This is a genomic window from Streptomyces laurentii, assembly GCF_040635425.1.
GTDB classification, from domain to species: domain Bacteria; phylum Actinomycetota; class Actinomycetes; order Streptomycetales; family Streptomycetaceae; genus Streptomyces; species Streptomyces laurentii.
In genome coordinates, this window is the sequence record NZ_JBEYHT010000030.1 from 1 (window position 1) to 84826 (window position 84826).

The 84826-nt window shown below is 73.7% G+C and carries 69 protein-coding genes, 1 tRNA gene, 4 pseudogenes and 2 riboswitches; of the genes and pseudogenes, 33 read left to right on the forward strand and 41 right to left on the reverse strand.

Features of this window, described 5'->3' with window-relative positions:
• A partial coding sequence (locus tag ABZ693_RS19565) for a hypothetical protein (protein ID WP_359878619.1) occupies nt 1-198 on the reverse strand: 198 nt, incomplete at its 3' end.
• A gap of 19 nt (nt 199-217) precedes the next feature.
• On the opposite strand from ABZ693_RS19565, the gene ABZ693_RS19570 reads away from it, so the two are divergent.
• The 3 genes and pseudogenes from ABZ693_RS19570 (at nt 218) to ABZ693_RS19580 (ending at nt 1712) form a co-directional block, all read left to right on the forward strand.
• Complete coding sequence (locus tag ABZ693_RS19570; RefSeq protein WP_167346444.1) at nt 218-379, forward strand: hypothetical protein; 162 nt, start codon at nt 218-220, stop codon at nt 377-379.
• 81 nt (nt 380-460) lie between these two features.
• Nucleotides 461-733, forward strand: a pseudogene (locus tag ABZ693_RS19575) (GNAT family N-acetyltransferase); the annotation flags it as partial.
• 241 nt (nt 734-974) lie between these two features.
• Entirely contained in the window at nt 975-1712 is a 738-nt protein-coding gene (locus tag ABZ693_RS19580) for a gamma-glutamyltransferase (protein ID WP_359878622.1), read from the forward strand.
• A 150-nt stretch (nt 1713-1862) separates the two neighbouring features.
• Here ABZ693_RS19580 and ABZ693_RS19585 read toward each other — a convergent pair whose 3' ends face one another.
• From ABZ693_RS19585 to ABZ693_RS19620, 8 genes are all read right to left on the reverse strand, one after another.
• Nucleotides 1863-2468 (reverse strand): hypothetical protein, encoded by a 606-nt coding sequence (locus tag ABZ693_RS19585; protein ID WP_359878624.1) that lies wholly within the window; start codon nt 2466-2468, stop codon nt 1863-1865.
• Nucleotides 2469-2534: 66 nt separating this feature from the next.
• Nucleotides 2535-5468 carry an AfsR/SARP family transcriptional regulator gene (locus ABZ693_RS19590; protein ID WP_359878628.1) on the reverse strand — a complete coding sequence of 978 codons (2934 nt, stop codon included), beginning with the start codon at nt 5466-5468 and terminating at the stop codon, nt 2535-2537.
• A complete protein-coding gene (locus ABZ693_RS19595) occupies nt 5465-5992 on the reverse strand; it encodes a hypothetical protein (protein ID WP_359878631.1) in 528 nt (175 codons plus the stop codon). The genes ABZ693_RS19590 and ABZ693_RS19595 overlap by 4 nt, the downstream gene beginning before the upstream one ends.
• A gap of 76 nt (nt 5993-6068) precedes the next feature.
• On the reverse strand, nt 6069-6764 hold the full coding sequence (locus ABZ693_RS19600) for a hypothetical protein (RefSeq protein WP_359878634.1): 696 nt from the start codon (nt 6762-6764) through the stop codon (nt 6069-6071).
• Nucleotides 6765-6991: 227 nt separating this feature from the next.
• Nucleotides 6992-7486, reverse strand: a complete 495-nt coding sequence (locus ABZ693_RS19605; protein ID WP_359878637.1) for a hypothetical protein — start codon at nt 7484-7486, stop codon at nt 6992-6994.
• A 127-nt stretch (nt 7487-7613) separates the two neighbouring features.
• The gene (locus ABZ693_RS19610) at nt 7614-8180 is read right to left on the reverse strand and encodes a hypothetical protein (RefSeq protein ID WP_359878639.1); all 567 of its coding nucleotides are present in this window, start codon (nt 8178-8180) and stop codon (nt 7614-7616) included.
• 3 nt (nt 8181-8183) lie between these two features.
• The gene (locus tag ABZ693_RS19615) at nt 8184-10430 is read right to left on the reverse strand and encodes a DUF6571 family protein (protein ID WP_359878642.1); all 2247 of its coding nucleotides are present in this window, start codon (nt 10428-10430) and stop codon (nt 8184-8186) included.
• 9 nt (nt 10431-10439) lie between these two features.
• Nucleotides 10440-10901 carry a hypothetical protein gene (locus ABZ693_RS19620; RefSeq protein WP_359878644.1) on the reverse strand — a complete coding sequence of 154 codons (462 nt, stop codon included), beginning with the start codon at nt 10899-10901 and terminating at the stop codon, nt 10440-10442.
• A 303-nt stretch (nt 10902-11204) separates the two neighbouring features.
• Between ABZ693_RS19620 and ABZ693_RS19625 the strand changes: the two genes are divergently transcribed.
• Together ABZ693_RS19625 and ABZ693_RS19630 are read left to right on the forward strand one after the other, a co-directional pair.
• Entirely contained in the window at nt 11205-12161 is a 957-nt protein-coding gene (locus ABZ693_RS19625; RefSeq protein WP_359878647.1) for a HAMP domain-containing sensor histidine kinase, read from the forward strand.
• Nucleotides 12158-12811: a response regulator gene (locus tag ABZ693_RS19630; RefSeq protein ID WP_359878650.1), complete on the forward strand. Its 654-nt coding sequence runs from the start codon at nt 12158-12160 to the stop codon at nt 12809-12811. Before ABZ693_RS19625 ends, ABZ693_RS19630 begins: the two co-directional genes overlap by 4 nt.
• Nucleotides 12812-13284: 473 nt before the next feature.
• On the opposite strand, the gene ABZ693_RS19635 is transcribed toward ABZ693_RS19630, so the two are convergent.
• From ABZ693_RS19635 to ABZ693_RS19655, 5 genes are all read right to left on the reverse strand, one after another.
• Nucleotides 13285-13782 (reverse strand): RNA polymerase sigma factor, encoded by a 498-nt coding sequence (locus ABZ693_RS19635; protein ID WP_359878653.1) that lies wholly within the window; start codon nt 13780-13782, stop codon nt 13285-13287.
• A gap of 40 nt (nt 13783-13822) precedes the next feature.
• Nucleotides 13823-14449 (reverse strand): class F sortase, encoded by a 627-nt coding sequence (locus ABZ693_RS19640; RefSeq protein WP_494485953.1) that lies wholly within the window; start codon nt 14447-14449, stop codon nt 13823-13825.
• A 3-nt stretch (nt 14450-14452) separates the two neighbouring features.
• Nucleotides 14453-14953, reverse strand: coding sequence for a sortase-dependent protein (locus tag ABZ693_RS19645; protein ID WP_359878655.1), 501 nt, complete (start codon nt 14951-14953; stop codon nt 14453-14455).
• 184 nt (nt 14954-15137) lie between these two features.
• Complete coding sequence (locus ABZ693_RS19650; RefSeq protein WP_359878658.1) at nt 15138-16142, reverse strand: helix-turn-helix domain-containing protein; 1005 nt, start codon at nt 16140-16142, stop codon at nt 15138-15140.
• Between the two features lie 104 nt (nt 16143-16246).
• Entirely contained in the window at nt 16247-20023 is a 3777-nt protein-coding gene (locus ABZ693_RS19655; protein ID WP_359878661.1) for a S8 family serine peptidase, read from the reverse strand.
• 509 nt (nt 20024-20532) lie between these two features.
• Here ABZ693_RS19655 and ABZ693_RS19660 point away from each other — a divergent pair.
• Nucleotides 20533-21396: a DMT family transporter gene (locus ABZ693_RS19660; protein WP_359878664.1), complete on the forward strand. Its 864-nt coding sequence runs from the start codon at nt 20533-20535 to the stop codon at nt 21394-21396.
• Between the two features lie 38 nt (nt 21397-21434).
• Here the strand turns inward: ABZ693_RS19660 and ABZ693_RS19665 are convergent, their stop codons facing one another.
• The 3 genes from ABZ693_RS19665 to ABZ693_RS19675 all read right to left on the reverse strand — a co-directional run bounded on the left by ABZ693_RS19665 (nt 21435) and on the right by ABZ693_RS19675 (nt 24420).
• Nucleotides 21435-22268, reverse strand: a complete 834-nt coding sequence (locus tag ABZ693_RS19665; protein WP_359878667.1) for an ABC transporter ATP-binding protein — start codon at nt 22266-22268, stop codon at nt 21435-21437.
• A complete protein-coding gene (locus ABZ693_RS19670; RefSeq protein ID WP_359878782.1) occupies nt 22265-23233 on the reverse strand; it encodes a FecCD family ABC transporter permease in 969 nt (322 codons plus the stop codon). The genes ABZ693_RS19665 and ABZ693_RS19670 overlap by 4 nt, the downstream gene beginning before the upstream one ends.
• Nucleotides 23234-23376: 143 nt before the next feature.
• Nucleotides 23377-24420, reverse strand: a complete 1044-nt coding sequence (locus ABZ693_RS19675) for an ABC transporter substrate-binding protein (protein WP_359878669.1) — start codon at nt 24418-24420, stop codon at nt 23377-23379.
• A gap of 71 nt (nt 24421-24491) precedes the next feature.
• Nucleotides 24492-24695, reverse strand: a riboswitch (cobalamin riboswitch).
• Between the two features lie 200 nt (nt 24696-24895).
• Between ABZ693_RS19675 and ABZ693_RS19680 the strand changes: the two genes are divergently transcribed.
• Together ABZ693_RS19680 and ABZ693_RS19685 are read left to right on the forward strand one after the other, a co-directional pair.
• A complete protein-coding gene (locus ABZ693_RS19680; RefSeq protein WP_359878785.1) occupies nt 24896-26428 on the forward strand; it encodes an MFS transporter in 1533 nt (510 codons plus the stop codon).
• A 5-nt stretch (nt 26429-26433) separates the two neighbouring features.
• Nucleotides 26434-27060 (forward strand): TetR/AcrR family transcriptional regulator, encoded by a 627-nt coding sequence (locus ABZ693_RS19685; RefSeq protein WP_359878671.1) that lies wholly within the window; start codon nt 26434-26436, stop codon nt 27058-27060.
• A 25-nt stretch (nt 27061-27085) separates the two neighbouring features.
• Here ABZ693_RS19685 and ABZ693_RS19690 read toward each other — a convergent pair whose 3' ends face one another.
• On the reverse strand, nt 27086-27943 hold the full coding sequence (locus ABZ693_RS19690) for a universal stress protein (RefSeq protein ID WP_359878674.1): 858 nt from the start codon (nt 27941-27943) through the stop codon (nt 27086-27088).
• Nucleotides 27944-28240: 297 nt separating this feature from the next.
• Here ABZ693_RS19690 and ABZ693_RS19695 point away from each other — a divergent pair, with 297 nt between their 5' ends.
• The 5 genes from ABZ693_RS19695 to ABZ693_RS19715 all read left to right on the forward strand — a co-directional run bounded on the left by ABZ693_RS19695 (nt 28241) and on the right by ABZ693_RS19715 (nt 33260).
• Nucleotides 28241-29161: a universal stress protein gene (locus ABZ693_RS19695; protein WP_359878677.1), complete on the forward strand. Its 921-nt coding sequence runs from the start codon at nt 28241-28243 to the stop codon at nt 29159-29161.
• A gap of 52 nt (nt 29162-29213) precedes the next feature.
• A complete protein-coding gene (locus ABZ693_RS19700; RefSeq protein ID WP_359878679.1) occupies nt 29214-29672 on the forward strand; it encodes an Hsp20/alpha crystallin family protein in 459 nt (152 codons plus the stop codon).
• A gap of 370 nt (nt 29673-30042) precedes the next feature.
• Nucleotides 30043-31509, forward strand: a complete 1467-nt coding sequence (locus tag ABZ693_RS19705) for a phenylacetate--CoA ligase family protein (protein WP_359878680.1) — start codon at nt 30043-30045, stop codon at nt 31507-31509.
• Entirely contained in the window at nt 31506-32537 is a 1032-nt protein-coding gene (locus tag ABZ693_RS19710; RefSeq protein WP_359878683.1) for a hypothetical protein, read from the forward strand. The genes ABZ693_RS19705 and ABZ693_RS19710 overlap by 4 nt, the downstream gene beginning before the upstream one ends.
• Before the next feature lie 135 nt (nt 32538-32672).
• The gene (locus tag ABZ693_RS19715; protein WP_359878685.1) at nt 32673-33260 is read left to right on the forward strand and encodes a histidine phosphatase family protein; all 588 of its coding nucleotides are present in this window, start codon (nt 32673-32675) and stop codon (nt 33258-33260) included.
• Between the two features lie 27 nt (nt 33261-33287).
• Here the strand turns inward: ABZ693_RS19715 and ABZ693_RS19720 are convergent, their stop codons facing one another.
• The 3 genes from ABZ693_RS19720 to ABZ693_RS19730 form a co-directional block, all read right to left on the reverse strand.
• On the reverse strand, nt 33288-33941 hold the full coding sequence (locus ABZ693_RS19720) for a CBS domain-containing protein (RefSeq protein ID WP_359878688.1): 654 nt from the start codon (nt 33939-33941) through the stop codon (nt 33288-33290).
• 164 nt (nt 33942-34105) lie between these two features.
• Entirely contained in the window at nt 34106-35542 is a 1437-nt protein-coding gene (locus tag ABZ693_RS19725; RefSeq protein ID WP_359878691.1) for an MBL fold metallo-hydrolase RNA specificity domain-containing protein, read from the reverse strand.
• A 244-nt stretch (nt 35543-35786) separates the two neighbouring features.
• A complete protein-coding gene (locus ABZ693_RS19730) occupies nt 35787-36779 on the reverse strand; it encodes an Acg family FMN-binding oxidoreductase (protein WP_359878693.1) in 993 nt (330 codons plus the stop codon).
• A 420-nt stretch (nt 36780-37199) separates the two neighbouring features.
• Between ABZ693_RS19730 and ABZ693_RS19735 the strand changes: the two genes are divergently transcribed.
• The 3 genes from ABZ693_RS19735 to ABZ693_RS19745 all read left to right on the forward strand — a co-directional run bounded on the left by ABZ693_RS19735 (nt 37200) and on the right by ABZ693_RS19745 (nt 42660).
• Nucleotides 37200-38060: a universal stress protein gene (locus ABZ693_RS19735; protein WP_359878696.1), complete on the forward strand. Its 861-nt coding sequence runs from the start codon at nt 37200-37202 to the stop codon at nt 38058-38060.
• A gap of 7 nt (nt 38061-38067) precedes the next feature.
• Entirely contained in the window at nt 38068-40764 is a 2697-nt protein-coding gene (locus ABZ693_RS19740) for a cation-translocating P-type ATPase (protein ID WP_359878699.1), read from the forward strand.
• Between the two features lie 66 nt (nt 40765-40830).
• Nucleotides 40831-42660 carry a GAF domain-containing sensor histidine kinase gene (locus tag ABZ693_RS19745; protein WP_359878702.1) on the forward strand — a complete coding sequence of 610 codons (1830 nt, stop codon included), beginning with the start codon at nt 40831-40833 and terminating at the stop codon, nt 42658-42660.
• A gap of 24 nt (nt 42661-42684) precedes the next feature.
• On the opposite strand, the gene ABZ693_RS19750 is transcribed toward ABZ693_RS19745, so the two are convergent.
• From ABZ693_RS19750 to ABZ693_RS19760, 3 genes and pseudogenes are all read right to left on the reverse strand, one after another.
• Complete coding sequence (locus ABZ693_RS19750; protein ID WP_359878705.1) at nt 42685-43467, reverse strand: response regulator; 783 nt, start codon at nt 43465-43467, stop codon at nt 42685-42687.
• A gap of 63 nt (nt 43468-43530) precedes the next feature.
• On the reverse strand, nt 43531-44901 hold the full coding sequence (locus tag ABZ693_RS19755; protein WP_359878707.1) for an SGNH/GDSL hydrolase family protein: 1371 nt from the start codon (nt 44899-44901) through the stop codon (nt 43531-43533).
• A gap of 106 nt (nt 44902-45007) precedes the next feature.
• Nucleotides 45008-45748 (reverse strand): annotated as a pseudogene (locus ABZ693_RS19760) (glycosyl hydrolase 115 family protein); the annotation flags it as partial.
• A 628-nt stretch (nt 45749-46376) separates the two neighbouring features.
• Here ABZ693_RS19760 and ABZ693_RS19765 point away from each other — a divergent pair.
• Both ABZ693_RS19765 and ABZ693_RS19770 read left to right on the forward strand, forming a co-directional pair.
• A complete protein-coding gene (locus ABZ693_RS19765; protein ID WP_359878709.1) occupies nt 46377-48527 on the forward strand; it encodes a cellulose binding domain-containing protein in 2151 nt (716 codons plus the stop codon).
• A gap of 837 nt (nt 48528-49364) precedes the next feature.
• On the forward strand, nt 49365-49730 hold the full coding sequence (locus tag ABZ693_RS19770; protein ID WP_359878711.1) for a hypothetical protein: 366 nt from the start codon (nt 49365-49367) through the stop codon (nt 49728-49730).
• A gap of 146 nt (nt 49731-49876) precedes the next feature.
• Here ABZ693_RS19770 and ABZ693_RS19775 read toward each other — a convergent pair whose 3' ends face one another.
• Entirely contained in the window at nt 49877-51196 is a 1320-nt protein-coding gene (locus ABZ693_RS19775; protein ID WP_359878714.1) for an MFS transporter, read from the reverse strand.
• Nucleotides 51193-51732, reverse strand: a complete 540-nt coding sequence (locus ABZ693_RS19780) for a helix-turn-helix domain-containing protein (RefSeq protein WP_359878716.1) — start codon at nt 51730-51732, stop codon at nt 51193-51195. Before ABZ693_RS19780 ends, ABZ693_RS19775 begins: the two co-directional genes overlap by 4 nt.
• A 149-nt stretch (nt 51733-51881) precedes the next feature.
• Between ABZ693_RS19780 and ABZ693_RS19785 the strand changes: the two genes are divergently transcribed.
• Complete coding sequence (locus ABZ693_RS19785) at nt 51882-52406, forward strand: SMI1/KNR4 family protein (RefSeq protein WP_359878718.1); 525 nt, start codon at nt 51882-51884, stop codon at nt 52404-52406.
• Between the two features lie 24 nt (nt 52407-52430).
• Here ABZ693_RS19785 and ABZ693_RS19790 read toward each other — a convergent pair whose 3' ends face one another.
• Nucleotides 52431-53108 (reverse strand): TetR family transcriptional regulator, encoded by a 678-nt coding sequence (locus ABZ693_RS19790; protein ID WP_359878720.1) that lies wholly within the window; start codon nt 53106-53108, stop codon nt 52431-52433.
• Between the two features lie 34 nt (nt 53109-53142).
• Here ABZ693_RS19790 and ABZ693_RS19795 point away from each other — a divergent pair, with 34 nt between their 5' ends.
• From ABZ693_RS19795 to ABZ693_RS19810, 4 genes are all read left to right on the forward strand, one after another.
• Nucleotides 53143-53502 carry a fibronectin type III-like domain-contianing protein gene (locus ABZ693_RS19795; RefSeq protein WP_359878722.1) on the forward strand — a complete coding sequence of 120 codons (360 nt, stop codon included), beginning with the start codon at nt 53143-53145 and terminating at the stop codon, nt 53500-53502.
• A gap of 313 nt (nt 53503-53815) precedes the next feature.
• Nucleotides 53816-53978, forward strand: a riboswitch (cyclic di-AMP (ydaO/yuaA leader).
• 4 nt (nt 53979-53982) lie between these two features.
• On the forward strand, nt 53983-54693 hold the full coding sequence (locus ABZ693_RS19800) for a transglycosylase SLT domain-containing protein (RefSeq protein WP_359878724.1): 711 nt from the start codon (nt 53983-53985) through the stop codon (nt 54691-54693).
• A gap of 97 nt (nt 54694-54790) precedes the next feature.
• A complete protein-coding gene (gene thpR / locus ABZ693_RS19805; RefSeq protein WP_359878727.1) occupies nt 54791-55408 on the forward strand; it encodes an RNA 2',3'-cyclic phosphodiesterase in 618 nt (205 codons plus the stop codon).
• 174 nt (nt 55409-55582) lie between these two features.
• Nucleotides 55583-57421 (forward strand): ABC transporter ATP-binding protein, encoded by a 1839-nt coding sequence (locus ABZ693_RS19810; protein ID WP_359878730.1) that lies wholly within the window; start codon nt 55583-55585, stop codon nt 57419-57421.
• A gap of 65 nt (nt 57422-57486) precedes the next feature.
• On the opposite strand, the gene ABZ693_RS19815 is transcribed toward ABZ693_RS19810, so the two are convergent.
• Nucleotides 57487-58140 carry a class I SAM-dependent methyltransferase gene (locus ABZ693_RS19815; RefSeq protein ID WP_359878733.1) on the reverse strand — a complete coding sequence of 218 codons (654 nt, stop codon included), beginning with the start codon at nt 58138-58140 and terminating at the stop codon, nt 57487-57489.
• Between the two features lie 694 nt (nt 58141-58834).
• On the opposite strand from ABZ693_RS19815, the gene ABZ693_RS19820 reads away from it, so the two are divergent.
• From ABZ693_RS19820 to ABZ693_RS19830, 3 genes are all read left to right on the forward strand, one after another.
• On the forward strand, nt 58835-60247 hold the full coding sequence (locus tag ABZ693_RS19820) for a family 2B encapsulin nanocompartment shell protein (protein WP_359878735.1): 1413 nt from the start codon (nt 58835-58837) through the stop codon (nt 60245-60247).
• Nucleotides 60248-60407: 160 nt separating this feature from the next.
• Nucleotides 60408-61733, forward strand: a complete 1326-nt coding sequence (locus ABZ693_RS19825; protein WP_359878737.1) for a family 2 encapsulin nanocompartment cargo protein terpene cyclase — start codon at nt 60408-60410, stop codon at nt 61731-61733.
• 18 nt (nt 61734-61751) lie between these two features.
• Nucleotides 61752-62636 carry a geranyl diphosphate 2-C-methyltransferase gene (locus ABZ693_RS19830; protein ID WP_359878740.1) on the forward strand — a complete coding sequence of 295 codons (885 nt, stop codon included), beginning with the start codon at nt 61752-61754 and terminating at the stop codon, nt 62634-62636.
• Nucleotides 62637-62713: 77 nt separating this feature from the next.
• On the opposite strand, the gene ABZ693_RS19835 is transcribed toward ABZ693_RS19830, so the two are convergent.
• Nucleotides 62714-63094, reverse strand: a complete 381-nt coding sequence (locus ABZ693_RS19835) for a hypothetical protein (protein WP_359878743.1) — start codon at nt 63092-63094, stop codon at nt 62714-62716.
• A gap of 13 nt (nt 63095-63107) precedes the next feature.
• The gene (locus tag ABZ693_RS19840) at nt 63108-65615 is read right to left on the reverse strand and encodes an ATP-dependent Clp protease ATP-binding subunit (protein ID WP_359878746.1); all 2508 of its coding nucleotides are present in this window, start codon (nt 65613-65615) and stop codon (nt 63108-63110) included.
• A 332-nt stretch (nt 65616-65947) separates the two neighbouring features.
• On the opposite strand from ABZ693_RS19840, the gene ABZ693_RS19845 reads away from it, so the two are divergent.
• Entirely contained in the window at nt 65948-66817 is an 870-nt protein-coding gene (locus ABZ693_RS19845) for an inositol monophosphatase family protein (protein ID WP_359878748.1), read from the forward strand.
• Between the two features lie 59 nt (nt 66818-66876).
• Here the strand turns inward: ABZ693_RS19845 and ABZ693_RS19850 are convergent, their stop codons facing one another.
• The 3 genes and pseudogenes from ABZ693_RS19850 to ABZ693_RS19860 form a co-directional block, all read right to left on the reverse strand.
• Nucleotides 66877-67461, reverse strand: a complete 585-nt coding sequence (locus ABZ693_RS19850) for an SRPBCC domain-containing protein (protein WP_359878788.1) — start codon at nt 67459-67461, stop codon at nt 66877-66879.
• 39 nt (nt 67462-67500) lie between these two features.
• Nucleotides 67501-68385, reverse strand: a pseudogene (locus ABZ693_RS19855) (NAD(P)-dependent oxidoreductase); the annotation flags it as partial.
• 251 nt (nt 68386-68636) lie between these two features.
• Nucleotides 68637-69245, reverse strand: a complete 609-nt coding sequence (locus ABZ693_RS19860) for a carboxymuconolactone decarboxylase family protein (RefSeq protein ID WP_359878750.1) — start codon at nt 69243-69245, stop codon at nt 68637-68639.
• A 125-nt stretch (nt 69246-69370) separates the two neighbouring features.
• On the opposite strand from ABZ693_RS19860, the gene ABZ693_RS19865 reads away from it, so the two are divergent.
• A complete protein-coding gene (locus tag ABZ693_RS19865; protein WP_359878790.1) occupies nt 69371-70066 on the forward strand; it encodes an HAD family hydrolase in 696 nt (231 codons plus the stop codon).
• A 259-nt stretch (nt 70067-70325) separates the two neighbouring features.
• Here ABZ693_RS19865 and ABZ693_RS19870 read toward each other — a convergent pair whose 3' ends face one another.
• The 4 genes from ABZ693_RS19870 to ABZ693_RS19885 all read right to left on the reverse strand — a co-directional run bounded on the left by ABZ693_RS19870 (nt 70326) and on the right by ABZ693_RS19885 (nt 77048).
• Nucleotides 70326-71471 (reverse strand): trypsin-like serine peptidase, encoded by a 1146-nt coding sequence (locus ABZ693_RS19870; RefSeq protein WP_359878753.1) that lies wholly within the window; start codon nt 71469-71471, stop codon nt 70326-70328.
• A 242-nt stretch (nt 71472-71713) separates the two neighbouring features.
• Entirely contained in the window at nt 71714-74866 is a 3153-nt protein-coding gene (locus ABZ693_RS19875; RefSeq protein ID WP_359878756.1) for a helix-turn-helix transcriptional regulator, read from the reverse strand.
• 732 nt (nt 74867-75598) lie between these two features.
• Entirely contained in the window at nt 75599-76132 is a 534-nt protein-coding gene (locus ABZ693_RS19880; protein WP_359878758.1) for a DinB family protein, read from the reverse strand.
• Nucleotides 76133-76193: 61 nt separating this feature from the next.
• Nucleotides 76194-77048, reverse strand: coding sequence for a GNAT family N-acetyltransferase (locus ABZ693_RS19885; protein WP_359878760.1), 855 nt, complete (start codon nt 77046-77048; stop codon nt 76194-76196).
• A 303-nt stretch (nt 77049-77351) separates the two neighbouring features.
• Between ABZ693_RS19885 and ABZ693_RS19890 the strand changes: the two genes are divergently transcribed.
• Nucleotides 77352-78512: a serine hydrolase domain-containing protein gene (locus tag ABZ693_RS19890; protein ID WP_359878763.1), complete on the forward strand. Its 1161-nt coding sequence runs from the start codon at nt 77352-77354 to the stop codon at nt 78510-78512.
• A gap of 56 nt (nt 78513-78568) precedes the next feature.
• Here ABZ693_RS19890 and ABZ693_RS19895 read toward each other — a convergent pair whose 3' ends face one another.
• Nucleotides 78569-79654, reverse strand: coding sequence for a DMT family transporter (locus ABZ693_RS19895; protein ID WP_359878766.1), 1086 nt, complete (start codon nt 79652-79654; stop codon nt 78569-78571).
• On the reverse strand, nt 79651-80505 hold the full coding sequence (locus ABZ693_RS19900) for a phosphatase PAP2 family protein (protein ID WP_435842477.1): 855 nt from the start codon (nt 80503-80505) through the stop codon (nt 79651-79653). Before ABZ693_RS19900 ends, ABZ693_RS19895 begins: the two co-directional genes overlap by 4 nt.
• A gap of 214 nt (nt 80506-80719) precedes the next feature.
• Here ABZ693_RS19900 and ABZ693_RS19905 point away from each other — a divergent pair, with 214 nt between their 5' ends.
• From ABZ693_RS19905 to ABZ693_RS19915, 3 genes are all read left to right on the forward strand, one after another.
• Nucleotides 80720-81343, forward strand: a complete 624-nt coding sequence (locus tag ABZ693_RS19905; protein WP_359878769.1) for a TetR/AcrR family transcriptional regulator — start codon at nt 80720-80722, stop codon at nt 81341-81343.
• A gap of 61 nt (nt 81344-81404) precedes the next feature.
• A complete protein-coding gene (locus tag ABZ693_RS19910; protein WP_359878771.1) occupies nt 81405-81776 on the forward strand; it encodes a DUF488 domain-containing protein in 372 nt (123 codons plus the stop codon).
• Nucleotides 81777-81963: 187 nt separating this feature from the next.
• Complete coding sequence (locus ABZ693_RS19915) at nt 81964-83313, forward strand: cytochrome P450 (protein WP_359878774.1); 1350 nt, start codon at nt 81964-81966, stop codon at nt 83311-83313.
• Here the strand turns inward: ABZ693_RS19915 and ABZ693_RS19920 are convergent.
• The gene (locus ABZ693_RS19920) at nt 83303-83800 is read right to left on the reverse strand and encodes a DUF309 domain-containing protein (RefSeq protein ID WP_359878776.1); all 498 of its coding nucleotides are present in this window, start codon (nt 83798-83800) and stop codon (nt 83303-83305) included. The genes ABZ693_RS19915 and ABZ693_RS19920 overlap by 11 nt on opposite strands.
• Nucleotides 83801-83916: 116 nt before the next feature.
• Here ABZ693_RS19920 and ABZ693_RS19925 point away from each other — a divergent pair.
• A tRNA-Pro gene (locus ABZ693_RS19925) sits at nt 83917-83990 on the forward strand.
• 711 nt (nt 83991-84701) lie between these two features.
• Here the strand turns inward: ABZ693_RS19925 and ABZ693_RS19935 are convergent.
• Nucleotides 84702-84826, reverse strand: a pseudogene (locus ABZ693_RS19935) (transposase); the annotation flags it as partial.

Here is an 84826-nt window from a genome sequence, read left to right on the forward strand (position 1 = left end):
CAGCCACGTGATCATTCTGATCGCCCGGAGCTGCCAACCGCAGCGACCGGGCGACTCGTCACGAGAGGCGAAGGTTGCCTGATGCGGCACTAGCCCGATGACAAGGCTGGCCGCGCCGCCCACCTTCCAGGAGAGGAAGCTGCGATCTTTGCCCAGGCGGACGAGCTCAACGCCCACATCGCTCGGTTCCTCGAACACTACGGGTAGGCTCGTAGGTATGGGAATTGACTGGGAGAACATACTCGGCGCAAGCGGTAACGGCCTCGACGATGCCTACGACAGCGCGGTCTCCGCGGTCATCTACAGCGATGACCCGGTGGAGGACCGTCGGCCACTCCCAGTCGGCGAAGAGCACGACGACACAGACGGCTTGCGCTGAACTGAGGAAACGCCCCGGCAAGCCGCGGCGTTTCGCCGTCAGGTCAGGGGTCAGTCAAGAGGCGGCCGAGCTCAACTCTGCGGCTCGAACGCCGCCTTCACCGAACTCGTCATCCCCGGCAACGGCACAGGTTACGGCCAGCACTACGGCACGGGGGTGCTGCCCGAGCACCGAGGTCACGGCCTCGGCCGATGGATGAAGGCCGAGTCGATCCGACAGGCCCACAGGGACTATCCGGACCTCGGTGACCTCCTGACCGACACCGCCGACAGCAACGCGCACATGCGACGGGTCAACGACGGTCTCGGCTGCACACCCACGCACACGACACACCAGTATCAGCTCGACCTTTAGCAGAGAGCGGACGGGCCGGACCGGGACATCACCCCGCCCGGCCTGTCCGTGCTTTCGATACACGCCCTAGCGGGATCCTGAGGATCCCCGGCGGGGCAGCGTGATCAACGGGCATACTCGGCTCTGTTCAAGGACCGATGCAATTGTCGAGTGCCCATTGTCGCTCCGTGCCCGTCCTGGTGAGCAAGTCCCTTCTCTGACCGCGCAGACGCAGGCGAGCAACCCGGGTGGTACGACGGCGATGCGGGTGAGGGACCACCCGGGCCGGCTGTGGCGTGACGAGGACTTCGCCGACTGGTACCCGAGCGACGGCCATCCGGGTCTGCCGCCCGCCCAACTGGCCACCGTCTGCGTGCTCCAGCTCCTGCTCGGCCTCTCGGACCGGCAGGCCGCCGACGCGGTTCGCTGCCGCATCGATTTCAAGTACGCGCTGGCCATGGAACTGGACGATCCTGGCTTCCACCACAGCGTGCCGGCCGACTTCCGCGACCGTCTCACAGAGGACGGCCGGGCCGGCCGTCTCCTCGACCTCGCGCTCCCGCGTCTGAAGGAGGCTGGTCTCGTCCGCGAGCGCACCACCCAGCGCACGGACTCCACCACCCTGGCCCCGGCCCTGCTCCTCAAGGACCGTGTACCGCACCTTGCGTTCGGCGCGATGGGCGGTGAAGGGCAGCCGCAGTCACAGGTGGCGATGGTGACCCGGATGGTCGACTTCGGCTACGACGTCCAGCAGGCGATCGAGGCCCCGCTCCGGCTGATGGGCCGTACCTGGGGAACCCCCTCACGCAACCTGACTTCGGAGGGCCGCATCGGCGACGAGATCGTCCGCGAACTGAAGCGACGCGGGCAGCCGGTCCAGCCCGTCACCGGCTGGGACGACAACACGGGTCACGCCCAAGCGATCCGCGTCGACCAACGCCACGGCTTCTACGAAGGAGGCGCGGACCCCCGCGGCGACGGAGCCGCCCTCGGCTACTGACCTCGACCGGCCTTCCCGCCGACCCCACGTCCACAGCGGATCCAGCCCAGCCCCACCCGTGGTGCGTCCTGCCCGGAGCCCCGGGCCCCGCCGGATACCGGCGCGGCGCCGGTGGGGAGGGCGCCGCGCCGGCCGGATGAGGCGAATAGGTCAGCGGTCGAAGCTGACCGAGCTGGCCTGGTCGTTCATGGCGTCGCCGACGTAGGGGACGTTGCCCCGGAAGGTCTGGCTGAAGCCGATGAAGTTGGCGTGCTGGTAGAGGGTGACGTCGCACTGGCCGGAGGCGGTGGAGCTGATCGAGTCGTTCCAGCCGTCGTACAGGTTGGCGAACTCGGGGTAGCGGAAGCCGCAGCCGAGGCTGCCCAGCAGGCTGAGCGAAGAGCCGCCGAAGTCCTTGTCGCTGTAGACGGTGCCGAGGACCCGGGACGTGGCCTGCAGGCCGGCCTCGGAGTTCTTGGTGAGCTTGAGGCCGTGTTCGCCGCGCGGACCGCTGAGGCGCTCCTGGAGCTTCTTGTCGTGCGCGGCGACCCGGGTGTCCTCGGGAGCGTCGGTGACGCGGCCCTTGGTCGCGAACGCGATGGCCTCCCGGTAGCTGGAGAAGCAGGACATGGCGCCGTTGTCGGTGTCGGCCACGCAGTGCTGCCCGGCCGTGGTGCGCGCGGACGTGGCCTCCTGGGCGACGGCGGGCGAGGCGACGGCGGCCACGGTGGCCAGGGTGCCCAGACCGAGGGCGGCGAGGGTACGAACGGGCTTCATGGAAGTTCCTCCTGAGACGGTGTGCGGGGCAGCTCTTGCTGCGTCACAGAGACTGCCGCCCCGTGTTCACCGGTCGATAAACGCCGCTGCCGCCTGCTCGTTCAGCAGCCCGCGGATCTGCTCGACGTCCTGCTCGGCCCGCAGCCCCTCGAAGAGTTCCAGGGCGGCCCTCAGACAGGCGCCGGCGCGGGCCCGCTGCCCCAGGTGGACGAGGCTGCGGCCGAGCGTCCGGAGCAGTCCGCCCTCCAGCATCGCGCTGACCTTGCGGGCCAGCGGAAGGAACGTCTCGGCGGTCCGTGCCGCGAGCGCGTACCGCTCCTCTTCGGCGTGGAGTTCGGCGATCAGGTTGCCGGACGCGGCCTCGAAGGAGGAGACGTTCAGGGCGCGGAAGAGGGGCAGGGCGGCCTCGGCCCGGTGCAGGGCCTCGTCCGGGTCCCCGCACAGGCGCAATACCCGGGCCAGGTAGTACAGGCCGATGGCCTTGGATACCGATTCCCGGCCGCCGAGCAGTTCCACCCCGCGCTCGGCCGCCTCCCTGGCCTCGGAAAGCCTGTCCTGCCGGGCGTAGTTGAAGGCCAGTTCGCCCAGCGCGGTGCCCTCGGCGGTCGCCGCGCCCAGCCTCCGGAAGAACCGCACCGATTCCTCCCCGTGGGCGATCGCCTCGTCGAAGCGCCCGCGCACCCGGGCGTGGGCGCACAGGGTGAGGTGTGCCGAGGCCCGCAGCCGCAGGTCGGCGTCCGGGGCGCACAGTTCCAGGCTGCGGTGGAGTTCGGCTTCGGCCTCGGAGAAGGAGTTGGCGTGCCACAGGGCGTTGCCGCGGACGTAACGGGCCAGGGCCTCGGACGGCCGGTCGCCCCGGCGGGCGGCGACCTCGGCGACGTGCCGGGCCTGTTCCGCCACCGCCGTGAGGTGGGTGATGCCGGAGAGCACGGTGTTGAGCCGGTCGACGAGATCGGCGGCCTGGGGCAGCGGCAGGCCGTCGTCGACACACGCACGGGCGATCAACGCCCCCTGCAGGGCGGTCTCCTCGCGCATCCAGTCGGTGGCCTCCTGGGCGGTGGCGAAGGACAGCCCCGGGGAAGCCGGTGCGATATCGATGAGCGTACGCTCGTCCGGCTCGGCGGAGTGCGCGACCGCGTCGGCGGTGCGAGCGGTGGCAAGGCAGAAGTCCAGCAGGCCGGCGAGGGCCCGGGTCGTCGTGCCGGGAGAGTCCTGACGGGCGCTCTGGACCCGCGCGAAGGCACGGACGAGGTCGTGGAACTGGTAGCGGCCCAGGTGGTGCGACTCCAGCAGATTGAGTTCGACAAGGGATTCCAGGAGCTCCTCGGCCTCGTCGGTACCGATCCCCAGCAGGGCGGCCGCGCTCGGCAGGGCGAGATCGGGGATCTCCGGGACGGACAACAGCCTGAAGGCGCCGGCCTGTTCGGGAGTGAGGGTGGTGTACGAGAGCTCGAAGGCGGCGTCCACCGCGGCGTCGCCGGTGCGTAGTTCGTCGAGGCGTCCGCGTTCGTCCGCGAGCCGCCGGACCATGTCCGAGAGCGGCCGGCCGGGTTCGGCCGCCAGGCGGGAGGCGACGATCCGCAGGGCGAGCGGCAGGTGTCCGCAGGCCGCCACGAGCGCGACGGCCGCCTCCGGTTCGGCGTCCACGGCGCGATCGCCGACGGTCTGCCGCAGCAGGCCGAGGGCTTCCTCGGGCGGCATGACGTCCAGCCGCAGATGGTGCGCCCCGGCCAGGCCGGGGAGCCATGCGCGGCTGGTGACCAGGACGGCGCAGTCGGCGGCCCCGGGGATCAGCGGTCTGAGCTGTTCGCTGGAGGCCGCGTTGTCCAGCAGCAGGAGCATCCGGCGGTCGGCCAGCAGGGTGCGGTAGAGCGCGACACGTTCGTCGGCGTCCTCGGGGACGTCCTCGTCGGCGATACCCAACTCCCGTAGGAAGCCCTCCAGTACGCGGTGGGGCTCCAGGGGTTCGGCGTCGGCGCCGCGCAGATCCACGTACAGACGCCCCTCGGGGAAGGCGGCCCCGCCGAGCCCTTGGGCGGCCTGCACGGCGAGCGCGGTCTTCCCGACGCCTGCCATGCCGTTGACCGCCGAGACGACGACGGCCGTGGCGTCCGGCCTGGTCAGCATCGCGGTGAGCGCACGGAGCTGCTCGTCGCGCCCGGTGAAGCCGGGGACGGGGGAGGGGAAGGCGCCGCCGGAACCCGGCGTCCGGGGCCCGGGGCCGGTGGTGTCGGGACGCCGCAGGCCGGGATCGGAGCGCAGGATCCGCAGGTGCAGCGCGGTCAGTTCGGCACCGGGCGCGGTGCCCAAATAGCGCCGGGTGTCCTCCAGGACGCCCAGCGCCTCGGCCTGGCGGCCGGAGCGGAACAGCGCCAGCATCTGTACCGCGCGCAGCGGCTCGCTGGCCGGGAACTCCATGACCCAGACGCCCGCTTCAGCGGCGAGGTCGGGCCGGTCGCCCAGTTCGGCGTCGAGGCCGAGCCGGGCCTCCAGCAGGGACCGCCGTACCCGCTGAAGGTGTACGCGCAGGCTCCGGGCGTGGGGCCCGTGCAGCCCGGCCAGCGGCTCGCCCGTCCACAGGTCCAGCGCCCCCGCGAGGACGTCCCGGGCCTGCTCGGCGGTGCCGCCGGCGGTCCGGATCTCCTCGGCCCGCGCCTGGGCGCGTTCGAAGGCCCAGAGGTCCACGGCACCGGCGGGGGCGCGCAGCGCGTAGCCGTCTCCGACGGTGACGAGTGCCGGCTCGGTGGTGTGCCGGGCCAGGGCCCGGCGCAGCCGCCACACATGGGTACGGACCGCGTGCTCCGCACGGGCCGGCCGGTCACCCTCGTCCCACACGGCGTCCACGAGCAGCGGCAGCGACACCGCCCGCCCGGCCGCGGCCAGCAGCACCGCGAGCACTTCGTGCGAGCGGGGCTGTCCGAGGTCGACCGGGGCGCCGTCGCACCAGGCCCGCACCGGGCCGAGCAGGGCGAATCTCAGTCCCGAGGCGGGGGCGTTCACCGGCCGGAGACGCCGCAGGGGAACTGAAGGCCGTAGGACGACGACCAGAGCGGGACGAGGTAGGGGGCCTCGCTGTCGGACCCCGACAGGATGTTCATGACGCCGTCGGAACGGAGGGCGAGTTTCGTCCACGGCATGTGCGGGCAGTCCCTGTCACCGGTCCGGCTCTGCCAGAGCGCGCCACCGTCCGGGGCGGTGACGACGAGGTTGCCGTCGGTGCGCAGCTCGGCCTTGTTGCCCTCGCCGGTGGTCCCGGAGTGCCAACGTAGCTGCTGGTCGGTGCCGTTGGCGCCGACGGTATAGAGGGCGAGGTCGCCGTCCCGCTGCATGACCAGGCGGGCGTTGCCGGAGGAGAGGGTCGCGCCGGAGGCCAGGGCGCCGCCGTTGACGAGGGTGTCGGAGGCCGTGGCGGGGGTGACGGGTGTGGTGGCGTGGGCCGTGCCATGGACGGCCGGCAACCCTGCGGCCGCCAGGAGGGCGGCGGCGGCGCGGGTGGCGATCGAGCGGTTCGTTCTCGGTGACATCGTGAGACCTTTCGGGTGGGGTGGTCCGTCCTGTGCGGACCGGTCTCGACTGTCGAGGACACCACTGCATAAACGATCAACGACCCATAAACGGATAATCGAGGCGAGCGCGTGACGGGGCAGTAGCTCGGGAGCTCCACTGGGTGGAGTACTCGATGTGGATCTCGCGGGCGTTGCCGAGGATGCCGGCGTTCGCGTGCAGCGAGGTGCAGAAGTGCGAGTAGCCGGGGTGCGCGAGGGTGTGGCCCGGGCCCTCGCGGGCGACCTCGAGGAAGAGGCGCGCGGTATCCCGGAACACCCTCGCGCTGCCGGTCATGAACAGCGTCTCGGCATGGAGATGCTGGTGAAAAAGGTCGCGATTCTCCCGGTAGTGGCAGGCCTCGTAGTCGATCACGGCAGGATCGGCGTGCTCTGCCTCGGGCAGGCTCACGGTCTGGGGACGGCCGGGGCCGAGGCGGCCGCGGACCTCTTTCCAGCGGGAGGGGGCGAACTGGAGTGAATGGTGCAGGAGTACGAGGTCCAGGCGGAGGCCGACGGCGTCCGGGGCCTCCGGGTGATGGGCTCGCAGGGGCAGGTGAATCAGCGAGCAGGGCGAGCGCGCGGCGAGCATCCACAGTCCGGCGATGCCGCGGGCGGCGTCCTGGTCGACGTAGGCCCCCACGTAACGGTCGTGGTCGATGAGGGCCGCGTGGTGCAGGGGCCGGGCAGGCCGGATGACGCGGAACTCGGTGGCTCCCAAGCGGGCCTGATGGATGACGACGGGCAGCTTCACCTGTGCTCCGGTGGGGTGCGGGGCCGGCTTCCCGGGCGCGGGCGGCCGCGCTTCACGACGACGGTGCCGTCGATACCGAGGGTCCCCTGCGAGTGCGGTTCGGTGAGCCGACTGCCGTACCCCTCCAGGGCATCGCCCCTGGAGGGCCGATCATGCATCGCACCGGATCATCCCGGCAACGTGAATATGCCGGGACAGGAGCACCCGGCGCGGCGCGGCGCGGCACGTCAGGGGCAGGGGCCCTCGGTGGAGGTCGCGGTGGAGAGGTAGAAGGCGGGCATGTCCGGGTCGGAGGGCGGCGGGTTCTCGGCCTGGGGGAAGAGCGGGTCGGGCCGCGTGTCCAGGGTGAGCGTGACGCGGACGCAGTATGCCGTCTCGGTGTCCTTGGTGCTGACGGTGTACCCGCCGCTCTCTTCCTTCTCCGTGTCGACGCCGTGCCCGGGGCCGATGCCGCTCTTCCGGATCGCCTCCGCGATCAGGGAGCCGTGGTCGTCGTCCAGGCTGGTGTAGTGCTGTGTGCCGTCCAGGTCCGCGACGCCCTTGCGGACGGCGTCGCGGAGTTCGCCCTCGCTCCACGTCGACTCGGCGCGCAGACCGAACAGCACGCCGCCCGCGACGAGCAGCGCGAGGACGATGAGTGCGCGACCGACCGGGTTGTTGACGTTGTAGACGTACCGGTTGGTACCCCACTTGCTCCGGACGAAGACCGGCTCCTCGCTCACTGCTTCGCCCTCGCACTTCGGTCAAGGCGGACCGGGAACCTGCGGCACGGTGCGGTCGTCATGGCGTAACTCCAACCTCGCGGATATTCCTACCTGATGATGCGTCGGGACACCTCGACGCGCTTGTTCACCCGCATCCCGCGATGCGTGCGAGGTTCGTGGCCGCCTCCCGCACGATGGCCGTGTTGTTGCGGATCGCCGTGTCGCGGTCGACGAGCTTCTTCTCCGGCTCCTGGGCGGGGACGATGAGCGTCACCATGATGTACGGGGCGGTCGAGCCCATGCGGGCGGCGCAGCCGGCGGGCAGGGTGGCGCTCGCTTCCTCGGGGATCGCCCAGCCGGTGGCTCCGGGGCCGAGGGGGACGGCGTTCTTCCGGGGGCCGGGGTCGTTCCGGGAGTCCTCGACGATCAGGTTGAAGATCCCTCGCGGGGAGTCGTTGCCGGGGTCGGCGCGCTTCACGCCGCACCCCTTGAACACCGTCAAGCCGCCCTGGCCCTTGGACTCCCACTCCTCCGCGCTGACCTCGCCCCCCTTCCCGTCGTCGATCAGCTCCGCCGTCTGCCGGCTGAGCGCGCCGTGGCACAGGGTCCGCGGCAGTGGCGGCTTCTCCTCCTCAGGCCAGAGGCTCACCGTCAGGACGGCCAGCCCGGCGGCGCCGAGCACGACGGTCAGCGGCAGCCACTTCTTGTCCATCGGTCACTGCCCCATCGACTTGTCCGCGTCCTGCATGCCGTTCTGGTACCACTGCTCGGTGATCGACTGGAGGTGGTCCTCGTACTCGCCGGGGCTCGCGTCCAGCTCGGCCTCCGTGAGCCCGCGTTCCAGCGCCGCCTTGCGCAGCGTCTCGTATATCTGCGTCTGGCCCTGGTCGTAATGCTTGATCATGTTCTCGCGGGTCTCGGCGTCGACCTTGGCGTTGCTGTCGTTCACGGAGCCGCTCAGACCCCAGTCCACGATCCGCTGGACCCCGTCGCCCACGATCGGGATGGGAGTCAGCAGTCCGCCGACGACGTGGTAATTCACCATCTTGTTCCAGTTGTTGGCGTCCTTCTCCGCCTGGCCCAGGTCGTAGATGACGTCGCCGCGTACGCCGTCGAGGTGGCCGAACACCGACGCGGACTGCTTGACCCAGGCCCGCAGCTCCGGGTCCTCCTTGCGGAAGGACTCCTCCGGGAAGCGCGCGAGTCCCTCGCCCATGACCACGGACTGCGAACCGTGGATGGCCTTGAAGGCGTTCGGGTCCTCGGCCGTGGAGCGGATGATCCGGGTGAGGTCGCCCCGGTCGATCTCCAGCTGGTTGAAGTCGGTGGGCCCGTCCATCTTCTTGCCGAGGATCTGGTGTACGTCGGAGCCGTAGTCGGCGATCATGTCGGCCATCGGCAGCCGCATGGAGACGGGCACGGCGCTCGGGTCCGTCCTGAGTTCCTTCGTGTACTCGCCCATCATCCGCTCGAAGATCGCGGTCTCGGCGCCGTCGTGGTGAGCGGGCACCGGGTGCAGGGGGGAGCCGGGGACGCGGCCGGTGGCGGCGGCCTCGAGCGCGAGCCCGAACTCGGCCCGGGCCGAGGTGTACTGGGTCTCGGTCGGCATCTTGCTCTCGACGTCGCCGCCGGGCCACTTCCGGTCGTCCAGGAAGTACTTCAGGTTGTCGGTGGTGTTCGGGTCGAAGTAGTGGGTGGAGGCGGAAGGGTTGCGGCTCATGGCGTTCAGCAGGCCCTTCATCGGGTCCTCCTGCGTGCCCTGCCAGTTCTTCATGGGGCCGTCGTAGGCCTTGTCGTTGCCCGACTCCCAGTCGCGGATGGTGTCGGCGACCTCCGTGAGGAAGGCCTCGCTGTACACCGGGTCGCCCTCGTCCTTCTTCCAGGGCGAGGACTTCTCCTTGGGGTCCTTGTTCGGGTCGTAGACCTCGTCGCTGTCGAAGTCCGCGGCCATCAGCTTGGTCAGCGCGCTCAGCCCCGCCGCCCCGCCGCCCAGCTTCCCCGGGTGCCGGTCCGGCAGTCCGTTGCCGTCGCGGGCCACGGTGAGGAGGCGGTCGGTCCAGGCGGAGGGGACGCCGCTGGGGGAGCCGATGGGGGAGTCGGGGCCGGTGGCGGTGGCGAGGCTGCCGGACAGTGCCTTGTAGAGGCGGGCGTCGGTCGCGGACAACTGACCGTCGCGCCCGCCGTGTTCCAGACTGGAGGCCAGGAGGAGTACGGCCTCCTGTTCCTTGCGGCCGTTGTAGTCCAGGTGCGTCATCAGCTCGGCGGAGAACGCCGGCGAGTCCTGGCCCTCCTCGACCAGCTTCAGAAGCCGCTCGCGCTCCTGGTCGTCGAGGTGCTCCCAGCGGCCGTAGAGCTTGGCCGCCTCACGGCCGTTCTCCGCCTGCTGCCGCTCCTCCTCGCGCAGCTTCTTCGCGTCGGCGACGCCCCCGAGGTCGGTGCTGCCGAAGTCGTTCGGGTGGTTCTCGATCAGCGCGCGCAGACCCCAGGCGCACAGTTCGTCCGCCTCGGCGGCCCGCTTGAGGATGCCCTCGATCTTGCCGCGCAGCGCGTCGAACTGCGCCTCGGTGGCGATCGGTTCGGTGCTGTCGGCCGAGCGGCGGTCCGGGTGGACCCGGTGACTGAGCACGCCGTCGGGGTAGATGGTGATGCCCGGCGGAGGGTTCTCGTACGTCGCCTTGAGGTCGCCCTGCGCGGACTTGATCAGGGTGTACGCGTCCTGGAGCAGGTCGCGGACGGACTCGGCCTCGGTGACGGCGTCGCCGAACTCCTTCGTCGTCTTGGCGACGAATTCCTTGGTCACCGTGGCGTTCTCGCCCCGCCAGGTCGACTTGTCCGCCTTCGTCTTCATCGCCGACGCCTCGGTCCTGAGGGCGGTCAGCTTGGTGATCATCTCGGTCCACTGGGTGACCGCGGTCTCCGCCGGACCCAGCTTGGCGTTCAGGAGCTGTTCGAACGTGGGCACGGTGGCTCCTTAGCGGAAGAGCTGGCTGATCCGGGACGCGGGCACGGCGCCCTCGGCACCGGGGGCGACCGGGCCGATGATGCGCAGCTGCGCGCCGATCCAGTCGTCGTCGGCCTTCGCGGACTTCTTCGTGTAGTTCAGGTGGTTGGAGATGTGCGCGCATGCCTGAAGGAGGGTCTTGACCTGGGTCTCCCAGGTCTTGTTCACCTCGCCGAGGGCGGCGCCGGCGTCGAAGCCGTCGCCCTTCAGGCTGCCGGCCGCGGTCTCGCTGGCCGCGCCGGCGTGCTTTCCGCCGGACTGGAGCCCGTTGAACAACCCGTACGCGGCGTGGCCGATGTCACCGAGGTCGTCGTCCTCGACCACGTAGTCCGCCGAACCCTTGGCCGGCGTGGAGCCACCCGTACTGTCGGCCTGGTTCAGCCTCATCGCGACGGCCGCCTTCGCCGCGGCCCACTCGTCCTCGAACGACATCGTCCACACCCCCGTGTTTCGTGATGGCCGGAATCGACCCGCGGATCTCGCTCTCAGGGCGGTCAGCGGGCCGGCCAGGAGTAATCGATCATACGAACGGGTTCTCCGCGGGCGGGTGTCCTTATGCCTTTTTCGTGCGGGAAAAGCCCAGTTCGGCGACGGGTGCCGGGGTGAAAGATGGGTGGCAGCATGTATGGAAGCGTCGATCGCGGTCGACGAGGCTTGCTCCGACGGTGGTGTTTCCGACCGAGGGCGGCCACAGCCGCACCGAAGGAACCAGCCAGCGCGAGGAGGATAAGGGGCGTGCCGCTCTTCTGGCGGATGTTCCTGTTGAACGCCGTCGTCCTCGTCCTCGCGACCGGACTGCTGATGGGACCGTGGGTGACGGTGTCCAGCCCGGTCCTGCCCCGCGAGGCGCTCGTGCTGTGCGGCGGCCTGGTCGCGCTGCTCGTGGCCAACGCCCTGCTGTTCCGCGCCGGTCTCGCTCCGCTGCGGCGGCTGACCAAGGCGATGGCCGAGGCGAATTTGTCGAAGCCGGGACAGCGCGCCCGCGTCACCGGACACGGCGAACTGGCGGAGCTCACGGAGACCTTCAACGTCATGCTCGAACGGCTGGAGGCGGAGCGGGCGGCGAGCAGCGGCCGTGCGCTGTCGGCGCAGGAGGCCGAGCGCCGGCGCGTCGCCCGCGAGCTGCACGACGAGGTCGGCCAGACCCTCACCGCCGTCATCCTGCAGTTCAAGACCCTCGCCGACCGCGCGCCGGCCCCGCTGCGCGAGGACGTCGTCACCGCGCAGGAGACCGTGCGCGACAGTCTGGACGAGGTACGGCGTATCGCCCGCAGGCTCCGGCCGGGGGTCCTGGAGGACCTCGGTCTGCTCAGCGCGCTGAGGGCGCTCACGACGGAGTTCTCCACGCCGGGCGTCACCGTGAGCCACCGGCTGGACGGCTCGCTGCCCTCGCTCGGCGCGGAGACCGAACTCGTGCTCTACCGCGTGGCCCAGGAAGCGATGACCAACGCCGCCCGGCACGCGGGCGCGAGCAGGATCGACCTCGCGCTGCGGTCCGTCGAGCCTCGCATCGTGGAGCTGGTGGTCGGTGACGACGGCCGCGGTCTGCGCGGTACGGAGGAGGGAGCCGGGATCCAGGGCATGCGCGAACGCGCTCTCCGCCTCGGCGCGGCGCTCACCCTCACGTCCGACGACGCCGAGGGCACGACCCTACGTCTGCGGGTGCCGCTGCCGACCGAGGGAGCCGCGTGAACCCGCCCGTACGCATCCTGCTGGCCGACGACCACACCCTCGTACGGCGCGGCGTACGTCTCGTCCTCGAGTCGGAGCCGGACCTGGCCGTGGTGGGCGAGGCCGACGACGGCGCCCACGCGATCGAGCTGGCCCGCACCGTCGACGCCGATCTCGCCGTCCTCGACATCACGATGCCGCGGATGACGGGCCTCCAGGCCGCCCGCGCCCTGACCCGGCAGCGGCCGGGCCTGAAGATCCTCTTCCTGACGATGCACGACAGCGAGCAGTACTTCTTCGAGGCACTGAAGCTCGGGGCCTGCGGATACGTCCTGAAGTCGGTGGCCGACCGGGATCTGGTGGACGCGTGCCGCGCGGCGATGCGCGACGAGCCGTTCCTCTATCCCGGTACGGAAACCGCGCTGATCCGGCACTACGTGGAGCGGGTCCGCCGCGGGGAGGCACCGCCGCGCAAGCCGATCACCGAGCGCGAGGAGGAGATCGTCAAACTCGTCGCCGAGGGCCGCTCCACCAAGGAGATCGCCGAGCTCCTGTTCATCAGCGCGAAGACCGTCGACCGCCATCGGGCGAACGTGCTGCAGAAGCTCGGCATGCGCGACCGGGTCGAGCTGACCCGGTACGCCATCAGGACCGGGCTGATCGAGCCCTGAGGCCCGCGACGCCGGGGTCGGGTGTGGACCGTGGTGATCGAGGCGTGGCCTCCGGGGCGCTTCTCCTGCCGTTCGCACCGTTCGTACCGTCCGCCCCGTCTCTGGCGGTCCTTCCGGACCTGGTGACGTCGGCCGCCGACGGGGTCGGGGTGAGGGAAGGGGGCACCGGGGACGGCCGGGGCGTGCCCGGCGTGCGGGGCGGGGGTGAGGGGGGAGCGGTGCTGGAAGGGGCCGGGGCCAGCGGCATCACGGGGGCCGGGCGGACCGACTCCGCCGAGGGCCACAGCACGGCGACGGCGACGGCGGCGGTGACGGCCACGGCGGCGCCTCCCGCGGCCGCCGCGCGCCGGCGGCGCCATGCCGCGCGGCGGCGGACATGTGCGAAGGTCCCGGGCGGCGGGGTCAGCACGACGAGCGGCGGGCGCAGCAGGGCCTTCAGCTCCTCGTCGTGGCTCTCGTCCCCGTCCCACGGCTCAATGGGCGTGATCAACAAGTCCTCCGAGTCTGGCGCGCAGGAGTTCTCGGGCCGCGTGCAGGTCAGATTTGACCGTTCCTTCTCTTCGCCCCGTGAGCAGGGCGACCTCCCGGACCGGCAAGTCAGCGTAGTAGTACAGGAGAACCGGGATCCGCAGGCGTTCGGGCAGCGACTGCACCAGCAGCCGCACCGGGACCGACGACTCGGCCCCCGGGTCCCGGGCGGCCAGGGACGCCTCCGTGGCGACATGCCGCATCGCCCGGCGTTCGCGTTCCAGCTTGCGCCAGTGGTCGCGTACCAGGTTGGCGGCCGTCACGTAGAGGAACCCGCGGGGCTCGTCGACGCTGGTCCAGCGGGACCACAGGCGCGTGAACGCCTCGGACGCGATCTCGCAGGCGGTGCCGTCGTCGTCGACCAGACGACGGCACCACCCGGCGAGACCGGGATAGAGGTCGGCGAACAGCGCGGACGCTGCTCGGTCCTTGGATCGGCTCAACTCTCCCCAGAGTTCTCGAAGTCGGCGCGGGTGACGGGGTTCAGCGCGGGGCGCCGGAGGTGCCGGAGAGGGACGCGAAGACCACCACGTTGCCCAGATAGCCGTGGTCGGTCCGCGTGCCGCCGCAGGTGATCAGGCGCAACTCCGGGCGGTCGACATCCCCGTAGACCTCCCCGGTCGGGAACCGCTCCTTGGCGACCTCCTTCACCTTGTCCACGGTGAAGACGGCCGAGGTGCCGCCCCGCAGGGCGACGACGATCCGCGCCCCCGGCCGGAGCCGGGACAAGTTCCGGAACACGCCGTCCCCGTAGCGCCCGACGGTCACATGACCGAGCAGGACGGAGGGGCCCACGCGTCCCGGGACGGGGGAGTCGCGGTACCACCCGGCCGGGTCGTCCGCCTGGACCGGCGGGACCTGGACGGTCCCGTCGGCGGCGAGACCCAGGGACATCACCGGGGTGTCCACCCCGATGTCCGGGATCTCCAGGCGTACCGGCCCCGACCGTGTGGCCGGATCCGGTACGGCCCGCTCTCCGGCGGGCGAGGCGGGGGCGGCGGGCGCCACGGCGGTTCCGGACGCCTCCGGCGCCGGAACCCGCTCACAGCCGGCCGTCAGTGTGACCGCGGTCAGCGTCGCCACCAGCGTGGCGGTCCATGGCGCCCGCACCGGTCAGCCCTGGCCCTGGTGCCTGCGGCGGAGCACCAGGGTGCCGGCGCCCACCAGCAGCGCGGTCGCGCCGAGCGCCGCGCCGGTCACGGCCGCGGTCGAGACCGGGGCCGTGTCGGAGTCGCCGGCCGACGCCATCGGCGGTACGCCGGTGTCCGGGGCTCCCGAGGGGACGACCCGGACCTGCCCCGGGGTCTTGCCCGCCGGAGCGGGGGTCGCGGTCGGCGTCGTCGTGCCCGAGCCCGCCCTTGTCACGGCCGGCGCGGGAGCCGGCCGCAGGGTCGGTGCCGCGGTGCCGGAACCCCCGCGCTTGACCGCCGGAGCGGGGGCCGCGGTGGGCGCCTTGGCGTCCGAACCGCCGCTCTCGGCCACCGGAGCGGGGGCCGCCGTCGAGACCGCCGGGCCGGAGCCCCTGCTGTCGGCCATCGCGGTGCCGGTGCCCGCCGCGGCCGCGGCCAGTGCCGCGGCGCAGACGAACGCGGCCATGGAAGCGCGTATGCGCATGTGGAGTCTCCCCTTGACAGGCCGTCCGTCCCCGGTGAGAGGGCGACGGGCGGCTTCGCGTGTGGAATCGGCGGGAGAGACGACGGAGCACCGGCCCCGGTTGTAAAGAGAAGGCAAAGTCATGAGGGGGCCGCGAAGGCGGGGTTCCGGGCGGGGGGCCTCGGCCCCGGTCACACGGCTCGGCTCACAGCCATCCGCGGCGCGCCGCCTGCCAGGCGAGCTGCATACGGGTCGCCGCCCCGGCACGTTCCATCATGCTCTGGATGCGGCGCTGCACGGTCCGGCGGCTCAGCTGCATCTGGGACGCGATCGCCTTGTCGGCGACCCCCGCCACCAGCAGGGACAGCAATGTGCTGTCGGTGGGCGCCAGTCCGCCGGGTGCCCCGGCCGCGTCGAGGGCGGAGATCTCGCCGGTGTCGTCGAGGCGCAAGGGGACGGCGCTTTCCCAGTACCGGTCGAACAGCGCCACCAGCGCCTCCAGCAGATTGCTGTCCCTGACCAGCGCCGTGGTGGGTTCCTCCGGGCTGCCGTGCGGGCCGCCGGCGACCAGCGGGAAGATGGCGACGCTACGGTCCGCGATGGCGAGGCGCAGCGGCAGACGGGGCGCGGCGCGGGCGTTCTCACCGGCCCGTACGCCCGCCACCACGTTGTCGACGGCCCCTTCGTCGTCGAAGAACGCCTGTTCGTACACCACGCGGTAGCGGACCCCGCGGGCCAGTGCCTCGTATTCCTCGGTGTTGCTGCCCGACGGCATCGCCACGTACTGGGCCTTGCAGAACCAGAGCATCTCGTCCCGCGCGCAGTTCTGGAGCCGCCGGAGGTTCTGGCGCAGCGCCTCCGCCCCGGTGACCACTTCCAGCAGCTGGCCGGCGTCGTGCCGGCGCATCGTGTCGCGGTACGTGTCGATCAGCCGGGCCGCCTCGCGCTGAGCCAGGTCGAGCGCGTCGGCGCTCCGTTTCAGCCGGGGCAGCAGCGCCACGTCCGGGGGAGCCGCCTGGTAGAGCCGGGGCGGACCGTCCGACGGGTTGACGAGGCTCTTCGCGGCGAGCGCGTCCAGGGCGTGCCGGGTCCGCGCGTCCGTGAGGCCGCATTGCCGGGCGAGGTCCGTCGCGCCCGCCCGCCCGGACGCCACGAGCAGTGCGTAGACCGCCTCCTCGTCAGCGGACAGGCCGGCGAGCTCCAGTACCACGAATGCCCCCTCGCACCCCGCGCTTCGAACGGCTGAGTACCGTACTACACACAGGAGTACGGGGGATGAACGGCCAAGCCGCCCATCCCCCGCGGGAGCGCTGGTCAGCGCAGTGCGTAGGCGCGCCGCACGGTCTGGCGGACGGCGTTCCCGTCGGCGTCGGAGGCCGTGACGCGCAGCGTCACCCAGGCACCCTTCGCCGGCCGGCTGTCGACCTTGGCCCGGAAGGAGTCGGGGCCGAGGCCGGTCGTCTTCGCCGCGGACCAGGTGCGCCCGTCGTCGAAGGACGTCTCGACCCGGACGGTCACGCCGCGCGGCGCGGGCAGTCCGTCCTGGGCGCGGACCCGGAGACCGAGGGTGTGCGTGCCCGCGCCGCGCAGGGTGTTGCGGGCGTCGACGGGGACGTCGTAGTCGAGCTGGAGCAGCGGCAGCGGCAGCGGCGCGGCGGCGTCCGTCCGGCCCGACGCGAAGGACCAGGAGGTCGTGGTGGCCGTACCGGTCCGCCACTCCTCCGCGTCGCGGGCGGTGGCCATGTCCAGCCGGTAGGCGGCCCGTTCGGGCCCGACCTCCACGTCCCGCCAGGCGTCGCGCAGATCGCCGAGCTTCTTGCCGTCGCGGTACAGGACGGCGCTCACCGAGTCGCCGGCCCACTCCCGGGAGGTGCTCCCGGCCCCGATGTCGCCCTCCACGGAGGCCCAGGCCCAGTGCCCGGCCTGGGAGTCCGTGAACTCGGGGATCCGCAGCCGCAGCACGTTCCCGTCGCGCACGGTCGGGGTGGCGGTGCCGGCCGGGATGGACGGCCGGACGACCGCTCCCGCCCAGGTCTCCGCCGGCTGCGTGCCGGGCCGGTAGGTCCGCGGCCTGTCCCGCATGCCGAGGCCGAGCGTGCCGTCCATGTCGAACGTCGGCCGGTAGTGCACCAGGTGCTGCCAGGTGGTGTCGCCGGAGCTGACGTACTCGGTCCGGGCGGCTCCGAGCGGCACGAGCCGGGTGTACTGGAGCCAGGCCGTCTTGAAGTACGGCCGCCAGCCGAAGCGCTGCTCGGCCGCCCAGCCCTGGCCCGTACCGCCGTTGTCCGCGTACGTGCTCTTGATCACCGCGCTGTTGCGGTCGGAGACGGTGTGGACGACGCGCGAGGGGATCTGCCCCGAGGACACCTGCATCACGTCGTACATGTAGGGGCTGCGGGGCGCGCCCGAGAACGTCACGGGGGTCGAGCCCTTGCTCATCCGGGCGAGCAGTCGCGCTCCCGGGCCCGCGCCGATGCGGATCGTGGGCAGGGCCAGACGCTCGCCCTGCGGGGTCCAGCGGGTCCAGCCGGACGGGTCCGGGTGGACGAGGACCACGGCGCGGACGCCGGCGGCGGCGGCCCGCTCGACGAGCTCGTCCTCGCTCGCCCCCTCCGGGTTGTCCACGACGGCGAGCCGGCCGCGGGCGTGCCGGAAGTCGGGAGCCGAGGCGTCACCGGCGTCGACCGCGGTCAGGGTGGCCCCCCGGTCGGGGAAGAACGGCGACCGCGGCATGTAGAAGGGGTTCAGGTCGAGATCGGGGCCCGGCACCCGAGCCCGCAGCATCGGGGCGACGAGCTGCCAGCGGGAGGAGAACTCGAAGGAGCCCTCGGTGACCTTGGCGGTCGGGCTCACGTACAGCCGCTTGGCGATGTCGAAGTACATCGTGCCCTGCGTCATCTCGCGGCCGTCGAGCTCCCGGTGGGTCTGGAAGCTCAGGATGCCGCGCTGCTCCGCGGGCCGGGGCGTGCGGATCTCCACCGGGACGGTGGTACGGGCGTCCAGGGTGACGGTCGTGTCCTTGGTGACCTTCACTTCCGGCAGGACGACCTGGCGCAGCTCCTGGCCGTCGTCCGAGTTGTCGATCCAGCCGTTCTCCAGCTGGTAGACGCCTTCCTCGACCTCGGTCTCGACGGACGAGGGGTTGGTGTAGCCGGCGAAGCCGTCGGGGCCCCAGATGCTCGGGTAGCCGTCGGCGGGCTTGCCGTCCTTGTCGTACATCTTCACGGTGAGCCGGTGCGTGGGCCCGCGGACGACGAGACCGAGGGTGGTGTGCACGGTGGTTCGCCCGTCGGCGGACGCGGCGGTGACGTAGCCGTAGTACTTGCCCCGTCCGGCCCGCGACGGATCGACGGTCAGCGGGACCTCCACCGTCGCTCCGGCCGGCACGCGCACCGACTCGGCGCCGAGCCGCACCGAACCCTCGGCGGGTGCCCGGCCGCCGTCCGTGGCCAGCTTGACGGAGAGCGCGAGCGTGACGTCCTGGTCGGACGAGTTGGCGTACCGGATCCGGGACGCGGTGGCGTCCGTGGCGGTGGTGGCGTCGGACTCGAACGGGCCGAGGGCGAGGGTGCCCGTGGCGGTGACCGGCCCCAGGGCCGCGGCGCGGACGTCGATCCGGCCGCCGCCCTCCTCCGTCACCTTCTGGCCGGGGACCGTGACGGCGGTGCTGACCAGCGCGTCCTTGAGCCGGGCGCCGTCCCAGTCGGGGTGGCGCTGGGCGAGCAGCGCGGCGGCGCCCGCCACGTGCGGGGTCGCCATGGACGTACCGGAGGCGGCGACGTAGTCCGCGTCCACCGGGGTGCCCATGGTGGTCCCGGCCGCGCGGGCCGCCACGATGTCGACGCCCGGCGCCGTCACGTCCGGCTTGACGGCGTCGTCCCCGTAGCGCGGACCACGGCTGGAGAACGAGGCGAGCGCGTCCTTCCGGTCGACGGCGCCGACCGTCAGCGCGGCGTCCGCCGCACCGGGGGAGCCGACGGTGCCGGCGCCCTGCTCGCCCGCGTTGCCGGCCGCCACGACGAACAGGGTGCCGGTGCTGCGGCTGATCTCGTTCAGCGCCTGGCTCATGGGATCGGTGCCGTCGGAGGAACCTTCGCTTCCGAGGCTCATGTTGACGACCTTGGCGCCCTGCGCCGCGGCCCACTCCATGCCGGCGATCGCCGACGACTCGCTGCCGTAGCCGTCGTCGCCGAGGACCTTCCCGACCAGCAGCCGCGCCCCGGGCGCGACGCCCTTGCGGCTGCCCCCGGACGCGGCACCGCTGCCGCCGACGATGGAGGCGACATGGGTGCCGTGCCCGTAGACGTCGCCGGTGCCGGAACTGCCGGAGAAGTCCTTGGCCTCGACGATCCGGCCCGCCAGGTCGGGGTGGTTCCCGTCCGCGCCGGTGTCCAGGACGGCGACCTTGACCCCGTCGCCCTGGGAACCGGTCTGCCAGACGGCCGGGGCGCCGATCTGGGCCGTGCTGCGGTCGAGGGACGCGCGGATCCGCTGGTCCAGCCACACCCGGGGCGTGGCGGCGACGTCGGCCTTCTTCAACTGGCCGCCGACGGGCAGCAGTTGCTTCCAGAACCGGCCGAGGTCCGCCTCGTCCACCCGCACCGCCCGCGCGCCGATGCTGTCGAGCCCGCGGACGGACGTGCCCTCGGCGGCCAGTCCCTGGAGCGCCGACGGCGTCGCCCGCCCGCCGGACTCCACGATGAGCGGCAGGGCGTCCGTGTGCGCCGTGTCGTACTTCTGGGCGATGAGCGCCGTCACGTCGAAGAGCCGGCGGTCCAGGCGTCCGGTCGACACCAGGGCGCCCGCGTCGGACGGGAGCACCGTCACATGGCCGTCCTGTTCGTACGTCCGGAAGACGACGCCCCGGCGCCCGTCCCCCGGAGTGACGGAGGCGGTCTGCCGCCCGCCCCCGGCCGGGGTGACGGTCACGCGGTCGCCGGTGATCAGCCGCACCGTCGTCGAGTTGTCGGCGGGCGGGTTCGCGCGGGCGTCCGGGGAGGGGCCGCTCGCGCCGGCGGGCAGGGGTGCCACGGCACCCACGGCCAGCGCGAATCCCGCGGATATCGCCGCCCAGAGGCGGATCCGTCTCATCAGTACTGCCTTCCTTGCTCAGGGGCGTGTGCTGGTGGAGCTGGTCGAGCGGTTCCTGCTGGTGGTGCTGGTCGTGCCGGCTGTGCTGGTGACGCGCTGGAAAGAATCGGCCGACTGGAGGCGGGATGTCACTCGATCCGGGTGGCGCGGATGGGACATGTCGCAACGGCGACATGTCGCTTTGGAGCGGCAGATTCCGCGGGTGTCCTCAACTCGCCTGCGAATGCGGCGTGTTGGCGATCAGGCTCGGGGCGGGGGGTGTGTCGTACGCCGACGGGCGGTACGGACCAGGCGACGGGACGGCGGTACGGACCAGGCGGCGGGGCGGCCTCGGCCGGCGGGCGCCCGTATGGCCGTCGGCCGGCCCGGCGCCGCCGGTGAAGCACCCGTGCGGACCAGTGTCCCGTGCGGGGGCGCGTACCGGATGTGAGCATGTAGTCCCACCGTGCCCCCGGACCCGGGGCGGGTGGGCCGGCCCCGGCCCGAGGCGTCCGCGGAGGTGACCGCCCGTGCTCGTGCTGAGCGTCCTGGCCGCCCTCCTCGGCGCGATGAGCAACGCCGTCGGCACCGTGCTCCAGCGCAAGGCCGCGCTCAACGTCCCCGCGAGCCACGCCCTCAAGCCCCGCCTGTTCGCCGACCTGGCGCGGCAGCCGGTGTGGGTGGCCGGCATCGGGGCCGTCGCGGGAGCGGCGGCGTTCCAGGCGCTCGCCCTGGCCACCGGCCCGCTCGCCCTGGTCCAGCCGGTCTTCATCCTGGAGCTGCCGTTCGCCCTGATGATCGGCTCGTACGTGCTCCGGCGGCGCCTGCCGACGGCGGACTGGCGGGCGATCGGGTACATCGTCGTCGGACTGGCGGTGGTCCTGGTCGCCGCTCATCCGCACGGTGGGAACGCCCAGGCTCCGATGGCGCTGTGGGTCCCCGCGATCGTCCTGGGCCTCGGTCTGATCGCGGGCCTGGTGGCCGTCGCCCGCCGCCTCCCGCCCGGCGCGGGCCGGGCCGCCTGCCTGGGTACGGGCTCGGCCGTGGCGAACGCGCTCACCGCGGCCCTCATGAAATCGGCGGCCCGCACCTTCGCCGACCACGGGGCGGTCGCCTTCCTGACCGTCTGGCAGACCTACGGATTCGTCCTGTGCGGCGTCCTGGCGATCGTCCTGCTGGAGAACGCCCTGCAAGCGGGCCCCATCACGGCCTCCCAGCCCGCGCTGACACTCGGAGACGCCCTCGTCAGCCTCCTCCTCGGTGTCGTGCTCTACAAGGAGGAGATCGGCGACGGCTGGTGGCTGCTGCCGATGGGGGCGGGCCTCGTCCTCATCGTGCTGGGCACGGTGCGGCTGTCCCGGGTCGCGTCACTGACCCGCATCCTGCCGTCGTGACCCGGGCCGGCGGAAGCCGCCGTCAGGCGCGTCCTGTCTCAGCAAAGCCGGCGCGCGGCTCCATGAGGCAGGTCGGCGGGGCCGAGGAAACGGATGTGGGGGCGGTCGGTCCCGGTGGGGCGGGTGATGTGGGCGCGGACGCCGTAGACGTCCGCGAGGAGTTCTTCGGTGAGGACCTCGTCCACCGGGCCCGCGGCCGCCACCCGGCCTTCGCGCAGGACCACGACGTGGTCGCAGTACATCGCCGCGAGGTTGAGGTCGTGCAGGGCCATGACGCAGGTGAGGCGGAGGCCCGAGACCAGGGTCATGAGGTCGAGCTGGTGCTGGATGTCGAGGTGGTTCGTCGGTTCGTCCAGGAGGAGTTCGCGCGGTTCCTGGGCGAGGGCGCGGGCGATCTGGACGCGCTGGCGTTCGCCGCCGGAGAGGGTGCGCCAGGTGCGGTGGGCCCGGTCGGCCAGTCCGGTGCGGACGAGGGCGGACCGTACGGCCTCCTCGTCCGCGGCCGTCGTCGGCGACCATGCCCGGCGGTGCGGGATGCGGCCGAGGCGTACGGCGTCGGCCACCGTCAGATCGACCTGGGTGCCGGCGTGCTGCTCGACGACGGCGACGCGCCGGGCGAGCGCGCGGCGCGGTACGGAGCCCAGCGGGTCGCCGTCCAGGGTCACCACCCCGGCGTCCGGCGCGAGGACGCCGGAGAGGACGCGCAGGAGGGTGGACTTCCCCGAACCGTTCGGGCCCAGCAGACCGGTGAGCGTGCCGGGGCGCGGTGCGAGCGTCACGCCGTCCAGGACGAGCGCGCCGCCCGCCGTACGGGAGACGTGTGCGGCGCGGAGCCCCGTACCGCCGTCGGGTACGGGCGGTGTGCCGGTCATCGCGTCCTCCTCGTGCGGTACAGGACGAGGACGAACGCGGGGACACCGATGAGCGATGTCACCACGCCGACCGGCACTTCCTGCGGGTCGAGGACCGTACGGGCCAGGGTGTCGGTCCAGACGAGGAAGACCGCCCCGGCCAGGGCGGTCAGCGGCAGCAGCCGGGCGTGCCCCGGGCCGACGAGGGCACGGACCGCGTGCGGCAGGACCAGGCCGACGAAGCCGATCGCGCCGGCGGCCGAGACCAGGACCGCGGTCAGCAGGGCGGTGACCGAGAGGAGGACCAGCCGGGTCCGCGCCACCGGCACGCCGAGCGCCGCCGCCGCGTCCTCGCCGAACGCGAAGGCGTCCAGGGTCCGGGCGTGTCCGCCGCAGACCAGCAGCGCGCCGGCGAGGACGGCCGCGCACACCCCGACGTCGGACCAGTCGGCGCCGCTGAGCGAGCCGAGCAGCCAGAACAGGACGCCCCGGGTGGTCTCGGCGTCGGCGGCGGTCATCACCACGAACGAGGTCAGCGCGGAGAAGAGCTGCATCGCCGCGACCCCCGCCAGGACGACACGGTCTGTCGAACCCCCCAGCGTGTGACTGAGCAGCAGGACCAGGGCGAAGGAACAGAGCGCGCCCAGGAAGGCGCCTCCGGTGACGGAGACCAGACCCCCGCCCACGCCGAGGACCACGACCGCGACCGCGCCGGCCGATGCGCCCGAGGACACCCCGAGGACGAACGGGTCGGCCAGCGGATTGCGCAGCAGCGACTGCATCACCGCGCCGCACACCGCCAGCCCGGCACCGCACACGGCCGCGAGGAGGGTACGGGGCAGCCGCAGCTCCCAGACGATGCCGTCCCGGATCGGGCTCAGGCCGGACGGGCTTCCGCCCAGATGGGAGGCGACCACGGACCAGGCGTCCGGGACGCGGATGTCGGCCGGGCCGATCGTGAGGGCGAGGGCGACCGAGGCGCACAGGAGGAGGACCCCGGCGGCCCCGGCGAGCGGGGGAAGCGCCCGGGACGTACGGGGGGCACGGGGCGTACGGGGGGCACGGGGCGTACGGAGGGTACGGGGTGTGGCGGGGCTCGCCTCGGCCGCCGTGTCCGGGCCGGTCCGGGTCACTTCGCGAGCCCGTACGTCCGCAGCGCCGCGGCCACCTTCTCGATGCCCTCGACGGTGCGGATCGTGGGGTTCATGGCCTGGCCGCTGAGGATCACGTACCGCTTCTTCCGTACCGCCGTCATGTTCCGGGTGACGGGATGCGACTCCAGGAACTCGATCTTCTTCGCGGCGCTCTCGGCCGACTGCGCCTTGCGGGTCAGATCGGCGATCACCAGCACGTCGGGGTCGCGGTCGGCGACGGTCTCCCAGTTGATCTGCGGCCACTCCTCCTTGGTGTCGTCGAAGACGTTCTTCACCCCGAGCGTCCCGCTGACGATCCCCGGCGCGCCGCAGCAGCCGGCCATGTACGGCCCCTGGGAGTCGGAGAACCAGTACAGGACGGACGCGTCGCCGAAGTCGGCGCCGGCCTTGGCCTCGTCGACCCGGGCGCGGAGTTCCCCGACGAGCTTCTCGCCGCGCTCCGGGACGTCGAACACCCGGGCCAGGTCGCGGATCTCGCCGTACACCGTGTCCATGGTCAGCGGCCGGGTGCGGATGCCGTCGCCGTCGCCGCTGTTGTCCTTGCCGACGCAGTCGGTGGGGGAGAGGTACGTGGGCACGCCGAGCCGCGCGAACCGCTCCCGGGGCGCCACACCGCCCTTGCCCAGGGTGTAGAGGAAGGAGGCGCTGACGAAGTCGGGTTCGGCGTCGAGGACCTTCTCGAACGACGGGTAGCGGTCGGCGAGCCGGGGAACCTTCGCGTTCGCCTTCTCCAGCCCCTTGAGGACCGGGTCCGTCCAGGTGGCGGTGCCCACCATGCGGTCGGCGAGCCCGAGCGAGAGCAGGATCTCGGCCGACCCCTGGTCGAGGGCGACGGCCCGGCTGGGTGCGCGCTCGATCTGCACGCGCTGCCCGCAGTCGTCGAGACGGACGGGGTATCCGGCGGCCGTCTCCTTCGTCTCGGCGGAAGCGGCCGGGCCTCCGCCGGTGCCGCAGCCGGCCACGAGAACGGCACCGGCCACGAGCAGGGCGGCGGAACGGACGGGGTGTGCGAGGGGCACGGAAGGAGTCCTCTGCGTCACGGCTCATGCGCGGAGCCTGTCGTACGGTGCTCCCCGGGCGGCGGCGGGTGCCGCCACTCGGGCCGCCAGCAGGTTTTCGGACTCGGGGTCGTCCGGACGGAGCGCCTTCCCAGGCCCCATGGGGCCCAGTGGCCGATGCTCCGCCCGTCACCCTCACCGCTGCGCGTCAGTTCCGGATTCCCACCGGATTCCCTGACCCGTGCACATACCGTGTCGATACGTACAGAGGTGCGACTGGCCCGGGCAAGTTACCACAGGCGGATCTTGGCCCGGCCGGCCGGCCGGAGCGAGGCCCGTCCGCCCCTCCCTCCAGCCCGCCGTCACCCGCCATCGTCCAGGCCGAAGCTTTACCTCGGGCCTTCTGGGAATCCCGGGTGAATGGTTATTCACTTGATACGGTGAATCATTATTCACCTCGCATCCCGTCCTGCCTCTGGAGTGCCCTGTGGCCCCGATAGCCGTCCCGCCGGACCCAGCCGCCACCCCCGACGGGCCCACGGGCCGGCCCGGAGTGCGGGAGCGGGCCACGGTCCCGGTACTGGCCTTCGGCGGCATCCTCATGGCCGTCATGCAGACGGTCGTCGTTCCGCTGCTGCCCGATCTGCCCCGGCTGACCGGCGCCTCGGCGGGCGCCGTCTCCTGGATGGTGACCGCCACGCTGCTGGCCGGCGCCGTGCTCACCCCGGTGCTCGGACGCGCCGGCGACATGTACGGAAAGAGGCGCGTCCTGCTGGCCGCGCTCGGGCTGATGACCCTGGGCTCGGTGCTCTGCGCGCTCTCGTCCGACATCGGCGTACTCATCGCGGCCCGCGCGCTGCAGGGCGCCGCGGCCGCCGTCGTCCCGTTGTCGATCAGCATCCTGCGCGACGAACTGCCGCCCGAGCGGACCGGATCCGCGGTCGCGCTCATGAGCTCCACCGTCGGCATCGGCGCGGCGCTCGGCCTGCCGCTCGCCGCGCTCGTCATCCAGTACGCCAGCTGGCACACCATGTTCTGGGCGACCAGCGGCCTCGGCGCGGCCGGCTTCCTGCTCGCCTGGTGGGCGGTCCGCGAGTCGCCCGTCCGCGCCCCCGGCCGCTTCGACGTCGTCGGCGCGCTGGGCCTGGCCGCCGGACTGGTCACCCTGCTCCTCGGCGTATCGCAAGGCGGTCAGTGGGGGTGGGGAAGCCCGCGCGTCATCGGCCTGTTCGTGGCCTGCGTGGTGATCCTGGGACTGTGGTGCGTCCAGCAGCTGCGCGTCGAGCGGCCCCTGGTCGACCTGCGCCTGGCGGCCCGCCCGCGCGTCGCGCTGCCCCACGTCGCCGCGCTGCTGGTCGGCTTCGGCTTCTACGCCAACTCCCTGGTGACGGCCCAGCTCGTCCAGGCGCCCGAGGCCACCGGCTACGGGCTCGGCCTGTCCATCGTCGGCAGCGGCCTGTGCCTGCTGCCCGGCGGCCTGACCATGCTGCTGTTCTCCCCGCTGTCGGCCCGTATCTCGGCGTCCCGCGGCCCGCGCGTCACCCTCGCCCTGGGCGCCGCCGTCCTCGCCGTCGGCTACGCCGTGCGCATCGCGGACAGCCGCGACCTGTGGATGGTCATCGTGGGCGCGTCGATCGTCGCCACCGGTACCTCCCTCGCCTACTCGGCGCTGCCCACCCTGATCCTGGGCGCCGTGCCGGCCGGGCAGACCGCGTCCGCGAACGGCGTCAACGTCCTGATGCGCACCATCGGCCAGGCCGTGTGCAGCGCCGCCGTCGCCGCGATCCTGGTCCACCACACGAGCCCCGTCGGCGGCATCCCGCTGCCCACGCTCCACGGCTATCTGCTGGCGTTCGCGATGGCGGGTACGGTCGCCCTGGTGGCCTGTGCCGCCGCCCTCGCCATCCCCAGGGACCGCGCCCCCGGCGGCGGCCTCCGGACCCGGACCCGGACCCGGACCCGGACCCGGACCCGGGCCCGCGGCCGTGCGGACGCGGCCGTACGCGACGAGGCGCTGGAAGGAGCATGACCCTCATGACCACCCGATCCGCCACCGCCCGCGCGGGCAAGGCCGGGGAGCCGGGGTCCGGCGACGCCGGGCCGCCCCGCGGCCCCGCCCGCCGGGACGCCGAGGCGACGAAGGCCGCGATCCTCCGGGCCGTCCGCCACCTCCTCGCCCGGCACGCGCAGGCGGACATCACGCTCAAGGCGGTCGCGGACCGGGCCGGGGTCAGCGCGCCCCTGATCCTCAAGTACTTCGGCAACAAGGACACGCTCTTCGCCCAGGTCATGTCCTTCGAGGAGGACGCCGCGGCGCTGCTGGACGCCCCGCTCGCGGACCTCGGCCGGCACATGGTCCGCCACGTCCTGGTGAGCCAGACCGAGCAGGGCGCCGACCCCGTCCTGCGGATCGTGTTCGCGCCGCTGCACGGCGAACAGGGCGACATCCTGCGCACCAACTTCCGTACGCAGGTCGTGGACCGCCTCGCCGGCCGGCTGGGCGGCCCGGACGCGGGCCTGCGCGCGGAGCTCGCGGTGGGCGCACTGCTGGGCCTGGGCGTGATGTTCGGCATCGCGCGCGGCGCCGAGGTACGGGCCGCGGACATCGACGACCTCGTCGCCCGCTACGGCCCCCTCGTCCAGGCGCAGCTGACGCCCTGAGCCGGGCCACGGGGCGCTGGTGCCGTCACTCGGACGGCACCAGGGCCACCGGCGGCCGGGCGTGGTGCAGCACGGCGTGGGCCGTGCTGCCGATACGTCCGCCCCACGGCGAGCGACGCGTGCGGCGGCCGATCACCACGAGCGCGGCGTGTTCGGCGGCCCGGATCAGCGCCGGCCCGGCCGAACCGGCGACCACCCGGCCGGTGGTCGTCACCTCGGCGTCGTACTTCGCCCGCCAGGGGTCGATCAGCTCGTCGAGCGCGCGCCCGATCGCGGGGCTGACGGAGTAGCGGAGGTCGGGCGCCATGGCGGGCCCGGGCGTCGCGAACGGCGGCAGCCGCTGCGCGTACACGATCTCCAGCCGGGCGCCGCGCCGCGCCGCCGCGTCGAAGGCGAATTCCAGGACGTCGTGGTCCGGCCGGTGCGGGTCGACGCCCGCCACGACCGTGTTCCCGGGCGGTGAGCCGCCGTCCGGCCGTACGAGGACGACGGGGCGTTCGGCCAGGCCGGCGACGGCCGTCCCGACCGAGCCCACGACATACCCGGACGCCCGGCCCAGCGCGCGCGAGCCGAGCACCAGCAGAGTGGCGTCCTCGCTCTCGGCGACGAGGCCCGGTACCGGATCGGCGGGCAGGAGGCGGGTGGTCACCGGCAGGCCGTGATGGCGTTCGCGCAGGACGGTGGCCGTACGGGCGAGCAGGTCGCGCGCCCACTCCTCGACGGGTCCGCGGGCGACGCACGGCGTCACGGCCTCCGGCGACGGCTCGCACACGTGCACGAGCCGCACCCCGGTCCCGCGCAGTTCCGCCTCGTCCGCCGCCCACCGCGCGGCGGCGTCCGCCTGCTCCGTACCGTCCAGGCCGACCACGATGCTCCGCGTCATGACCGGTCACCTCCTCGTGGCCGGAGCGGTACGCGCCGTACCGGCTCCCGCACCCTTCGAGCCTGTCCCCGGCGACGGCCCGGTGACAAGGGCCGAACGGGGGCCGAACGGGGTCGGAAAGGGACGGAAGGGGAACCAGGCAGCCCTGGCGAGGGTCCCCGGCCGGTGCTTTTCTGAAAGGGAGGAGGGGCCTGCGGGACGCGGAGAAGCGGCTTCGGGCCGCGCACCGCGCGATCAGGATCCGCGAGAAGCGGATGGGCCCCTCCTCCCGGAACGACACGCAAGGCGGTGGGCAGGATGGAACGTCCCGTGGTGGCGGGAGTCGACGGATCCGAGACCGGGCTCGCGGCCCTGGACTGGGCCGTGGACGAGGCCGAACGGTACGCGCTGCCGCTGCGGATCGTCCACGCCTCGCTCTGGGAGCGGTACGAGGGAGTGGAGACCGACCCGGCCGCGGACCGGCCCACCGGCCAGGACGAGGCCGAGGACATCGTCGCCGCCGCGGCCGAACACGCCCGGCTCCGCGCCCCTGGCGTCGCGGTCACCACCGCGGTCCTGCCCGACGACCCGGCCGGCGCGCTGCTCCGGGAGGCGGAGGAAGCCGCCCTCGTGGTCGTGGGCAACCGGGGGCGCGGCGAGTTCACCGGTCTGCTGCTCGGCTCCGTGAGCCTGGTGGTGGCCGCGCGGTCCTCCTGTCCGGTCGTCGTGGTCCGCGGCGACCGCTACACCCGGGACGCCGGGCACGGGCGGGTCCTGCTCGGGATCGGCGCGTATGACGTGGACTCCCCGGCCGTACGCTTCGCCTTCCGCGAGGCGGCCCTGCGCGACGCGGAACTCGACGTGGTCCGCGCCTGGCGGCGGCCGTCGCCCCGGCACACCGGCCATCCGCTCCTCACCGGCGAGGCCGGCGGCGGAGACGAACGCGGGGCGTCCGATCTGCTCGACAAGGCACTGGACGCGCTCGTGCGCGAGCACCCCCGGGTAGCGGTGCGCCGCGTCACGGTGGAAGGCGCCCCCCACCGGGTGCTGGTCCAGCGCTCCGCCGCCGCCGACCTGCTGGTCGTGGGCGCGCGCCGCCGCGACGCGCTCGTCGGCCTGGAACTCGGCCGGGTCGCCCACCGCGCCCTGCACCACGCCGAATGCCCGGTCGCCATCGTCCCGCAGTACCCGCCGCGGGGTCAGGAAGAACCGGAGGGCGCGGAGGACACGGAGGGCTAGGAGAGGGCGGAGGGCCAGGAGGGCGCGGAGGGCCAGGAGAGGAGAGAGAACGATGAGCGGACGCAAGATCGAACGCAGGCACATGTCCTTCCCGGACTTCGAGGACTGGTTCGGCCACTCGTTCCCGGGCCTTCCCGGCTGGCACCCCGCCACGGCGCCCCACTCGATCCCGGTGGAGATGTCCACCGGAGACGGCGCGTACGTGCTGCGCGCCGAACTGCCCGGGGTGGACCCCGACCGCGACCTCACCATCACCGCCGACGGCGACCTCCTGACCGTGCGCGCCGAGCACGTGGAGAGCACGGAGGACAAGGACCACTCCGAGTTCCGCTACGGATCCTTCCGCCGGACCGTACGCCTTCCGGTGCCCATCCCCGCCGACGGTGTCGACGCCTCGTACACGAACGGCATCCTCACCATCCGCGTCCCGATGCCCGACGAGAGCACCAGCACCGCGCGCACCATCCCGGTCAGACGGGCGGACGGCGGCGGCGCGTCCGAGGCGTCGTAGGCGTTCCAGGCGTATTGACTGCACCCGCATGATCGAGGGTCTGCCGCAGGCATGATCGAGGGCCCGTCGTGGGGGTGGACGCGGGCCCGCCGCGCAGTGCGCGGATTCAGGTCGGGCGATCCCATTGAGCCACCCACGTCCGTACTCTAACCTCTCGTTCATCGAACGGCCGTTCTGGCCGGGAGTGCACCACCTGGAGCCCAGCAACCCCCTGTCGGGGCGCGAGAAGAGGGAGATCCATCATGGTCAAGCACTACATCAAGTACGCCTTCAGCACGCTCACCGCGGCGATGTTCGCCAGCATGGTCTGACGACCGGCCCCGGCCTGGACCGGGAATCGGATTCCCGGTCCAGGAGCCAGGAGGCGTACGTGTTCGGCACTGCTTTCAGACAACTGCGGTACAGCACGGCGATCCTGCGCAACCGCCGGATCCGGCCACAGGACCTCGAACGGATCGCCCGCGATCTGCTGGAGACCCTGGCGGAGTTCGGCGAGCCGGGGGAGGACTCGGTCCTGCTGCCCGGGCAGTCCGGGGCGGTCGACCCCGACGTACGCCGCACGGTCACCGCGCGCAGTCTGCGGGCCACCGCCCGCGCGGCCGTCCGGCACACCCCCTACTACCGGCAAGCCTTCCAGGACCTGGGCCTCGACCCCGACGGGCTCACCCCGGAGACCTGGGAACAGGTGCCGGTCACCCCCAAGTCCGCCCTGCGCGGCCTGCCCGCCGCCTTCGTCTCCGCCGCGTCGGCCCCCGCGCTGATGGCGCTCACCACGGGGACCAGCGGGACGCCGACCACCGTCTGGTACTCGCGGGCCGAGGTGGAGATCATGGTCGCCATGAGCACCGTCTCCGCCGTGCTCGGCATGGGACTGCGGCCCCGGCACAGCATGGCCTACGCGGGCTGCTCCCGGGCGACCCTGCCGCTGCTCAACGTGGAGGAGTCGGTGACCCGGATCGGCGCGGCGTTCGTACCGATCGGCACCGTCGACCCGGCGGTGGCGCTCGACCGGCTCGCGACCCCGCTCGGACTGCGCGGCAAGGCCCCGCAGATCACCCACCTCACCGTCTCGGCGTCCTATCTGTCCGCCCTGGTCGAGGAGGCGGAACGGCACGACTGGCAGCCGTCGGACTTCGGCCTCGACTCGGTCGGCGTCGGCGGCGAGGTGCTCTCCGAACCGCTGCGGAAGCGGGCGGAGGCGGCCTTCGGGGCCCGGATCACGACCTCGTACATGATGACGGAGACGGTGCCGTCCGGCGGCACCCCCTGCGGCGCGGGACATCTGCACCACACCACCGAGTTCGGGCATCTGGAGGTGCTCGACCCCGAGACGCACGAGCCCACACCGCCCGGCGGGGTGGGCGTCATCGTCCAGACGCCGTACGTCCCGTACCGGGACTGCACCCTGCTGCTGCGCTACGACACGGGCGACCTGGTCCGGCGGCCCGCGACCACGCCGGAGTGCGAACTCGCCCACATGCCCGCGACCTCGCTCATCCTTGGCCGCTGGTCCGGCCCGTCCAGCCGGGCGGTGACCACCCGGTCGCTGCTCGACCTGCTGGAGGCGGAACAGGACGTACCGCTGCCCGCCCGCTACGCCCTGGAGGAACGGCCCGGGGGGCCGCTGCTCCACGTCCTGACCCGCCGCCGGGCCGATGCCGGGCTGCTGGGAAGGCTGGAGGACCGGGCCACCGCCGCCGGCCTGGCGCTGGCCGGCATAGCGCTCCACGACGACCCGGCCGGAATGCCGCCCACCGGCCCGGTCCGCGCCGACCTGCGCGAGCACACCTTCGAATCGGCCCGCCCGGCCACCGCACCCCTCGGGAGCCCGGCATGAGCACCACGGCCCTGCTCGGCCTCAACGGCTGCGTCCTCGCGGCCATGGCGGCGGGCGCCGCGTACTTCCACCGGGTGCGGATGCCCCGGCCCCCGGTGGGACGGTACGAACTGCCCGACGTCGCCGTGATGTACGTCGTGGTGGTGGCGGCTCCGCTGCTCTACCTGGTCCTGCCGCGCGCCGCCGTGGCGACCGTGTTCGGCCTGGTGCTCTGCGCGGCGCTGCAGTTCACCCTCGCTCCGCTGACCGGAGCCGGCCGGGCCTGGGCGATCGCGGCGGCCGCGGTCGCCGCCACCACCGTGACGGCCCTGCTCGGCCGCCCGCTCGCCGTGATGGTGCTCACCGACCTGCTGCTCGTGACGGCGGTGGCGGGGGTCGCCACCATGTGGGCGCAGAGCGGGATGCGGTCCGCCCACGCGGCGTGGTTCGCGGGCGCGCTCGCCTGCTACGACCTGGTGGCCACCGGGCTCACGTCGGTCATGGACCGGTTCGCCGCCCAGGTCATGGGGCTGCCGTTCGCCCCGCTGCTCGCGGTGACGCGGGGCGAGCCGCCGGTGGCGCTGGGCCTCGGCGACCTGCTGCTCCTGGTGCTGTTCCCGCTGACGGCGGTCAAGGCGTTCGGGCGGGCCGCCGGCGTTCTCGCGGCAGCGGTCGGGCTCGCGGTGTCCGGCGTGGTCAGCGTGCTCTTCGCCCAGGGCGTCCTGACCGGCGCCTTCCCGCTCCTGACGGCGCTGGGGCCGCTGATCGTCCTGCAGCACCTGGTGTGGACGCGGGTGCGGGGCGGTGAGCGCACCACCGCCGAATGGCGGGCGGGCCGGGCGCGGCCGACGCCGCCCGCGGCGTGCGCGGAGCCCGACCCCGTGATCCTCCGGGCCCTCCGGCCGACCGCTCCGGCGGACCCTGTCGACGGCGTGTGGCTGGCCGTGGCGGACGGCCGGGTGGTGGGCGCAGGAGCGTCTCCGGGCCGGGCCCGCAGGGACGCCCGGATCCGCGGCTGCGATTCCGTACCCGTGATCCGCCGGGCGTAGCACCCGACCCGGATCCCTCTCCCTGGCCTGACGTGCTCCGAAGGACGGGCCTTGGGCCCCCGCCGCGTTCCGCGGCATCGTGGGGCGGGAGGAACGCGGTTCACAGGACCGTGTGTCCGGATAGCGTGCTCCGCCATGGGTGAACTCATAGTGATCAGGCATGGGCAGACCGCGTGGAGCCTGTCCGGCCGACATGCCGGGCGGACCGATGTGCCGCTGACCGAGGCGGGGGAGGCGGCGGCCCGGGCGCTGGCGCCGAGGCTGGCGGGCCGCCCGTGGGCCGCGGTGTTCAGCAGCCCGCTGAGCCGTGCCCTGCGGACCGCCGAGCTGGCCGGGCTCACCGGCGCCGAGCCCGATCCCGACCTGCTGGAGTGGGACTACGGCGGCTACGAGGGCCTGACCGCCGAGCAGATCAAGGAGTCGCGGCCCGGCTGGGACCTGTGGCGGGACGGAGTCGTCCCCGGCGACGCCGGCCATCCCGGCGAGCGGCTTCCGCAGGTGGCCGCGCGCGTGGACGCGATGCTCGACCGCATCCGGCCGCTGCTGAGCGAGGGCGATGTCGCCGTCGTCGCGCACGGCCATCTCACCCGCGTCCTCACCGTGCGCTGGCTCGGTCTCGACGCGTCCGCGAGCGGGCTGCTCGGGCACCCGCATCCGGGCACCCTCGCCTTCCTGGCCACCGAGGACGGACAGCCGTACCTCGCCGGCTGGAACGTTCCGTAGGCCGTACGGAGGCGGAGGGAGCGGCGGTCACGCGTCGTCGGCCGCCGTGAGCTCGGACCGTACGTCCACCACGCCCTCGACCGTCCGCGCGAGCCGGGCCGCGAGCGGGACGAGCGTGCTGTCGCGGACCTCGCCGGACAGATGGACGACGCCCCCGCGCACCCGTACCTCGACCCGGTCGCGGGAGAGCGGGAACAGGTGGTCGACGACGTCGCGCCGGATCTCGGCGGCGAGTTCCTCGTCCGTGCGGAGGAAGACCTTGAGCAGGTCGGCCCGGCTCACGACGCCCTGAAGCATGCCGTCGGCGTCGACGACCGGCAGCCGCTTGACGCGCCGGGTCGCCAGGATCCGGGCGGCCTGGGGCAGGGGTGCGTCGGGGCCGATGGTGACGGCGGGCGAGGTCATCAGATCCCCGGCGTTCCGGGAACCGGCCTTGACCATGGCGTCGAGATGCCGCAGCCGCTCCCGCACGCCGGGGCGGCGGTCGCGGTACTCCTCCTTGACCAGCAGATCGGCCTCGGAGACCACGCCGACGACCCGGCCCTCGCCCTCGATGACGGGCAGCGCGGTCACCTTCCACCGGTCCATCGCGGCGACGATGTCCTTGAACTCCGTGTCCGGCCGTACGGCGACGACCTTCCTGGTCATCACGTCGGCCACGGTGAACGGCTGGGCGGGCATGGCTCTCACTCCTCACCGGAGGACGGCGGACCGGGCGCGGCCGGGCCCGCCGGTCCTTCTGCTGTCAGGATGCCGCATCGTGCCTGTACGGCAGGACCACGCGGGCCGTCCCGGGGACCGGAGGACCCGAACGGGTGGCGGGCAAAGACACGGTGGACGCGGAGTCAGCGGACGAGCACCGCCTCCCCGGAACGGGGCACGACGGCCGTCCAGCCCAGCTCCTGGTCGATCCGGTCGCGCAGCGCCGCCGAGGCGGCCGGCTCCCCGTGGACGAGGTACGTGGTGTGCGGGGCGGGGGCGCCGCGCAGCCAGTCCACCAGCTGGTCCTCGTCGGCGTGGGCGGAGAAGTGCGGCACGTCGGCGACCTCGGCCCGGACCGGCACGTACTCGCCGAACATCTTCAGCACCCGCGCCCCCTCCACCAGGTCCCGCGCCCGGGTGCCGGCCGCGGCGAAGCCGACCACGACGACGGAGTTGCGCGGGTCGGGCAGCAGCCGCCGCAGATGGTGCAGGACCCGGCCGCCGGTGGCCATGCCCGCCGAGGAGACGATGACGGCGGGGCCCGGCGCGCTGTTGATCTCGATGGACTCCTGGACGGTACGGGCGGCCAGGAACGGTGCCGGACTCAGCGCGGCCTCGCCCCGCGCCAGGATCTCGGGACGCAGTTCGGTGGCCCGTTCGCGTACGGCGTCGCGGTAGACGTCGAGCGCGGCCAGGGCCATCGGACTGTCCACGTACACCGGTACGGACGGCGGCAGGACGCCCGTGTCGCGCAGCCGCGCCAGCTCGTGCAGGACGACCTCGGTGCGGTCGATCGCGAAGGCGGGCACGACCACGGTGCCACCGCGGGCCAGGGTCCGCGCGATCACCGAGGCGAACGCCGAGCGCCCGGACTCCTGGTCGTGCCGCCGGTCGCCGTACGTCGACTCCAGGAGCAGCACGTCGGCGCCGGAGAACGGTTCCGGCGGCAGCAGCAGCGGGTGCCCCGGGCGGCCGAGATCGCCGGAGACGGCCAGGGTGTGCCCGTCCTCCAGCGTGAGCCGGGCCCAGGTGGAGCCGAGGATGTGCCCGGCGTGGTGCAGCGTGAGCCGGGTGCCGCCCATGATCTCGACGTCCGCGCCGACCGCGACCGGGTCGACGTACGACAGGGTCTTCTCGACGTCACCGTCGTCGTACAGCGGCTTCGCCGGGCGGTGCCGCGACCAGCCGTGCTCGTTGGCGTGCCGGGCGGCCTCCATCTGGAGCCGGGCGCTGTCGCGCAGCACGATGGCGGCGAGCCGGGCGGTGCGGGCGCTGCACAGGATGGGGCCGCGGAAGCCCTGCCGGACCAGGCGGGGCAGATAGCCGCAGTGGTCGAGATGGGCGTGGGTGACGACGACGGCGTGGATGTCGGCGGCGTCGCGGGCGGTCCGTTCCCAGTTGCGGCGCCGCAGACTGGCGAACCCCTGGAAGAGGCCGCAGTCGACGAGGATCCGCGCGTGGTCGCTCTCGACCAGGAACTTGCTGCCGGTGACGGTGCCCACCGCCCCCAGGAAGCTGAGCAGCGCCGGCCGCGGCGGGGAGGGGGCGGCGGGATCGGGGTGCGGGGCCGTCTCGGGCAAGGTCCGCCCTCCTTCGGAGTCCTTCGAGGTGCTTCGGGTGCGCGTCGTCTCCACGCGGTCGTCCGGGTGGTCCGAGTCGTCCGCGTGGCCTGAGCCGTCTTCACCGTCGCACCGGACGTCCGGTGCGGCCCGTCCCGTGGGCCGAACGGCATACGGGACGGTGCCTCCGGCCCCGTCCCGGCCGTGTCTCGTATCCGTCCCGGCCCCGCCCCGGCCGTCCCCGCCGTACCGCCGTCGGTGCAGGTCAGGCGATTTCGAGGACGTCGGCGACGGGCCTGCGGGGCGTGGCCCGCACCTGGGGGCCGTATCCGAGGCGGATGATCATGTGGACGTAGCCGAGGGCGGACTCGGGGTCCCGGGCGGCGGCCCGGAGTTCGGGCCATTCGAGGGGCTGGGACATGAGGGAGCTGGACAGCCCGTCGAGGGTGGCCTGGAGCAGGACGCGCTGGAGCGCCTGGCCGGTCCGCAGCCACTCGCCGGGGGTGTCCTTGGACGTGCCGAGCAGCACGAGCCGGGGATTCTTCTCGAAGCGCTCAGACGGCCGGTCCGGGGCCCGGTGCGTGGTGTCGAAGTCGCGGACGGGGGAGGTGACGTCGTGCTGCCGGGGGCCGAAGGCGTACGCGGGAATGCCCTCGGTGGCGGGTTCCCGGCCGGCGGCCCCGTCGTGGGTCCAGGCGGCGATCTCCTCGCGCACGGTCGGGTCGGCGGATTCGAACCGTTCGGCTTCGTGGACGAGGTCGAGCAGGGTGTCGGTGTGCCACTCGCCCGGGACGACCATGCGGCACCCCTCGTCGGCGGCCGCGGCCGTGAGCCGGTCGAGGAGTTCGGCGGGAACGGGCCGCTCGGTGAAGGGGAACCGGTTGGTGTGCCGTTCGCGCAGGACGGGCCGGAACGCGGCGAGCGCGTGATCGGGCTCGCCGGCCGCGCCGGACAGCGTCACGTCGGCCAGATGCCACGGATCGCCGACGTCCGGCAGCAGATGGACGTCGGCGTGCCGGCCGTGATGGGCGGCGGCCACGCGCAGGGAGAACAGGGCGGCGCCGCAGCCGAGGTGGAGGTCGCGGTGGTCGGGGTCCTCGCGCGGCAGCGCGCGGTCGGGATCCCCGTGCAGTTCGAGGGTGGACGCGGCCGTCCGGTACACGAACCGCCAGGGCTGGGCGTTGTGCATCGACGGGGCCGTGACGGCGTCCTCGACCAGCGATTCCACGAGCGTTCGAGTCAGATCGGTGAGGGACACGGTGCGTCCTCCCTGTCGGTCACGACGCGCGGTCGTGCACGGAGGAGCGGGCGGTGCCGTCGGTGGTCTGCGGATGCGTCATCGCCGCGCTTCCTGTTCCATGACACCACGGTCCCTCACCCGTGCCGGTTTCGCGAGGGTCGAACGGTCCCGGGGACGGGCCGACCGGCCCATGGCGCCGTCCGGCGGCCCCAGGGGTCCAGGTCGGCGGCCGTGACGCCCCGGGCGCCGGGCCCGTACGAGCCCCGTACACCCGCCTGGGAGACCAGCCCGGGAGACCAGCCCGGGAGACCAGCCCGGGAGACCGGCCTGGAAACCCGGAAGCCGGCCCCGGAAACCAGTACGGGAAACCGGTCCCGGCGAGCCCCAGCACGAGCCCCGGCACGAGCCCCGGCACCAGCCACGACGCGGGAGCACCCCATGACCCCCATCACGGAACGGCGCGAGATCGTCGTCGGCGTCGACCCCGACCAGGACGGACATCCCGCCCTGGACTGGGCCGCCGACGAGGCCCTGCGGCGCCGTCTCGCCCTGCGCCTCGTCGTCGCCGTCCCGCCCGCGCACGACACCCAGCACGTCGACGACAGCCCCCGTCACACCGCGCGGATCGCCGCGGCGCGCGACGCGCTGCGGACGGCGGAGGACGGGGTACGGGCCCGCGCGCCCGAGGCCGAGGTCTCCGCCGCCGTCGTCGACGGGGTCCCGGCCCGGGTGCTCGCCGCGCTCTCGGCCGAGGCCGCGCTCGTCGTGCTCGGCTCCCGGCGGCTCAGCCGCGTCGAGGAGTTCCTGAGCCTGGGCTCCCTCGTGGTCCCCGTCACCGCCCAGGCCCGGTGCCCGGTCGTCGTCGTGGGCGACGCCGAACGCACCGTCGAGGACCCGCCGTACCTCGTCGTCGGGGTCGACGGCAGCCCGTCCTCGCGGGCCGCCGTCGCGCTGGCCTTCGAGGAGGCGGACGTACGCGGCTGCGCGCTGCGCGCCGTCGCCGTCCGGGAACCGTCCCTGTTCGCCCGGCACCCCGGCGACACCGCGCTCGACGCCGAGCGCGGCCTGCTGGCGGAGAGCACCGCCGAAGGAGTACGGGAGCACCCGGACGTCCCCGTCACCCATGAGGTCCTGACCGGTTCGCCCGTCGAGCGGCTCGCGGACGCCGCCGAGCACGCCCTGGCCGTGATCGTGGGCCGGCGCGGGCAGGGCGGATACAGCGGGATGCACGTCGGCTCCGTCGTCCACGGGCTGCTGCACCGCGCCCCCTGCCCGGTGATCACGGTGCCCGCGCGGTGAGCCGGCGGTGAGCGCGGCCGCGGAGCGGGCCCTCCCCTCGGCGCCCGGACCGATGGACGGCCTCACCGAGGCGGAGGCCGCGCGCCGCCTCGCGGACACCGGACGCAACGAGGTGGCCGCGCGCAGGCCCGTACCCCTGCGCACGAGGATCCTGGCCCAGCTGCGCGACCCGCTGATCCTGGTACTGCTCGGCGCCGTGGTCCTCACCCTCGCGATCCGCGACCACCCCGACGCGATCGTCATCGCCCTGGTCGTCGTCGTGAACACCACCGTCGGCGTCGTCCAGGAGATCCGCGCCGACAACGCCGTCGCCGCCCTCTCGGCGCTCAGCGCCCCGCACGCGCACGTCCGGCGGGGCGGGGCCGGCCGGTCCGTGCCGGCCACCGAGGTCGTCCCCGGCGACGTCCTCGTGCTCGGCGAGGGCGACATCGTCGCCGCCGACGCCGAACTCGCCGAGGCGTCCGCCCTGCTCCTGGACGAGTCGATGCTCACCGGCGAGTCCGTGCCCGTGGACAAGGCCGCCGGCGCGGCTCTCAGCGCCGGCACCGTCGTCGTACGCGGCCGGGGCGTGGCGAGCGTGACCGCGACCGGGGCGGCCTCCGCGCTCGGCCGGATCGCCGCGCTGCTCGACGACCGCCGCGAGCCGACCCCGCTGCAGCGCCGTCTCGCGTCCCTCGGGCGGGTCCTCGCCGCCGTGACGCTCGCGCTGTGCGTCCTGGTCTTCGCCCTCGGCCTGGTCCGCGGCCTCCCGCCCGGCACCATGGCGGTCACCGCCATCAGCCTGGCCGTGGCCGCCGTCCCCGAGTCCCTGCCCGCCGTGGTCACCCTCGCCCTCGCCCTGGGCGCCCGCCGGATGGTCGCCCGGCACGCCCTCGTACGACGCCTTCCGGCCGTGGAGACCCTCGGCTCGGTGTCCGTCCTCGCCACCGACAAGACCGGCACCCTGACGGAGGGGCGGATGGTCGTCGAGCGGATCTGGACGCCGGCCGGCGCCGTGGAGCTGACGGGCATGGGGTACGAGCCCGAGGGCGAGGTCCTGGCCGGCGGCCGGCCCGCCGACGCCCCCGCGCTCGACCCCGTACGGGAACTGCTGACCGTGACCTCCCTGTGCAACGACGCGGCGCTGCGCCCGCCGGACGACCCGGAGTCCGGCGCCCGCTGGACGGCGCTCGGCGATCCCATGGAGGCCGCGCTGCTCACGGCCGCGGCCAAGGCCGGTCTGCCGGGACGGCCGGAACTCGCCGCGGACCGGCCCCGGACCGCCGAAGCCCCCTTCGACAGCCTGCGCAAGCGCATGACCACGCTCCACACGGACGGCCGCCCGGGCCGCGTCCTCGTCTGTCTCAAGGGCGCCCCCGAGGCCGTACTCGACCCGGCCGTGCTCGACGAGCCGCCGGACGCCCTGGAGCACGCCCGGCAGGAGGCCGCCCGGCTGGCCGGGCACGGCTACCGGGTGCTGGCCGCGGCCTCGGGTGTACGGGACGACGTACCGGACCCGGTCACCGCGGCGGAGTCGCGGCTCACGCTGCGCGGGCTCGTCGCGCTCCACGACCCGCCCCGGGCGACCGCCGCCACGACCCTGGCCGACTGCCGGGCGGCCGGCATCACGCCCGTCCTCATCACCGGCGACCACCCGGCGACGGCGCGCGCCATCGCCGTCCGGGTGGGGCTCGTACCCGGCACCGGAGTCCGTACCCCGGCCGATTCGGAGGAGGGTGGGACGGGGGACGGCGGCCGGGTCGTCACCGGGGCGGACGTCGCCGAGGGGCGGGTCGCCGACCTCACCGCCGTCCGGGTCTTCGCCCGTACGGATCCACAGCAGAAGCTGGAGATCGTCGAGGCGTGGCGGACCCGGGGCGCGGTGACCGCCATGACCGGCGACGGCGTCAACGACGGTCCCGCCCTGCACCGGGCCGACATCGGCGTCGCCATGGGCGCGCGCGGCACCGAGGTCGCGCGCCAGGCCGCCGACCTCGTCCTCACCGACGACGGGCTGTCCACGGTCGTCACGGCGGTCGAGGAAGGGCGGCGCGTGTACGACAACATCCGCCGCTTCCTCGTCTACGGCATGGCCGGCGGCGCGGCCGAGATCCTGGTCATGCTGACCGGCCCCTTCCTCGGGCTGCCCCTGCCGCTCCGCGCGGGCCAGATCCTCTGGATCAACCTGCTCACCCACGGCCTCACCGGCGTCGCTATGGGCGCCGAACCGGCCGCTCCGGGCACCATGAGGCGCCCGCCCCGCCCGCCGTCCCAGCACATCCTCGGCGGCGGCGCCTGGCAGCGCCTGCTCCTGCTCGGCGTCCTCGTCACGGCGGCTTCGCTCGGCGCGGCGCTCGCCGCCCGCGGCCTCGGCCTCGCCTGGCAGAGCGTCCTCTTCACCGCTCTGCTGGCCGCCCAGCTCGGCGTCGTCCTCGGGCTGCGCGCCCGGCTGCTGACCCGGCAGAACCCCTTCCTGCCGCTGGCCGTCCTCGCCTCCGCCCTGCTGGGCGCGGCGGCCCTGTACGTACCCTTCCTGCGCTCGGTCCTGGAGACCGAGGCGCTCGGCGCGGCGGGCCTCGGCCTCGCCGCCCTCGGCGCCCCCGTCGGGTTCTTCGCGGCGCGGCTGCTGCGGACCGCCTTCCGCCCGAGCGGCCCCGAGGCGGCGGGCGCCCCGGAGGGCTCGGGCGACCCGGCAGGAAGGGACAGGACATCCGCACTACGGTGAAGACCGTGACAGCGGGCGCGACCGCGACGGACCCGGTCCGCGCGTGCGACACGACCGGAGGTTCCGATGGGCCGGGAGGACCGCGGGTCCGCGGACGCGAGACCGCCGCGGCTGCGACTGGACGACCTGCTCGACGAGCTCCAGGCACGCGTCGACGAGATGCGGGGCACCCGGGACCGGCTCGGCGGGCTCCTGGAGGCCGTCATGTCCGTCGGCCGCGGCCTCGACCTGCCCCGGGTGCTGCACGGCATCGTGGAGGCGGCCGTGACGCTGGTGGACGCCGAGTACGGCGCGCTGGGCGTCATCGGCGAGGACCGCACCCTGGTGGAGTTCGTGCCGGTCGGCATCGACGACGAGCGGCGCGAGCGGATCGGAGCGCTGCCCTCCGGCCGGGGCCTGCTCGGCGAACTGATCCGCCACCCCGTACCGCTGCGCCTCGCGGAGCTGTCCGCGCACCCGGCCTCGTACGGCTTCCCGCCCCACCACCCGCCGATGCACTCCTTCCTGGGCGTTCCCGTGCGGGTCCGTGACGAGGTGTTCGGCAACCTCTACCTGACCGAGAAGCGCGGCGGAAAGCACTTCGACGCCGAGGACGAGGCCGTCGTGACCACCCTGGCCGTCGCGGCGGGCGTCGCCGTCGAGAACGCGCGCCTCTACGAGGACGGGCGGCTGCGCCGGCGCTGGCTGGCGGCGGGGTCCGCCGTGACCAACGCCCTGCTGTCCGGGGCGGGGGAGACCGAGGCCCTGGACGGGATGCTCGCCGAGGCCGCGGATCTCGCGGACGCCGACCTCGCGGTGTTCCATCTGCTGGGGCCGGACGGCGAGCCGCTCGGCACGCTGTCCGCCGGCGAAGCGGCCGAGGAGTACCGGCGGATCGCGCCGCCCGGCGGCGAGGGGACGCTGGTCGCGGCGGCGCTCGCGGAGGACGGTCTGCTCATGGTGACCGACGTGGCAGGCGTGACCGATGCGGCCGGGGTGGTCGGCATGGCAGGCACGGCCGACGTGGCCGACGTGGCAGACGTGGCCGATGTGGACGTCCGTTCGGGCGATGTCCCCGGACCCTGGCGGGGCTTCGGGCCGGCGGTGGCCGTCACGGTCGGGACGAAGGAGCGGCTCAGCGGCGTCCTGGTCCTCGCCCGGCGCGGCGGACGTCCGTCCTTCACCCGTACGGAGACCGCCGCGCTGCCGGGCTTCGCCGAGCAGACCGCCCTGGCCCTCGAACTGGCCGAGCGGCGCCGCGACGCCGAGCGGGCGAGCCTCCTGGAGGACCGCGACCGGATCGCCCGTGACCTGCACGACCTGGCCATCCAGCGGCTGTTCGCCACCGGGATGACCCTGCGGAGCGCCCTGCGGTTCGTGGACCACCCCGAGGCGGTGGCGCGGCTGACCCGGGCGATCGACGACCTCGACGCCACCACCAAGATCATCAGGACGACCATCTTCGGCCTCCGGGAGCACGAGACCCCCGGCGTCCCCGCCGGCGAGCCGAAGCTCAGGAGCCGGATCGTCACCGCGGTCGAGCGGGCCGCCCCGGCACTGGGCTTCACCCCGGCCCTGCGCATGGGAGGGCTGCTCGACACCGACGTGCCGGCCGCCACGGCCGAGGAGGTCGTCGCGGTCGTCACCGAGGCGCTCACCAACGTCGCCCGCCACGCGCGGGCCCGCCGGGCCGAGGTGGCGGTCGGCGCCGAGGACGGCGTCCTGGCGGTCACGGTCGGCGACGACGGCATCGGCATCCCGCCGGACGCGGCCCGCAGCGGGCTGCGCAACCTGGCCGAACGCGCCGCGCGCCTGAACGGCGAGCTGACGGTCCGCGCCCGGCCGCGGCCGGAGGGCGGGACCTCGCTCGAATGGCGGATCCCGCTGCGGCCGGCCGCCGGGGAACGGGGCGCCTGAATCGGGGGAGGGAGGCGTGGGGGCCTATCTCCCCTCGGCGTCGCGCCCGTGCGCGCGTTCGTGCCCGGTCTGACTGTGCTCGGTGCGGCCATGCTCTGTGTGGCCGTACTCCGCGCGGGTGTGCTCCGTGCGTTCGTGCTCGTGCACCTCCGCCGCGATCACGGCCGCCTGTACCCGCCGCTCCACCCCGAGCTTCCCCAGCAGCCGCGAGATGTGGTTCTTCACCGTCTTCTCCGACAGATGGAGCCGCTGGGCGATCTGCCGGTTGGTGAGCCCCTCTCCGACCAGGTCGAGGACGGACCGCTCCCGCTCGGACAGCACGGTCAGCCGCGCGTCCTCCGGCGGCTCCCGGTCCGCCGCGGGGCCGCGCAGCGAGCGCATCAGCCGGGCGGTGGTGGCCGGATCGAGCATCGACTGCCCGGCGGCCACGGTCCGTACCGCCGCCACCAGATCGGAGCCCTTGATCTGTTTGAGTACGTAGCCGGCGGCCCCCGCCATGATCGAGTCGACCAAGGCCTCCTCGTCGTCGAACGAGGTCAGCATCAGACATGCCAGGTCCGGCATCAGCGAGCGCAGGTCCCGGCACACCGAGATGCCGTCCCCGTCCGGCAGCCGTACGTCGAGCACGGCCACGTCCGGCCGCAGCGCCGGTCCTCTGGCCAGCGCCTGCGCGGCCGTCGCCGCCTCCCCGACCACCGTCATGTCGGGCTCGTCGTCGATCAGATCGCGCAGGCCCCGGCGGACGACCTCGTGGTCGTCCACCAGGAACACCCGCGCGGGCGCGCCGGACGCCGGGAGATCCGTCATGGCGACCCTGTGCCTTTCGGTGCCGTTGGTCCCCCTTCGAGGATTGTCGGCCCGACCCCCGGTCTAGCGCAGGCCGACGTCCGGTGCCGGCCGGCGCGGTCCGAACAGCCGGACCGGCACCGCGTCGGCCAGCGCCTGGTAGCCGGCCGGGTTCAGGTGCAGACGGTCGCCGGTGTCCCAGGCCTCCCGCAGCCGCCGGGGCCGCTCCGGGTCGCGGACCGCCCGGTCGAAGTCGAGGACGGTGTCGAACCGGCCGCTCGTACGGATCCATCGGTTGACCGTCTGCCGTGCCGCCTCGCGGTGACCGTCCGGGTCGTCGTAGCCGCTGTTGCCGCCGAAGGGCGTCAGCGTGGCCCCGTACACCAAGATGCCCTGCGCGTGCGCCCGTACGACGAGCTGGTCGTAGGCGGCGATCAGATCCTCCGCGACCTTCCGCTGCGCGGCCTCGGTGGCGTCGGCGGTGCCGATGTCGTTGACGCCCTCGAAGAGGATCAGCCAGCCGACGCCGCTCTGGGCCAGGACGTCGCGGTCGAAGCGGGCCGACGCGTTGGGGCCGAGGCCGTCGTTCAGGACGCGGTTGCCGCCGGCCGCCTGGTTGAGGACCGCGACGCCGGAGGTCTCGGGGCGCGCGTGCAGCCGGGCGAGGAGCCGGTCCGGCCACCGGTCGTTGCCGTCGGTGGTGGAGCCCCGGCCGTCGGTCAGCGAGTCGCCCACCACGACGGCGGCCGCGCCGGCGGGCTTCGAGAGGACCTCCACGCCGCTGAGGAAGTACCAGTGGGCGGTGGTGGCCGCTCCGCCGAGATCCGGGTCGTCGACGTGGTTTCCGCTCGTCATGTACGACGTGGTGCGCGAGCCCGGATGCGAGGTGACGGCGTCCGAGGCCTGGCCGTCGGCCAGGTAGAGGGTCACCGTGAGGTTGGAGCCCGGCCGCAGGCCGAGGTCCAGCGGATCGGAGACGGCCTGCGCGCCCACCGGGACCACGGTGGAGGCGCGGCCGCCGAAGGTGACCTTCCGGGTGGTGCCCGGCTGGACGGCGCCGGTTCCGGCGCGGCCGTCGGCCGGGAGGGCCACCGACACGGCGGTGAGGGGCAGGTCCGCGCCGCCGAACGCGTTGGAGAAACGCAGCCGCAGCCGCAGCCGCGATCCGCCGGTCGAGACGTGCACGGTCTGGCGCAGTGTGCTGTCGGCCAGGACCTTGCCCGGCTGGGTGAACGGCGCCGGAGGCATGTTGCCGGGCTCGGTCGGCTGGGGCATCGAGGTCCAGGTGTTCACCCAGTGCCCGGACGCCGTCGCCGCCGCGGATCGCGCGGCGGCGGCCGGGGCCGCGTTCGTCGCGCCGCGCTCACTGTCGGCGGCGGGCGAGGTGGTGAGACCGCCGACGGCGAGGACGGCCGCGGTGGCCAGGCTGACCGCGAGTGCGGAGGATCGGCCCATGAACTGCGTTCCTTTCCGGGGGAGGGGACGGCGTCTCCGGGGTCTCCGGGGGAGGGGATGACATCGCACGGGTCCGTGACGGCGGTGCGCCGGTCCGGCGCCGGATTCAGCGCAGCCGGAGGCTCTCGGGCGGGCCGAGGTAACTGGGCTTGAGGCCACCGGTGTCCACGACGAGGTTCTGCAGCACGACGGTGGGGTCGACCATCCAGAACGTGAGGACGTGGACCCCGGCCGCGGTGATGTGGTGGGCGGTCGTGGTGACGTTCACGTTGTCGGAGGTGTTCCGCTGCCACTGCGCGTTCATCGTGCCGTCGTCGGAGCCGGTGGCCCGGGTGATGTTCACGGTCTGCGGCGGGTCGTCGTCGAAGGAGACGGCGTAGGCGAGACCGCCGTTCGCCGGCACGTCGTTGCGGGGCGACAGATACGCGGACACCGTGACCAGGCCGGTCGTGAAGAGGGTGACGGTGCAGTCGAGGCGGGGGCTGTCGCCGCGGCCCGGGGTCCGCCGGGGAGCGGTGACCGGGAAGGGCTCCATGCCCGATCCGGTCCTGCCGATCCCGGGGACGCGCCGCCAGGTCACGCCGCCCCCGCCGAGGGCGCGGGTGTAGTGGTCGGCCTCGATGGAGACGTGGCCGCGCGCCTCGACGAATCCGCGCAGCCGCCGCCGGGGCACGTCGGGGTGGTCCACCGGGACCTGGACCGTGATCGGCCGGCCGTCGGGACCGGTGACGGTGAGCGGCACCGTGGTGCGGCCCTTGGGGGCGCGGGACCAGTCCGCGCGGACGGTGACGCGGGTCTGGTCCTCGACACGGCCCCTCGGCGCGTCGACGGACAGCCACGGGACACCGGCGTCCGTCGGCTCACGCCGCCCGGAACGCCGTCGTCGGCCGGGGAAGCTCCGCCGGTCTCGCCGTCGGTCTCGGGGGTCTCGGGTCGGGTGGGGGCGGGCCTGCGCCGCGCAGAGTCCATGCCGCTCTCCAGGGAAAGGGAGGTGCCGTCGTCGAGGTGCTCGGGGTGCGTTCTGCTCCCGCGGACCAGGACCAGGACCAGGACCAGGACCGGGGCGGGGGCCGGGACCGAGCCGGTCGGCGCACTGTTCCGCGTGGGGGAAAGGCGACCGCCATCGGCCGGTCGCGAGGCCAGATTGTCGAAAGAGTTTCGATCAAATTCCCGGAAAGTTTCGGGAAGATGACGCGCAACGTTAGGGTCGGCTCGACGGACCGTCAACCCCTTGCGCGTCAACTGCCCCGCCGCGCGCTGCCGTGGGGGCCGGTCGATTGACACCTCCGAGGGCCGCTCCCATCATGGGAGCGCTCCCAAGCCTCATGTGCTCCGCCTCAACTCTCAGGCCGTGCCCATCCGTTGACGTCCTCGCGGTGGTCGGCGCGGCGCCGCACGCCGCACGGTTCCCCGTCTCTCGTCCGGCTCCATCGGCGTGGCCCCGGGCCGGCGTCTCACCCGGGAGGAACACCCCCATGCCGTTCCACAGGAGACCAGCCCGCAGCGCGACCGGAGGGCTTCGCCGCCCGTTCGTCGCCATGGCCTCGATGGCCCTGGCCGTCGCGGCCGCGGCGCTGCCGCTGTCGACACCCGCCTCGGCCGACCCGGCCGCCACGGACGCCACAGGCGACACCACGGTCACGGTCGACGCGAGCGCGGGCCTGGGCACCGTCGACCCCGCCGCGCTCGGCGCCAACACCGCCATCTGGGACGGGTACATGAACGACCCCGAGGTGGCGTCCCTGTACCGGGCCGCGGGGATCGGCTCGCTGCGCTACCCGGGCGGCTCCTACGCCGACATCTACCACTGGGTCGACAACACCGCGCCCGGCGGTTACGTCGCCCCGGGCACCGACTTCGACGCCTTCATGGGCACGGTGCGGGCCTCCGGCGCCCAGCCGATCCTCATCGCCAACTACGGCTCCGGTACGCCGAAAGAGGCCGCCGACTGGGTCCGGTACGCCAACGTCACCAAGGAGTACGGCGCGAAGTACTGGGAGATCGGCAACGAGATCTACGGCAACGGCGTCTACGGCAGCGGCTGGGAGAACGACACCCACGCCGACAAGTCGCCGAACCAGTACGCCCGCGAGGTCAAGGCGTACGCCGCGGCCATGAAGGCGGTCGACCCGACCGTCAGGATCGGTGCGGTGCTCACCATGCCCGGCAACTGGCCGGACGGCGTCGTGGCCGCCGGCGACACCGCCGACTGGAACCACACCGTGCTCGCCGCCGTCGCCCGCGACACCGACTTCGTGAGCGTCCACTGGTACCCCAACACGAGCAGCGGCGACCAATCACTCGCCGCCGTACGGCAGTTGCCCGGTGAACTGCGCGAGGTACGCAGCCTCCTCGACCGGTACGCGGGCGCCGACTCCGCCCGGATCGGCATCGCGATGACCGAGGCGAACTCCAACGCGGGCGGCGGCGCGTTCACCAGTCGCCCCAACGGCCTGTTCGCCGCCGAGGCCATGATGACCGCGCTGGAGAACGGCGTCTTCACCGTGGACTGGTGGGACACCCACAATGGTGCGGGCGCCATCAGCACCGTGAACGGCGAGACCGACCACGGCGACATGGGCATGCTCTCCAACGGCAGCAGCACCGGCGGCGTCTGCGAGCCGGCGGTGAACACCCCGTTCGCGCCGTATTACGGCATCAAGACGCTCGGCGCGCTCAGCGACCCGGGCGACACCATGGTCGCCTCGGGCGCGTCCGGCCCCGAGGTCTCGTCGCACGCGGTGCTCCGGGCCGGCGGCGACCTCAGCGTCCTGCTGCTCAACAAGAGCGCCGGCGCCGCGCACACCGTGGACCTGCGGTACGCGGGCTTCACCCCCGCCTCCGGCGCCCCCGATGTCCAGCGGTGGGCACCCGGTGACGACGGCCCGGTGGACGCGCCCGGCACCGCCACGGCCGCCTCGGCGACCCTGGCCCCATACTCCCTCACCGTCCTGACGATGCACCCGAAGAGCGGCACGGGCTCGTCCGCCGCCACCGTGGGGGCCCCGGGCGCGCCGCGGACCACCGCGGTCGCCGCCGACAGCGCCACCCTGAGCTGGCCGGCCGCCACCGGACCGGTGGACCGGTACGAGGTCTACGAGCAGCTCGGCGCCCGCAGCCAGCTGCTCGGCTCCTCCACCGGCACCTCGGTCACCATTCCCAACCTGCCGGCCGGCTCCCGGCACGCCGTCAACGTGCTGGCCCGGGACCAGGCGGGACGCCTCTCCCGGCCGTCCGTCCCGCTGACCTTCACCACCGGTACGCCGGGCGGCAGCACCTGCACCGTCTCGTACCGGGTGACCTCCGGCTGGGGCAACGGCTTCGTGTCCGACCTCGTGGTGAGCAACGTCGGGCCCGCGGCCGTCGACGGCTGGACGCTGACCTTCGACGGCTGGACGCTGACCTTCGACTGGCCGTCGGCCGGGCAGTCCGTCTCCTCGGCGTGGAACGCGAACGTCACCAGTGAGGGGCGGCGGGTCCATGTGACCAACGGCGAGAACAACGGCCGGCTCGCCCCGAACGGCGGCAACTCCGCCACCTTCGGCTTCGTGGGCGGCAACGACGGCGCCAACCCGTCCCCGACGGCCTTCACCCTCAACGGAACGGTCTGCCGCACGATCTCCTGAACCGCGACGGCCGGACGCGAACGGCCCGCCCCTTCCTGGAGGAGAGGGCGGGCCGATCGTGTCGCTTCAGGGGGCGGGGCTCACGACGTACTGCAGCTCACGCCACTCGGGGGAGTGGAGGGTCCGTTCACCGTGAAGCCGAACGTGGTGCTCGCGCCGGCGCCGAGCGCGCCGTTGTACGCGGCGTTGCGGACGGTGACGTTTCCGCCGGTGCCGGAGGCGGTGCCGCCCGAGGAACCTGAGCTGGTGCCTCCGTTCGTCGTACTGCCGTCCGTCGTACCGCCGTTGGTGGTACCCCCGTTCGTGGTGCCTCCATCGGCCGTCCCGTCATGGGCCGTGCCGCCGTTGGGGGTTGCAGGAGTCGACGGCCGCGCCGGAGGCCTTGAAGGTGGCGGTGTCCGCGCCGAGCCCGCCGACGACGAGGGCCGGCGGGAACGGCCCGGTGCCGGGGGCAGCGAGACGCTCGCCGAGAAGCTCGCGCTCCGGCCCTGGTCGGACACGTTGACGGTGATGACGGCCCTGCGAAGGGGCGGCGGGGTGGGACGCGCCCGGGGCGCGTGCACGCCGAGGGCCGCGAGGGGCCGGAGCCGACCGGGTGGGAGCGCTCCCGGCGCAGGAAGGACCCCGAGAGGTGACAACACGTGCGACGGGGGAGCATGAGGTTGTCCATGCGACCGCGTGCGGGAGTGACCTCGACAGGCCCAGAGCGGGGCTTCCCTCAGTATTGCGAGTCCCACGAGGCTCGGGAGCGGTCCTATGGTCGGGGGCGTTCCGACGACCCGCATCCCGACGGGGGATTCATGCGGAGTCGTACGGCCACGCAACGAGGGGAATCCGATGAACAACTTCACGCGTGCGGTCGCGGGTGGCGCCGCGGCCGTCGCTCTCGCGGGCGGGTTGCTGGGTACGAGTGCGGGGTCGGCCTCGGCGGACGCGGGCGACTGTGCCCGAGGGGCTGTGTGCATCTACCCCGAGGGCACGGGAATCGAGACCAGCAAGCCGACCAACGCCTACTGGTCCCGTGGAGTCCACCAGCTCTACGGCCAGTACAACTGGCACTTCGTCTTCAACCGCCAGACCGACGGTTGGACCGTGCGGCTGTGCAAGGGAAGCAACGGCACGAACTGCGGGGCGAAGATCGAGGCGGGATGGGCCGTCTGGGCCAACCTCACGGACATCAACTCGATCCTCATCGAGCCGTAGTCGGGACGCGGTTCTCTTTCGGCCGAGCGGGCGCGGGCGTGTGTCCGCGCCCGCTCGACGGGTTCCGTGGCACCCTTACCCGCCCGAGACCGTCGGAGAAAGGCCGCACAAACCCTGTCGACCGGCCTTTACTTGACGGATCGATCTCAGGGCGCGGGACTCCGTTCCGGCTCGGCCGCCTTGGCCGTCGTTGCTGTCTTGGTCGACGACGCGGCCGGGGCGACGACCTCCGAGTGCCCCGTCCCGACGGTCAGGGAGCGGACGTCCTTGCTGCACAGCGCCGCGACAGTGGCGAGCGCGATCAGGCAGCCGCCCCCGAGCAGGGTCGTCCGGATGCCGAAGCGTTCGGAGAGGAGTCCCGCCGTCATCTCGCCGAGCGGCAGGGCGAGGATCGAGCCGAGCATGTCGTACGAGTAGACCCGCGCCAGCCGGTCGGCCGGCACGTTCTCCTGGAGCGACAGGTCCCAGGCGACCCCGAACTGCTCCAGGGCGAGGCCGTTGACGAACATCGCCCCCACCAGCAGGGCCAGCGGCGCCGACTCGGCCAGCGCCAGCAGCGGCAGCGCGTCCAGGGCCACCACGGCCACCCCGATCCGCAGAGCGTGCCGGGAGCGCGAACGGCCCACCAGGAAACCGCCGATGAGCGCGCCGCCCATCTGGACCGCCAGCACCAGCCCCCACGCGGTGCGCCCGTACACGCTGTCGGCGAGGGTGGGTCCGAGCACCTGGATGCCGCCCGCCGTCACGGCGTTGACCACGAAGAACTGGAGGACCACGACCCACACCCAGGTCCGCTCGGTGAACTCCTGCCAGCCCTCCCGGAGTTCACGCAGTGGCCGGGCCGGGGTCCGCTCCGCCGGTGTGGCCCGGGGTACCCGTACGCCGTGATAGGCGAGGGCGGCGAGGGCGAACACGACGGCGTTGGCGGCGATGCCCCAGCCGGGGCCGGCGACGGCCGTGACCATGCCGCCGCCGGAGGCTCCGGCGATCATGCCGGCGTTCACGCCCATCCGGCTCAGCGCGTTGGCGGCGCGCAGCTCCCCGGCCGGCACGGTCTGCGGGACCAGCGAGGCGGACGCGGGCATCGACAGCGCGGACACCGCGCCGTTCACCACGCTCAGCGCGACGAGCACGCCGATCGAGGCGGCGTCGGTGAGCAGTGCGAGCGCGGCCGCCGCCTGCACCGTCGCCGCGGCCAGGCTGGAGCCCTGCAGGATCAGGGCGCGCGGCATCCGGTCGGCGAGGATCCCGCCGAAGAGGACGAGGAGGATATTGGCGATCGACCGCGCGCCGACGACGATTCCGACGTCGATCGCGGAGCCGGTCAGGTCGAGCACGGCGAAGGCCAGCGCGATGGGCGCCATGGCGTTGGCGCAGTGCGTCATCGTCCGGCCGGCCACCAGATCGCGGAAGCTCCGGTGCCGCAGCGGTGCCAGCACGGAGGCCTTCTCGGCGGACGCGGTCACTCCGGGGTCCCCTTCCGGTCCATCTCGAACATCATGAGCGTCGCGCTGGCGCGTACGGTGCCCGGCGTGTCGGGCGGCCGCGCCGCGTCGTGCAGCAACACGCCCAGCTCCTTGGCGAGTTCACGCACTCGCTGCCACGCCTCGGGAGGCAGCCACACCTCGGCGTCGGAGAACGCGCCCGGCGCTCCCGGCACCAGTTCGAGGCTGCGGCGCCGCAGTTCCTCGGAGACGGCGGAGGCCAGGACCGCGTAGTCGGCGAGCGATCCGGCGGGCACGGACTCGCCGCTCGCCGGATCGTGGCGGTACCGCTTGGCCCGGCCGCCGCGTACGGACGTCTCCTCGGCCAGCTCCAGCAGGCCGGCGGCCAGCAGATGGCGCATGTGGTAGCTGATGTTCGCCTGCGATTCGCCCAGTTCACGGGCCGCCTCGCTGGCGCTCAGGGAGCGCGCCGTGAGCAGGGACAGCAGGCGCAGGCGCAGCGGATGGGCCAGCGCGCGCATGCCGCTCAGCTCCGCGCGTCGTTCGGTAGCGGACATGGCCAGGAGTATCCGGGCCGGATCCACGCACTGTCAAACACTTCTTTTGAGGTCGGGATCCCGAGGCCCGTGCCGGGCGTGCCGACGGGTGTGACAGGGTGCGCGGAAGCCGGCCGCGGGGCCGGGTGGCGGACAGCGAGGGGTGCGGGATGGCGACGGGACTTCCGGAGATCGTGGAGCTGCTGGGCGAACCCCGGTTCAACTGGTCGGATCCGGCGCCATGGACCGAACTGGAGCGGGAGTTCGGGGTCGGACTCCCCGCCGACTTCCGCGCGATCGTGGACGCCTACGGATCGGTCCTCGTCAACGGGCAGCTGTATCTGATCCATCCGGCCGGCCATCTCCTGCACAGCCTGGGCGACACGATCCGGCGGGACCTCGAACTCTGGCGCGACGAGGACATGGTGGAGTATCTGCCCAGCGCCGTCGGGTCCGCGCCGGGGGAGCTGATGCCGGTGGCGACGGCGACGACGGGCGAGGCGGTCTTCCTCCGCGTCCCCGACGACGCCGCGTCGCCCTGGCGCGTGGTGGTCCAGGAGTTCGACAGCCCGGCGTGGACGCTCTACGAGCTGACGTTCGGCGAATGGCTGCTGGCGTATCTCCGGGGCCGGGACGTGACGTTGTGCGTACGCGATCGCGCGCCCGACGGTCCGTCGTACACGTTCCTGCCCTGACGGCCAGGCGCGCGCCGAGGGCCGTCAGCGGCTCGTGGCCCTCGCCTCCGCCCCGCGCGCGGGAGTGTGCGCGGCGAGGATCGTGGCCGGGTCGAGGGCCGTGTCCGGGTCCACGCCCTCCGGGTCGTACAGCCAGGCGATCATGACGCCGAGGCCGACCGCGACGACCCAGTCGGCGGCCCTCGCCGCGTCGGGCACGCCGAGTTCCGCGAGGTGGGTGGTCAGACCGCGCCGCGCGGTGGCCGGCCGGTCGGTCATGAAGGCGTGGGCGGGGTGCGACGGTACGGTCGCCTCGCAGACCGGCACCGCGTCGGCGGCCGTCCGCCACCGGGGGCGGGTCGTGAGGTGGCGGGCCCACGGCTCGGCGTCGGCCTCGGTGACGAGCGTGGTCAGGACGAGGTCCAGGAGGGCCTGCTTCGTCGGGGCGAGGTGCACGAGCGCCGCCCGCGTGATCCCCGCCTCGTCGGCCACGGCCTGCACGGACGTCTCGTAGGAGCCGTGCAGGGCGTAGAGGTGCGAGGCCGCCGTGACGACGGCGGCCCGTTTCCCGGAGGTCCCCAGGCCCGACGCATCCGACGCGTCCGGTGCGTCCGGTGCGTCCGGTGCGTCCGACGCGTCCGAGGTGGCGCTGTCCGGCGTACGGGCCGGCGAGCCGCCGGGCGCGGCGGGCGCGGTCGCCCCGTCCCCGGCGGCGGACGTCACCGCGAGCGTCTCGTCCTGTTCGAGGTGCGCGGGGATGCCGATCTCGCCGGGGAAGGAGAGGGAGAGGATCTGCGGTCCGTCCCATCCGGCGACGAGCCGGGTCAGCTCCCGCCCGGCGCTCTGGCCGGCCGGGTCCGCCGTCGTCCGCGCGGAGGCGGGCACCGACACCACGATCACGATCGACCTCGCGCCGCGCGCCTTCCAGTACTGGTCGGTGCCGGAGCGGGCGTGGATCACCGAGCCCGGCCGGTACGCCGTACGCCGTACGCCTGGGCACCGGCGTCGACGCGCTCGGCGAGGAGCTGATCGGCGCGCCGGCGCGGCCGGCCGGGGAGTGACCGCACCGCCGCCCGGCCCCGCACATCCCGTCCCACCTGCCGCGCCACCGGCCTGACGGTGGGGCGAAAGGGTGTAAATCGGTCAATGTGCTGTTATTTCCATAATGGGTGGATTGGAAGCTTGGTCTGCCTTGGGGTTATTGCGCCCGGGAGTGATTCAGGTCACGACGAGGGGTGGGTCGGGGACGCTGGTGCGCCGTCAATTCGAGCCTCGCGAATAGCGATTGACGGCATGCCGGTTCCGGGCGGAATGATCCTTTACGGAGTTCCGGAATAGACGATCTTTACGATCTCTTTCCATCTTGTTTTCGGTCTTTGTTTTCGCATACGGTCACGCCTCAGCCAGACGGAACGCCGAGTCCTGCCGCCGTTTGGACATCACCCACCCACCACCCGGCAGGAGCGGGGGACCCAGGTTCTCCGCCGGCTCCGGTGTTCCCGGATCCGGCTTGGGGTGAAGCCGCGCCACGGCGCGGCCGGGCATCTCCTGCCCGAACCCGACAGCTCACCTCGTAGGCGGAGGAGAGGACAACGCCATGCGTGGATCCCGGACGCCCCGACGCGCCCTGTTCACCCCGCTCACCCGCGGAATCGCCCTGGCCGGCGGCATCGCCGTCGCCCTGCCGCTGATCGGTGCCACGGCCGCCGTCGCGGCCACTCCGCAGGCCTCGACGCTCGCGACCAAGACCGTCGCAGTCGAAAAGGCGGCGGTCACGGCCGCTCCCGTCCGGTATTCCGTCGTCGCCGGCGACTCGCTTTCCGCCATTGCCGCGAAGTACGCGGTGCAGGGCGGCTGGCAGAAGGTCTACCAGGACAACAAGGTGGCCATCGGCGCCGACCCGATGCACATCCGCCCGGGCCTGACCCTCAACGTCGCCCCCGCCGTCGCGAAGGCGGCCACGACCGCCGTGAAGACCGTCGCGTACACGAACAACCTCGACGGCTGGATCCGCGAGTCGCTCGACATCATGAGCCGCAACGGGATCCCCGGCACGTACAACGGCATCTACCGCAACGTCATGCGCGAGTCCTCCGGCAACCCGCTGGCCATCAACAACTGGGACATCAACGCCATCAACGGCATCCCGTCCAAGGGCCTGCTCCAGGTGATCGACCCCACCTTCCGCGCCTACCACGTGGCCGGCACCGCCCTGGACTCGTACGACCCGGTCGCCAACATCACCGCGGCCTGCAACTACGCCGCCGACCGCTACGGCTCCATCGACAACGTCTTCGGCGCCTACTGACGGCCCCCGCGCCCCGCACCCGCCGCTCCGGCCCCGGATCCACGTGATCCGGGGCCGGAATGGACCGCGCGGCACGCGACAAGGTACGAAGTCCTCCGTGAACGCACAGCCCCAGGCCGCGACCGTTCGGGTGTTCATCGCCCTGGCGCCGCCCGACGAAGCGAAGGACGAACTGGCGCGGGAGCTCCGGCCCGCCTACGAGGCGTACCCCGCCATGCGGTGGAACCGCATCGAGGACTGGCACATCACCCTGGCCTTCCTCGGTGAGCTGCCGATCGCGGCCGTACCGCTGCTGCAGCCCCCGATCGCCGGGCTGGCCGCCACCCGCGGCGCCCTGGAACTGACGCTGCGCGGCGGCGGCCACTTCGACGAGCGGGTGCTGTGGACCGGCGTCGACGGCGACCTCGACGGACTGCACCTCCTCGCCGAGGACGTACGCGCCGCCGTACGCGCGTGCGGCATCCCCTTCGAAGGCCGTCCGCTGCGCCCGCATCTCACCCTGGCCCGGGCCCGCCGCGGCGACACGGGCTCCGTCGTGGAGGCCGCGGCCGGCCTGGCCGGCTTCACCGGCCGGAGCTGGCGGACCGGGCGACTGCATCTCGTCGGCAGCAACACGGGCCGCGGCCCGGGACCGATCCACTACCGCGACATAGCGGCCTGGCCCTTCGCCGGCACGGAGATCACGGACCACGCCCCGCACCCGGACGCCGGGTGACCCCGGCCGGGTAGCCCCGCGCCCCCGCATCCCCTCCCTCCCCGCCCGTCACCCCTGATCACCGGCCGGATCGCGTCGTCCGCGCCCGCCCGGTGGAAAAACGCGTGGACCCGCGCGCCGTCGGGGCGGAAGACTGCGGACCCTGTCCTGTCGGTCCGACAAAACAGGGTTGGGATGGGATTGTCTGAATCACCGCGAGTGACCCCCGGCAAAGGCGCGGTCCTGCTCGCCCTTCGTCACTACGGACGGGAGCTGGCCCGGCTGCGCCGGCTGACCGTACCCGCGATGCTGCTCCCGGCGCTGGGCAACATCGGCATCGCCTACCTCGCGCCGCTGATCGTCGCCAAGGTCGTCGGGCGGATCGCCGGCGACGGCGGCGCGGACTCCGGCGTCGGCGCCCTGCTGCCGTACGTCCTCGGGTTCGCCGGGGTGCTGCTGCTCTCCGAGGCGCTGTGGCGCGTCGGACTGCACTGCCTCAACCGGCTCGACGCCCTCGGCATCGAACACCTCTACATCGTCGGCATGGACGAACTCTTCGCCAAGGACGCCACGTTCTTCCACGACAACTTCGCCGGCTCGCTGACCAAACGCGTCCTCAGCTTCGCCTCCCGCTTCGAACAGTTCGTCGACACCCTCACCTTCAGCATCATGGGCAGCTTCGTGCCGCTCGTGTTCGCGTCCGTGGTCCTGTGGATGTACGAACCGCTGCTCGTCGTCGGCCTGTTGGCGATGATCCTGCTCACCGGGTTCGGCGTCGCCCCGCTGGTCCGCCGCCGCCAGGCCCTGGTCGACCGGCGCGAGGCGGCCATCGCCCATGTCGCGGGTCATGTCGCCGACAGCCTGACGAACATGGACACGGTCCGCGCCTTCGCCGCCGAGAAGCGGGAGGCGGCCGAACACCGCAGCCGCGTCGCGGAGTCGAGGCGGGTCACCCTGATGGCCTGGGACTACGGCAACCTGCGCATCGACACCCTGGTCGCGCCGATGTCCGTGCTCACCAACGTCCTCGGCCTGGTCCTGGCGATCTCCCTCGGCGCGGGCGCCCACGGCGTCGAGGCCGTCGTCGTCGCCTTCACCTACTACGGCAACGCCACCCGGATCATGTTCGAGTTCAACCAGATCTACCGGCGCCTCGAAAGCTCGATGACGGAGGCCGCCCAGTTCACCGAACTGCTCCTGACCCCGCCGACCGTGTGCGACCCGGAGTCGCCCGAACCGCTGCGCTCCCGGTCCGGCGACGTGCGGTTCGAGAAGGTGGGCTTCGCCCACGGCGGCGGCGAGCCGCTCTTCGAGGGCCTCGAACTGGACGTGCCGAACGGGACGAAGATCGGGCTCGTCGGCCGGTCGGGCGGCGGCAAGACCACCCTCACCCGGCTGCTGCTGCGGATGACGGACGTCGACACCGGCCGCATCCTCGTCGCGGGCCAGGACATCAGCCGTATGACCCAGGCCGACCTGCGCGGGATGATCGCGTACGTGCCGCAGGAACCGGCCATGTTCCACCGCACCCTGCGGGAGAACATCGCCTTCGCCCGGCCGGACGCCACCGAGGCCGAGATCGGACGGGCGGCGGAGGCGGCGCACGTCACCGAGTTCGCGGACACCCTCCCCGACGGCTTCGAGACCATGGTGGGGGAGCGCGGGGTGAAGCTCTCCGGCGGCCAGCGCCAGCGGGTCGCGCTCGCCCGGGCGATCCTGCGCGACGCGCCCATCCTGCTGCTCGACGAGGCGACCAGCGCGCTGGACTCGGAGAGCGAGATCCTGGTGCAGGACGCGCTGTGGCGGCTGATGGAGGGCCGGACGGCGCTCGTGGTGGCGCACCGGCTGAGCACGGTCGCCGGGATGGACCGGCTGCTCGTCCTCGACCGCGGCCGGATCGTCGAACAGGGCACGCACCAGGAGCTGTTGACGGCGGACGGCTCCTACGCGCGGCTGTGGCGGCACCAGTCGGGCGGCTTCATCGACAGTGCCCGCGCGGACGACGGCGCCCCGGCGGGGGCCGACGTGCGCTGAGCACGCCGGCCCCGGGCCGGTCCGCGCCCGGGGCCGGTCCGCCCACCGGGGGTGTTCCGATACCGCTACGCCGTGCCCCGGCGCGCGTAACAGAAAACGTGCTCCTCCGGGGCCGCCGCGGGATCGTCGGGCTGGAAGACCGACGTCTCGTGGTGGTGGATCTCCAGGCCGCAGTCCTCCCGCAGTTGCCGCAGGTACTCCTCGGCGGAGACGCTGGACACCCGGGCCCGCCGGCCCATCCAGACGATCTCGGCCTCCGCCACGTCCGCCGGCACCGTGGCGCTCACCAGCCAGCCGCCGGGCGCCAGGCAGTCCGCCATGCGGCGCAGCGCCGCCGCCGCCTCCGGCCGGCTCATCATCAGCAGCGGGAAGAACGCGCACACGGCGTCGAACCCGCCCGCGGGCGGCTCGAAGTCGTGGATGCCGATCTGCTCGAAGCGGGCCTCCGGCACCTGCTCGCGGGCCAGGCCGACCATCGTCGCCGACACGTCGATGCCGGTGACCTCGCAGCCGGCCCGGACGAGCAGTTCGGCGACCGGGCGGCCGGTCCCGCTGCCGACATCGAGGACCCGGGCGCCGGGCCGCAGCCGGGCGGTCAGCCAGTCGACCGCCGCCCGCTGGGCCGGCAGCCGTCCGAACGCCTTCTCGTAGTCGAGCCCCAGCCCGTCGAACAGCTCCGCCGCCGACAGCACGCCCTGCTCGGTGTCGTCTTCCCGCATCTCCGTGGCTCCCTGCGCAGTGTGATGATCACCGGCGCCTTACCCGCCGTACGGGTGTTTCAGTCGGCGTGCACCGAGGGATCTCGCGACACGACGTCTACCGAGGGTGACGGATCGAGGGTGACATCGGGAGGGCGCGTGCTGACGTCGCGAGTCGACGGATTGACGGAGGGGGGCGCTCCGGGGGTCCGCGGCGTCCGGTGGCCGGAAATGTCGTCTCCCTGTCCGGCTCACCCGGTCGGCCGTCGGCGCGCGACGGCGCCCGTGCGACCGCCGGGCACGTCGTCCACCTGCGCAGGTGTCAACTCGGTTGGTTCCGCGCCCGGTTGCCAGGGGTGTGCGAGGCGCCATCACACGCCGGGCGCGAGGGGTGGCCGGTGGCGTGAATATGGTTGTCCGCCCATTTAAACCTGCGACTTCGCAAGATCACCGCATTGGGGTAATGCACCCGGTCTCGTCACACGAGCGGGGATAGCCGACCGTTACTGTTCCTCAGGACCTGGGACGGATTTCCCCGAAATTGTCCCCGTATCTCCATGTTTCCGCTGTTCCCGCAGTTCCTGGCATTCCCTCGCAGTTCCCGTGGGTCTCCCACGGCTCCGCGGCTTCCGCGGAGCCGGGAGTACCCGCAGTCCCCGCATGTCCGCAGCACCGCACTTCCGCATGTCCTCTTCCCCCAAGGAGCGCACGCCCCATGACCGTTGAGACCGGCCCGGACACCGCGCTGCAGCCGTCCCGGCCGCAGTCCAGCCTGAGCACCACGGCGGCCCGCAACCTCGCCACCACCACCAAGTCCGCCCCGCAGATGCAGGAGATCACCTCCCGGTGGCTGCTGCGCACGATCCCCTGGGTGGAGACCAAGGGCGGCACCTACCGGGTGAACCGCCGGCTCAGCTACACCGTCGGCGACGGTGTCATCGAGTTCGTCCAGGACGGCGCCACCGTCCACGTCATCCCCCGCGAACTCGGCGAACTCGCCCTGCTGCGCGGCTTCGAGGACGAGGAGGTGCTCTCCGAGCTCGCCCGCCGCTGTGTCCAGCGCGACTTCCGCGCCGGCGAGGTCCTGGTCGAGCGCGGCACCCCCGCCGACCAGATCCACCTGATCGCCCACGGCCGGGTCAGCCAGACCTCGTCCGGCAAGTACGGCGACGAGGTGGCCGTCGCGGTCCTCGCCGACGGCGACCGTTTCGGCGAGAACGCCCTCCTGGACACCGACGCCCAGTGGGACTACACCGCCACCGCCGAGACCCCCGGCACCCTGCTCACCCTCTCCCGGGCCGACTTCGCCGCGGTCCGCGACGCCTCGCCCAGTCTCCGGGAGCACATCGAGGAGTTCAGCTCGCTGCCCCAGCAGCGGCAGAACCGCCACGGCGAGGCCGAGATCGCCATGTCCGCCGGCCACGTCGGCGAGGCCGAACTCCCCGGCGCCTTCGTGGACTACGAGCTCAAGCCGCGCGAGTACGAGCTGTCGGTCGCGCAGACCGTCCTCAAGGTCCACAGCCGGGTCGCCGACCTCTACAACGGCCCGATGGACCAGACGAAGGAGCAGGTCCGGCTGACCATCGAGGCGCTGCGCGAGCGCCAGGAGCACGAGCTGGTCAACAACCCCGAGTTCGGTCTGCTGGCCAACGCCGACTTCAAGCAGCGCATCCAGACGCACTCCGGCCCGCCGACCCCGGACGACCTCGACGAGCTGCTCTGCCGCCGCCGCGGCACCAAGCTCTTCTTCGCCCACCCCCGGGCGATCGCCGCGATCGGCCGCGAGTTCAACTCCCGCGGGCTCTACCCGGACCACGTCGACCTCGGTGGCCAGCTGGTCCCGGCCTGGCGTGGCGTCCCGATCCTGCCCTGCAGCAAGATCCCGATCAGCCAGGAGCAGACCACGTCGATCCTCGCCATGCGTACCGGCGAGGACAACCAGGGCGTGATCGGTCTGCACCAGACCGGCCTCCCGGAGGAGCTGGAGCCGGGCCTGTCGGTGCGCTTCATGGGCATCAACGAGCAGGCGATCATCTCCTACCTCGTCACCGCCTACTACTCCGCCGCCATCCTCGTGCCCGACGCGCTCGGCGTGCTGGAGAACGTGCAGATCGCCCGCAGGAACTGACCCGGAAGGCGCCAGGGCCCCGCAGGCCTGACACCAGGAACCCGCGGGCCTCCGGGCCCTTCGCGGGCCCCCGGGCCCGTCCGGCGCGGAACCGTCCGAAGGCCGTACCGGCCCGGGCGGACCGGGCCGGGCCCCCACCCACCCCAGCAAGGAGCCACGGATGCCCGATCCCGGGCCTTCTTCCGGGCAGTCGCGCCTGCCCGGCCCGCCGACCGCTCTGTTCCCGCTCACCGGGACGACGCCCGAACCCGGGCCGGCCCCCGGATCCGTACCCGAGACCGGTTCCGTCCCGCGGGACGGTGCCGGAGCCGGGACCGTACCGGGGGCCGGGTACGCCGACGCCCCGGCGCCCGCCGGTCCCGACCTGGCCCGGATCCTGCGGGGACCCAGCGGTCTCGGCACGGCGAGCCTGTCGCTCGCCCCGCGCGCGGAGCCGTTCGCGCCGGTGGTGTCGGTCGTCACCGAGATCCCGGCGGCGCCGGCCTCGCTGCCGGTCGACCCGGCGGACGGGACCCCGATCCCGGGTCTCTACTACCACCCCATCGCCGAACCCGACCCCGCGCGGGTCGAGGAGGTCAGCCGCCGGATCAAGGACTGGGCGGTCGACGAGGTCCAGGCGTACCCCCCGGAGTGGGAAGACCAGTTCGACGGCTTCTCCGTCGGGCGCTACATGGTCGCCTGCCACCCGGACGCCCCGACCGTCGACCACCTCATGGCCGCCACCCGGCTCATGGTCGCCGAGAACGCGGTCGACGACTGCTACTGCGAGGACCACGGCGGCTCGCCGATCGGCCTCGGCAGCCGGCTGCTCCTCGCGCACACCGCGCTCGACCCGCTGCACACCACGCCGGAGTACCAGCCGGCCTGGGCCGAGTCGCTGCACTCCGACGCGCCCCGGCGGGCCTACCGCTCCGCCATGGAGTACTTCACCGCGCTGGCGTCGCCCTCCCAGGCCGACCGCTACCGGCACGACATGGCACGGCTGCACATGGGTTACCTCGCCGAGGCCGCGTGGGCCGAGACCGAGCACGTACCCGAGGTGTGGGAGTACCTGGCGATGCGCCAGTTCAACAACTTCCGCCCCTGCCCCACCATCACCGACAGCGTCGGCGGCTACGAGCTGCCCGCCGACCTGCACGCGCAGCCCGCCATGCAGCGGGTGATCGCCCTGGCCGGGAACGCGACGACCATCGTCAACGACCTCTACTCCTACACCAAGGAGCAGAGCAGTCCCGGCAAGCACCTCAACCTGCCCGTGGTGATCGCCGAGCGCGAGGGCATGTCCGAGAAGGACGCCTACCTGAAGGCGGTCGAGGTCCACAACGACCTCATGCGCGCCTTCGAGGCCGCGGCCGGCGAACTGGCCGCCGGCTGCCCCGTCCCCAGCGTGGCGCGCTTCCTCAAGGGCGTCGCCGCCTGGGTCGACGGCAACCACTACTGGCACCAGACCAACACCTACCGCTACACCCTTCCCGACTTCTGGTAAGAAACGGAACCTTCATCTGTGACCAGCACCGAGTTCACCACCGCCGACGGCACGTGCACGTTCGTCCCCGCGCCGACGACCCCCTACCAGGGGGACATCGCCCGCTACTGGAACAACGAGGCCAGGCCCGTGAACCTGCGCCTCGGCGATGTCGACGGGCTCTACCACCACCACTATGGCGTCGGTGAGATCGACCGGGCGGCTCTCGGGGACCCCGCGGACAGCGCTTACGAGAAGAAGCTGATCGCCGAGCTGCACCGGCTGGAGTCGGCGCAGGCCGACATCCTGTTCGACAGCCTCGGCGCCATCGGGCGCGACGACCTGCTGGTGGACGCGGGCTGCGGCCGCGGCGGCTCCATGGTCATGGCCCACCAGCGCTTCGGCTGCAAGGTCGAGGGAGTCACCCTCTCCGCCAAGCAGGCCGACTTCGCCAACGGACGCGCCAAGGAACTCGGCATCGAGGGTCACGTCCAGGCCCGGGTCTGCAACATGCTCGACACCCCCTTCGAGACCGGGCAGGCCGCCGGCTCGTGGAACAACGAGTCCAGCATGTACGTCGACCTGCACGACCTGATGGCCGAGCACGCCCGCATCCTCGGCGTCGGCGGCCGCTATGTCACGATCACCGGTTGCTGGAACCCGAAGTACGGCCAGCCCTCCAAGTGGGTCTCGCAGATCAACGCCCACTTCGAGTGCAACATCCACTCGCGCCGCGAGTACCTGCGTGCCATGGCCGACAACCGCCTGGTGCCGAACGCCATCGTCGACCTGACCGCCGCGACCCTGCCCTACTGGGAGCTGCGCGCCACGTCCTCGCTGGTCACCGGCATCGAGGAGGCGTTCATCGAGTCGTACAAGGACGGCTCGTTCCAGTACCTGCTGATCGCCGCCGACCGCGTCTGACGGACGGCCCCACGGCCCGCCCGCCGCGTACCTCCCCCAGGGGTACGCGGCGGGCGGCCGTGCGCGTACGCTCCGGATCACACCGCGTCCCGGCGCTCGTACAGCCCCTTGGGCAGCAGGCCGCGCAGGGCCCGCGCGGCGGCCTCGGGCGCGGGGTCGGACACGGACACCCGGCTGAACGGCGCGCCGGGCGCCAGCTCCAGCCACAGCACCGGACCGCCGGCGCGGACGGCGACGAAGTCCGTACCGTCCGGGCCGTGCCGGACCCCCACGCACCGGCCCGGCAGCCACCGTCCGGGCCCGGCCTCGCCGCGCAGGACCCGCCACCAGTCGGGCTCGACCCCGACCCGGCGCAGTGCCGAGCCGGGCAGCCGGACCGTACGGCGGCGCGCGGCCGGCACCTCGCCCGGGCCGAGCCGGACCGTGATCCGCTCGCCCTCGACCACCACTCGCGCCATCGGCCGTCCCTCCTCAGGCCGCCCCGGGCGCTTCTGCCGCCTCGGTCTTGCGGATCGAGCAGTGCAGGGAGTCGTCGACGACGTCCGCGACGATCGTGTCCCCGGGCTCGGCGCCGCCGCCCAGCAGCAGCGAGGCGATCCGGTTGTCCAGCTCGGTCTGGATCGTGCGGCGCAGCGGCCGGGCCCCGAACTCCGGCTGGTAGCCGTGCGCGACCAGCAGTTTCTTCGCCGCCTCCGTGACGTCCAGGGTCATGCCCTGCGCGTGGACCCGGTGCTTGCTGCGGTCCAGCAGATGCTCGACGATCTCCGACAGGTCGGACTCGGTGAGGCTGTGGAAGACGATGATGTCGTCGATCCTGTTGAGGAACTCCGGCAGGAACCGGCCCCGCAGATCCTCCATCAGCTCGTCCTTCAGCTCCGCCGCGTCGCCCTGGTGGGCGAGGATCCGGTGGGCGCCGATGTTCGACGTCATGATGACGACGCAGTGCCGGAAGTCGACCGTGCGGCCCTGCCCGTCGGTCAGCCGTCCGTCGTCGAGGATCTGCAGCAGCGTGTTGAAGACGTCCGGGTGGGCCTTCTCCACCTCGTCGAACAGGACGACGCTGTACGGGTGGCGGCGCACCTTCTCGGTGAGCTGGCCGGCCTCCTCGTACCCCACGTATCCGGGCGGCGCGCCCACCAGCCGGGCGACCGTGTGCTTCTCCTGGAACTCGCTCATGTCGAACCGGATCATCCGGTCCTCGTCGCCGAACAGCAGCTCCGCGAGCGTCTTGGCGAGCTCGGTCTTGCCGACGCCGGTGGGGCCGAGGAAGAGGAACGAGCCGACCGGGCGGTTCGGGTCGCCCATGCCCGCGCGATTGCGCCGTACCGCCTCGGAGACCGCCGTGACCGCCTCGTCCTGGCCGACGATCCGGGCGTGCATCTCCTCCTCCAGCTTGAGCAGCCGCTCCTTCTCGCTGGCGGTCAGCTGGGAGACCGGGATGCCGGTGCGGCGGGACACGATGTCGGCGATGTCGCCGGCCGTGACCGAGACGACGCCCTCGCGCCGCTCCTCGATGCCGGCCAGCTCGCCCTCGACCTCGGCGATCCGCTTCTTCAGCTCCGACGCCTTCTCGAACTCCTCGCCCGCGACCGCCTGGTCCTTCTCCCGGCGCAGTTTGGCCAGTTCGTCCTCGCGGCTGACGACCTCGGTGGAACGGCCCGCGCTGCGCAGCCGGACCCGGGCGCCGGCCTGGTCCATCAGGTCGATCGCCTTGTCGGGCAGGAAGCGGTCGCTGATGTACCGGTCCGAGAGCCGGGCCGCCGCCGCGAGCGCCCCGTCGGCGAACCGGACCTGGTGGTGGGCTTCGTACGCGTCCCGCAGCCCCTCCAGGATCTGCACGGTCTCCTCGACCGTCGGCTCGGGGACGAGGACCGGCTGGAAGCGGCGTTCGAGGGCGGCGTCCTTCTCGACGTGCTTGCGGTACTCGTCGATGGTCGTGGCGCCGACGACGTGCAGCTCGCCGCGGGCGAGGGCGGGCTTGAGCATGTTGCCGGCGTCCATCGAGCCCTCGCCGGTGGCGCCCGCGCCGACGACGGTGTGCAGTTCGTCGATGAAGAGGATGACGGAGCCGCCGGCCTCCTTGACGTCCTCGATGACCTTCTTGAGACGTTCCTCGAACTGGCCCCGGTACTGCGCCCCGGCGACCATCCCGGACAGGTCGAGGGAGACGACCCGCTTGTCCTTGAGGGTGTCGGGCACCTCGCCGGCCACGATGCGCTGCGCGAGGCCCTCCACGATCGCGGTCTTGCCGACGCCCGGCTCGCCGATGAGGACGGGGTTGTTCTTGGACCGCCGGGACAGGATCTCGACGGTCTGCTCGATCTCCTCGGACCGGCCGACGACGGGGTCGAGCTTGCCCGCCTTGGCCTCCTCGGTGAGGTCGCGGCCGTACTCGTCGAGCGTGGTGGCGGGCTGCCGGGGCGCGGCGGGCGCGCTCTCGGGGCGCGCGGACTGGTCCGCGACCCCGCGCAGCTTCTGTACGTCGAGGTCCTCGGCCCGCAGGAAGCGGGTGGCGCCGGAGTCGGCGTCGGACAGGAGCGCGCCGAGGATGTGCTCGGGGCCGATGTACGACACGCCGGCGGCCTGCGCGTAGGCGTGCGCGGCGGCCAGCGTGCGCTTGGCGGCCGGGGTGAGACCCGGTTCGGACGAGGGCTCGCCGGACTCCCGGGGCAGCACCTCGGCGATCTGGCCGGCGAGCTTCTCCGGGTCCACCCCGGCCCGGTCCAGGATCCGCCGGGAGGGTTCGACCTGGGTGGCCGCCCACAGCAGATGCTCGGTGTCGAGATCGGCGGTGCCGTCCTCGACCGCGCGGCGGGTCGCGAGGCCGATCAGCTCCCGGGACGACTCGGTGAGCAGCCGCCCGATCGGGACGCGCTGGACGGCGGGTGGCGAGGACGCCGGTGACATCCCGAAGAATCGGTTCAGCAGGTCGCCGAACGGGTCGGAGGAACCGAAGGGGGAACCGAACGCCATCGACATCTGAAGCTCCTGATGGGGAGGGAGGCCGCCCACCACGGACCGTCCACGGGGGTGGGGCACCTCCACTCAAACCCGGCGATCCGGACCCCGCAAGCGGGGCTCATACGTCGTGCTGACGGCGCCCGCCACCCGGCCGGGCCGCACCGGCGGGCCGCGGGCGAGCGCGGGGCCGGGGCGGGCGAGCGGGGCGCGCCCTGTGAGCTCGGCGCCTGTTTGGTGTCAAGTGGCAACTGTGTACGGGGAGTTCGTGCCCGCTCAGACAAGGGTTCAGCGTGTCGTCGATGGGAGTGCCAGGCATATACCTCGGGGAAGAGCGGCGCTAGCGTGGCGGCATGATCAACACTTCCGCTTCCCTTCACCATGCCCGTGACCTGTCCTCCGCCAGTGACGCCGAGGTGGCCCTCGCCGCCGCCCGGGCCGGCGCCGACGTCGTCCGCGAGCTCTACGGCCGCCGCCTCGACCGTATCGACAAGGGCGGCGGCGACTTCGCCACCGCCGCCGATCTCGCGGGCGAGCGGGCGATCCTGGCCGTGCTCCGCGCCGCCCGGCCCGACGACGGCGTGCTCGGCGAGGAGGGCGGCGAGCAGGGTGCCGCCGGGGCCGGGCGCCAGTGGTTCGTCGACCCGCTGTGCGGCACGCTGAACTACGCCTCCGGCACCATGGTCGCCGCCGTCAACGTGGCCCTGCGCGGCGGCGCCGCCGCCGTCGCCGACCCGTTCGGCGGCGAGGTGTTCTGGACCGACGGCCAGGTGGCCCGGGTACGCCACGACGGCGATGACACCCCGCTGGAACCGTCCGCCGCCGGACGGCTGGTGGACGTCAACCTCGACGCGCCCTTCCCGCACGCGCCCGGCTTCCGCGCCGTGGAGCTGCTGGCCCACCCCCGCTTCGGCCCAGGGTTCCGCCCCCGGGTCGTCTCCTCCTCGATGGCCGTGGCGTGGGTCGCCGCCGGCAAGCGCGCCGCGTACGTCACGGACGGCGGCGACCTCGCCGACAGCGTGCACTTCGCCGCCGGCATCGCGCTGTGCCGGGCCGCCGGGTGCGTCGTCACCGGCATCGACGGAGAGCCGCTCGGGCGGCCGGGCCGGCCCGGCCGCGGACTCGTGGCCGCCGCCGACCAGCGGACCCACGACGAACTGATGGCCCTCATCCGGGACCTGCCGGGGAGCCCGGCCCTCCCCGGTCACGGTCACGCGGGCTGACGTCGCGGCGGGCGCCTCCTGAAAGGGCGCCCTACGGGCGTGCCTACGGGTGGGCGTGCCTACTGGGCGGGCGCGCCGGTGTAGAACGCGACCGTCGCCGCCGTCGTCGACTCCACCGTCCGCGGATCCGCTCCCGCCGCCGCGTACGCGGCACCCCACGCCTCGCCCGCGTGGGTGAGGAAGGCCCGCCCCTCCGCGGACGCCTCCCACGCGGTCGCCTCGGCCCGGCCGAGCGTCGCGCCCGCGACATGCCGGGCGAGCGCGTGCAGGGCCATGTCCCAGCCGACGCCGGCCGCCCCCGGACCGTAACGCTCCCGGAACTCGGGGGACGCGACGGCGACATGGTCGAGTTCGAGGACGGTACGGGCGGGGCCCGCCGGAGTGAGCCGGACGGTGACCTCGCTCAGCCCCGGGTCGGGGCCGAACAGCCAGGAGAGCCGCAGCCGTTCGGGCGCGACGCACTCCAGGATCTCGCCGGCCGCGTTGCCTTCCAGGCGGTAGTGCCCGCCCGGGGCGAGCTCGCCGCTGACCGGCAGGAACCAGCGGCCGAGCCGGCCGGGGGAGGTGAGCGCGTCCCACAGGTCGGCGGCACCCGTCTCGTACGTACGGCGCAACAGCACCGTGTCGGCGGTGCCGTCCGGCACCTCGCGAGTGCCGACCTCGCGGTGGACACGCCCGAGTTCGGCGTCGGCGTCGTACCCGGCGAAGTACGCGGCGGCCATGTCCTCGTCGCCGTGGCCCTGGGCGACGGCCCGGCCGAAACGCGCGGCGCCCGCCTCGGCGATGTCGAGCCGGACGCCGTGCCGCCGGCCGGCCTCGACGATCAGCCTGGCGTCCTTGGCGGCGGTCGTCACGGCGAAGCTCGCGGGCGACAGCCGGTCCTCCCGGACCAGTGTGGTCTTGGCGCGCAGATAGCCCGTGTCGAGCGGGCCGCCGTCGATGGTGGCGAAGAAGGAGTCCGGGTCCACGCCGAGCGCGTGGGCCAGGTTCAGCACCTCGCCGGCCGCGCCCGTGACCGCGAGGACCCAGCTGTTGGCGACCAGCTTGAGGCGGGTCGCGCTGCCGGCCGCGCCGTCCTCGCCGGTCCACACCGTACGGGCGCCGACCGCGTCGAAGACGGGGCCGGCGGTCTCCCGGCCGGCCTCGGGCCCGGCGGCGAGGACGGTCAGCCGCCCCGCCTCGGCCGGGGCCTTGGTGCCGAGCACCGGGGCGTCGTAGAAGACCAGGTCGTGGGCGTGGGCGAAGGCGGCGAGTTCGGCGATGGCGTCGATCCCGGCGGTCGTCGACTGCACCCACACCGTTCCGGGGCGCAGCGCGGGCGCCGCCTGGCGCATCGCGTCGAGGGCGGCCGGCCCGTCGTACACCATCGTCAGGACGACGTCGGCGTCCGCGACGGCCTCGGCGGGCGTGCCGGCGATGCGCGCCCCGTCCTTCGCGAGCGGCTCGGCGCGCTCCCGGGTCCGGTTCCAGGCCGTTACGGTGTGCCCGGCCCGGGCCAGGTTGCGGGCCATGGCGGCGCCCATGATGCCGGTGCCGAGGACGGCGACGGTGAGCTGACGAGCAGGCATGGACTCTCCGGGGACCGACGGGCCGGGCCGGGGCGGGGTCCGTCTCGTGACCAGGCCTCGCGGGCTCGGGATGATCCGGAGGACAGGCCCCGGCCCATCGAACCACGGGCGCGGCCGGCCGGCACGGGAGTTCTGGACCGGACGGCCGTACGGAGGCGGGGGTGGGCCCGGCCCGCCCGCGGCCCCCGCACCCGGAGGCCCGAGGCCCCTGAGCGGGCCGGCCCGGGGCGGCCCGCGGGTCCGCGCCCCGGCTACGCGTCCTCGCCGTCCTCGTCCTCCGCCGGCTGGATCCCGGCCAGCAGATTGAACGCGCCCGTCAGCATGTTGAGCGTCACCACCGCCACCACCTCGGCGATGATCCGGTCGCTCCAGCCGTGCTCCCGCAGTTCCGCCACGTCCTGGTCGCCCAGCGCGCTCGGCTCGACGAGGACCTTCAGGGCCACGGCGATCAGCGCGGCCTCGCGGGCGTCGGTCGACGTGCCCTGGCGGGCCAGCTCGATGTCGCTGTCGTGCAGGCCGGCGGCCCGGGCGGCCTCGATGTGGGCCTGGCGGCAGGTGCCGCAGCCGATCCACTCCTGGACCGCGAGGGAGATCTTCTCGCTCAGGGCCCGGGGGATCTTCACCCGCTTCGTGGCACGGGAGAGGTTGAGATAGCCCTCCAGGACCGCGGGGGAGTGCGCCATCGTCGACACCATCTCGCCCGCCGAGCCGTGCCGTTCGACGATGTCCGCGAGCAGCTCGCGCGCCTTCCCGGTGGCCTGCTCCGGCCGCAGCGCCGCCAGCCGCCGCGGTGTGCCGCCGCCGCGCGACACGCCCTGCTCGCCCTGCGCCGCGCCGTCCTGCGTCGTCGTCCCCTGCACGTTGCCTCCTTGCCGATCACTTACGCCACTTCCGCACGGTATACCCGTGGGGGGTATAACGCCGCGGGGTGTCCCGGAGTTCCCGTCCCGGCGCGGGCGGTTTCGCGTTCTACGATCGGAGGGTGATCAAAGGCGTCCTGTTCGACTTCTCCGGCACCCTGTTCCGCGTCGAGTCCCTCGCGCACTGGCTGGACGCGGGTCTCACCGCGTGCGGCGAGAGACTCTCCGGCGACGCGTTCGCCCACGCCGTGGAACGCCTCACCCACCACGGCGCGCTGCCCGGCGGCCCGGGGCCGCGGGAGGTGCCCGAGGCGCTGCGACAGTTGTGGGACGAGCGCGACCTGGACGCCGAGCGGCACCGCGCCGCGTACACGGGACTGATCCGGGCGTCCGGGGTGACCGACCCGGATCTGGTCGACGCGCTCTACGAACGCCACATGACTCCCGAGGCCTGGCAGCCGTACCCGGACGCCGCCGCCACCCTCGCCGGGCTGAGCCGCGCCGGCCTCTCCGTCGCCGTGGTCAGCAACATCGCCTGGGACCCGCGGCCGGTGTTCCGTGCCCACGGGCTCGACGCGTGGGTGGACGTCTTCGCCCTCTCCTTCGAGGTCGGCGTCCAGAAGCCCGAGCCGGGCATTTTCCAGTACGCCTGCGACAAGCTCGGGCTGGCCCCGGAGGAGACCCTGATGGTCGGCGACGACCGCAGGGCCGACGGCGGCGCCTTCGCGCTCGGCGCCCGCGTGTACTTCGTCGACCCGCTGCCGGTCGACCAGCGCCCGCACGGCCTGCGCCCCGTCTTCGGCCTGCTCTCCGACGCCTGACTGCACGTCGGGACGACGGCCGGGGGCGGTCCGGACGCGGTCCGTGCCTGCGAGAACGTACGGGTCGACCGGGCGGGCCGTACGGTCGTCTTGACGAAGCGTCACGTCAGGGTCTGGTTCCGGGCGTTGAGGAGGACCGGGCGGAGCGTCCGGGGCTCCGTCGACGACGTGACCTTCCCGTCGGCGGGTCGTGCGGCCCGACCAGGGATCCGCCGGCCGGCGCCTCGCGATGACGTCCGCCGCCCGATGAGCCCGTGGTTCAGACCCAGTTGACCGCGGCGCGCGCGAGCAGCGGATCATCGACCAGCTCCCACAGCGGTACGGCGACGTTGCCGACCCGGTAGCGCCCGCCGGTGTGCAGCCCGAGAACCCGGTGGTCGGCCAGATCGAGGACCGGCGCCCCGCTGTTGTCGCCCAGCGTGGAGCAGTCGTGCCGCAGCACCGGGCCGTCGGCCGAGAAGCCGGTGGCCCGGCCCGGCTGGAGCCGCTTCAGGTCGTAGGCGTCCATGAAGATCCGGCGCATGGTCTCCGGCTCGTCACGGCGCCCGTCGCCGGCCGGATAGCCGATCACGTACACCGCCCGGCCGGGCAGGTCCGCCGGAGCGTCCGCCGCGACCGCCAGCGGGGCCGGGGGCGGCTCCCCGTCGGGCGGGTCGATCCGCAGCAGGGCGAGGTCGACGTCCGGGTGCACGCCGATCACGCCGGTGATCTCGTACGGCGGCGGCCCCGCCTGCGCCACCGGCCCGGGCGCCGGGCGGGCGGGCAGCTCCTCGCCGGGGTCGAGCCGGGCCGCCATGCCGTCCCGGAACGCCCAGCCCACGCCGTCGGCACGGCAGAACTCCGCGGCCACGCGCCGGCTCGTCATCACCACGTCCGGCCCGGCGAGGAACGCCGTGCCGATCCAGTCCAGGCTCGGGTGCCCGGTGACCACGATCCGCCCGACCCCGGCGAGCGACGCGCCGATCGCCTCCCGCTCGACGTCGAGCGCCGCCCAGGTGTCCGGCCGCGCGTCGAAGTCCCGGCCGCGCACCGGGATCGCGGGCCGGCCCTCCAGCAGGACGATCGCCGCCACGCCCACGTACTCGTCCTCGTCGATCTCGTCCGCCCGCCCGGCCGCCAGCTTCTCCAGACCGCCCACCCCGGCCTCCAGAACCCTGGCCCGCTCCTCCCGGGCGAACCGCGCCACCTCGACGGCCGGCGCGACCCGCGGCGGTGGCTCCTCGTCCGGACCCGCGAGCTCGCGGAAGCCCGCCACCCGCGGGAACTCCGGGGACTCCAGCTCCTCCTCCAGATGGGCCCGCACCCGCGCGGCCACCGCGCCCGGATCGTCGAAGACGTCCTCGGGGCGGGTCGCGACCGGCGACCCGCCGAGCGTGCCGCCGCGTGAGCCGGATCCGTACCGCATCGTGCGTCACCTCCGCGCGGGGCCGGGCGGGCCCGCGCCGGCCGGACGCCGGGGCGATGACACGCCGGTACGCGCCAGTACGCCGGTACGCGCCGGGACGCCGAGGGGCGGTGTGCCGCTCTGACGGGACCGCTCCGGCCGGGGCCTCGTCCCCGGTTGTCATCGTCCCGCCGGGCCGCGGCCCCCGCAATCGCTGCCCGGGAGCCTTCGACCCTCGTTCCTCGGCCCTCGGGTATGCGGGCTCAGGGCCGCAGCGCCGTCGCGAGCTGGGCCCGGGAGCGGACGTCCAGCTTCTGGTAGATGCGGGTCAGCCGGGCCTCGACCGTCTTCACGCTCAGATACAGCTTGGCCGCCGCCTCCTGGTTGCTCGCGCCCTGGCCCACCAGGCGCGCGAGCCGCAGCTCGGCCTCCGTGAGCGCGGACAGCGCGGGCAGGCTCTCCTCGTGCGCCGGGACCTCGGCCGCCGGCGCGGTGCCGTGCGGCTCCGCGGCCAGCGCGATCCACGGCGCCGCCCCCGCCCGCTCGAACACCGCCGCGGCCGACTGGAGCGCCGTCTGCGCCGCCGAACGCCGCCGCCGGCGCCGCTCCACCCGGGCGAGCGCCATCAGCGCCCGGCCCTGCTCCAGCGGCAGCTCGGCGTCCGCGAACCGGCTCGCCGTGCCCGCGAGCAGCTCCGCCGCCTCGTCGGTCCGGCCCTCCGCCGCCAGGCATAGCGCGTACGCCCGGTCGCAGCCGAGCAGCACCCGGGTCCGGCCCAGCCGCTCGCCGGCCGGCCGCACCTCTCCGATGACCGCCCGGGCCGCGGCCGGATCGTCGTGCGCGAGCAGCGCCTCCGCCAGCTCCTCGTGCCAGCGCAGCATCGACGGGTCCACCGTGGACTGGGCGCGCTCGTTCGCCTCCACCCGGCGCAGCGTCTCCAGGGCCGCGGTGACGTCCCCGTTGACGAGCTGGACGCGGCCGAGCGCGTACAGACTGCGCGACAGGAAGACCCGGTCGCCCTCCTCCTCCGACGCCTGCACACTGCGCCGGGCGTAGCTGGCGGCGCGGGCGAAGCTGCCGCCCGCGGTCTCGGCGAGCGCCAGCGCGTACCAGGGCGGCCCGGGGGACAGGCCCGCCTCCAGGGTCAGCGCGAGCGACTGCCCGGCGTGGGTCAGGGCCGCCGCGCACGGGCCGATCCGCGACTCGATCTCGGTGAGGGTGATGAGGAGTTCGATGGCGTCCTCCACCGAACCGCGCCGCTGCACCAGCGGCAGCAGCGCGCCCAGTTGCGTCCGTGCCTCCACCAGCCGTCCGTCGAACACGGCGTGACGGATCGTCAGGATCTGTGCGGCGTTGTGCACTCCGGCCGGCCGCTCGGCCGTCTCCAGTTCGCGCGCCCGCGCCAGCACCGTCTCCGCGCCCGGCGAACCGAGGGCCCGCTCCATCCGCGCCTGTACGGTCAGCGCCTCGGCGGTCGTACGGGAGTCGCCGATCGACTCCGCCAGCTCGGCGGACGCCATCGCGGCCAGCCGGGACCGGGCCGGATCGCCGTCCGCGAGCACGTATTTGACGGCCAGTCGGAGCTGGACGGCCGCGCGCAGCGCGGTGTCGCCCTCGGAGTCCTCCATGGCGTGGACGTACATCTCGTCGAGTGCGGTCAGGCCCTGCCCCGCCGTGTCGAGGACGGCGAGCCGGGCCCGGACGCGGTCGTCGGGCGCCGCGTCCCGGGCCAGCAGGTCCGCCGCCGCGCGCATCGCGAGGTCGGCGCGGCCGGCCCGGGCGGCCTCCTCGGCGGCGTCGGCCAGCCGGGCGATGCGCTGCTTGGCGTCGGCGCCGGGCGTCGACTCGGCGGCGAGCAAGGCGAGTTCGGCGGTGAGCGGGCTGTTGCCGCGCCGCCGGGCGAGCGTGGCCGCCTCCGCGAGTTCGGCCGCCAGGTCCTCCTGCGGCGCGTCCGTGGCCAGGGCCCGGTGCCGTACCGCCTCCACCGGATCGTCGACGACCCGCGCCAACGCCGCGTGTCCCGCGCTGCGCCGGGACCAGGAAGCGTCGTGGACGAGAGTCGACGGCAGCAGCCCGGCCGTGAACGCGACCGTGCCGTCCTCGGCGAGCGAGACGAGCCCGGCCCGCTCGGCCGCCGCCAGGTCGGCCTCCGCGTCGGGCCGGCCGGCCCGACGTACCAGCGTGGCCGTGGGGCGCAGCGCGAGCGCCGCCAGGAGCAGGGTCTCGCGTACGCCGTCGGGCGCGGCCCCGAGCAGCTGCCGGGCCAGGTCCCGGGCCCGCCCGGACAGGGTCAGCGCCTCGGCGTGATGCACCGGCGTCCGGGCGTCGGCGAGCGAACGGCCGACGGCGAGCGCGAGCCGCGGATTGCCGCCGCTGGCCTTGTGGACGCGGCCGGCCATCCGGGACGGCAGCCGGTGGTGGATGAGCAGTTCGGCGATCTCGTCGGCCTGGAGCGGCGGGACGAGCAGGACGTCCGCCTCCGACGGGACCCACAGCCGGGTGTCGTGCGCGTCCGGGCCGGCGGCCGGCCGGTCGGGCAGGTCGCCGGGTGCGGGGTGGCCGCCGTGCCCGGGGTGCGCCGGGCCGTACGCCTCGGGGGTCTCGACGGCGATCACCCGCAGCGTGGGCGGGGCCAAGTGGAGGGCGAAGCGGAGGAGGTCGGCACTGTCCGGGTCGATGTGCTGCACGCCGTCGACGACGAGCAGCGCGGGGCCGCGCGCGGTGAGGGTCCGCAGGATCCCGGCTATACCGAGGCGCAGGGCGATCGGGTCCCGGCCGCCGTCCTGCGCCGGGGCCTCGCGGCACAGGACGGCGATGGCGGCCCGCTGCGGCCCCGGCAGCCCCTCGAGGATCCCGGAGGCGGTGACCCCGAGCGGCGCGGGGACGGGGAGGGCACGGGACCGGCCACGGGACGACGGGGCACCGGCAGAGCCCGTACGGGAACGGGAGTCGGAACCGAGACCGGAACCAGAAGTGGAATCCGAGGCCGTACTCGGGCCGGTGGCGGGATCGGGGGTGGAACGGCCGGCGGAAACGGCGGGATCGGAGAGCGAACGATGCGCACGCGAGCGGGGCTTCGGCACCGTCCGGGGCCCGCCCGGGGCCTCGGCGTGCGCCCCCTGCCGGCGCCGCCCGGTGCCGGCGGACGGCAGCCCGGCCAGGGTGGTGGCGACCGAGGCGACCAGGGCCGCCGCGGCCGCCCCGGATATCCCGCGGTCGGCGGGCAGCGTGGACAGCCAGAGCACCGTCTCGCCGCGGGCCTCCGCCCGGGCGGCCATGGCAAGGGCGACCTCGGTCTTGCCCACCCCGGCCGGACCGGTGAGCAGGGCCTGGCCCCGGCTGCGCAGGACGTGCTCCAGCCGCGCGAGAAGTTCCTCCCGGCCCACCGGCGCAGGCCGCAGCGGCGCTGTCGTCACGTGTCCACCACCCCTCCGGCGCTCGGGCCCTGCCCGTGAGCCCCGTTGCGCAGAGGATACGGAGCCCCGCGCCGCAGTCCAGGCCCCGTGTCCGGGATACGGACGAGGTGGCGCCGGTGAAGGCCGTGTGAAGGGGCCGCTTCGTACCGGCTCCGGTCTTCGTACGGGTACCGCCAACTCCCGGTTGACCTGCGGTGATGCCGGGAGGAACGGTGTTCGCGCGTGAGGGGCGCGTCCGCGGGGGCGCATCGTCGACCGGATTCGGCGTGTGTACGCCACGGCGGCTCGGAAGATCACATCGCGGACCCTGCCCGCCCGTTCACGGCGGGCCGGTGGTCGGCGGACGGCCCGAGGGGCTTCCCCTCAGGGAGGAAGAGCTGGGCGGCGGCGCGGGAACGACGGGGCGAAGTGGGGTCGCACCCGCCGCTCCCCGGGAGTGGGGTCCCTCGCGCCGCCACCGGCGCGACGGCCCGGGTCAAGGCCGCCCCGGCGAACCCGCCGTCGTTCCCCCTGCGCCGGGCAGGGAGGGGTGACGGGGGGTGGGATCCGCCGGTGGGCCAGACAGTAGGGAACGCCGGGGGGCGTCCGATACGGGGAAAACCCTTGTCCCCCTCGACGGGTGGCAGGGTGCGGGCCGGGGGAGCGCCGGGTGGAGCCCGGGGAGGGTCCGGGCTCCACCCGGGGACGCCGTGGGGTGAGCCGTCGGGGCCGCGTCAGGGGAAGCCGTCGCGGTCACCACTGCGTGGTGTCGGCCAACGCCCCGCGGAGCAGGGCGATCTGGCCGAGGTGCGCGAAGGAATCCGCGAGCAGCCCCTGCAACCGCTCCTCGACCGTACGCGTGTCGCCGAGGGTGGGACTGGTGACGGTCCGTCCGAGGTCGCCGGCCGGTGCTGTCGCGCAGTACCGCTCCACGCGCGCGTGGAAGGCGCCGTGGTAGGTGAGCAGCAGCGCCCCGCCCGGGCTGCGGAAGGCCGCGGCCTCGGCGGGCGAGTGGCCGAAGCCGGTGTCGGACGGATCGGCCGGCCGGCCGCACCGCGCGGCCCAGCCGTCCGCGACCCACACCTGGGGCTCGCCCATCAGCTCGGACACGTTCCGGTCCTGTCCCCGGGCCACATGCCAGGCGAGCCAGCCGAGACTGTTGCGGCCGGGCGCGGGCCGCCCGTCCAGCGCGGCGTCCGGCACCTCGTCCAGCGCGGCGGCCAGATCCCGCCGTACCCGCCGGAACAGCCCCGCGGTCAGCGGCTGCCGGCCCCCGTCACCGTTCACCGCGCCCCCCATGGCTTCCCTCGTCTCCCTTGTCCCCTGGGTCTTCTGATCCCCGGATTCCTCAGCCCAGTTCGAGTGTCGTCACGCCGAAGACCCGCTCCCGCGCCACGGGACGGATCGGCCCGGTGTACATACGGGCCGTCTCGAACGTGGGCTCCAGACCGCGCTCCTCGGCGATCCGGGCCGCCGCCGGGTTCATCTCCGGCATGTCCACCGCGACGCGCGGTGCGCCGAAGGCCCTGGCCTCGGCCGCCAGCGCGTCGAGGAGCACGGCCGCGTCGGCCGGCGTGTCGGCGAACAACGGGCCGACGCGCGCCTCCCGCTCGGCCGGGCGGACGACGCCGTACCCGGTGACCCGGCCGTCCACGACCCGGGCCAGGGCCCGGTGTCCCGGCGTGCCCAGCCAGGACGCGAGGAACCGCGGCCGGTCGGCCGGATGGCACGTGCTGTCGTACGCGGCGAGCGTGGCCGGATCCACCCGCCCGGCCGCCACCACCCCGGTCGCCGGCCGCTCCGGCGGCGGCACCTCGCCCACGTACCGGGCCGTCCGGTAGGCCGTGAGGAACCCCGACTTCCGGTAGTTGTCCTGCTGCGCCGGCACCCCGTCGAGCCCGATCGTCCGCCCGCCCGCGTGCCCGAACGCGGCCCGCCAGGTCGCCAGCCCGTGCCCGTGACCGCGCAGGTCCGGCCGGACGAGATAGAACCCCAGGAACGCGTAGTCGGCCCCGTAGTTCACCACCGAGATCGCCGACACGGGCTCCCCGTCGATCCGCCCCAGGAAGAACCCCGCGGGGTCCTGCGTGAAGAACGTCCGGGTGTCCGCCACCCCCGGGTTCCAGCCCTCGGCGGCGGCCCAGTCGCGGACCAGCGACCAGTCCTGGAGGGAGGCGGGGGCGATGCTCAGGGTCTCGGCCATGGGGGTCCCTTCGGCGGCGCGGGGTGAGCGGGGCAGGCGGAGGGAGAACGAGCGGAGGGGCGCCCGGGGCACGCGGGGCAGGGGGGCACGGGGATGCCGGGTACGGGACCGGACGCGGCGTCCGCCGAGCATAGGCCGCGCGTCCGCCGCCCCGTCCCGCCCTCGTCGCTTTCCGGCCGCCCCCTTGCCGTACGGGCCGTCGGAGGCGCCGGAAGTGAGCGAGCGCGGCGGGAACCCTGGCGGGCACCGGCGAGTTGGATTCGGTGGGAGCCCGGAAGCGGGCCTGCGGGGGAGGGGACGGCTGTGGGGACGAGCACGACACATACGTCCGACGCGAGGCCGGACAACGCCGCTCAGCGGCGCGCCGAGGACATCCTGGCGGAGGTGACCGCCTCGGGGGCGGAGAACGGGGTGCAGGTGGCCGCCTGGCTCGACGGCGAGCTGGTGGTGGACGCCTGGGCGGGCAGCGCCGACGTGGCCGGCGAGCGGCGGCCGATCGGCCCGGACACCCTGATCCCGGCGTGGTCGATGGGGAAGGGCGTGGCGGCGGCGCTGGTCGCCGTTCTGGTGGACCGGGGGACGCCGGCGTACGACATGCCCGTGGCGCACTACTGGCCCGGCTTCGGCGCGGCCGGCAAGGACGGGATCACCCTGGGACAGGTGCTCGGCCACGCCGCGGGACTGCCCCGGCTGCCGGCGGACCTCACCCCGGAGCGGCTGATGGACCTGCCGGCCATGGCCGACTGGCTGGCCGCGCGGCCGCCGGAGTGGGAGCCCGGCACCGCGTTCGGCTACCACGCCTGGACCTACGGCCTCCTGCTGGCGGAGATCCTGCGCCGCGCCACCGGCCGGACGGCCGACGAGCTGCTGCGCGCGGAGCTGGCGGAACCGCTCGGGCTCGGCGACGACCTGCTCTTCCACGTCCCCGAGCATCTCGACGCGCGGGTGGCGGACTGCGCCGACGGCGGCTGGGCGGCGCTGCTGGACCGGATGCCGCCCGACGCGCCGTTCTTCGACGCGGCCCCGCGCGGCGTGCTGCCGCTCGCGGAGCTGGCCAACCGCGCCGACTTCCGGCGCACGGTGCTGCCGGCCAACGGGGTCCTGACCGCGCGCGCCGCGGCCCGGATGTACGCACTGCTGGCGGGCGGCGGCGAGCTGGACGGGGTGCGGCTGCTGTCCGAGGCGACGGTGAAGACCGCGACCACCGCGGCGTTCAGCGGCGTGGACAGAACGCTGGGCGGGCCGGGCGCGATGGGCTTCGGCTTCATGGTCGGCGACAGCGGCCGGCGGCCGGTGCGCCCGCCGGGCGGCTTCGGACACAGCGGATCGGGCGGCACGACGGCCTTCGCCGACCCGGCGCACCGGTTCTCCTTCGCGCTGGTCAAGAACCGGATGACGCTGCCGGGCCTGGGTGCCCGGCTGGCCGACGAGATACGTACGGCCCTGGGCCTGGCGGCCGCCTGAGGCGGCGGCCGACGAGCCCGTCGGGCACCAGTCGGCCGCGGCTCGGCGGCGGGTGCTCAGCCGGCGGCAGGCTCGGGCACGGGATTCGGCGCGGTGCGGGGACGCGGCACGTCTCCGTGCTCGCGTACGGGAAGCGGTTCGGGTACGGCCCCGGGCGCGGGTGCTTCGGGCGCGCGCCCCGTCTCGTCCGACGCCCCCGCCTCGCCACCGGCCGCCACTGCCGCCGCCACCGCTTCCGCGATGCCGTCCGCGTCCGGGCCCCGGTCCGTTTCGGCCTCGGTGCCGAGGCCGGTCGTCAGGAGCAGCACGCCCCGCGCCGCCATCAGGCCGGCGAGCCCGGCGACGAGCCAGCCCCACAGGCCCGCGCGGAAGGTCTCGCCGAGCAGCGCCACGCCGATGACGGCGGCGGCGGCCGGGTTGGCGAGATTGACCACCGCCAGCGGGGCGGCGAGCCCGCCCCTGTACGCGGTCTGCGCGAGCAGCAGCCCGCCCGCGGCGAACGCGGCGATCAGGACCGCGAGGAGGGTCGTCTCCCACCACGCCGCGGGCCCGCTGGGCAGGTCCTGGGCGAGCGCGACGGTGAGCGTCTGGGTGAGCGCCGAGCCGACGGCCGAGGCGACACCGGACGCCATCGCGTGCCCGAGCCCCTGTCCCCGCGTGTCCCGGCCCATCCGGGCCCGCGAACGGTTCGCGAGCACGGCGATGAGCAGCAGCGTCACCACCGTGACGAGCAGCGTCTCGCGGATGTCCAGGATCTCGTCGGGCGCCACCGGGCCCGTCACCGCGACCAGGCCGACCAGACCGGCCAGCGTCCAGGCCGCGCCGCGCCACTCGGACCGGCCGACCCGCCGCCCCGCCCCGTACGCCCCGATCGGCAGCGCGACCACGAGGGTCAGCGCGCCGAGCGGCTGGACGAGGGTGAGCGGCCCGTAGCGCAGGGCGGCGACGTGGGCGAGCGCTCCGGCGGCGTTCAGGCCGACCGCCCACCACCACTGGGGGCGACCGAGCAGCCGCCGCAGCGCCCCGTGTCCGGCCGGGGAGGCGGACGCGAGCCGGGACTGGGCGACGGCGGCGAAGGCGTACCCGGCGGCGGAGACGAGTGAGAGGAGGACCGCGAGCAGGGTCCCGGTGGCCGTGCTCATCGCAGGACCCCCGCCGCGGCCCCCGCGGTGGCGGGGGTCAGCGGCGTCAGCGGACGGAGGTCGCCCCCGTCGTACCGGCGGCCCGGCGCCGGCACCACGTACAGCGCGATGCCGAGCAGGACGGAGGCGGCGAGCGCGTCGAACCAGTAGTGGTTGGCGGTCCCGACGATCACGAACAGGGTCAGCAGCGGGTGCAGCAGCCACAGGCCGCGCCAGCGCGAGCGGGTGGCGGCGATCAGTCCGATCGCGACCATCAGCGCCCAGCCGAAGTGGAGCGAGGGCATGGCCGCGAACTGGTTCGCCATCGAGTCGGTCTCGGGCGTCGCCCCGTACACCGACGGTCCGTAGACCCGCGCGGTGTCGATCAGGCCGCTCGCGCCGAGCATCCGGGGCGGCGCCAGCGGCATCAGCAGATGCAGGGCGAGCGCGGCGGCGGTGACGAGGGCGAGGATCCGGCGCGACCACACGTAGTGGCCGGGGTGGCGCCAGTAGAGCCAGGCGAGGAAGGCGATCGTGGCGGGGAAGTGCACGGCCGCGTAGTACGTGTTGGCGGCCCGGATCAGTCCGTCGCCGTGCATCAGGAGCTGCTGCACCAGCTCCTCGCCGGGCAGATGGAGCGCGCGCTCGGCTTCCCAGACGCGGTCGGCGTTGTGGAAGGCGCGGGTCTCGTGGCCGTTGGCGAAGAGCCGGCCGAACTTGTAGACGAGGAAGAGCGCCGTGACCAGCAGCAGCTCGCGCACGAGCGGGGGGCGGCCCGCGAGCGGCGCGCGACCGCGTGGGCGTATGGGGGTAGCCGACGCCCCCGGTGCGGCAGGACGAGCTCTGCGTATCCCGCGTATCCCGGCAGCCATGGCACGGCCCCTTTTTCCACCAAAACCGACAACAAACGGAGGAACTCTAGAGGCGAATTCATCGAGACGCAACCGTCTCGAAACGTTTGCGTCTCGATTGAGCGGGGCCTACCCTCGGATGTGCGCAGAGCGAGCCGGGGACGGCCGCCCCGAACCGGGGCGAACGGAGCCGGAACGCCGCGGGATGATGTCCGGAGTATCCGGGAGGGAACCGATGTCCACGCAGGCCGCGACCGCCGCCGCCCGGCGCAGCAAGCTCACCCCCGAGCGGGAGGCCGAGCTCTACGAGGCGGTCATCAGCCTGCTGCGCGAAGGCGGCTACGACTCCGTCACCATGGAGGGCGTCGCCGCCCGCACCAAGTGCGGCAAGGCCACCCTCTACCGCCAGTGGGGCACCAAGCCACGCCTCGTCACCGCCGCCCTCGACAAGCGCCGCATCGCCGTCTTCACCGGCATCGACACCGGCTCCCTCGCCGGCGACCTGCGTGCGGCGGGCGAGGTCGCTTCCTGCCGCCGTGACCGCGACGCCGAACTGATGGAGGCCGTCAGCCAGGCGTACATCCAGCACCCCGACCTGCGCGCCGCGCTGCGCGAGACCGTCATCGCGCCGGAGGTCGCCGCCCTCGACGCGATGCTGGCGCGCGCCGTCGCACGCGGAGAGATCGCCGCCGACAACCCGGCGATCGGCTTCGTCGCCCCCAGCTTCCTGGGCATGCTGCGTATCGAGCGCCTGTTCGAGGAGCGCTTCGAGGACGTGGGCACGATCGCGGCGTTCGTGGACGCCGTCCTGCTCCCGGCGCTCGGCGTCACCGCCCCGGGCACGGACGCGACGGCGTAGGGGGGCGGCTCGCGGGGGTGCCCGAGATGTGAGGCCCCCGCCGCTCCGGCACCCTGAAGCCATGGCTCACACCTCGCACCCCAAGGTCCGCGTACGGCGGATCTACGATCCGCCCGAGCCCGACGACGGGCTGCGGGTGCTCGTCGACCGCCTCTGGCCACGCGGCGTCGCCAAGGCCGACGCGCACATCGACACCTGGGCCAAGGACCTGACCCCGTCCACCGGGCTGCGCCGCTGGTTCCACGGCCCGGAGGGCGAGTACGAGGAGTTCTGCCGCCGGTACGAGCGGGAGCTCGCCGAACCGGACGCCGCCGAGGCCCTCTCGGACCTGCGCGCCCGGGCCGCCGAGGGCCCCGTGACCCTCCTGACCGCCGCCAAGGACCCGCCGCACAGCCATACCGAGGTCCTGCTCCAGGCCCTGAACGCCTCCTGAGGGGGCCTGCGGGCATCGGGACTCGGTCGCGCCGGCCCTGCCCTCCGGGCGGACGGAGCTGCTTGCGAATCGCGCCCCAGGACGCCCGTTTCGCGCCACGCGCCCGCGCACCCCTGGCTACCTGGCGCGCGCCCCCGCACCATGGGCGCAGCGCACCACCCCCATCCCCTGTGTGCGGAGGCACCGCGTGGACCAGGACAAGGCGATGGACCAGGACAAGGCCCTGGACCAGGACAAGGCACCGGCCCAGGACACGGCACCGGCCCGCGACTGTGCCGAGGCCCAGGACCGGCGGGACCGCCAGGCCCGGCTCGACGCGCTCCAGCGCGACCCGTACCCCCTGTACGCCCGCGCCCGCCGTACCCCCGGCCTCACCTTCGTACCGCTCCTCGACGCCTGGCTGGTCTCACGCGACGCCGACGTCCGCGAAGTCCTGCTCCGGGCCGAGGACTTCTCCTCCGCCGACGCCCTGCGCCCCGACATCCAGCCCGGCCCCGCCGCGCTCGCCGTCCTCGCCACCGGCCTCGCGCCCCGGCCCACCGTCGTCTCCAGCGACGGGTCCGCCCACCACCGTCACCGGGCGCCCCTGAACAGCGGCCTGTCCGCCGCCCGGATCGCCCTGCTCGCCCCGTACGTCGCCGAGCGGGCAGGCGCCCTCGCCCGGGATTTCGCCGCCGCGATCGCCACGGACGGCCGCGCCGACCTCATGGCCCGCTACGCCCGCCTTCTCCCCGCCGCCGTCATCGGCCGGCTGCTCGGCCTGGAACCGGCCGACATACCGGCGGCCGTCCAGGGCTCGTACGCAGCCGAACGCCTGCTCTACCGCCCCCTTCCCGAGGACGAGCAGGTCGCCGCCGCCCATGAGGTCGTCGCCCTCCAGCGGCTGCTCGACCACTACGCCCGCGACCGCCGTGCCCACCCCCGCGACGACATGATCACCGCCCTCGTCACCGCGCTCGCCCCGGAGAGCGGCGGCCCCGGGACGGCCGGCCTCACCGACGAGCAGCGCTGCGAGATCGCCTCTACCCTCCAGAACCTGCTCATCGCCGGCCACCTCACCACCACCGCCCTCATCGGCACCGCGCTGCTCCACCTGCTGCGCCACCGCGACCAATGGGACCTGCTCCGGGACGACCCGGAGCTCGTCCCGGACGCCGTCGAGGAAGCCGCACGCTACGACACCGCCGTCCAGGGCTTCCGGCGCACCACCACCCGGCCCGTCACCGTCGCGGGCACCGAACTGCCCGCCGGAGCCACCGTGTTCGTCGCGTACGGCTCCGCCAACCGCGACGCGGAACGCCACCCGGACCCCGACGTCTTCGACCTCACCCGGCCCCGGCCGCACCCCCGGCACCTCGCCTTCGGCCACGGCCCGCACGGCTGCCCGGGGTCTCAGCTGGCCCGCGTCCAGTTACGGGCCACGCTCACGGAGCTGATACGCCTCCTGCCCGGCCTCCGGATCGCCGACGACGGCCCCGTACCGATGCTCCCCACCCTCATCCACCGCTCGCCCGCGGAACTCTTCCTCACCGCTTGACCGGGCGCAGCCGCGGCGCCTCCGCCGCGGCGTCGGGCACCTCCGCCCCGTCGGCCTCCACCCGGCCGGCCAGCCCCCGCGCCCAGCGGGCCACCCCCGCGACGTCGATCCCGTACGTCTCCGCCGCCGGGCCCCGCGTCCCGTACTCCTCGATCCGCCCGGCCCCGCGCCGCAGCAGCCGCGCCCCGCCGGTCGCGTTCCCGCGCGCCGCGTGCGTCAGCCCCACCGCGAGCTGCGCGAGTCCTTGCCACAGATCCCGCTCCGCCCCGGGCCCGGACTTCCAGGCGTCCTCGAACACCTCGTGCGCGTGGAACGGCATCCCCACGTCCAGCAGCCGCTGCGCCTCCCGCACCGTCTCCGCCGGATCCCGCGCGACCCCCTCCGGCTGCCGCGCCACCCCGGCCGCCCCGTAGGGCAGCGGCCGCCCCAGCCCGTCCCGCGGCCGCGCACTGCGCGCCCGCCCCTCCTGATCGCGATCCCTGTCCACCCCGTCATTGTCCCGCCGGGCCCGCGGTGACACCGGGTGTGCTGATCCACCCCGTGAAGTGAGGTAATGTTCTCTTGCACGCCGCCGCGGAACTCGAAGCCGGGGCGGACGGGCACCGGGACGTGGCGCAGCTTGGTAGCGCACTTGACTGGGGGTCAAGGGGTCGCAGGTTCAAATCCTGTCGTCCCGACTCGAAAGAGTCGTGAATCGAGGGGCCGTTTCAGAGCAATCTGAGACGGCCCCTCGGTCGTTTTGGGGACCATTTGGGGACCAACTCGTCTTGGCCGTGTCAGCGGGCGACGGCGATCGGGCTCGGAAGGGTCCGGGGGGCGCGGAGCACGCTGAGGTGCGCGGTCAGTGCCGCGCCGGCGGCGGTGATCTGACGGGCGTCGGGGTGCGGGTAGCGCTGTCAGACCGACGGCGGCCAGGACGCGTTGTGCGACAAGCGGCCGGATCTCTTCGATGATGGGTACTTGGCGGGAGCGATTGCCCTTGGTTCCTTTGTCGACCAGGCCGCCGGGGGCCGGGGTCGTCTGCCGCCGGACGGTCCAGATCCAGTTCGCGGTGTCGACGTCCCCGACTCGACAGCCGGAGACTTCGCCGATGCGTGCCGCGGTGCACGCGGCGAACAGGACGACGCTACCCCAGGCACTCGCGGCCCCACCTCTTCTTCTCGTCCGGTTTCGGAGACCAGATAGGGGTGGTGCGGCCCGAAGACGCGACGGCGACGGGGCCCGCGGACGGGTCCCCGATCGTCGAGACACGCGTCGACGGCCTGGTGGACACCGGGCCTTTTTTCGGAGGCCGGCGCCACCCCTCCGCAGCGGGCCCCCCCGGGACATCGGCCCGCCGGTGGCGCCCTCATGTCCCTGGGCATCGTCGACCTCGTACTAGTGCCGCATCAGGCAACGTTTGCCCTGGTGACGACTTTGCGTAGGCGTTGGTCGGTGGCGTGCTTGTTCCGCCAGATGAGGTAGCGGCGGATCATGCTGCCCTGGGCCTTGTGGCTGGGGTGGTCGGTGCCGT

Bases quoted from the DNA above. Each gene is read 5' to 3' on its own strand.
- ABZ693_RS19885 (WP_359878760.1), bottom strand. From the start codon at position 77,048: ATGGCCGAGACCCTGAGCATCGCCCCCGCCTCCCTCCAGGACTGGTCG.
- ABZ693_RS19795 (WP_359878722.1), top strand. From the start codon at position 53,143: ATGCCGATCTCGCCGGGGAAGGAGAGGGAGAGGATCTGCGGTCCGTCC.
- ABZ693_RS19815 (WP_359878733.1), bottom strand. From the start codon at position 58,140: ATGCGGGAAGACGACACCGAGCAGGGCGTGCTGTCGGCGGCGGAGCTG.
- ABZ693_RS19585 (WP_359878624.1), bottom strand. From the start codon at position 2,468: ATGAAGCCCGTTCGTACCCTCGCCGCCCTCGGTCTGGGCACCCTGGCC.
- ABZ693_RS19765 (WP_359878709.1), top strand. From the start codon at position 46,377: ATGCCGTTCCACAGGAGACCAGCCCGCAGCGCGACCGGAGGGCTTCGC.
- ABZ693_RS19910 (WP_359878771.1), top strand. From the start codon at position 81,405: ATGGCTCACACCTCGCACCCCAAGGTCCGCGTACGGCGGATCTACGAT.
- ABZ693_RS19840 (WP_359878746.1), bottom strand. From the start codon at position 65,615: ATGTCGATGGCGTTCGGTTCCCCCTTCGGTTCCTCCGACCCGTTCGGC.
- ABZ693_RS19770 (WP_359878711.1), top strand. From the start codon at position 49,365: ATGAACAACTTCACGCGTGCGGTCGCGGGTGGCGCCGCGGCCGTCGCT.
- ABZ693_RS19695 (WP_359878677.1), top strand. From the start codon at position 28,241: ATGGAACGTCCCGTGGTGGCGGGAGTCGACGGATCCGAGACCGGGCTC.
- ABZ693_RS19755 (WP_359878707.1), bottom strand. From the start codon at position 44,901: ATGGGCCGATCCTCCGCACTCGCGGTCAGCCTGGCCACCGCGGCCGTC.
- ABZ693_RS19785 (WP_359878718.1), top strand. From the start codon at position 51,882: ATGGCGACGGGACTTCCGGAGATCGTGGAGCTGCTGGGCGAACCCCGG.
- ABZ693_RS19580 (WP_359878622.1), top strand. From the start codon at position 975: ATGCGGGTGAGGGACCACCCGGGCCGGCTGTGGCGTGACGAGGACTTC.
- ABZ693_RS19870 (WP_359878753.1), bottom strand. From the start codon at position 71,471: ATGCGGTACGGATCCGGCTCACGCGGCGGCACGCTCGGCGGGTCGCCG.
- ABZ693_RS19800 (WP_359878724.1), top strand. From the start codon at position 53,983: ATGCGTGGATCCCGGACGCCCCGACGCGCCCTGTTCACCCCGCTCACC.
- ABZ693_RS19655 (WP_359878661.1), bottom strand. From the start codon at position 20,023: ATGAGACGGATCCGCCTCTGGGCGGCGATATCCGCGGGATTCGCGCTG.
- ABZ693_RS19820 (WP_359878735.1), top strand. From the start codon at position 58,835: ATGACCGTTGAGACCGGCCCGGACACCGCGCTGCAGCCGTCCCGGCCG.
- ABZ693_RS19720 (WP_359878688.1), bottom strand. From the start codon at position 33,941: ATGCCCGCCCAGCCGTTCACCGTGGCCGACGTGATGACCAGGAAGGTC.
- ABZ693_RS19750 (WP_359878705.1), bottom strand. From the start codon at position 43,467: ATGACGGATCTCCCGGCGTCCGGCGCGCCCGCGCGGGTGTTCCTGGTG.
- ABZ693_RS19700 (WP_359878679.1), top strand. From the start codon at position 29,214: ATGAGCGGACGCAAGATCGAACGCAGGCACATGTCCTTCCCGGACTTC.
- ABZ693_RS19745 (WP_359878702.1), top strand. From the start codon at position 40,831: ATGGGCCGGGAGGACCGCGGGTCCGCGGACGCGAGACCGCCGCGGCTG.
- ABZ693_RS19825 (WP_359878737.1), top strand. From the start codon at position 60,408: ATGCCCGATCCCGGGCCTTCTTCCGGGCAGTCGCGCCTGCCCGGCCCG.
- ABZ693_RS19905 (WP_359878769.1), top strand. From the start codon at position 80,720: ATGTCCACGCAGGCCGCGACCGCCGCCGCCCGGCGCAGCAAGCTCACC.
- ABZ693_RS19595 (WP_359878631.1), bottom strand. From the start codon at position 5,992: ATGTCACCGAGAACGAACCGCTCGATCGCCACCCGCGCCGCCGCCGCC.
- ABZ693_RS19810 (WP_359878730.1), top strand. From the start codon at position 55,583: ATGGGATTGTCTGAATCACCGCGAGTGACCCCCGGCAAAGGCGCGGTC.
- ABZ693_RS19665 (WP_359878667.1), bottom strand. From the start codon at position 22,268: ATGACCGGCACACCGCCCGTACCCGACGGCGGTACGGGGCTCCGCGCC.
- ABZ693_RS19845 (WP_359878748.1), top strand. From the start codon at position 65,948: ATGATCAACACTTCCGCTTCCCTTCACCATGCCCGTGACCTGTCCTCC.
- ABZ693_RS19620 (WP_359878644.1), bottom strand. From the start codon at position 10,901: ATGTCGTTCGAGGACGAGTGGGCCGCGGCGAAGGCGGCCGTCGCGATG.
- ABZ693_RS19690 (WP_359878674.1), bottom strand. From the start codon at position 27,943: ATGACGCGGAGCATCGTGGTCGGCCTGGACGGTACGGAGCAGGCGGAC.
- ABZ693_RS19710 (WP_359878683.1), top strand. From the start codon at position 31,506: ATGAGCACCACGGCCCTGCTCGGCCTCAACGGCTGCGTCCTCGCGGCC.
- ABZ693_RS19900 (WP_435842477.1), bottom strand. From the start codon at position 80,505: ATGGCTGCCGGGATACGCGGGATACGCAGAGCTCGTCCTGCCGCACCG.
- ABZ693_RS19735 (WP_359878696.1), top strand. From the start codon at position 37,200: ATGACCCCCATCACGGAACGGCGCGAGATCGTCGTCGGCGTCGACCCC.
- ABZ693_RS19895 (WP_359878766.1), bottom strand. From the start codon at position 79,654: ATGAGCACGGCCACCGGGACCCTGCTCGCGGTCCTCCTCTCACTCGTC.
- ABZ693_RS19610 (WP_359878639.1), bottom strand. From the start codon at position 8,180: ATGGACAAGAAGTGGCTGCCGCTGACCGTCGTGCTCGGCGCCGCCGGG.
- ABZ693_RS19780 (WP_359878716.1), bottom strand. From the start codon at position 51,732: ATGTCCGCTACCGAACGACGCGCGGAGCTGAGCGGCATGCGCGCGCTG.
- ABZ693_RS19685 (WP_359878671.1), top strand. From the start codon at position 26,434: ATGACCACCCGATCCGCCACCGCCCGCGCGGGCAAGGCCGGGGAGCCG.
- ABZ693_RS19570 (WP_167346444.1), top strand. From the start codon at position 218: ATGGGAATTGACTGGGAGAACATACTCGGCGCAAGCGGTAACGGCCTC.
- ABZ693_RS19645 (WP_359878655.1), bottom strand. From the start codon at position 14,953: ATGCGCATACGCGCTTCCATGGCCGCGTTCGTCTGCGCCGCGGCACTG.
- ABZ693_RS19835 (WP_359878743.1), bottom strand. From the start codon at position 63,094: ATGGCGCGAGTGGTGGTCGAGGGCGAGCGGATCACGGTCCGGCTCGGC.
- ABZ693_RS19715 (WP_359878685.1), top strand. From the start codon at position 32,673: ATGGGTGAACTCATAGTGATCAGGCATGGGCAGACCGCGTGGAGCCTG.